The following is a 98,504-nucleotide window of genomic DNA, read 5'->3' on the forward strand; positions in this document are numbered from 1 at the left end:
TCCAGTTCTGCAGATCGCGGACATAACCGTCCATGGCCGCACGGGCCTCGGCGGACAGGTCGAAGTCGTCGTACAGGACCGGGAGTTCATTGCCGACGACATGCTCGAACTGCTGCATCCGCTGGGTCATCAGGTCGTGCACGACGCGGAGCGCGGTCGGGTAGTCGACGCCGAAGAAGTTCTGGACGACGAGGATCGCGTTGTGGAACTCGCCCTCGTACTGGATCTCCTTCTGGTACGAGAAGACGTCGTTGACGAGCATGCCGTAGTCGATCGCGGCGTTCTCCAGGGAGCGGACCGGGCCGCTGCGGTAGACCTCCGCGGGGATGGCGGGGCCCTGGCCGCGGCGGGCCAGGCTCAGGGTGAGGTCGGAGCCGAAGGTGGCCCGGCGCATCTCCAGGAAGTCGACGGGGTCGGGGATGCGGTGCTGGAGCTGGTTGGACATCTCCCAGAGCCAGCTCTCGGTCATGCTGTCGACGGACTGCCTGAGAGCCAGCCGGTCTTCGGGGCCCATCCCGGCGGTCGTGCGGGCCCACAGGTCGATCAGTCCGCGCTCCATGCCGGTGGCCGGCACGGGGACGGGCTCGTCGGCGAGGGGCATGCAGGCGGAGAGGCGAGCCGTCGCGAGCCGGGCGCCGGCCAGGTCGCGCCGGGTGCCGAAGACCAGGGGGTAGTAGTCGTCCGCGTAGGTGCCCCAGGCCAGCCAGCAGGCGCTGAGGTCGAGTTCCTCGGGGGTGGCGTCCGGGTCGAGGCCGGCGGAGCAGAGCACCAGGTCGGAGGCGGCCAGTTTGTCCTCGTCCCAGACGCCCTCGGCGAGCATGCCGGTGCCGTGCATCCAGGCGGTCAGCCGGGGGCGGGCGGCGTCGAGGTGCGGGCTGAGCTCGACCTCGTAGGGCATGTGGAAGTCGGGCAGGAGGGAGGGGCCGACCTGCTGGAAGGGCACATGGGAGTAGGCCCGCAAACTCCCCCACTGCCTAAAAGGCGTGGGTGGTGCCCCCATCGCGGCGGCCGAGGCCAGCAGGGCGCCGACGTCGGCGGCGGAGGTGCCGGGCCCGGTCAGGTGCTGCCAGGGGGAGGACCGGGTGGCGCCCTGGTTCATGTAGCGGCTGGACCGCATGTGCCATTCGTGGCCGCCGGACTGCCAGTCCTGCAAACCCTTGGTGTAGGCGGCGATCGCGGCGGCCTGGTCCGGGGCGAGGCCCTTCTCGACGGCCAGGGCGGGCACTTCGGTGAGGGCGGTGTGCTCGAACTGGCGCAGGCGGGAGGTGAGGATGTCGTTGACCGTGTCGGCGGCCTCCTGGGTGGTGCAGTCGAAGAAGGTCTCCAGGACCAGCACGCCGTTGCTGTTCTCACCCTCGTCCTCCACCTCGCGCTGGTAGGAGAACAGGTCGTTGCGCAGGTGGACGGCGTCGGCGAAGGTCTCCATCAGCACCCGCAGCGGCCGCGTCCCGGCGGCGGCCGCGGGCACCTCGGCCGTCGCGTACTCGACGAGCCCCGCCGACCAGGGAGCGCCGCCGACCTTGCGGCGCATCTCGATGTATTCGACGGGGTTGGCGATCCGCCCCTCGTTGATGTTGGCCAGTTCCCACATCGACTCGTTCAGCAGATGCTCGGTGGCGACCGAGAAGCGGCGGCGCCAGTCGACCGACATCGACGGCACCGTGCGCGCCCACAGGTCGGCGAGGCCCGCCTCGACCGGGTTCTGGGGCTCCGGCACGGGCGTCGCGGGGTCGAGCGGCATGAACAGCGGGAGCCGGTCGAGATGGGCCTTGCCGGCGGCGCGGTCCTGGGTGCGCTTGTACATGTCGAGGAAGTGGTCGTCGAAGAAGAACACCCACACGTACCAGTCGGTGATCAGCGACAGGGCCGGGCCGTCGCAGTCGGGGTGGGTGTAGCTGCACAGCAGGCCGTAGTCGTGTGCCTCCAGGTCGGCCTGGGTCCAGATCCCGGAACCCTCCAGCATGCCCATCTCGCGAGCCCACTCGGTGGAGTGGGCCCGGGCCTCCTCCAGGTGCGGGTTGAGCCGCGCGGGATACGGCATGTAGAAGTGCGGGAGTTCGAACGGCTGCGTCATGGCCGGGGCCCTACCCGTGGGCTCCAACGCCCATCCACCGCAGGGCACATGATCACACCATCGCGTGAACCGGGTCGGAATCCGGGAACTTCGGCGGGCCGGTGTGGCGTCGGCCGGTCGCGCCTCGCACTCCGGCCTCGCCTCCGGACCGGGCCGACATGCTCAACCGGCGGCAGCGCCGAACCACTTGGGCAGCACTCCGGACAACTCCCGCTGGTCCTCGCCGGCCCACGCCACGTGCCCGTCCGGCCGCAGCAGTACGGCGGGCACGTCCAGTTCCTCGCCGACGTCGACGACGTGGTCGACTTCCTCGCCGACGTCGACGACATGGTCGACCCGGTCGGCCCAGCCCGCCGCCGAGAGCCGGCCGGGCCGTCCTTGTCCTGGCTCCGCCCGACCAGTTCGCAGCCACGCCGGATCTCGGCGCCGAGTTTCCCGGCGTGTTCGGCCAGCAGGCGTTCGGTGGTGGTCTGCGGAATGCCGAGGACATAGGAGTGCGCGGCGTCCAGCCGGTCGGGCCACGGCACGAGAATGCCGGCGAAGAAACCGGGGGCCGCGAACTTCTGGCCGAGCGCGAGAAACCGCTCCAGCAATCCGCGCTGGCCCATTATCTCGACACTGCGCGCATGCAGGCCGAGCGCGCGGGACTGGCCGGTCGGCACCGCCTCCTTCTCCAGCACGAGCACCCGCGCACCGTGCAGCCGCAGTTCGCTCGCCAGCATCAGTCCGGTGGGCCCACCACCGGCAGTGATCACATCGAGCATCAAAATCCCCCATAGGAAAATAAAGGCACGCACACGTCACGGATCAATGATTTCCGCAGGTACCGGCTTCGGCCCGAGATTCTGCAGCACCGACCGGGCCTTGCCGCAAGGCCCCCGGTGCGCTGTACGTTGAGAGTGGCAAGGAGTCGAAGAACTCCTTGCCTTTGCTTTTCCGCCGGTGCTTTTCCGCCGGTCGCTTCCGCCGCCCGCTCCGGACGGGCATCCTCCCCCGAAGGTTTCACAGGGCATCCTTTAGGCTGCCGCTGTTGGTCCATTCGCCGGACCAGCGGATCAGGGGGCGGGGGCCGATGAACAACGCGACCGGGGTGTTCCAACCGCTGCAGGCGGACGATCCACCGATGGTGGCCGGTTACCGGCTCGCCGTACGGCTCGGCGCGGGCGGCATGGGCCGGGTCTACCTGTCGCACACCCAAGGCGGCCGGCCGGTGGCCATCAAGGTGGTGCGGCCGGAGCTGGCCGACGACCCCGACTTCCGGCGCCGGTTCCGCAGGGAGATCACCGCGGCCCGCCGGGTCCGGGGCGCGTACACCGCCGAACTCATCGACGCCGACGCGGACGGCGTACCGCCCTGGCTGGCCACGCTGTACGTGCCCGGGCCCGCTCTCTCCGACGTCGTCGGGCGACGCGGACCGCTGCCGCTGCCGGCGGTGCTGTGGCTGATGGCGGGGGTGGCCGAGGCGCTGCAGGCCATCCATGGCGCGGGCATCGTGCACCGGGACCTGAAGCCGTCGAACGTGCTGCTGGCCTCGGACGGCCCGCGCGTGATCGACTTCGGTATCTCGCTGGCCGCCGACGCCACCTTCCACACCGCCACGGGCACCGCCATCGGCACGCCCTCGTTCATGGCCCCCGAGCAGGCGTCCGGGGGCGAGGTCACCCCGGCGACCGATGTCTTCGCACTCGGCCAGACGGCGGCGTTCGCAGCGCTGGGCGAGCCGCTGTACGGAGACGGCCCGGCGGTCAACGTGCTGTACCGGATCGTCCATTCGAAGCCCGATCTCAGCCTGCTGCCGGAGGAGTTGCGCCCGCTGATCGCCCGCTGTCTGGACGCCGATCCGGAGCGGCGGGCCACCCTGGCGGAGATCGTCGAGTGGTGCCGGGGTCGGCTGGGCCCGGACGCCGACGCGGGCGCGGGGCCGGCCGTGTGGCAGGAGCTGACCGGTCCGGAGGTGACGGTTCCGGCGCCGGTCGCGGAACCCACCTGGGCCTACCCCGTCCCGCCGGGGACGAGACCGCTGCCGACGCCGTCGGCGGGGCAGCCGATGAGCCTCCGTCGTAAGACGCTGATAGCGGCCGCCGCCATGACGTCGGTCGCGCTGATGATGACGGCCGTGGTGTTGATCGTCAGAGACACGGACGCCTGGGTCCGCCGGCGGGTCGAGGCGGAGTCCTCGTCCAGCACATCCCGTGGGACGGTGTCCGGCAAGGACAGCGGTGCGTCCTCGGGCCGTACGCCCAGCACGTCGGCGTCCCCGAGCACGTCACCGTCGCCGCACACAGTCGCCTACCCCTACCCCGCCGAGTTCCTCGACGAGAAGAACTCCGTCGACATCGACGCGCGGGCCGAGCGCAAGGACCGCAAGGGCGACGTCCGCTTCGTGTGCGCCAAGGACGGTTGCTCGCTGGAGAGCCGGACCAGCGTGCTCGTCGACGTGCTGGGAGACCCGCGCGGCTCTCTGAAGGTGTGCCGTCAACTGCTCGGCGACGCCACCAGCCACAGCATCCAGCTGGCCGCGGTGGCGGCCGGAAGCGAGATCTGCGCCAAGGACCGCGACGGCGACATCGCCCTGTTCGTGATCCAGGTGAAGTCGGACGCGCTGCCGGACAGCGGGGGCAGCTTCCTGATGACGGACCTGACGGTCTGGCAGACGACCTAGGTGCGATGTCCCTTGCCGGGCCCCGCCGGGCGGCTCACCGTGGTCGTACCCCTGGAGCCGGCCGGGCCCGCCGAGTGGCTGGCCTCCGACTTCGCCAACCGCATCAAGTCCCCGCAGATGTACGTGCGTTGACCTGGATCAGGGCGTGGGTGCCGGCCGTACGCCAGCGCTGCCCCTCGGCTGCGTCCAGGGCCGCCTCGGTGTCCGCGGCCAGGCCGGTGATCACGTCGGACTTGAGGGTCCGCAATGCGGCCACCGGACCCGGGAACCAGGCGGTGACCTCGGCGAAGGGGGTGGTCGCCGGCCAGAGCCGATCACCCACCAGACGGCGGTAGTTGAGGTCGCCCTTGAAGATCGTGAGGGCGGCGGAGGCGAACTCGGCGCGCAGGTCCCCGGGCATCTCGGTGTACGGCAGCGGGGCGCAGGAGAAGGGGTGGGCGCGCACGGCGAGCCGGCCGTCCGACATCGCCGACCAGAGGGTGCGGCCGTACCCGGCGGCCGCACCGGGCGCGGCGGTGAGCCTGCGCAGGGCGTCGAGCACGTCGGCGGTCGTGGCGTCGGAGACGTAGTAGGGGTACGGCTTGATGTGCAGGACAGCGTTGGCGATCCGCCCGGTGTCCAGGAGGTGGGCGATCAGCAGCAGGTCGGGGACGAGTTCACGGCCCGCGTTGTCGGCGACGAGGCACAGGGTGCCGCCCCGGAGCAGCGGCCACAGGTCGGCGCTGTCGTCGTCGACCAGTGCGGAGACGGCCTCGCCGGACTCGGCGGAGAGGCGGAATCCCAGGTCGGCGCGGTTGCCCCAGAGGGAGCCGTGCAGCAGGGCGCGGTCCGGGTCGTCGTCAAGGGCGTCCAGCGCGGCCAGTTCCTCGTCGGTCTCCTTGGCGTCGAGTTCGGCGAGCTTGGAGGGCCGGAAGGGGTCGATGCCCTGCCAGGGGCCGGGGCCGAAGTAGCCGACGGCGTCCAGGAGCCGGCGGTAGAAGTAGCTCTCGGACCACAGCCACGGCACGTCGAACCAGGACTGCCCGAGGTAACTGTCCAGGCCCCAGCCGCGCCACCGGTCGCCGTCGGGCACGGGTTCGATCACGCCGTCGGTGCAGTTGTGCAGCAGCGCGTCGAGGGCGCGGTGCTGTCCGGGGCCGTAGGGGAAGGCGTCCCGCACCTGGCGGATGATCGCGGGGTGCCGTTCGGCCAGCACGCTGTGCGGGAACGGGCCGGTGGAGCCGAGGATCACGGGTGCGGCGGCGGAGTCGGGCATGGGCGCCACGCTATCGCGCGGGATGCCCGGCTCCGCCGAACCGGCGGCGCCGGTCACGCCGTTCTGATCTCGCGCTCCAGCTGGGTGGCGAGGGTCAGGTAGCGGGCGCGCCGGTGCACCGGGACCAGGCCACGGATCATCAGGTACCACATCTCCGCGACCCTGCGCGGCAGTCGTGCCACCGGCTCCAGGTTGCGTCCGGCGACCCGGGTGCCGACGAAGAAGCAGACCAGGGAGTGGGCGACCGCGCCGACGTCGATGTCCGGGTGGACGTCGGACTCCTTGACCGCGCCCAGGAGTTTGCGCGTGGCGAACTCCAGGCCCTCCGTGAACGGATGCCTCAGCGGCGGCCGTACGCTGACGTCCGCGGTGGCGAGCCGCAGCCCGGCGCGCGGGATCGGGCCGTCGACGGAGAGCCGGGCGATCGCGAACGTGGTGCGCATCAGGGCCTCCAGCGAGGAGTACCCGCGGCTGTCCAACTCCTTCACCAACTGGCTGGAGGTGCGGGACTGGAGCTCCATGATGGCGTGCGCCAGGTCCTCCTTGGCGGCGAAGTGGAAGTAGAGCGCCCCCTTGGTGACCTTCGCGTGTTCGACGATCTCACTCAGACTGGTGGATTCGTAGCCACGCCGGTCGAAGAGGTCGGCGGCGGCCGTGATGATCGTGGCGCGGGTCTGCTCCGCGCGTAACTGCCTCGCCATCGACTCAACGCTCCTCACGGCTCCAAACCGACGGGGCATGCGGTTTGTTTTTTACCCCGTGCACACGATAGCTCACCGTGAGGGAACGGGAGGCAACCTGTGCGGACCTGGTGACGGACACGTGCAAGTCACGGGCGTGGCCTCGCGATCGGCGGCCACACTGCGCAAACGCACGAGATCAGAACACGCCGCTCCCTCGTGTTCGTGCCAGTTTCCCAAGCCGATGCGGACGGCCGGGCGCACATCGGCGATCACCACGATACGAGCCGGATGGTCGGTTCTCAATGCCGCCTGCGCAGTCCGCAAACCGGACGACCCGGTCGGCGCCCCACACACCGCCCTGCCCGTGATCAACCGCAGTGAACGGTACGCGCCCGGATCCCGTACTCACCTCAGCAGACCCCGTACCCGCGCCTGCCTAGGAGACGTCCCGATGACCCGGACGACCGCCCGCCTGACGGGAGCCGCCGTCGCGGCTCCGCTGCTGCTGCTGTCGTGTGCGGCGGGGTCCGCCCAGGCGCACGGCGCACCCACCGACCCGGTCAGCCGGGTCTACGCCTGCTCCCCCAGCGGCGGCAGCGCGGCGACGGCTGCCTGCAAGGCGGCGATCGCGGCGAGCGGGCAGAACTTCGTGGCGTGGGACAACCTGCGGGTGGCGGGGGTCAACGGCCGTGACCGGCAGGTGATTCCGGACGGCAAGTTGTGCAGCGGCAACCTGCCGGCGTACAAGGGGCTCGACCTGGCGCGCGCGGACTGGCCCGCGACCCGGTTGACCCCGGGCGCCCGGATGACGATGACGTACGCCTCGACGATCGCGCACGCCGGCACGTTCAAGCTGTATCTGACGCGGCAGGGGTACGACCCGACGAAGCCGCTGACGTGGTCCGAGCTGCCCGCACAGCCGTTCGCCGAGTTCAAGGACCCGGCGCTGACGAACGGGGCGTACCACTTCACCGCGAAACTGCCGGCCGACCGGACGGGTCGTCAGATGCTGTACACGATCTGGCAGAACAGCAGCACGACGGACACCTACTACTCGTGTTCCGACGTGGTGTTCACCGCGAAGAAGGACGGCGGGGCGACGGCGAGCGCACGGCCGCGGGCGAGTGCCACGCCGACGCCGAGCGCTTCCGAGCGCCCGACTCCCTCCGCTTCGAAGAGCGTTGCCGTCCCGACACGGCAGACCGCGGCGGCCACGGTCTCCCCAAAGACCGGAACCGCCGCCGACAGCACTCCCGTGGCCTCCGACACGAACCCGGGCTCGGGCCCGTCGGCGCCACTGCTGGCGGGCGGCGCCGCCGCGGTGCTGGTGCTCACCGGGGGCGCCGCCCTGGCGTTGCGTCTGCGTCGACGCTAACGGCCTTTACGACAGGGTCAGTTGACGAAGACGGCGGCGCCGTTGTCGGTGACCGGGGCGTACTTGGCGGTGAAGTAACCGGCGGAGGGGCAGAGGATGGAGCCGGAGGACTTCGTGAACGCCTGGTTGCTGAAGGCGAGGCTGTTGTCGGTGTTGGAGCTCGTGCCGGCCAGGCTGGCGGCCTGGTAGACACAGGTGATGCTGCCCAGCAGGGTGGTCAGCTTGACCGTGGTCTGAATGGTCGTGCCGCTCGCCGGGGTGACCGCGACCGTGCCGTCCGAGGAGACCGCGGTGGTGTACGGCAGGTTGTCGACCGTGATGCTGGAGACACCGGTCACGCCGGTCACGTTGCTGGTGCAGCTGCCGAAGGTCTGCCCGGTGGCCGACTCGGTGGCGGTGCCGGAGGCGGCCGGGTTGTCGGTGACCGTCGCGGTGAAGGTCGAGGCCGCACAGGTGATGCCGCTGGTGCTGGTGGCGCTGGAGTAGAGGGTGGCGGTGGTGCCGCTGGCCAGCGACGCGCTGAGGGTGTCACCGACCGCGACGGCGGTGCCGCCGGCGCTGCCGGTGGTGAGCACGGCGCCGTCGGCGGAGGCGGGCACGGTGGCCGCGACCGAGAGGGCGGCGACGGTAGCGGCGAGGGCGAGGAGGGATCGCGTACGCATGCGGGTTGCCTCTTTCCTTGGGGGACTTGCGTGGGGTGAGGAGAGGTGGGGCTCAGGGCGGGCGCGTATGCGCCGCCAGCCGTTGCCGGCCCGTGACGCCTTCTCCGTACGTGACGGACCGGCAACGGCAACCGAGCCGGACACCGGCCGAAAGCCTGGGGGGGTTAGGCCTCCGGCCGGGCCGGTTGAGGGCGTTCGGGTACGGCCCCTGGGGGAAGCGACCGTGCCGACGCCGTGAGCGGAGCGGTGATCGAAGAGGCCGGGAAGCGGCCGATGCCGCTCGGCGGATCCGGCGCCACGGATCCGAAAGAGACCAGGGAGAGTTGTAGACCTGATCAACCGTCAACGTCAAGGCCAGTCAAGGGAGTTGAACAACCGATCAAGGGAATGCGAGGTCGGAACACAATTGACGCATATTCAACACCCTTTTTTCACAACAGCCTTGACCCATTAAAGTAACCGCCGGTAACTTGCGGCATGGCTACTGCTGCGTAACCAGAAAGTCCTTGCGTCCGCCGGGAGTTGTGAGGAGGCGTGCGCGGCAGCCGCTGTCCGCGCCAGGACAACGTGCCACTGAAGCCCAACCCGCGTGACTCAATGCATGGGAGCAGACATGGCCTCGTCCCCGGACGTTCCGTCCGCCGACAACACGCCTGAGAGCCCGGGAAGCGGTTCTCTTTCCGACACACCAGACACCGCCGGGGCAACCGGAGGAGGACAGAGACGGGGACGGGTCCGCGCACGCCGTGCCGCCGTGATGGCCGTCCCGGCCACCCTGGCCCTCGCCGGCCTCGCGGTCCTGACCGCCCAGGGGGCACTGGGGGTGTCGTTCTACATCTCCGGCATGCCCTTCACGGTCACCGCCAAGTCACTCCAGGGCACCGGCTTCGAGCAGTTCGGCGGGCTCGACACCATGGCCGACGGCAGCCCGAACGCCGGTGACACCGGCGGCCAGGTACTGGTTGTCACCTCCGCGATCAAGAAGGCGACCCTGGACAGCCTGTGCCAGAGCGTCGACCTCGGCGGCACCAACCTGCTCATCAAGGCGGGCAGCGGCGCGTCGAAGGTGGAGGCGACCGATCTGACCACCGACTCGACCCTGCTGACGGGCGACGCGTCCTTCGACAACATCGAGATCGGCAACGACGCGAGCACACTCACCAAGGCCGGAGTCAAGGGACCTTTGGGCGTCTTCAGCCAGCAGGCCGACACCGTGCACATCGACAACCTGCGGCAGACGAACTACAAGACCACAGCTGGGACGTTCACGCTTCCCGGCCTGAGACTCAGCTTCAGTGACACGGGTTGCTGATGTCCGGCACAGACACTCCACATGAGGGGTGGCGGCCCGCCTTCCGCGGTTGGCGGGCCCGTCGGCCGTTCTGGGGCGGGCTGCTGCTGACTCTGGGGGGCGGGTGGATCCTGCTCACCGAGAAGGCCTCGCTGAAGGTCGTCATACATGTCGGCATGCAGGGCGTGGCGGGCTATCTGCTGCCGGTGGTGATGGTGGTGTGCGGCCTGCTGGCCCTCTTCAGCCCCTCGCAGCGCCTCTTCTACTCCATCGTCGGCGTCCTGTGCTCCCTGGGCAGCTGGGTCACCTCCAACCTGGGCGGTTTCTTCGTCGGCCTCGCCCTCGGAGCCGTCGGCAGCTGCATGATCTTCGGCTGGCTGCCGAACCAGGGGCCGCGGATCAGCCGACGCAAGCGGCGCAGGGCTGCGCGGGCTGCCGCGCAGGGTTTCGGGGACGGTGCGGGAGAGCCGGCCTGAAACCGGGGAAGAGGCGAGCCGACGAATTCGGTCCGCCTCTTCCGTATGTGCGGGGGCAGACGCCCGCTCTCCCGACAGCATCCGCTGGGGGGATTCGGCGTCGCCGACCAATTCGTACCGTGGCCTGGCGCAGCACGGCGGCGGCTTCGCACGCCTGGTCCCAACCGCCCACATCACTGAACAGCGTGTTTCAAAGGTCCCGAATTCTCTCCGGCGGAGCACCCGGACCTTCGGTTGCCCGGACGCGGAATTCCTGATCGGCACACTTGAGTTCCTTCAGGTCCCGCGCATACCCCGCCGCAGCCGGTGCGAATTCTCGCCTCGGCCGCTGCGGGAACCGGTCCTGCGGCGCGCCGGCGGCGGGTCCGACGAGGCCGTCCGTGCGCCAGTACGGGATCAGGAGCCGTCAGCTCGTCGTGCCGGTCGGCTCGGTGACCTTCCCGGGCTCCGGCCGCACGGGGGCCGCGGCCGGCTCCGCCGACCTCTGTACCGACGCCGGCTCCACGGGTGCCGCCGTGTCGTCCGCCTTCATCGCCTTCGCCTCGCTCTTGAGGATGCGCATCGACTTGCCCAGGGCCCGGGCGGTGTCGGGCAGCTTCCGGGAGCCGAAGAGCACGATGAAGACGATCGCGACGATCAGCAGATGCCAGGGTTCGAGTCCGTTGCGGAGCATGACCGCCCCCTCCCATTCTCACGTTGTTCCGTGCCGACGGAGAGTGCTTCCTGCACCCGGGCCGGGCAGCGACGATTGCTACATTGCGCAACTGTACAACCCGGGCTGGGAGGTGGAGCCCCTGACACGGCCCCGTGATCGCTACGACCGGCGTCGGTCGTGGCGTGCCCGCACCGCCCTCAGGGCCACGGCGTACAGCGCCAGGACGGCGGCGAGCAACAGCGGGTAGGCGGGCGGCAGCCCGGTCATGCCGAGGGCCGCGCCCAGGGGGCTGGGCGGGAGCAGCAGGCCGACGGCGGCGAGCGCGGCGGCGGCCCGGCCGATGGGCCCGGGCCTGGTGCCGCCGCGCAGCAGGAACATCACCAGGGCCTGGGTGAGCAGGTTCTCGGTGAACCACGCCGAGTGGAAGACGGCCTGGTCGTCGAGGGCGTCGGGGCCGCGCAGGGCGAGCGCGAGCACGCCGAAGGTGGCGAGGTCGGCGATCGCGTTGAGCACGCCGAAGCCGGTGATGAACCGCAGGAAGGCGCGCGGTCGCAGCACGGTCGGGCGGCGCAGTGCCGCCGGGCCGGGGCGGTCGTGGGCGAAGGCGAGCTGGGCGGCGTCGAAGCAGAGGTTCTGGACGAGCACCTGGGCCGGGAGCATCGGCAGGAAGGGGAGCAGCAGGCCGGCCGAGAGCATCGCGATGACGTTGCCGAGGTTGGAGGAGAGCGTGACCCGCAGATAGGAGGCGATGTTGGCGCTGCTGTACCGGCCGGCGGAGACGGCGTGCCCGATCGCGCCGAGTTCCTTCTCGGCGAGCACGACGTCGGCGGTCTCGCGGGCGAGGTCCACGGCCGTGCGGGGCGCGATCCCGACGTCGGCCGCGCGCAGGGCGGGGATGTCGTTGACGCCGTCGCCGAGGAAGCCGACGGTGTGCCCGGCGGCGCGCAGCCCGCTGACGATACGGGCCTTGTCCTCGGGAGTGCAGCGGGCGACGACGCCGGCGTCCAGGTCGAGGGAATCACCGGCCACGGTCACCCGCTCCGCGTCCAGTCCGAGGTCCCGGCAGGCGCGGGCGGCCGTGGCGGGGTGGTCGCCGGTGAGGACGCGGACGGTGATGCCGAGGCCGGTGATGCCGCGCAGGGCCTCGGCGGCGCCGGGGGCGAGGGCGTCCCGGAAGGTGACCAGGCCCCGGAAGGTCAGGCCGTCTTCGTCGGCGGCCGTGTAGGGGCGGGTGCGGGCGGGTGCTTCGGCGGTGGCGACGGCGAGGACGCGCAGCCCGGCGCCGGCCTCGCGGGCGGCGAGGGCGAGGTGGCGCCGGCGTTCGGCGGGGTCGAGGTCGCAGCGGTCCAGTACGTCCTCGGCGGCGCCCTTGGTGACGAGGACATGGGTGCCGAGGCGGCCGGCGACGACGGCGGTGGCGGTGCGCCGCCCGGGGGCGAAGGGGAGCGCGCCGATGCCGTCGTGGTCCTCGCCCACCGGTCCGGCCGCGGTGAGCAGGGCCTCGTCCAGGGCGTCGGCGGCGGGCAGTTCGGCGAGCTGAAGGGTCCACCAGGCGCCGACCGCCGCCCAGCGCAGCACCTCCGGGTCGTCCTGCCCGTCGGGACCGAGGGCGCGTTCGACGACGGGGCGGTCCTGGGTGAGGGTGCCGGTCTTGTCGAGGCAGAGGACGTCGACCGCGCCGAGGTCGTGCAGCGCGGGCAGCCGTCGTACGACGACCCGGTGGGTGCGGGCGAGCAGGGCGGCGGCCCGGGCCAGACAGGTGGTGACGATCACCGGGAGCATCTCGGGGGTGAGCCCGACGGCGACCGCGACCGCGAAGGGCAGCGTCTCCAGACCCCGGCCGCGCAGCGCGGCGTTGGCCATGAGGACCAGCGGCGGGGTGAGCAGCATGAACCGGATCAGCACCCAGGAGATGCCGTGCACGGACCGGTCGAAGGCGCTCGCCGCCCGCCGCCCGCCCGCCGCGCTCTGCGCGGCGGCGAACCGGGTCCGCTCCCCCGTAGCCACGACGACCGCCGTGGCACTGCCCGAGGCGACCCCGCTGCCCTGGAAACAGAGGTACGGCTCCTGGAAGGGACCCGCGTCGCCCGCGTCGGGGGTCTCTGCGGCGGCCTTGGCGACGGGCGCCGATTCGCCGGTGAGCACGGCCTGGTGCACGGTCAGCCCACGGGCGCGCAGCAGTCGTACGTCGGCCGGGACCAGGTCTCCGGGGCCGAGCCGTACGACGTCGCCCGGGACCAGCTCGGCGACCGGGACCTCCCGGGCCCGCGGAGCCGCCTCCGCCCCGGTGCGGCGCAGCACGGTGGCGGTGCCGGCGACGAAGTCGCGCAGGGCGGCCAGGGAGCGGTCGGCGCGGTGCTCCCCGGCGGCGCGCAGCCCGCAGCTGACCGCGACCAGGGTGAGGATCACCACGGCCGTGCCCCAGGAGGCGACGGCGGCGGAGACCAGGCCGAGGGTGAGCAGGACGGCGGTGAAGGGGTCGCGCAGGGCCCGGGCGCAGCGCAGCGGCCACGAGGCCGTGTGCGGCAGGGGCGGGGTGTTCTCGCCGACGACGGCGAGCCGGGCCGCGGCCTCGGCCTCGGTCAGTCCCCGCGGTCCCGTGTGCAGCCGGCGCAGCACCTGCAGCGCGGTGGCGGCCTCGCCCTCAGAGACCACGGAGGCGGCGAGGGGCCGGGAGTTCGGCGCCGGTGGTGCGGGCGGTGAGGCGGTCGACGAGGAGGCGTACGACATCGACGACGTCCGGGTCGTCCACCAGGTACACCTGGCGGCGGCCCTCCCGGCGGGAGTGGACCAGGCCGGCGAGCTTCAGCTTGGTGAGGTGCTGGCTGACGGCGGGCAGCGCGCCGCCGACCCGCTCGGCGAGGCCGGTGACATCGCTCTCGCCCTGCGCCAGCGCCCAGACGATGTGCAGCCGGGCGGGCGAGGCGAGCAGCCCGAAGGCCGCGGCCGCCTCCGTGAGCACGTCCGCGGAGGGGTCGTCGTAGCCACCGCCGTGCGCTGTCGCCACTGTCGTACTCCTCCTGTCCACCGCGTCGAGGGGACCCGTTCCGGATCGAAGGAAACAGTCTAGGACGCGGGAACTTCTCCGTGACCGCGTCAGTTTCTACGTTGTTGTAGAAGTAAATTCTTGGCAAGCAAGGCTCTTGGCAAGCACATACCGACCGAGGAGTGAGTGCGCATGGCTCTGTGGGACCGCATCAAGGACTCCGCGACGCAGATGCAGACCCAGCTCGTGGCGAAGAAGAACGACTTGAAGAGCGGTGCGTTCCGCGATGCGAGCATGGCGATGTGCGCGCTCGTGGCGGCTGCCGACGGCACCATCGATCCGGCGGAGCGGCAGCGGGTCGCCCAGCTCATCTCCACCAACGAGGTGCTGCAGAACTTCCCGGCGGACGACCTGCGCCGTCGTTTCGAGGAGAACCTGAACAAGCTGACCGCCGATTTCGCCTTCGGCAAGGTGAGCGTGCTCCAGGAGGTCGCCAAGGCGAAGAAGAAGCCGGCCGAGGCGCGTGCCGTCATCCAGATCGGCATCGTGATCGGCGGCGCGGACGGCGACTTCGACAAGACCGAGCAGGCCGTGGTCCGCGAGGCCTGCTTCACCCTCGACCTGCCGCCGCACGAGTTCGACCTCTGACCGGCGCGGTCCTCACTCCTCGGCCCCGGACACGGTGGCCGGTTCGTTCGACGCCGGGATGATCCGGGCCCGCAGATCCGGGTCCGGCATCCCCGGGTCGAAGGGGAACAGGGGGCGGCGGACCCGGTGGTGGCCAAGACGGGCGAGGTCCTGGTCGACGCCGCCCGGGGTGAGGGCCATCTTCCAGTCCGCGGCCATGGCGTACAGCTCGGGCTCCAGGTAGCCGATCTTGACGATCACGATGTCGGCGGTCCGCGGATCCAGGTCCAGGTCGGTGAAGTCGTGCTCGTGGTGGTACGGCTTGCGCAGCCGGGTCAGGATCACGTGGACACCGCCGACCCGGAGGACGACCTCGGTCCCGGCGTCCCGGTCGCCGTGCCGGATCGCCTGGACCACGCCGGTCAGCGTGAGTGGTCCGCAGTGCCGGTCGTCGACCTCGGCACCGGCGGTGACGGTGACGGTCGCGCCGACGCCGGCCCGGACGGCGGCCTCGACGGCGGCGGGGCCGGGCAGCGAGGCGTAGACGACCTGCGGGCCGGACGCGTCCCGGAACTCCGGCCGGGCCAGCACCTGCCAAAGTCCCCAGGTCACGTCGCCGGCGCCGCCCGCCGTCGGGTTGTCGCCGGTGTCGCTGATGAAGTAGGGGCGGGCGGTGGCGGCCAGGGCGTCGTCGAGACAGTCGTCGAGAGTGCCGGTCGGCGCGACGAACGCGAAGTCGTGGCGGGCCTTCCAGAAGCCGAGCGCCAGTTGTTCGGCGCCCGCCGTCACCGCCGCCCGGTCCTGCCCGGTGACCACCACGGCGGCCCGGTTGCGCGGTTCGTCGGCCCACGCGTAGCCGACCCAGATCGCCGCGTCGAGGACGCCGGGGCGCGCCGCCACCTCCTCGACCGCCGCGTACACGCTCCTGGCGGGCTCGATCCGGGTCGAGGTCTGTTCCCCGGCCAGCAGGACCGGGACCGGGATCCAGGCCTTGACCGGCCGGGGCGCGCGGTCCACCAGCCGGCCGAGCAGGTTGCGCGCGGCCCGTTCCCTGGTCTCCAGGGTGTCCTCGTGCGGGGCCGTGCGATAACAGGTGATCAGGTCGCTCAGGTGGACAAGGCGGCCGGAGACGTTGCCGTGCAGGTCCATCGAGGTCGACACCAGGGTGTCCGGGCCGGTCACCTCACGGATACGGGCCAGGAGTTCGGCCTCCGCGTCGTCGAGGCCCTCGACGGTCATCGCACCGTGGATGTCGTACCAGAGGCCGTCGAGGGGACCCAACTCCGCGACCCGCTCGAGGAGTTCGTCGGAGAGGGCGCGGTAGGCGGCCGCCGTCACGGTGCCGCCGGGCAGGGCCTTGCCGACCAGGGCGCCGCGCCAGTCGGCGGAGGCCCGCAGCGGGGTGCCCTCCGCGAGGAAGGGGTAGCCGGTGAGGACGTCGGCGCCGCGCCGGGAGTGGAAGGCGGGGGCCTCGGTGCGGGCCGGGGAGAAGGTGGACGACTCGATGCCAAGACCGGCGATCGCGATGACGGGGCGGGACTGTGACATGGCTCCTCCGGAACGGGACGGGACAGGACGCATTCGGCGGACCCGAGGACGGGGCGGGGCGGGGCGGGCCGGCCGGTGACAGCCGGGGCAGGGCTGACCCGGGTGGCCGGTGACGGCGAGGCGGGGGCTGAGCGGGGTGACCGGTGAGGCGGGACCGGGGCTGAGCCCGGATGAGCGGTGACCGGTGACGGCGGGGCTCAGGGGTGGTGGCCGGTGGCCGTGTGCAGGGCCTGGGCCACGGCGCGTTGCAGGGCGAACCGGCCGGCGCCGGCCAGTCCGGCGTCGGCGCCGAGGCTGGCCCGCTCGATCACCAGATGCTCGGTCACCAGCGGATGGCAGCCCTCGTAGAGCTGGCTGCGCACGGCGGCGACGAACGGTTCCAGCGTGGAGAGGATGCCGCCGAGATACACCGCGTCGGGGTTGAAGAAGTTGACGTTGGCGGCCAGCACCATGCCGAGGTAACGCCCGGCCTGCCGGACCGCCCGGGTGGCCTCGGGGTCGGCGTCGGAGGCGAGTCGTACGACGTCCTCGGTGGAGGCCACCGCCAGACCACGCTCCCGCAGGATCCGCACCAGCGCCGCACCGGAGGCGACGGTCTCCAGACAGCCGGTGTTGCCGCAGGAGCACGGGATGTCGTGGGCGGCCTCCACCCGGACGTGCGTGATCTCCCCGGCCGCGCCGGTGCCGCCGCGGTAGAGGCGGCCGTCGGCGATGACGCCGGCGCCGATCGCCGTGCCGGTCTTGACCATGATGGACTGCCGGCGTTCGGGCGGCTGTGCCCCGTGTTCGCCGACGGCCATGCAGTTGGCGTCGTTCTCGATGGCCGCCGGCACTCCGAAACGGTCCTCCAGCCAGGTGCGCACGGGAAAGCGGTTCCAGCCGGGCATCCGGGACGGCAGGGTGACGACTCCGGAGACGACGTCGACCGGTCCGGGCAGCGAGAGACCGACACCGCGCAGCAGTTCCCGGCCGTGCTGCTCGGCGAGTGCCTCCAGGGTCGCGGCGAGGCCGGGCAGCGCGGCCTCGGGTCCGTCGGCGGTGGCGAACGGCACGGTGGTGACGTCGGTGAGCACGCCGCCCGCCTGCATCACCCCCACATGGGCGTGCCGGCCGCCGAGTTCGGCGGCCACGGCGAAGCCGTCGTTGCCGCCGAGCCGCAGCGTCTTCCGGGGCCGGCCGCCGGCCGAGGACACCGTGCCTTCCTCGGCGACCAGGCCATGGGCCATCAGCTGACCGACCGCCGACGAGACCGTCGAGGGCGCCGCGCCCAGGAGAGCCGCCAGTTCGGTGCGCGAGGCGGCCTGTCCCGAGGCCAGGAGGCCGAGGACGCGCTCGGCCAGCACGGGGTGACCGGCGCTGGGCTTGCGGCGCCGCCGACTTTCTTCGGTCATGGACGAGCTTTCTTCCGGCATCAAGTACGGGTGGCGTCGAGCGTAAGCCCCACGGCGAGGCCGTTGGCTTTCTCCAGAACAGCAGAAACAGGCTTTTTACAGGAACACACCTGTTTCTTCGACCAGTCGAATCGTTGACTGTCCCTCACCCTCTTCCTCCGATCCGCTTTTTTCGAGGTGAGCCATGTCCTCTGTCCGCCCCGGGCTCCTCGCCGGCGCCCTTCTCTCCGCGAGCACTCTGCTGCTCGCGGGGTGTTCCGGGTCGAGCGGTTCGTCGTCGTCCGCGTCCCACGACTCGATCGACTACGCGCTGCCCGCCAACTTCACACCGAACTGGATCCTGCCGATCGGCACCGCGGCCCACCTCAACACCAACAACATCTCGATCGCCAACACCCTCTGGGAGCCGCTGATCGCCTACGACGGCTCGACCGGCTCGATGGGCTGGAACAAGAAGGGTTCCGTGGCCACGGCCGCCACGTTCGCCGCGGACCACAAGAGCGTGACGATCACCCTGGGCGACCGGCACTGGAGCGACGGCAAGCCGATCACCTCCGCCGACGTGGCGTTCTGGTACGAACTGATCAAGGCGAACAAGGCGCAGTGGGCGGGCTACAGCCCCGGCAAGGCCCCGGACAACTGGACGTCCTTCAAGACCGTCGACAGCCGCCGTTTCACGATCGCCTTCGACAAGGCCTACAACCCGCAGTGGATGCTGGCGAACGAGCTGAGCCTGATCAACCCGCTGCCCCAGCACGCCTGGGACAAGGGCGGCAGCGCCAAGGACGAGTGGACCTACCTGAACGACGCGGCGAAGAACATCGCCGGGTACCAGACGAACGCCCTGTGGAAGACGATCAGCGGCCCGTACGCCGTGAAGTCGTTCTCGACGGCCGGCAAGGTGGTCCTGACCGCCAACAAGAAGTACGACGGCGGCGAGAAGCCGGCCATCACCACGGTCGACCTGCTGCCCTTCACCACCGCCGACGCGGAGAAGAACGCCCTGCGCTCGGGCAGCGTCGACTACGGCTACATCGAGGCGACCGACCTCGACCAGAAGGAGAGCTTCACCGCGCGCGGCTACTCGGTGAAGCCGTGGTCCGGCTGGGCGATCACCTACATGCCGTACAACTTCAACAACCCGGCGATGGGCGCGGTGTTCAGGCAGTTGTACGCGCGGCAGGCGATCCAGCGGTCCATCGACCAGACGACCCTCGCGAAGGTCGTCTTCAACGGCACCGCGGTGCCCGGCTACGGCCCGATCCCGCAGGCCCAGTCCTCGGACTTCGTGTCGGCGGCGCAGCGGGCCAACCCCTATCCGTTCTCCACGACCGCCGCCAAGTCCCTGCTGACCGCCCATGGCTGGACGGAACAGGGCGGGGTGATGACGTGCACCGCCCCGGGGCCGGGGGCCAACCAGTGCGGGGCCGGGATCGCCAAGGGCACGAAGTTCGAGATGCGGGTGCTGTCGCAGTCCGGGTCGACGGTGACCGACAACATGATGAGCGCGATCCAGTCCTCGCTCGCCGACACCGGCATCAAGTTCACGATCAAGACCGCGCCGGTCAACTCGGTACTGTCACAGACCCCGCCGTGCACGGCGGGCCAGTCGATCTGCACGTGGCAGCTGTCGTTCTTCGGCACGGCGGGCAGCTGGTACTTCCCGGCCTTCCCGACCGGTGACTCGCTCTTCCAGTCCAAGGGCGGCTCCAACTTCGGCAACTACTCCGACACCACCGTCGACAAGCTCATCGCGGCGTCCACGACGGCGAGTTCGAACGCGGTGATCCAGGAGTACAGCGCGTCCCTCGCCAAGGACCTGCCAGTGATCTGGCTGCCCGAGCCCGACTACCAGATCTCCGTGATGCGGCGCGGCCTCGGCGGCTTCTCCCAGGACCCGCTCGCCAACTTCCACCCCGCGCAGTGGAAGTGGACCAGCTGAGCATGGACACCGCGTTGTTCCTCGCCCGGCGCCTGCTCCAGGCCCTGGTGGTGATCCTCATCGTCACGGTCGTGGTGTTCTGTCTGCTGCACGCGCTCCCCGGGGGTCCCGCGCGCGGGATCCTCGGCCCGCAGGCCACCGCCCAGCAGATCGCCTCGTTCAACCACGAACAGGGCCTGGACCGGCCGCTGCCCGTCCAGTACGTCTACTATCTGCGCACCCTGCTGCACGGCGACCTCGGCACCTCGTACACCCTCAACGAGGCGGTCTCCCGGCTGATCGAGCAGCGGCTGCCGAAAACCCTCGTGCTGACCGTGCTGTCGGCGCTGCTCGGCCTGCTGGTCGCGGTGCCCGTCGGCATGTGGCAGGCGGTGCGGCGGGACCGGCCGGTCGACTACACCCTGACCACGCTGAGCTTCGTGGCATACGCGACGCCCGTGTACTTCCTGGGGCTCGTCCTGGTGCTGGTCTTCACCCAGTGGCTCCCCTGGTTCCCCTCCCAGGCACCCCAAGGGGACACGCTGGCCCAGGTGTTCGCGGATCCGGCGGGCCTGGTACTGCCGGTGGTGACGGGTGCGGCGTCGATGGTCGCCGTGTTCAGCCGCTACATGCGGGCGGCGACCCTGGACAACCTCTCCGAGGACTACGTGCGTACCGCGCGGGCGGGCGGCTCGACACCCGGCAGGATCCTGTGGCGGCACGTGTTCCGCAACTCGCTGACCCCCGTGACCGCCATGCTCGGCTACTACGTCCCCGTGCTGTTCGGCGGCGCCCTGGTCGTCGAGCAGCTCTTCAACTACCCGGGGATGGGGCTGCTGTTCTGGAGCGCGGCACAGTCCTCCGACTACCCGGTGCTGCTCGGCTGTGTCCTCGTCATCTCCGTCGCGACCGTCACGGGCACCCTGCTGGCGGACGTCGTCCAGCGGATCGTCGACCCCCGGGTGAAGGGAGGCCGGGCATGAGCACCCTGACCGAGACCGTGCCCGTGACGAGCCGACGGCCGCTGTCCGTAAGACGATTCGCCCGCAACCGGACGGCGGTGGCCGGAGTCGTGGTGGTCGTCCTGTTCCTGCTGTTCTGCTTCGCCGGCCCGCTGCTGCACGCCACGGACCAGACCCACACCGATCTCTCCCAGGTCAACCTCCGGCCGGACGGAGCGCATTGGCTGGGTACGGACGCCGTCGGGCACGACGAGCTGGGCCGGCTCATGTACGGCGGCCGGGTCTCCCTGCTGGTGGGCCTGGCGGCCGGCGTCCTCGCGACCGTGATCGGCACGCTCTGGGGCGCGGTGGCCGGCTACGCGGGTGGCTGGGTGGACGCGGTGATGATGCGCGTGGTCGACGCGGGCATCGCCATCCCGGCCCTGTTCATCCTGCTGGTGGTGTCCGCGATCAGCAATCCCGGTCCGCTCGGGCTGGTCCTCATCCTGGGTCTGGTGTCCTGGCTGGTGCCGTCCCGGCTGGTGCGGGCGGAGACCCTGACGCTGAAGAACCGTGACTACGTACTGACGCTGCGCGCCATCGGCGGCACCCACGGCCGGGCGATCCTGCGGCACGTCCTGCCGAACTCGGTGTCGACGATCGTGGTCGCGGCGACCTTCCAGGTGGCGGACGCGATCCTGCTCGTCGCGTACGTCTCGTATCTGGGCCTGGGCGTGCAGCCGCCGCGGACCGACTGGGGCGGCATGCTGTCCGCCGGTCTGACGGCGGCCTACTCCGGACGCTGGTGGCTCATCGTTCCGCCCGGCCTCGCGATCATCCTCGTCGTGTGCGCGTTCAACGCGATCGGCGACGGTCTGCGCGACGCCTTCGATGTGAGGGGACGCGGATGAACAACCCTGATATCTCCGGTACTCCCCGGCCCCCCGACGACCGAGCCGTCCCCGACGACCGAGCCGTCCCCGACGACCGAGCCGTCCCCGACGACCGAGCCGTCCCCGACGACCGAGCCGTCCCCGACGACCGGGCCGTCCCCGACGACCGGGCCGTCCTCGACGTCCGGGACCTGGCCGTGACCTTCACGACCGACACCGGTCCGGTGCCCGCCGTGCGCGGGGTGTCGCTTCGGGTGCGCCCCGGAGAGACGCTCGCGCTGGTCGGCGAGTCCGGGTCGGGCAAGTCCACCGTGGCGCTGGCCGCGTTGGGGCTGCTGCCCGGCAACGCCGTGACGACCGGCCGGATCACGGTCGGCGACTTGGACGTCGTCGGCGCGGGCGAGCCGGAACTGACGCGGCTGCGCGGCCGTACCGCGTCCATGGTGTTCCAGGAACCGGCCACCGCGCTGGACCCGCTCACCCGGGTGGGCGCCCAGATCGCGGAAGTCGTCCGCAACCACCGCAAGGTGTCGCGCGCCGAGGCCGCCGCCGAGGCGGTCGCCCTGCTGCGCAGGGTGGGCATTCCGGAGCCGGAGCGGCGGGCCAGGGCCTTTCCGTTCCAGCTCTCGGGCGGACAGCGGCAGCGGGTCGTCATCGCGATGGCCGTCGCCAACTCCCCCGGTCTGCTGGTCGCCGATGAGCCGACCACCGCGCTCGACGTCACCGTGCAGGCCGAGATCCTGGACCTGCTGCGGGAGTTGGCGGCCGACGCGGGCACGGGCGTGCTGCTGGTCACCCACAACATGGGCGTGGTCGCCGACTTCGCCGACCGGGTCGCGGTGATGCTGCGCGGCGAGGTGGTGGAGACCGGGCCGGCGGAGGACGTGCTGCTGCGTCCGGCCCACGACTACACGCGGCGGCTGCTGGCTGCGGTACCCCGGTTGACGGCCGACGGACCGGCCGCCGAGGACCTCGCGGCGCCCGAGGGGGAACCGGTCGTCCGCCTCCAGGACGTCTCCGTCCGCTTCGGGCGTGGCCGGGGTGCGGTGTCCGCCCTCCAGGAGGTCTCGTTCACGGTCCGGGCCGGGGAGACGGTCGGGCTGGTGGGCGAGTCCGGGTCCGGGAAGTCGACGGCGGCCCGGGTGGCACTGGGGCTGGTCGCGCCCGACGCCGGGAGGGTCTCGCTGTTCGGGGCCGATCTGCGACGCAGCCGAGGGCGGGCCAGGCGACGGCTGCTGTCCGGGGTCGGGGTGGTGCTCCAGGACCCGGTGGCCTCGCTGGACGCCCGGATGAGCGTCGCCGAGTGTGTCGCCGAGCCGCTGCGGGTGCACCGCCGGGGCCTGTCGGCGGCCGAGCGCCGCGCCCGGGTGGCCGAGGTGCTCGATCTGGTCCGGCTGCCCGGCCGGGTGGCGGGGCGCGGACCACGTGAGCTGTCCGGCGGTCAGCGGCAACGGGTCAGCCTGGCCAGGGCTCTGGTGCTGGGGCCCCGGCTGCTGGTCGCGGACGAGCCGACGAGCGCACTGGACGTGAGTGTCCAGCGCACGGTGCTGGAGGTGATCGCCGAGTTGCAGCACGAGTTGGGGTTCGGATGTCTGCTGGTCTCGCACGATCTCGCGGTGGTACGGGAGTTCGCCGCGCGGGTGGTGGTCATGCGGGGTGGACGGGTGCTGGAACAGGGGGCGACCGCGGCGACCCTGCGCCACCCGGAGACGGAGTACGCCCGCCGGCTCCTGGCCGCCGTGCCGGTACCCGATCCGGTGCTGCAACGCGCCCGCCGGGCGGCCCTACGAGGACAGGAGGCCACCACGTGAGCCACGCACCCGAGGCGTTCGCGGGGATCGACATCGGCGGGACGACCACCCAGGCCGTCCTGTGCACGCCGGATCTCGCCGTCCTGGACCGGGCGCAGCTGCCGACCCCGGCCGCCGAGGGCGGCACCGCCATGGTCGGCGCCGCCCTGACCGTCGTACGACGGATGCTGAACCGCACTCCGGTACGGCTGCTCGGCGCCGGGGTCGGGGCGGCCGGGGTGGTGGACGCGCGGGCCGGGCGGATCCTGGTGGCCAGCGACTCCTTCCGGGACTGGGCCGGTCACGAGGTCACCGCGGCCGTCCGGGAGGCGCTCGGGGTACCGGCGTCCCTCGACAACGACGTCAACGCCTTCCTGCGCGGCGAGGTGGCGCGGGGCGCGGTCGTGGGCGAGACCCATGTGCTCGGCATGACGCTGGGCACCGGCGTGGGCGGGGCACTGTGGCTGAACGGCGAGCTGTACGACGGCCCGCGGGGCGCGGCGGGCGAGATCGGGCATGTGCCCGGCTTCGGCGGGCTGCCCTGCACCTGCGGTGGGCGCGGCCATCTCGAGACGCTGGCGTCCGGCCGGGCGCTGGCGGCGCGGTACGCGGAGCGGACCGGCCGCACGGCGACCGCCCGGGAGCTCGCGGGGGCGGCGGAGCGGGGCGACGCGGACGCGGTCGCCGTGTACGAGGCGGCCGGGGCCGCCGTCGCCCGCGCGATCCTGCTGGTGGCGGGGCTGCTGGATGTCACCACGTGTGTGGTGGGCGGCGGTGTGAGCCGCTCCTGGGCACCGCTGGAGCCGGCCCTTCTCGCCGTTCTGGCGGCCGAACCCCCGGTCAGTGGCAGGCCGGTGCGGGTAGTGCCGGCCCGCCTGGGCGAGGACGCCGTCGCGGTGGGCGCGGCGGCCCGGATCCGGGCGCGGCTGCTCGCGCAGGGATCGGAGACGGTCGCCTGAGCGGCGGACCGGCCCCCACCGGCTTCCCCCGCCTCACTTCGGTCGGCCGGTGCGCCTGGACGGTGCCCCCAGGCCCATGGTTGACACAGCCCGCGCCCCTTGGGCAGGAAGACTCACGCATCTCACAGGTCGGCCAGCGTCCGGAGCAGTTCCGTCGCGGTGGTCACGTCCCCGGTCAGCGCACGGTCCTCCGTGGCCGCCGGCAACGCTGCCGCCGCCACCCTGAAGGCAGGCACCGTCGGCTCCACCGGTCCGAGCCGCAGCGCCCGTACCGCCACCACCAGTTCGCATGCCAGTACCACCGCGTAGGCCTCCGCCGCCCGTTCCGTCTGTTTCGCCGCCTGGCCTGCGAAGGTCGCCGCCTCCTCCAGGCCGTGGGAGAGGACCGTGTGGCCCGTCGAGGCCGGGGTCGCGGACGCACGGACCTCCGCCAGGGCCGAGTTGGCCGTGTACTCCAGGATCATCGTGCCGGAGCTGGCCGCCGGTCCCGTGGCCAGGAACCCGGGAAGGCCGGTGAGGTCGGCGCGGCCCAGGGCCTGGAGGCGGGCGGCGGAGAGCTGGGCGGTCTGGAGGAGGGCGAGGTCGAGGCCGTCCAGGGCCAGGGCGAGCGGCGTCACGAAGAAGCCGCCGTGGTGGTAGACGCGGCCGTCGGGGGCCAGCACGGGGTTCTCCGTCGGGCAGTTGATCTCCGTCTCGATGATCCGGCGGAGGGCGTCGGCGGCCTCCAGGGCCGCGCCGTGGACCTGGGGGAAGACGCGGAAGGCGTAGGGGTCCTGGACGCGGCGGCCGGTGGTGCGGGGGTGGTCGGGTATCGCCAGGAGGCGGCGTATCTCCGCCGCCGCCCTGGCCGGGCCGGGGTAGGGGCGCAGCGCGTGTACCTCGGGCGCGTAGGCCTCCGGCGATCCGGAGACGGCGGCCAGGGAGAGCGCGGCCACCGCGTGTGTGGCCCGCAGCAGCACGTCCAGGTCGTGGCAGGCCAGGGCGGCCCGGCCCAGCGCGAGGGCGCTGCTGCTCAGGAGGGCGAGCGAGTCGCCGGGTCGGAGGGTGACCGGGGCGGGCAGTTCGGCGTCGGGGGACGTGGTCAGCCAGGGGCGTTCGCCGATCAGGGTCAGGCCGGTCTGGGCGAGCGCGGTCAGGTCGCCGGTGCCCACTCCGCCGTACTCGTTGATCGCGGGGTACACGCCAAGGCGCAACGCCTCGGTGAGGGCGGTGACGAAGGACGGGTGGATGCCGGAGCCGGCGGCCAGGAGCTGGTTCGCACGGACCGCCAGCAGGGCACGGGCCCGGCGCGGCGGGAGCAGGGGGCCGGCGCCGCCGGCGTGGCTGCGCAGCAGGCGCAGGGTGTGGCCGGCCGCGTCCGACGGGTCGACCCCGATCGAGCGGTGGGCGCCCACACCGGTGCCACGGCCGTACCAAAGGCCTTGCCCGGCGAGGTTTTCGGCGGTCTCGTGGGCGTGGCCGACCCGGTCGAGCGCCTCGGGCGCTACGACCGGGTCGGCGACGGCGTCGGCCAGCCGGACGAGTCCGGGCAGGCCGAGGCCGTTGCCGTCGAGCACGACACAGGAGCGCGCGGGCACCTGTCTCGGTACGTCGCTGGTGCTGTCCAAGGGAGATCGGGCGCGGGTGCGGGTCAGCTGCTGAGGCCGGCCTTCTTCAGCCAGGCCTGGGCCACGTCCAGCGGGTCCTTGTTGTCGGACTGCACCTGGGTGTCCAGGTCCAGCAGGGTCGCCGTGTCGAGCTTGGCGGAGACCGCGTTGAGGGCGTCGGTGGCCGTCTGGTTCAGGGCGCTCTTGTAGACCAGGGGCTGGACGTTCTCGAAGCCGAAGAGGTTCTCCGGGTCCTGGAGGACGACGAACTTCTCCTTGGTGATGGTCGGGTCCGTGCTGAAGATGTCGCCGGCCTGCACCGCGTTCTTCTTCAGGGCGGCCTCGGTGAGCGGGCCGCCCGCGTCCAGCGCCTTGAAGGACTTGAACTCCAGCCCGTACACGGACTTCAGGCCGACCAGGCCCTGCTGGCGGGTCTGGAACTCCGGCGAGGCGCCGATGACCAGGTCCTTGGCGATGCTCTTGAGGTCGGCTATGGAGGACTTCTCGGTGAGGTTGTACTTGGCGGCGGTCGCCGCGTTGACCGTCACCGTGTCCTTGTCCTGCGCGTCCGCCGGGTCCAGCAGCGTCAGCTTGGAGTCGAGCTTGGCCTCGACGGCCTTGGTGGTCTCCTCGACGGTCTTGGGGGCGGCCTTGGGGTCGAGGTAGGCGAGCAGGGCTCCGTTGTACTCGGGCAGGACCGAGACCGAACCGTTCTTGAGCAGACCGTAGGTGGTCTCGCGGCTGCCGATGTTCGACTTGTAAGTGACCTTGACGCCCTTGGCCTTGAGGGCCTCGCCGTAGATGTCGGCGATCAGGATGCTCTCGGCGAAGTTGTTCGAGCCGACGACCACGGTGTCGCCGCTCGCCTTGCTGTCGGACAGCGGGTCGGACTTGCTGTCGTCGGAGGAGGAACAGCCCGCCAGCAGGGCCGTCGTCGCGGCGAGCGCGACGGCCGCCGCGCCTCGGTATGTCCGGATTGACCTGCTGGGAAGGGTGTTGGAAGTCACGGTTGCCGTTCCGGGAGCTGTGGGCAGAAGGGTGGGGGTGTTGCGAACCACGTGGGGCTGTTGCGAACCACTCCGCACGATCCAATCCAGCCGGTTCTCGGTCAGTCAAGTACCTCCGGGTCACCGATTGGCTTCGATCCGTGGCCAGTTGTGGACGGAGAGCGGTCTCTTTGTAACGGATTCTTGATAAAGAGCAAGCGGAATCGCGCTTCAAGAACGCTGTAGTCTCACGGCAGTTGATATCGGTCACAGCGGTGCACGGGGCCCGCTACTCGGTGTCGTTCCGGAGCAGCTCGGGGTGAAGACGCCCCCCACAGTCGAGACACCCTCATGAAGGAGGCCCGGTGTCCACGAACCAGGTGGACGCGCCCGTCCGGCCCGCCCAGACGCGAGGCGGGATACGGGGCTTCGCCGACCGTTGGCCTTTCCGGCGCAAGCTGAACCTGCTGGTCGGTGTGCCGCTCGCCGTCATCGCCGTACTGCTCGCCTATGTCTTCACCGATCTGGTGCAGCAGTCCACCAGCGCGAACGACGCGGCGCAGCTGGTCCGGGACAGCACCCAGGTGGCACGCCTTGTGGACAAGGTCGAGGCGGAGCACCAGCAGGCGATCCTGCTCTCCGCCCGGTACGAGTCCGGGTACAGCACCCCGTCGCGGGCCGCCTACCGCGCGGCCCAGGAAGCGGTGACCGACCAGCTCCGGACGGTCCGTGACACCTTCGGCGACCGGCTGCCGGACACCGAGTCGGACGCCCTGCGGCAGGTCGAGGGCCTGTCCAGCCTGCGCGAGTCCGTCGAGCAGTCGTACCTGCCGGCGGACAACATCGACCCGGCGTACAGCAACGCGGCCAACGACCTGATCGACGGCCTCGGTCTGGACCGCAACGCCAACCTCGCCGCCACCTTCACCGGCAACCTGCTGGACTCGCTGCTGCGCGCGGACGCCGCCCACGGCGCCTTCGAGACCAACGTGCTCGCGGCCACCACCGGGGACACCAACGCGCTGATCGAGTTCACCAACGCGGTCGGTGCCTACGACCTGTACCAGCACCAGGCCCAGCGCTTCACCCGGTTCGCCACCGAGGGGCAGGCGGCCCAGCTGGCCTCCGTCGAGCACACCAAGGCACAGGGCAGGATCGCGGAATCCTACGCCGAGCTGCAGATCGACCCGAGCAGGCTGGAAGCCGGCAGCCAGGACGACATCCGGCGAGCGGTCAACGACGCGCTGACCGACTACCCCGACTATCTCGACCAGGCCACCGCCCGGCTGAACATCACCGCCTCGCTCATCGGCCAGATCGCCGACCGGGCCGACACGACCGCCGACTCGGCCAAGTGGCGCGCCATCTACCTGCTGACCGGCACCCTGCTCGGCTTCGTCCTGTGGATCACCCTCGCCGCGCTGGTGCGCCGCTCGGTGATCCGCCCGGTGCAGGCCCTGACCGGGGTCGCGCACGAGGTCGCCGAGGTGGCGGGCCGCGAACTCGCCCGGGTCGCCGACGACGACGACGAGGACGACAGCCCGCCCCGGCTGCGGGACATGCCGGTCACCGCCCGCGACGAGATCGGTGACCTGGCCGACGCGTTCAACCAGGTGCAGACCACGGCCGCGGCCCTCCTCGAACGCCAGGTGCTCAGCCGCCGCAACACCGCCGAGATGTTCGGCAACGTCGGCCGCCGGGTCAGCAACCTGACCACCCGCCAGCTCGCCTTCATCGACGCGGTGGAGCGCGCGGAGACCGACCCGGCCCTCCTCGAACGCCTCTACTCCATCGACCACATCGCCGTCCGCCTGCGCCGCAACGCCGACAGCCTGATGCTGCTGGCCGGCATCCGCGAGACCGTGCTGGCCTCCGGGCCCACCCCGCTGTCCAACGTGGTCCGGGCCGCACTCGGCCAGATCGAGGGCTACCAGCGGGTACGGCTGTACGCCGGCACGGACGCCATGATCGAGCCGGACATCATCGGCGACCTCACCCTGATGGTGGCCGAACTCCTGGAGAACGCGGTGTCGTTCTCGCCGGAGGGCAGTCCCGTGGAGGTGACCGTCCGTACCGGTGACCACGGCGCGCACATCGTTGTCACCGACCACGGCCTGGGCATGAGCGCCGAGCGGCTGGTCGAGGAGAACGCCCGGCTGGTCCGCCGTGAGCGCCTCGACCTGGTGCCGACCAAGGTGCTCGGCCTGTTCGTGGTGGGTGCGCTGGCCCGGCGCTGGGAGATCGGCGTCGAACTGACCCGGACCCCGGGCGGCGGTGTCACCGCCGAGGTGACGCTGCCCTCCCGGCTGTTGCTGACGATGAGCGCGGTGGCCGACACCACCGGCGCCCCGCTCGCCGTGGAGCCGACGGCGCCGGCCGAACCGACCGGGCCGACCGCCGCCGCCTCGATCCCGGCCGCCGCCGAGCCCGAGGGCCCGCTCCCCCGCCGGGTGCCGCGCCGTGAACCGGCCGCCGAGGCGAAGGCCGCACCGGCCCCGCTGGTCCCGGCCGCCCGCAGCGGCGAACCCCCGGCCGACGCCGCCGACGGAGCGCGTCCGCTGCGCCGCCGGGTACGCGGCGCGACCCTCCGCACCACCGTCGGCGCCGCACAGACCCTCGCCCAGCCACCGCGCAACCGCGACGCCGACGCCGAGCGGGACGCGCTGGAGGAGTTCGAGGCGGCGGTGGAGCGCGCCCGGCGCGAGAGCGACACCGGAAGCCATGAGCGACCCGCGCCGCACCCCGAGACCAACCCGCCGCACCACCAGATCCACCTTCCGGAAGGAGCCGAGCAGTGAGCACGTCGACAGGTGACACCCCGACGGGCGGCGCCGCCACGCCGACCGACCTGCAGGCGGCCGCAGCCGACTTCACCTGGCTGCTGAACCGCTTCGCGACCGAGACAGCAGGCGTGGTGGACGCGATCGCCGTGTCCTCCGACGGTCTGTTGATCGCCGTGTCGGAGCTGCGTGAACGCGCGCACTCCGAACGGCTGGCCGCGATCGTCTCCGGCATCACCAGCCTGGCCGCCGGCGCCTCCGGCAACTACGGCCTGGGCGGCCTCAACAAGGTCATCATCGACCTGGAGGGCGGCCATGTGATCGTCTCCGCGATCGGCAGCGGCGCCGTGCTCGGCGTGGTCGCCGACAACGAGGCCAAGCTCGGCAACATCGCCTACGAGATGACTCTGTTCGCCAACCGGGCCGGCGCCGCGCTCAACCCGCAGCTGGTTCTGGAGCTGAAGAACAGCGTCGGCGTCCCACAGACGCGCTGACCGGCGGAGCCGGTCGAGAGAGGAAGACACAGCCATGGCGGACGGCTTCCCGCCCCCGGGCCCGGACCCGGTCGGCCCCGCCCCCGCCGTACGGCCGTTCCTGGTCACCGCCGGCCGGGTGGCGGACAGCGCCTCCGGACCGGCGATGCCCGTCGAGACCCAGGTGGTGGCGACCACCGCCGGACTCGACGCGCTCGCCCGGCTCTCCTTCGAGCAGCACGACATCGTCGCCGCGTGCCGGATTCCGCAGTCGCTCGCGGAACTGGCGGCCCGGCTGCGGCTGCACCTGAACGTGGTCCGGGTGCTCGCCGAAGACCTGCGCGAAGCGGGGCAGCTGACCGTGCATGTGCCCGACTTCGAAGCCACCCACGACTCGTCCGTCCTGCGCAGGGTTATCGACGGCCTGCGGGCCATCCCAGACTCCCGAGGGGTACTCCGTGACACCGACTGACTCGCTGACCCGGGGGACCGGGCGTACGGCCGTCCGGCCGCCGCTGCCGGTGAAGATGGTCATCGCGGGCGGTTTCGGCGTGGGCAAGACCACCGCCGTCGGCTCGATCTCGGAGATCGAGCCACTGACCACCGAGGCGTCGATCACCGAGGTCGCGGCGGGCGTGGACGACCTGACGCTCACCCCGCGCAAGACGACCACGACCGTGGCGATGGACTTCGGCTGCATCACCATCGACCCGACGCTGAAGCTGTATCTGTTCGGCACGCCCGGGCAGGAACGGTTCGGCTTCATGTGGGACGACATCGTCGAGGGGGCGCTCGGCGGGCTCGTGATCGTGGACACCCGGCGGCTCGACGACTGCTATGCGGCGGTCGACTACTTCGAGCACCGCGGAATTCCGTTCGCCATCGCCATCAACGCGTTCGACGGGCAGGTCGAGCACACGCTGGACGAGGTGCGGTGGGCGTTGGACGTCGCGGAGGGGACTCCGCTGGTCGTCTTCGACGCGCGGGAACGGGGTTCGGTGCGCGACGCGCTGCTGGTGGTTCTCGAACTGGCGCTGGCGCGGCGCGAGGGGTAGTGCGGTGGGTGGGGAACTGCGGGCCCGCCGCGTGGGGCTGGTCGCGCCCACGCGGCGGCAGCCGCGTATTCGGTTCAGCCGCGCGCCCCTTTCGGGGCGCTAGTGCCGTGGCAGGCAACGTTTGCCCGTGAAGGAGCGGCGCCCGGTGCGTGCTCTCGGCGTGCCGGACGGAGGCCCTCGTACTGGACGTACTTGGGTCTTCGGCTGGTGCGGCGAGAGTGCGTGCCGGGCGTCGCGACGGGGCGAACGTTGCCTGTCACGGCACTAGCTCCTCCGTACCCCCGGCGAGACGGTCAGTCTCTGTACCGCCCAGAAGATGCCCAGTGTCGCCAGGGCCATGGCTGCCACCAGGGTCGCGCCGCCCACGACCTTCTCGTAGTTCTTCTGGTAGAGGCCGTCGATGATGTAGCGGCCCAGGCCGCCCAGGCTGACGTACGCCGCGATCGTCGCCGTCGAGACGATCTGGATGGCCGCCGACCGCAGGCCGCTGAGGATCAGCGGGAGGGCGACCGGGAGTTCGACCTGGAAGAGGACGCGTGCCTCCGGCATGCCCATGCCGCGCGCCGCGTCCACCGGGGACGGGTCGACCGAGCGCATCGCCTCGTACGTCGTGACCAGGATCGGCGGTACGGCGAGGATCACCAGCGGGATCATCACCGGCAGCATGCCGAAGCCGAGCCAGATGAACATCAGGACCAGCAGCCCGAAGCTGGGCAGCGCCCGGCCGGCCGTGGCGATCAGGGCGAGGGTGTTGCCGCCACGCCCGTAGTGGCCGGTGATCAGGCCGATGGGCAGACCGATGACGGCCGCGTAGGCGAGCGCCTCCAGCGAGTACTGGATGTGCTCCCACAGGCGGGTGGGGATGCCGTCGTAGCCGTGCCAGTGCGAACTGTCGCTGAAGAAGGCGTGGATGAAGTTGAGGACGTTCACCGGGTGCTCTCCTTCGGCATCCAGGGCGTCAGCACACGGCGCAGGAGGACGAGGAGGGCGTCCGCCAGGATCGCCAGCACGGCCGTCGTCACCACGGAGTTCACCGCCAGTTCGGGGCGGTGGTAGATGTTGGCGTCGTTGAGCAGGTTGCCGAGGGCGCCCTGGTTGCCGATCAGCATGCCGACGCTGACCAGGGAGATGCTGGAGACGGTGGCCACCCGCAGGCCCGCGATGATCGCGGGGACGGCGATCGGCAACTGCACCTGGAAGTAACGGCGTACGGGGCCGAGGCCCATGGCGGTGGCGGCGGCGAGGGTCTCGGCAGGGACCGAGCGGACACCGTCCACGATCGCCGGGACCAGGACCACCAGGCTGTACACCGAGAGCGGGATCATCACCGTCGTCTCGGTCTGGCCGGTGTAGTCGATGAGGACGACGAAGAAGGCCAGGGAGGGGATGGCGTACAGGATCGTGGTCACGCCCAGGACCGGCGGGTACAGCCAGCGGAAGCGCACACAGAGCTGGGCGATCGGGAGCGAGACCAGCAGTCCGGCCAGGACCGGGATGAGGGCCTCGCGCAGATGCAGGCCGATCAGCCCGAAGTAGGTGTTCTGGAGGTCGCTGGGGATGTCGAAGAAGCCGCTCATCCCCCGACCTTCGTGTGGTCGCGGCCCTCGGCGTGGGCGGTGCGGATCGCGGCGCCGATGACCTGCTGGGAGACGACGCCGACCGCGCGTCCCTCGCCGTCCACGGCCACCGCCCAGCCGGTCGGCGAGAGCACGGAGCCGTCGAGGGCGGCGCGCAGCGAGTCCCTGCCGGGCACGAACGGCCGCCCGTACGGCAGCAGCCGCTCGGGGTCGATCGAGCCGGCGGTGAGGGCCTGCGGCTCGCCCCAGCCCAGCGGCCTGCCGTCCAGGTCCGTCACGAGGAGATAGGGGGCGTCCGTCGAGGTGCGGGCGCCGAGCTTGGCGGCGTCGGCGTCCACCGGGACGATCGGGGTGGTCTGCAGCGCGAGGTCCGCCGAGGGGAAGAAGGACAGCCGGCGGATGCCTCGGTCGGCGCCGAGGAAGTCCTCGACGAAGGCGTCGGCGGGGTCGGTGAGCAGTTCGGCGGGCGGGGCGAACTGGGCGAGGTGGCCGCCGGTACGCATCACGGCGACCATCGTGCCGAGCTTGATCGCCTCGTCGATGTCATGGGTGACGAAGACGATGGTCTTGCCCAACTCATCCTGGATACGCAGGAGTTCGTCCTGGAGACCCTTGCGGACCACGGGGTCCACGGCGGAGAACGGCTCGTCCATCAGGAGTACGGGCGGATCGGCGGCGAGCGCCCGGGCCACGCCGACGCGCTGCTGCTGGCCGCCGGAGAGCTGGTACGGGTAGCGCTTGGCGAGGGCCGAGTCCAGGCCCACCCGGTCCATCAGCTCGGCCGCGCGGACGCGCGCCTTCTGCTTGCTCCAGCCGAGCAGCCGGGGCACCGTCGCGATGTTGTCGATGATCGTGCGATGCTGGAAGAGACCGGCGTTCTGGATGACGTAACCCATGGACCGGCGCAGGGTGTTGACCGGCTGCGCCTGGATGTCGGCGCCGTCGAGGAGGATACGGCCCTCGCTGGGCTCGACCATCCGGTTGATCATCCGCAGGGTCGTCGTCTTGCCGCATCCCGAGGGGCCGACGAAGACGGTGATCGAGCGATCCGGTATCTCCAGGGAGAGTCGGTCGACGGCGACCGTACCGTCCGGATACCGCTTGGTGACTGAATCTATCCGTATCAAAACGCCGAATGCCCTTCGGGTTTGGCTGAGACTGCCCAGTTTTCGACCACGGTCGCCGTGGCGCAGGCCGTTGCGGGGAGAGTCTAGACCGCAAGTGTTTCAGCACTTTGGCGGCTGACTGGTCGTCTTCAGTCTGTGACCTGCCGCCCCGCTCCGGGCCGATTCCTGGGCGCCCGACCGGCGTCCGCTGTGCGGGACCTGTGAGTTCCCTGATTCTCATTCCTCGCTCAGTGAAGCCTCACGGCCGCCCCAGACAGCGCCTCGATCGTCGTGGTCATGAACGAAACGAACGCGGGAGGCGTCCGGCGCCGGTCGGTCGAGATCGTGGTGCCGGTGTACAACGAGGCCCATGTCCTCGCCGGCAGCGTCGGCCGTCTCCACGCATACCTCGAGGACTCCTTCCCGTTCCCGTTCCGCATCACGATCGCGGACAACGCGAGCACGGACGCCACCTGGACGGTGGCGACCGATCTGACCCTGCGCCTGCCGCACGTCCACGCACGGCGGCTGGAGGAGAAGGGCCGGGGCCGCGCCCTGAAGCACGTGTGGAGCAGGTCCACCGCCGACGTCGTCGCCTATATGGACGTCGACCTGTCGACCGGGCTCGAAGGCTTCCTGCCGCTGGTCGCCCCACTCCTGTCCGGGCACAGCGACCTCGCCGTCGGCAGCCGGCTGCGCCGGCAGTCGGCGGTGGTGCGCGGCCCGAAGCGCGAGTTCGTCTCCCGCTCCTACAACCTGCTGCTCAAAGCAGGCCTCGGTGCCCGCTTCTCGGACGCGCAGTGCGGCTTCAAGGCCGTGCGCACCGAGGTGTTCAAGGCGCTCGCGCCGCACATCGAGGACACCGCCTGGTTCTTCGACACCGAACTGCTGGTGCTCGCCCAGCGCAACCGACTGCGCGTCCACGAGATCCCGGTCGACTGGGTCGACGACCCCGACAGCCGGGTCGACATCGTCCGCACCGCCGTCGACGACCTCAAGGGCATGGGCCGGATGTTCCGGGCCACCGTCACCGGCCGCACCCGCGTCCCCGCCGTACCCCGCCGTACCACCGTCCCGCAGACCGTCGCCGTTCTGCCCACCGGGGCGGCCACCGCCACCGAGCCCCTGGAGTACGCGTCATGACGACCCTCGCCCCGCCGCCCGCCCCGGTCCAGGACGGCCGGCACCGGTCCGCCGCCCCGCCGGTCTCCCGCGCCAGAAGGCTGTTCATGGGCGCTCCCGAGGACCCGCGCTGGGCCCGCCCCGCCCTATGGGCGATCCTGCTCCTGGCCACCGCCCTGTACGCCTGGAACCTCTCCTCCGTCACCGGCAACACCTTCTACAACGCGGCGGTCTACTCCGGCACCAGGAGCTGGAAGGCGTTCTTCTTCGGCGCCCTGGACGCCGGCAGCTTCATCACCGTCGACAAACCCCCCTTCGCCCTCTGGGTGATGGGCCTGTCCGCCCGCGTCCTCGGCTACGGCACCTGGCAGTTGGCGCTGCCGATGGTCGCCGTCGGCGTCGGCTCGGTCGCCCTGCTGTACCGGCTGGTCAAGCGGGACTTCGGGGTCGCGGCGGCCACGATCGCCGCGCTGGTGCTGACCCTGACGCCCATCACCGTCGCCATCGACCGCGACACCAACCCCGACCCGATCCTGGTCTTCCTGATGCTGCTCGGCGCGGCCGCGCTGCTGAAGGCCGTACGCACCGGCAGGTTGCTGCCGCTGGTGTGGTCGGCGGTGGCCATCGGCTTCGCGTTCAACACCAAGATGATGCAGGCGTACGTCGTACTGCCCGCGTTCTTCCTGGTCTATCTGTGGGCCGCGAACGCGTCACTGGGCCGGCGCATCCGCAACCTCGCCGTCGCCACGGTCGCGTTGGTCGTGAGCAGCGCCTGGTGGATGGTGGTCGTCGACCTGATCCCGGCCTCCGACCGGCCCTACATCGGCGGCTCCACCGACAACACGGTCTGGGACCTGGTCATCGGCTACAACGGCTTCGGCCGGATCTTCGGGGCGGGTTCGTCGGTGGGCTCGCAGGGCAACGGCGCGAGCTTCGGCGGCAGTTCGGGTCTGTACCGGATGTTCAACGACATCATGGGCGGCCAGATCTCCTGGCTGATCCCGTTCGCCGCGATCGCCCTGGCCGGCGCGCTGGTACTGCGCGGCCGGGCGCCGCGCACCGATGCCAGGCGGGCCGCGCTGATGCTGTGGGGCGGCTGGTTCGTCCTGCACTTCCTGACCTTCTCCCTCGCCGAGGGCACCTTCCACCCGTACTACGTCACCGCCATGGCGCCGGGGATCGCCGCCCTGGCCGGTGCGGGCGGGGTCATGCTCCACCAGGCCTTCCACGACGGTTCGGCGGCCAAGTGGGGTTGGGTGCTTCCGGTGGCGGTCGGCCTCAGCACGGTGTGGGCACTCGTCCTGCTCCAGCGGGTGTCCGGCTCCGGCACGGTGTACACGGTCGCCGAGGTGGTGGCCGCGCTGGGCGGTGCGCTGGCGGTGACCGGGCTGCTGGTCGGTCGGTTCATGCGACGGCGGAGGCTGATGGGCTTCGCGGCGGTGGCGGCGATCGTCGCCCTGCTGGCCGGCCCGGCCGCCTACTCGGCCTCGGCGGCCACGACCGCGAGCACCAACGGCACCAACCCGACGGCCGGCCCAAACACCGGTGGCGGTATGGGCGGCGGTGGCCAGCGGCCGAGCGGCAGCGCACCGAGCGGGACCAAGAGCGGCACCGCCCCGAGCGGTTCCGGCAGCTCCGGCGGGCAGTCCCCGGGTCAGCCGCCGACCGGCACGGGAAGCACCGACACGGGAAGCACCGCAACGGGAAGCACGAGCACCGGCTCCAGCAGCCAGTCGCAGTCCGGTCGGACCGCCGGAGGCATGGGCGGCGACACCCAGGTCAGCTCCGCGATGATCACGTACCTCGAGAAGCACCAGGACGGCGCCACCTGGCTGGTGGCGGTGGCCACCGACCAGACCGCCTCCTCGATCATCCTGGAGTCCGGTCAGCCCGTCATCTCGATGGGCGGCTGGTCCGGCAGCGACAACGCGATGACCCTCGCCAAGCTCAAGAGCCTGGTGAAGGCGGGCAAGCTGCACTACATCGTCGTCAGCAGCGGCGGCGGCCAGGGCACGAACTCGGAGATCGCGACCTGGGTGAAGAAGCACGGCAGCGCGGTGAGCGCCTACAGCGGCCTGTACCGCCTGGACGCGTCCGACGTCAGCTGATCCGTCTCGAACGAAAAGGCGGGCCGCCGGCAGCGGCCCGCCTTTTCCCGTGGTCCCGGGGTCACGCGGCGACCGGGAAGCCCGCCGTCCGCAGCACCTGCCGGCCGGCGTCCACGGCGAACACCTCGCAGCCCGGGCGGGCAGCGGCCCACCCGACGCCCTCGGCGCCCATCGCGAACGCGGCCGTGGCCACGGAGTCCGCCTCCGTCAGCGAGGCGGCGACGACCGTCAGGCTGAGCAGCCCGGTCGCCGGACGTCCCGTGCGGCCGTCGATGATGTGGTCGCCGCGCTCGTAGCGGGCGGACGTGGCGACCGCCCCGTCGGCGAGTTCGAGGACCGTGCACAACTGGTCGGCGCGCTCGGGGTGCCGTACCCCCACCCGCCAGGGCCCACCGGACGCCACCACGTCACCACCGGCGTTCAGCACGAACCGCCGTGCCCCGGCCGCCGACAGCAGCTCCGCCGCCCGCTGCACCGACCAGCCCTTGACCACCGCGCACGGGTCGAGGCCCCGCCCCGGCAGCCGTACGTCGAACGCGCCGCCGGTCGCCAGCCGGTACTCCTCGCACAGCGCGAGCACCTCGGCGAGGTCCGGGCTCACCTCGGTCTCGGAGAGTTCGCCCCGGTCGAGCCGGGAGACCTCGCTGTCCGGTTGGAACGGGCTGAACCGCTCGTCGACGTCGCGCAGCCAGGCGAAGACGGCGTCCGCCGCGCTCTTAGGGACGTCCTGGTCGTCGATCCGCAGGGAGACCGGGAAGCCCATGACGTGTTCGACTCGGCGCACCGTCAGCCCTTCGCGTCGATCGCGGCCTGGAGGGACTCCCGGTAGCCGTCACTGGTGATCGTCGCGCCCGACACGGTGTCGATGTCCGCGCTCTGCGCCTTCAGCGTCTCCGAGATCAGTACCGGGACGGCCGCCGTGGTCTGGGGATGGTCGGGCTGCTGAAGCATCCTCACCGCGGTGATCTCGTCACCGTCGAAGGTCACCTGGACCTGGACGGGTCCCTTCTCGGTGTTGACGGTGGTGCCCTTGACGACCGTGCCCGAAGCGCCGGTCGCGGAGCTGGACGGGGTCGTGACGGGCTGCTCGGCGGTGGTGGTCGTCGTACCGCCGACGGAGGGCTCGTAGCGCCAGACGGGGATCAGGCCCGCGATGCTCAGGGCGACGACAGGTATGGCTCGCTTCACGGTGTCTCTCTCATCCCGCCAGGCTGAAACGCTCGAAGTGGATCTGCGGCTTGGGCACGCCCAGGTCTCCCAGGCTGCGCAGCACCGCCTTCATCATCGGCGGCGGCCCGCACAGGAAGACGTCCCGGTCGGCGATGTCCGGCACCAGCTGGATCAGCTCGCGCGCGGCCAGCCTGTCGGGGACCGGCGGGCCGGTGACCAGGTGCAGTTCGGCGCCCTTGGTGACGGCGAGGTCGCGCAGCTCGTCGTAGAGGACGGCGTCCCGGTCGGCGGCGACGCGGTAGATGACGACCGCGTGGCCTTCGAGGTCCTCCAGGAGGGCGCGGATGGGGGTCACGCCCACACCGCCCGCGATCAGCAGGGACTCGGTCTTTTGGCGGTGCAGGGTGGTGAAGGCGCCGTAGGGGCCCTCGGCGAAGACCCGGGTGCCGACCTTCAGGTGACGCAGGGCGGCGCTGCCGTCGCCGGCGGCCTTGGCGGTCAGGCGCAGGGTGCGGCCGTCGGGGGCGGCGGAGAGGGAGAAGGGGTTCGCCTGCCACCAGCGGTCCTTCGTCAGGAACCGCCACAGGAAGAACTGGCCGGCCTGCGCGCCCAGTTGGTCGAGGTCACGGCCGGTGACGTGGACCGAGACCACGTTGTCCGACTCGGGGACGACGGCGGAGACCCGGAACTGGTGGCGGTAGTTGCGCCACAGGGGCAGGACCAGCCGGCCCAGGGCCACCGAGCCGAGCGCGACGCCCCACACCGCGTACCAGTACGCCGTCGCGGCGGACGACGCCGTGAACGTCGTACCGACCGCGACCTGGTGGCTGAAGGCGAGCACCACGGCCACGTACGTGTACAGGTGGACGAAGTGCCAGGTCTCGTAGGCGAGCCGGCGGCGGGCGTAGCGGGCCGAGACGGCGCCGACCACGAGGATGATGCCGAGGGCGACGACGGCGCGGAGCACGCCCTCGGTCGTCTCGGCGAGGTCGACGATCTCGCTGATCGGGCCGACGCCGGCGCCGTCGGCGTAGCCGAAGCTGATGAAGACGGCGTGCCCGAGCAGCGTCCACAGCAGGGCGAAGCCGGTCCAGCGGTGCCAGGAGGTCAGCCGGTCCATGCCGATCCGGCGGTCCAGCCAGGGCAGCCGGGCCACCAGCACCAGCTGGAAGGCCATGACTAGGGCGCCGTACAGGCCGAGGAAGCGGCCGATGACGATCAGGGCGTTGGAGGCGAAGCCGGCCTGGGCGAAGAAGTAGGCGACCACGGCCGCGTTCACGGCGAGCACGGCGTACAGGCTCGTGCGGGCCACCACCCTGGGGCGTATCGCCGTGGGGGGCGCAGGGGGCGATTGGACGGTCGTCACGGGTCGGCAGCTCCTTGATCGGGTCCTGGGAGTCGAGCTTCGCCCGTGGGTCCTGTCGTTTTCCTGTCGGGCTGCTTTCAACTGGTTATCGATGTGTTTTCGGTGTGAGCACGGGTCTGGCGCCCACCGCCGTGTGGCGCAGTATGAGCGGGTGGAAAAAGTACGACTCCTCGTCGTGGACGACGACCCGCCGATCGCCGACCTGGTCGCGACGGTCGCACGGTACGAGGGCTGGGAGGCGGTCACCGCGTACTCCGGTGAGGACGCGCTGGCCCGGGCCACCGAGTTCCGGCCGGACATCGTCGTGCTCGACCTGATGCTTCCGGACGTGGACGGCTTCGGTGTCCTGGACCGGCTGCGGCGCTCCGGGACGATGGTGCCGGTGGTGTTCCTCACGGCCCGCGACGGGGTCGCCGACCGGGTCGCGGGGCTGACCCGGGGCGGGGACGACTACCTGGTCAAGCCGTTCGCGGTGGAGGAGCTGATGGCCCGGCTGCGCACGGTGCTGCGGCGCAGCGCGGGCCCCGGCTTCCAGCGCTCGGTCCTCCAGGTCGCCGACCTGACGATGGACGAGGACACCCGTGAGGTCCGGCGCGGCGAGCGGCTGTTCTCGCTGACCCCGACCGAGTTCGAGGTGCTGCGCTATCTGATGCGCAAGTCGCCGACCGTGCTCACCAAGGCGCAGATCCTCGACCATGTCTGGGAGTACGGCTTCGGTGGCCGCTCGAACGTGGTGGAGCTGGTGGTCAGCCGGCTGCGCCGCAAGCTGGACGAGGCCGGCGGCGAACCGCTGATCCACACCGTGCGCGGTTTCGGGTACGTCATACGGCAGCAGGCGGCGGAGTGACCGGCCGGCTGCGCCGCTGGTACCGGGGCAGGCGCCGGTACCGGAACATGCGCCTGGGCACCCGGCTGGCACTGGGGCTGGGGGCGCTTTCCCTGGTGGTGTTCGCGGTCGTCGGCACCGCCCTGACCATGTACATGCGGGACTACCTGTCGGCCCAGCTGGACGACCAGCTGGGGCTGGCCCAGGTCGCCCAGTCCAAGAGCATCGCGCAGAACGGCACCCTGCAGGGCAAGAAGTACTACCACTGGTACTACGCCGTGTACGACGTCTCGCACGGCTCGCCGGTGCTGCGCAAGCCGGAGGAGCAGAGCGATCTGCCCGCGGACATCGGCGACCTCACGTCGGTGGCGAAGGCGCAGATCGCCGCGGGCACCGAGGTGCTGAGCACCAGGGACCTGACCGGGGAGGGCGAGTACCGGCTGCGCGGCTGCGAGGTGGAGCCGGGGGTGGTGCTGGTCAGCGGCGCGCCGATGGACAGCATCGACGCCACGGTACGACAGCTGGTCACGGTCCAGGTGGTGGCCTTCGGGCTGGCGCTGCTGGCCCTGGTGGTGTTCGGCCGTCGGCTGCTGCGGCACGGTCTTGAGCCGCTGAGCGACATGGCGCACACCGCCCATGGCATCGCCTCGCACAACCTGACGGAGTCGGCGGCCCGGCTGCCGCTGCGTGCGGCCAAACGGGGCGGCGGCCCCGAGGTCGAGGAACTGCGCACCGCGTTCAACACGATGCTCGAGCACATCGACCACTCCCTCGCCGTCCGCGCGGAGGCCGAGCAGCGGCTGCGCCGGTTCGTCGCGGACGCCTCGCACGAGCTGCGCACCCCGCTGATGTCGGTGCGCGGCTACGCCGACCTCTTCCAGTACGCGGCCGCCAACGCCCCCGAGGAACGCGACAAGCACCTGGCCCGGCTGCGCGCCGAGGCGGCCCGGATGGGCATCCTCCTCGACGACCTGCTGCTCCTGGCCCGTCTTGACGCGGCCGAGGTGGAGACACCGCTGCGGCTGGAGGCCGCCGACCTGGCGGAGCTGGTGCGGGAGGCCGCGGACGCCTTCCGGGCGGCGCACTCCGACCATCCGCTGACGGTGACCGTCGGTCCGGACCCGGTCCCGCTCCGCCTGGACCCGGTCCGCATCCGCCAGGTGCTGGACAACCTCCTCACCAACGCCGCGGTCCACACGCCCACCGGCACCCCGGTGTCGGTGACGGTCACGACGGCCCCCGGCTCGGCGTCGGTGAGCGTCACCGACCGGGGTCCCGGCATTCCGGCCGCCGACCGGGCCCGGGTCTTCGACCGCTTCTACCGCGTCGACAAGGCCCGCAGCCGCGACCGCGGCGGCAGCGGCCTCGGTCTGTCGGTGGCGCGGGCCCTGGTGGCGGCACACGGCGGGACCATCGGGCTGGGCGACGGTCCGGCGGGCACGACCGCGTTCACGCTGACCCTGCCCGGGTAGCCGACGGCGGCCCGGAGCGGGGCGGCGGGGTCGGGCGCGCGCCCGGCCCCGAGGTCCCGCACCGGCTCGGCCCCCTCCGGCGTCAACAGCCGGATCCGGGCGGCACTTGCCGGGGCCCGGTCAGGTGGTCCGGCACTGTCTCCGGGCGCACCGTCACAGGCCCGGTGTCGCCTCCTCCTCCGGCACGTAGGTGAAACCGCCCTGCCGGGGATGCGGGCGGGCCGCCAGCACCGCGACGTCGTCCTCGGCGTTGCGGGCGTCGAGGCGGGTGAGGATGGACTCCAGGAGGGCGTCCACGCCGACGGCAGGGCTGAAGCGCAGGTCCGCGAGGCGTTTCAGGGAGCGGTCGATGTCCTCGCCGCGGTGTTCCACCAGGCCGTCGGTGAAGAGGACGAGGGCGTGGTCGGGGTCGAACCGGTGGGTGGCCGATTCGTAGCCCCCGAAGCCGGTGCCCAGCGGCGGGCCCACGGGGACCGGCAGGAGGGAGGTCCGGCCGTCCCCGGTGATCATGGCGGGCGGAAGGTGGCCGGCGCTGGACAGGGTGACCTGACGACGGCTCGGGTCGACACGCACCAGCAGACAGGTGGCCGGCCTGCGGTCCGCCTCGTCGGAGGCGATGGCGTCCATCTGGCGCAGCACCCGGTGCGGGGGCAACTCGGAGGAGGCGATGTAGCGCAGCGACGACCGGTAGGCGTTCATGTCGACGGCGGCCTCCAGGCCGTGGCCCATCACATCGCCGACGACGAGCAGCGTGCGGCCGAAGTGCAGCCGTACCGTCTCGCACCAGTCGCCGCCGACCAGCACCCGGCCGCCGGCCGGGAGGTAGCGGATCGACACGTCCAGGTTGGGGTGCGGCCGGCCGGGCTCGGACAACAGGGCGCGCTGCAGGTCGCCGGCGGTGCGGTTGACGTGCTCGTACTCGCGGGCGTGCCGGATGTGGGAGGCGGCGCGTTCGGCGAGGAGGGCGAGCAGTTCGGCCTCCTCACGGACGAAGGCCATCCCCTCTCGGGCGCAGACCAGTACGCCGTACTGGTCGGAGCCGCTGGTCAGGGGCACGCACACGGCCGGACGGGTGCGGCTGCCGGCCGGGCGGGACAGCCAGGGGTCCATCCAGTGGTCGGCCGCCGGGGAGCCCGCGTCCCGGGCCACCGCGGTGGCCCAGCGGGCGTCGGGCAGCATGCCGGCGTCGCCGGTGATCGCCTCGTAGCCGGAGACGGTCTCGCCGACCCTCCGCATCACGGCCGCGCCGCCGCCGGTCAGCCGTACCGCAGCCCTGGTCAGTTCCCTGCAGGTCGTGGACTCGTCGAGGGTGGTACCGATGCCGGCCGCGGCCGCCCGCAGCCCCCTGAAGGGCGCGAAGGCGTCGGCGCCCGCGATGGGCCCGTCCACTGCCCCCGGGCCGTCGGCGGACGCGGGGCCCCTGCGGGACTGGAACCATCGCGCGACACCCAACACCTTCACAGAATCTCAAACAGCGCCCAGGGAAGCACCAGCCACCCGCGCCGCACGGCCTCCCGAGGTGGTGCGGCGGGGCGGCCGGAACTCCGGCCGCCGCGCCGTCGGCGGCGGTGCGCGCTCACACCCGGGGAGTTCGGATCCGGTGTGCGAGCGGGCCACGGACGGATCCGGCGCGCGGGCTCCCCGGGCCATGGACGGATCCGGCGCGCCGGCCCGCCGGGCCTCGGACGGGCCGAGCGGTCCGGCACACCGGCTACGCCCGAGGACCGCGTCCAGCGTGGCCGCGCTGATCGTCGCCCGAGGACCGCGTCCAGCGTGGCCGCGCTGATCGTCGCCCGAGGACCGCGCCCAGCGTGGCCGCGCTGATCGTGGCCCGGCTGTTCACCGGTATCGCCGTCGGCGCGGTGGTCTCCGCGGGCATGGCCGCCGTGACGGACGTGGCCGGCGGGCAGCGCAAGCGGCTCGCGGCCCTGCTCGCCTCCTGCGCGATGGTCTTCGGGGCCGGCCTCGGTCCGCTCCTCGCGGGCGTCCTGTCCGAGGCCCTGCCCGGCCCCACCGTCACCGTCTTCGTGGTGGAGATGGCGCTGCTGGCCACCGCGATCCTCGCCGTGCTGCGCATGCCGGTGCGCCGCCGCGCCGCACCCGCCAAGGGCGCGTGGATCCGGGTACCCGGCGTCCCGCACGGCAACGTTCTGCAACTCACCCTCGGCATCGCGGTGTTCGCGCCCGGCATCACCGCGACGTCCTTCGTTCTCTCGCTCGGCCCTTCGCTGCTGTCCGGCCTGCTCGGTACCACCAGCCGGATCGTCGCCGGGGCCATGGCATTCGCGATGTTCCTGGCCGCCACCGGGGTGCAGTTCGCCGTGCAGAAGCTGCCCCGGCGCACCATCCTGACCGCGGGTGCCGTCAGCACCACGCTCGGCATGGTCGCGCTCGCCACCGCCGTGCACACCTCGTCGGTCCCCGTACTGATCGCCTCCGCACTGCTGGCCGGTGCCGGCCAGGGCATGGGACAGCTCGGCGGGCTCTCGCTGCTCAACCACAGCGTCCCGGCGCAGCGGCTCGCCGAGGCCAACGCGGCGCTCAACGTGGGCGGTTACGTCCCGGCGGGCCTGCTGCCGGTCTCGGCCGGCTACCTCAGCGACGCGATCGGGCTGACCAACGGCGCCACCGTGTTCGCCGCCGTCCTGATGACCCTCGCCGTCATCGGCGGCCTGGTGGTCCTCGCCTCCCGACGCCGGGCCGCCGAGCCCGTGTGACCGGCCGCCCCCGAATGGGGCCCGTTCTGGCGGGGCGAGATCAAGGTGGGGGCGCCGTGCTGGGACGGCTTCATGGTGCCGATGTCACGCGTGCTGCGGCAGTTCGAGGACGGCGACGAGGTGTGGCCGGACGTCACCGCCCTGATCACCCCGGGCCACAGCCCCGGGCACACCACGTATGTGATCTCGGCGTCACCCGGCCGGCGGATCCTGGTCCTCGGGGACGCCTTCCACGCCCCCGCCCAACTGACCCACCCCAAAAGCGGCCCTCCGGGCCGTACGTGGACGTCGAAGGGGTGCTGAAGGCCCGCAGGACGCTCCTGGAGCAGCTGCTGGCACCCCGCACCTACGCCTTCGTGTTCCACTTCGGGGACCAGGCCTTCGGCCGCGTCGTCCGCGACGCGGCCGGAGACGTCCAGTGGCGGCCGGCACCGGCCCGGGCACTCCTGCCCAGCCCGGTCCCGCTCCCCTGATCTGCCGCGCTCTCAGCTCTCGTCGGCGGTCAGCCGCAGCGAGATCGAGTTGATGCAGTACCGCTGGTCGGTCGGGGTCGCGTACCCCTCGCCCTCGAAGACGTGCCCGAGGTGCGAGCCGCACCGCGCGCACCGCACCTCGGTGCGCACCATCCCGTGCGTGCGGTCCTCGATCAGCTCGACCGCGTCGGTGTCCTTCGGGTCGTAGAAGGACGGCCACCCGCAGTGGGACTCAAACTTCGTGGTGGAGGTGAACAGCTCCGCACCGCAGGCGCGACAGGAGTAGACGCCCTTGGTCTTGGTGTCGGTGTACTCACCGACGAAGGCCGGCTCGGTCGCCGCCTGACGCAGCACGGCGTACTCGGCCGGGGTCAGCTCCGCCCGCCACTGCTCGTCCGGCTTGTCGACGTCGTACGACATGACTCTCAGCCCCTCACTTCGCCAGGCGTTCCAGGATCTTCGGGCCCAGGTCGGTCACATCGCCCGCGCCCATGGTGAGAACCAGATCACCGGGCTTCGTCATTCCCGCGAACACGGAGGGGACCTCGGCCTTGTCGCGGACGGCGGTGACGTCGGCGCCCGCGGCCCGCGCGGCCTCGATGATCAGCTCGCTGGTGACGCCGGGGATCGGGTCCTCGCGGGCCGGGTAGACGTCCAGGACCACCGAAGCGTCCGCGAGGGCCAGCGCGTCGCCCATCTCCTTGCCCAGCTCCTGGGTGCGGGAGAACAGGTGCGGCTGGAAGACGACCAGGATCCGGGCGTCCCCGGCGGCGGCGCGCATGGCCTCCAGGTCGGCGGTCATCTCGGTGGGGTGGTGGGCGTAGGAGTCGATCACCTGGACGCCGGCCGCCTCGCCTTTGAGCTGGAGACGGCGCTTGACGCCCGTGTACGCGGCCAGCGCGGGCGCCAGCTCGGCGGCCGGGACCCCGAGGGCCACGCCCGCGGCGAGCGCGGCGACGGCGTTGTGCGCGTAGTGCCGGCCGGGCACGGAGACCGTGAAGGTCAGCTCGGTCCCGTCCAGCGCGACGGTGACCTCGCTCTTCAGACCCTGAGGCACGACGGACAGCACCCGGACGTCGGCGTCGGCGGAGTCGCCGTAGGTCACCGTCCGGACCTTCCCGGCCAGCCGCCGGGTCAGCTCGCGCGCGCCCTGCTCATCGGCGTTGATCACCAGCGTGCCGCCGGGCACGATCCGGCCGGCGAAGGTCTCGAAGGACTCGTAGATCTCGTCCATCGAGGCGTAGTTGGCGTGGTGGTCGAGCTCCACGTTGAGGACGATGGCGACCTCGGGCGCGTACTTGTGGAAGCTGCGGTCCGATTCGTCCGCCTCGGCGACGAAGATCTCGCCCTCGCCGTGCAGGGCGTTGGAGCCGGGGGCGTCCAGGTCGCCGCCGATGGCGTACGACGGCTCGCGACCCAGCTCGGTCAGCGAGACGGCCAGCATCGAGGTGGTCGTGGTCTTGCCGTGGGTGCCCGCGACGGCGATCGGCCGCGCGCCGTCCATCAGGCCGGCGAGGGCGTCCGCGCGGTGCACCACGGGGATGCCCAGCTCGGCCGCGCGCGCCAGCTCGGGGTTGTCCTCGCGGATCGCCGACGAGACGACGACACAGCTGGCGTCGTCGGCCAGGTGCCCGGCCGCGTGCCCGATGTGCACGGTGACGCCCAGCGCCCGCAGCGCCTCGGCGGTGGCCGACTCCTTGGCGTCGCTCCCGGCCACCACGGCGCCACGCTGGGCGAGGATCTTGGCGATCCCCGACATCCCGGCGCCGCCGATCCCGATGAAGTGCGGTCGCTCCATGGCGGAAGGAAGGCCGGGTGCCATGTGTTTCTCCCAGAGACGGTGACGTGCGAAAGCGGCCCTAGCCTATGCGCTCGGGCACCGGGTGCCTTGCAAGGGGCGCAAGCCGTGGGCGCCCCGAAAGGGGCGCGGGGCTGTGCTCGACGCGCGGCTCCGCCGCGAGGGCGCGACCAGTTACAACGCGCCCGCGGCCTGCGACGCACCGCACCCCTGCGGCGTCTACGCCTTGCTGTGCGAGAACAGCTTCAGCACCGGCACCCCCACCTTGTGCCGCGCCCGGGACGCCCAGTCCCGATGGAAGAACTCCTCCACATAGTGCGGATCGGTCAGCACGATCACCTCGTCCGCGCCCACCTCTTCCACCACCGTCTTCAGCGCGTCCAGCGGGTGGTCCTCGACCATCCGCCCCTCCGCCGTGCTCCCCGCCGCCCGCAGGGCCGTCAGGGACACGTCCAGCGCCTGTTCGGCCGGCCTCTTCGCCTCGTCGCCCTCGGGCGTCTCCCGCTCGCGCGCGGCTTCGTCCAGTTCGCCGAGCGCGATGTCGTCGATGGCCCGCAGCAGGCGGTCCGCCTGGTCGCCGCGCGGCTGGAGCAACACATGGAAGGAAACCTGCTCGTCCCCGTGCAAGGTGGTGACGAACTCCACGTCGGCAGACGTCAGGGCCTTCTCGATCATCAGAACGCTTGTGAACACCAGGCGCCTCTTCTCCTGAGAGGGCCACTCGGACCCTCTGTCCTCCCTGGGGCCTAGCAGCCCTGCGGAAACCATCCTGCCCCGTGAACGTACGGGTACTGCCGGATTCAGTGTGCCCGCCGGAAGCTAAGCGGAACGGTAGATTCCGCCGAATTCAGGACCGCTGATAGCGACTGAACAGGAATCCGGCCTCCTCCAGCAGGGACACTAGTTCGAAACGGCTGGGCACGGTGACACCGGGTCCCCCGGAAATGCGCTGTGCTCCCCCCGCCGTCAGCATCGGGGACATCGTGAGGCACAGCTCGTCGAGGACGTCGGCGGCGATGAACTGCCCGAGCAGCCGGGGTCCGCCCTCGGTGAGCAGCCGGGTGTGGCCGAGATCGGCGAGGGCGCTCACCGCGCGGGCGGGGTCCACGCCGGCGCCGTCACCGGCGACCAGCACCCGGGCACCGGCCCGCTCGGCGGCGGCGACGCGGTCGGGGGCGGCCGCCGCGCCGGTGAGGATCAGCGTGGGGACGAGGGGCGAGGTGAACAGCGGGAGCGAGAAGTCGAGGTCCAGGCTCGCGGTGACGACGGCGATCGCGGGGGCCGCGCTTTGCCCCGCCGCCGCTCGGGCCCCGGCGAACTCCGCACGCGCGCGGGCCGGCCGGTACCCCTCCTGCCGTACCGTTTCCGCTCCCACGACCACCACATCCGCGAGGGCCCGCAGCGTGCCGAAGACACGCATGTCGGCCGCGCTGGAGATGAGCTGCGACCGTCCGTCGTGCTGGGCGGCACCGTCGAGCGTGGACACCATGTTGGCCCGCAGCCAGACCCCCCGCCCGACGGGATAGCCATAGGCGACCGCGAGCTCGGCGAGACTCCACTCCCGCGCGACGAAATCGGCACCGCGCACCCCGCCACCCACCTCGCCGGCAGCACCGACCTCATCCCTACGGCCCGTCCCACCAGCGCCAGCCACCTCATCCCCAGGGCCCGCCCCACCAGCGGCACCGCTGCCGACCCCCTGGCCAGCCCCGCCGGATGCATCCGCCCCGCCCGCCGGCTCCTCCCCCTCGGCCGAACCGCCACAGGCGCCGGGTGCTGTCTCTTCGGTCACAGGGAACAGGCGTCGCATGTCGTGCAGTGTGGCACGGCAACTACCATGGATGACCGTGTCGTCTTCTCCCGCCGCTTCCGAGGTCAGCCCCATAGCCGACGCGGCCCCGCTGTCGCTGTGCGCCCGCTCTCCGCACGTCCCCGCGGACCGGCTGGTCGCCGAGATGGTGCCGCCGCCCCGCTTCGACTCGGTCCGCTTCGCCACCTACCTGCCGGACCCGAACCAGCCGAGCCAGACCGAGGCCGTACGGGTCCTCGAGGGTTTCGCGGCCGGTCTCGGCGGTGCGCACGCGGCGACCGGCGGCAGGCGCGGTTTCCTCGGCTTCGGGAAGGCCAGGGCGCCGAAGACCCCGGCCGGGCCCCGCGGGGTCTACCTCGACGGCGGGTACGGCGTCGGCAAGACCCACCTGCTCGCCTCCCTCTGGCACGCCACCCCGGCCGAGCCCGCGCTGAAGGCGTTCGGCACCTTCGTGGAGCTGACCAACCTGGTCGGCGCCCTCGGGTTCCAGCAGACCGTCGTGACCCTCTCCGGCCACCGCCTGCTGTGCATCGACGAGTTCGAGCTGGACGACCCCGGCGACACGGTCCTGGTGTCGACGCTGCTGGGCCGGCTCGTCGACGCCGGTGTCGCGCTCGCCGCCACCTCCAACACGCTGCCCGGCAAGCTCGGCGAGGGCCGGTTCGCGGCGGCCGACTTCCTGCGCGAGATCCAGGGCCTGTCGGCCCACTTCCGCGCCCTGCGCATCGACGGCGAGGACTACCGTCACCGCGGCCTGCCCGAGGCACCGGCGCCGTTCTCCGAGGAGCAGGTGGCCAAGGCGGCGTACGCCACCCCGGGCGCCTCGCTCGACGACTTCCCGCACCTGCTGGACCACCTGGCCAAGGTGCACCCCAGCCGGTACGGCGCGCTGACCGACGGCGTGACGGCGGTCTGCCTCACCGATGTGCGGCCGGTGCCGGACCAGTCGACCGCACTGCGGCTGGTGGTCCTCGCGGACCGGCTCTACGACCGCGAGATCCCGGTCCTGGCCTCCGGACTGCCGTTCGACAGGCTGTTCAGCGAGGAGATGCTGAACGGCGGCTACCGGAAGAAGTACTTCCGCGCGATATCCCGGCTCACCGCCCTGGCGCGGGACGCCAAGGGGCTCGTCGCCGCCGGATAGGCCCGCTATTCGATCAAGATCGCCGGGTCAAGAGCTCGATCGAGCCACGCCACCGGCATTTTTCACGCTCTCTTTGGTTCGCAACACCGAGTTAACCCTGCAAACGACTTTGCAGGGTTAACGTGTTTCTTGACCAACCATTGACCTGTGCTTGGTGCACACAAGAGGCGCGAACTGCCGCGAGGGGGGCTCATGTTCCGAGGTACGACGGCCCGGACCGTGTTCTCGCTCCTGGCCGCCGCCCTGCTCGCCGTCCAGTTCTTCGCGCCCGCGGCAACCTTCGCAGCCGCGCACACACTCAGTCATGTCGAGGCCAAGGCCCAGCCTGGTCCGAAGCCCTCGGCGAAGTTGGTGCGCGACGGCTCGCACACCCTCCGCGAGCACGGCCTCTGCGGGGAGCCCCCCAGCCGGCCGCGGACCGCCGACCGCCACCGCACCGCCGCCGGCGGCTGGGCCGACGACCGTCCGCCCACCGCCCGGCACACCGAGGCGATATCGGCCTGCGTGGCCCCCGCGGCCAGGCATCAACGCACGTCAAGACCGTCCAGAACCCACTCGCCGGCCGCGCTTCAGGTCTTCCGCTGCTGAGCGACGGGTTCTGCCCCGGCTCGTCACCCCCCACCACCGTCGTGCAAGCCCGACGCGCCGCTCCGGCGCGCCAGGAGGAGTCCACACGCCATGCAGCCCCTCATCGACAACGCCCGTACGTTCGGACAGCGCCCTGAGGAGTTCGCCAAACTCGCCGAAGGCCAGTCCCCGCAGGTGCTGTTCATCACCTGCTCCGACTCCCGGGTCGTCCCGGCCCTGATCACCGGCGCCCGCCCGGGCGAGCTCTTCGAGCTGCGCACCGCGGGCAACATCGTCCCCCCGTACGCCTCGGAGCACCCCACCAGCGAGGCGGCCACCATCGAGTACGCCGTGGAGGTGCTGGGCGTTGGCGACATCGTCGTCTGCGGGCACTCGCACTGCGGCGCCGTCGGCGCGCTGGTGCGCGGCGACGACCTGACCGCCGTACCCGCCGTACGGGACTGGCTGGCCCGTGCCGAGCCCCGCCCGACCGGGGCGGTGGAGGACCCGGCCGTAGCCGAGGGCGTGCAGAGCCATGTGCTCGCCCAGCTGCTGCGGCTGCGCTCCTACCCGTTCATCGACAGGAAGCTGGCGCGGGGCGAACTGACCCTGCGCGGCTGGTACTACGAGGTCCACACCGGTGCCGTGCGCGAACACCGCGCCGACACCGACGCGTTCGAGACCCTGTGAGCGTCGCGATGACCAAGTTCCCTTACCTGAAGCAGGACTTCACCGCCTCTCTCGTCGTCTTCCTGGTCGCGCTCCCGCTGTGCGTGGGCGTGGCCGTCGCCTCCGGTGTGCCGGCCGAACTCGGCCTGGTCACCGGCATCGTGGGCGGTCTCGTCACCGGCATGCTGCGGGGCAGCAGCCTCCAGGTGTCGGGGCCGGCCGCCGGTCTGACCGTGCTCGTCTTCGAGGCGGTGCACGAGTTCGGGCTGCCGGTGCTCGGCGTGATCGTGCTCGTCACCGGCGTGCTCCAGGTCACCATGGGGGTGCTGAGGCTGGGCCGCTACTTCCGGGCCATCTCGGTCTCGGTGGTCGAGGGCATGCTGGCCGGAATCGGTCTGGCCCTGATCGCCGGTCAGCTGTATCCGGCGCTCGCCGCCAAGGCGCCCGATTCGGGGCCCGGCAAGATAGCCGGTCTGCCCAGGGCGTTCCTGGACGCCCTCGGGGACGGGGAAGCGCTGGCCTCGCTCGCCCTCGGCGCGGGCACCGTCGCGGTCCTGGTGCTGTGGAAGTACCTCCCGGCGAAGGCGCGGACGGTCCCGGGAGCGCTGGCCGCCGTCGGCCTCGCCACCCTGGCCGCGTTCCTCCTGGGCCTCCCGGTCGCCACCGTCGAGGTGCACGGGCTGCTGGGCTCCGTCCAGCCGCCGCCGCTGAGCGCCTTCGGTGAACTGGCGGGCTTCGGCGTGATCGGCACGATCGTCGCGTTCACACTGATCGCGTCCGCCGAGTCGCTGTTCAGCGCGGCGGCCGTGGACCGCCTGCACAACGGTCCGCGCACCAAGTACAACCAGGAGCTGATCGCCCAGGGCGCGGGCAACGCGCTCTGCGGACTGCTCGGCGCGCTGCCGATGACCGCGGTGATCGTGCGCAGCGCGGCCAATGTGCAGGCGGGCGCCCGGACGAAGGCGTCCCGGGTGCTGCACGGCGTCTGGCTGCTGCTGTTCGCGGCGCTGCTGCCGGGCGTGCTCGGCTACATACCGATCCCGGCGCTCGCCGGAGTCCTGGTCTACTCGGGCGCCAAGCTGATCCCCGTGCGGGCGCTGGCCGTCCTGTGGCGCGAGCACCGGGGCGAGGCGCTGATCCTGGTCGTCACCGCGGTGTCGATCGTCGCGGTCAGCATGTTCGAGGGCGTGCTCATCGGACTGGCCCTGTCCATCGTCAAGACCGCGTGGGAGGCCTCGCACATCAAGCTGGACGTGATCGACAAGGGCGCGGGCCCGATCGACGCCCATCTGTCGGGCAACGCGACCTTCCTGCGGCTGCCCAAGATCCTCGACAGTCTGGAGGCGCTGCCCCAGGACCGCCCACTCCGGGTGGACCTGTCCGGGCTGCACCATCTCGACCATGCCTGCCGGACCGCGCTGGAGAGCTGGGCCGAGCGGCACAGCGACGCCGACACCGAACCGGTGAAGGTCACGGTCGCCTCGGCCGGGACCACCCGAGTCACGGCCGTCTGAACCGGCGGCCGCTCCCGGGCCGGGATGCCGACGCCCCTCGGCATCCCGGCCCGAACCTGCTCCCCGGCGGCCCATGGCCCCGAACGACCCGTCGGGCATATCGTTGCAGCATCAGACATACCGGACCTCTCTGGCTGGGGGTCGTGATGGTTCAGGATCTGCTGGTCGCGGTGGTGACGGCGCTGTGCGTCGGCGCGCTGTACCTGGCCGCGGGAGCGCGGGTCGTCAAGCAGTACGAACAGGGTGTGCTGTTCCGGCTCGGCCGGGTCACCGGTGGCGTACGACAGCCCGGATTCAATCTGGTGATCCCGTTCGCGGACCGGCTGCACAAGGTCAACATGCAGATCGTCACGCTGCCGGTCCCCGCCCAGGAGGGCATCACCCGTGACAACGTCACCGTGCGCGTGGACGCCGTCGTCTACTTCCGGGTGGTCGACGCGGTGAGCGCGCTGGTCAAGGTCGAGGACTACAAGTTCGCCGTCTCGCAGATGGCCCAGACCTCGCTGCGGTCCATCATCGGCAAGAGCGATCTGGACGACCTGCTCTCCAACCGCGAGCAGCTCAACCAGGGCCTGGAGCTGATGATCGACAGCCCGGCCGTGGGCTGGGGTGTGCAGGTGGACCGGGTCGAGATCAAGGACGTGTCGCTGCCGGACACGATGAAGCGCTCGATGGCCCGCCAGGCCGAGGCCGACCGGGAGCGCCGGGCCCGGATCATCAACGCCGACGCCGAGTTCCAGGCCTCGAAGAAACTGGCCGAGGCGGCCCAGCAGATGGAGAAGACCCCGACAGCCCTGCAACTGCGGCTGCTCCAGACGATCGTGGCGGTGGCGGCCGAGAAGAACTCCACCCTGGTGCTGCCCTTCCCGGTGGAGCTGCTGCGCTTCCTGGAGCGGGCCCAGCAGCCCGCGCCGAGCGGCGGCGCCCCGCTCGTTCCCCCCGATCTCGCCGGGCTCGCCGAACTCTCGGAACCCTCCGAACCCGGACACCCGGACCCCAGTGAAAGGCGTGCCCGTGCCGAGGAAGCACCCGAAGCGTACGGACGACAGCGACCCCGCTCTGCGTGACCTGGTCCGGCTCCCGGCGGGCGAGCGCCCCGACCTCGGCGCCCACCCGGCCGACGCCCATCCCGCCGGCCCCGACGGCAAGGCCGCCGCGCGCACCGCGACGGCCGAGCTGAGCGAGCGCCTGGCCGGCCTCCAGGAACGGCTGTGGGCGGCGGGCACGGCCGGTGACCGGCGCCGGGTCCTGCTGGTGCTCCAGGGTATGGACACCAGCGGCAAGGGCGGCACGGTCAGGCACGTCATCGGCCACCTCGACCCGGCCGGCTGCCGGGTCCACGCCTTCAAGGCCCCCACCGAGGAGGAGCGCCGCCACGACTTCCTGTGGCGGGTGCGCCACGTGCTCCCCCAGCAGGGCGAGATCGGCATCTTCGACCGCTCGCACTACGAGGACGTCCTGGTCGCCCGCGTCCACGGCCTCGCCCCGCCCACGGAGATCGACTCCCGTTACGGCCGGATCAACGCCTTCGAGCAGGAGCTGACCGAGGCCGGCACGACCGTCGTCAAGTGCTTCCTGCACCTCTCCCACGGCGAGCAGAAGCGCCGCCTCCTGGCCCGCCTCGACAACCCCGACAAGCACTGGAAGTTCAGCCCCGCCGACATCGAGGACCGGGCGCTGTGGCCCGCCTTCCAGGAGGCGTACGAGATCGCCCTGGAGCGGTGCTCGACCCCGGCCGCGCCCTGGTACCGGATCCCGGCCGACCACAAGTGGTACCGCAACTGGGCGATCGGCCGCCTCCTCCTGGAACACCTGGAGCAGCTCGACCCGCGGTACCCGAAGGCGGACTTCGACGTGGCGGAGGTCCGGGAGCGGCTGCTGAGAACACCGTGACCGGACAGCCGCCGCCCGGGTGACCCCGGCGGCCCCGGCGCCGCGCCACCCAGAAAAACCGGACAATCCGACCTACGTTCATAGGGTGATCCGTTCAGTACGCCGTCTCACCGGTATGACCGCCGCCTGCGTCGCCCTGGGCGCCGCGCTCGCCGCCTGCGGCACCGCCCAGGCCCCCCACACCGGCCACCCGGCCCCCGCCCGGCCCGCCCCCGCCGCCAAGCCGCCCACACTCCCCGCGGGCCCGGGCGGCCTGGCCCCCGTCTTCTCCAGCGGTCCTCGCACCCTGGGCAAGACCGTCGCCCTGACCTTCGACGCCGACATGACCGCCGACCAGGGGCCCCGCGCGGCCGCCGGCGAGCACTTCGACAACCCCGCGCTGATCGCGACCCTGCGCCGGCTGAAGGTGCCGGCCACGGTCTTCATGACCGGCCGCTGGGCCGACGAGTACCCGGACCAGGCCCGCTCCCTCGGCCGCGACCCGCAGTTCGAGGTCGCCAACCACTCCTACAGCCACTACGCGTTCACCGGCGACTGCTACGGCCTGCCGACCGTCTCCGCCGTGAACATGAAGTCGGACGTGGAGCGCGCCTACGCCGCGCTGCTCAGGGCGGGAGTGCCGCATCCGATGCCGTACTTCCGTTTCCCCGGCGGCTGCTACGACCAGCAGGCGCTGCGCGCGGTCGGCTCGCTCGGGGTCACCGCGGTGCAGTGGGACGTGGTGAGCGGCGACGCGTTCGCGACCGACGCCGACGCCGTGACCAAGCAGGTGCTGGACGGGGTGAAGCCCGGCTCCGTGGTCGTCATGCACTGCACGCGCAGCGCCGCCCCGACCACCGAGCGGGTGGTCCGCAGCGTCGTACCGGAGCTGCGCAAGCGGGGCTTCCGGTTCGTGAAGGTGTCCGAGCTGATCGGCGAGACGCCCGGCCATCGCTGACCGTCCTACGCTGGAGGTATGAGCGACGAGGGCTACTGCACGATCAGCGAGGCCGCGAAGCCGCCGAAGGCGGACGGTCCGCCGTACGCCGAGTGCGTGCTGTGCCGGGAGCCGACCGAGTACCCGGAGTCGTACAAGGGCATCACGATGTGCCCGCCGTGCGAGTGGCAGGAGGCGCAGCGGACCGCCTGCTCAGGATGAGCGGCGGCCGTTGAGAAGGCAGGCCACGGTGAAGGCCGCGGCGGTGAGCAGGGCCGCCGCGGCCAGGGGCAGGGGTGACACCGGGACCCGGCCGGACTCCGAGCCGGAGACCAGACCGCTGACCGCCGCGTGCGCCGGGGAACCCGCTACCACCACCGCGAGCAGCACGGCCAGCAGCATCATGGGCACCGCCCGGCCCGGCGAGCGCAGCAGCGGCCGGTTGGTGAGCGCGCCGACGGCACAGCCGAGCAGCGCGCAGACGAGGGTCGCGAGCAGACCGGCGGCCCCGGCCCGCAGGGGCGGCACGGCGAACCGGTGGTCGTTGGTGGCGTGCCGGCTGATCACGGTCACGATCAGGGTCGCCGCCGTGCCGAGCAGCGCGGCGGCGGCGAGGCCGGTGAGCAGGGCGGCCAGATGGGTCCTGGCCGGGCCCCGCGCCGCCGTGACACAGGCGCGGGCGGCCGGCGGTTCGCCGGTGACACAGATCCGTACCAGCCAGGCGGCCACCGGCAGCAGCGCGGCGGCCGTGTAGCCGAGCGAGTCCAGCACCGGCTGACCGCTCTGCACGCCCACTCCCAGGAACACGGCATACAGGATCACCGGGGGCAGCCAGCGCTGGGAGCGCAGGAGGAGTGCGGTCTGGTAGCGCAGGAGTGCGGTCATGGGCGGGCTTTCTCGTCCGGAGGGACGTCCGGGGGGCTGACGGCGACCACGTGCCACGGCGGGTGGGCCGTGAGGAGGGCACGCAGCACCACGTCCGAGTGGGACGCGGGAACCGTAAGACGGTAGGTGCCGGGGGCCGGTTCCTCGGCGAAGGCCGCCGTGCGGGTCGCGTCGGCGGGCAGGCGGCCGCCGGCGGGGCCCCGGACGGTGACGACGGTGTGCGGGCCGACAGGTGAAGCCACCTGCGCGGCAGCGGGCCTGAGGGTGCCGTCGACCACCTGGTAGGTCGCGTCGGGCGCGCCCGCGAGGCGCCGTGGATCGTGATCGACGAACACGACGGCTCCCCCGGCCGCGGTCCGCTCGGCGACGGCCCGCTCCAGCTCCGCGCGGGCATCGGCGTCCAGGCCGGTCCATGCCTCGTCGAGGACGAGCAGCCGGGGGTCGGCGAGCAGGGCCTGGGCGACCGCGACCTTCTGGCTGGTGCCCTTGGAGAGCTGGGCCATGGGCGTGGCCGCGTAGGCCGCCGCGCCGAACCGCTCCAGCCAGTCCGCTGCGCGGGCGGCGGCCGACCTGCGGGACAGGCCGTGGACGGTGCCGAGGTGGGTGAGGTAGCCGGCGGGGGTGAAGGGCAGGGCCGAGGGGAAGCGCTCGGGCACGTACGCGGTGCGGGGGCGGCCGGTGATACGGCCCTCGGTGGGGGTGTCTATGCCGGCGATGAGGCGGAGCAGGGTGGACTTGCCGGTGCCGTTCGCTCCTTCCACCCGGGTGAGGGTGCCGGGGGTGAGGGTGAGGTCGACGCCTCGTAAGACCCAGGGGCCGCGTATGCCGTAGCGGCGGCCTACGCGGGCCAGTTCAAGATCGCGGTGCATGAGGGTATTGTCGTGCGGTTCCGCCGTGGGGGTGTGCACCGTCTCCGACTGCGGGTGCGTTGTGGCTGGTCGCGCCCACGCGGCGGAGCCGCAAATTGACCCAGCCCGCGCCCCTTAGGCTGACGGGGTGAGCGCTGATTCGAAATCACCCGGCGACAGTCCTTTTCGCACCGAACCCACCGCACGTGACGAGGCACCTCAGTTCGTGCTGCCACTGGTCGTACGCATCGAAAGGGACGCCCCTCCGGCCCGCACCGACGCTCTCGAAACCGCCGCCCGGGCCGTGCTGACCATGCTCAGTGATCCGCGCTCCCTCGGGGACGGGGAATGGGCTCAGTCGATGCGGGACTGGGAGGACGCCCGGATCCGCAAGGTCGTGCGGCGGGCTCGGGGGGCCGAGTGGCGGCGGGCCGGGGAACTGCCCGGGATCACCCTCACGGGGAAGTCCGCCGAGGTACGGGTGTTTCCGCCGGTTCCCCTGGACGGGTGGCCCAAGGAACTGGCGAAGTTGCAGGTGTCCGGGACGGAGTTGGACGATCCCGAGCCGCCCGTCGACGCCGACCGGGCGCAGGCCGTGCTGTGGCTGAACCCGCAGTTGGAGATGTCCGCGGGCAAGGCGATGGCGCAGGCCGGGCACGGGGCCCAACTGGCCTGGTGGGCGCTGCCGGAGGAGGAGCGGGAGTCCTGGCGCGAGGCCGGGTTCCCGCTCGCCGTACGGACCGCCGACCCGGCCGAGTGGCGTCAACTCACGGACAGCGGACTGCCGTTGGTGCGGGACGCCGGTTTCACCGAGATCGCGCCGGGCAGTTGCACCGTGGTCGCGGATCATCCTCGGTCGCGCCTACGACGACCGTGACCGACTACTCTACGTAGGCATCTCCGACAGCCCGCTGCCCAGCCAGGTCGACCCGCACTTCGGCGACCTGCTGCGGATCTGCGCGATTCTGGGTGTCTCTGTACCCGAGCCCATCCGGGGCCTGGACGATGTGAGGCCTCGCCCGTCCGCACCGGGAGACGCAGACGAACAGGGCCGGTAACGCAGGGATCAGCCGGCGAGGGACCAGCGCGATCCGTCAGGCAGGTACCGGGCGTACGCACTGCCGTCAGGCTCCCGGACGTACCCGAACCGGTCCTGCGCGGGCCGGTCCGCGTGATTCCACCAGGCCCAGGCCTCCTCGGCCTGCTTCCACAACCCCTCGTCGCCGCCGAACGTCACCAGACCGCTGGTGCCGGCAATGGGCACGCGGGCCCAGGAGCCGTCGTCCCGCTGGAGCTGGATCGACATCCCCTCCGTGTCGTCGACGTAGTACACGAGCTCGGTGCCAGGCATCTGGAACGCCAGCGCGAGCCGCAGCGGGTAATGGGCCTGGATGGCGTTCGCCGTGAGTGTGCTCGGCCGGGACCGGGCAGCCGGGGCGCGCTCCGGCCGGTCCTGCGCCTGGTACGTGCGCGCGTGGCTTCGGGCAGCCATGAAGCGGCCGGTGTTCGTGGTGAAGAAGCCGCGGGCCTCGCCGTCACTGCCGGGTGAGAGCCGCACGAGACCGCCCTCGATCCCGAACGCCACATCGGTCAGCAGCACCCCGCCGGGCCGCAGCTGCTCGACCCACGCGGCGGGGACGGACGGCACGGAGCATGTGGCCATGATCCGGTCGAAGGGCCCTCCGTCCGGCCAGCCCTGCGTTCCGTCCCCGGACAGCAGTTGGGGCTGGTACCCGATGCTGTCGAGACGCTTCTGGGCGAGGTCGACGAGCTGCTGGTCGATATCCATGGAGTGGACGAACTCCTCACCCAGACGAGCACTCAGCAGCGCGGCGTTGTAGCCGGTGCCGGTGCCGATCTCCATCACCCGGTGGCCGTCCTGGATGTCGAGGTCTTCGAGCATGCCTGCCATGAGGCTGGGGATCGTGCTCGACGACGTGGCGACACCGGTCCAGGCGTCCTCGTCGACCTGCTGGGCTGTCGCCGGGTCCAGGCCGGTCACGAGGGTCACGTCCCGGTAGACGTCCGCGAGACCGCTCTCCTCGGTGGCACCGCGCCGACGCCAGACCGCGATGCCCCGCGCGTCGGTCTCCTGCTCGTACCAGCTCGGCACGAGAACGTGGCGGGGAACCGAGGCGAACGCCTGCTCCCACGTCTGGGTGCGGACCGCGCCAGTCCTGACGAGCAGCTCGGCGAGCGCGACCGCGTACGGCCGGCCGGCGTCTTGGGGAAAGTTGCTCACGGGGCGACTCCTCGGAGTTCGTCGGCGATGGCCTGGGCGATGGGCAGGCCGGTGTGGTGCTCGATCCAGTCCCACTGCCCGCAGGGGTGCCCGCCTTCGGGCGCGTGCGGGAAGACTTCCCGCACATCGAGAACGGTCACGATGTGATCCCTCGTTCGGTTGCTGTGGGAATGCAAGGCGTACCGCCCCGTCGAGAAGCTTCCGGCGACTTCGAGGGGGCGGGCCTTCCCGTCTCACCAGGCGCGACGGATGCCCGGTGAGACGGGTATTCGGGGTGCGGCCCTGACCCGGAGCGGCCGCCGTGGGGGTGCGTCAGACCGGTGTCCGCGACAGCACCGGGGCGCGGAGCGGAAGGGTCATGTGGCCTTACGGGGTCGCTCGGGCGGCCGGATGGCAGGAGCAGCGGCACCGGTGGATGAGCAGGATGCCCACAGAATGGGGCAGCGGGATGTCTTTGGTCTGTCGGCACTCCGCATGCAGGTGCCCGCTGTCGGGCCTCTGCGCCACTGCGCATTCTGCGGAGAGGTTCTCGGTGTCGGCGGTGGTCGGCACTACAGCCCGCCTCACCACAGCCCGCCCCGGGACCGGGCGTTGGCGATGGCGACCGCAGGACTGAGTGCTTCGCCGACCGGCACCAGGCGCAGCTTCTTCGGGTCGGCGTCCCACTCCCTGCCGCCCTCGATGGGTCGGAGCTGCACGTAGCCCCCGACGAGGCCCATCACTTTGCCGATGCGCCTGTGCTCCGCGTCCTCGACCGTCTCGCCGAGCCGCAGCTCGTAGGCGCTCTCGGCGGGAGCAGGCTCTCCAGAGGTCGGCGGGCGGGCTGTAGCGTTCATGGTGTCGACGCTCCTCTTCAGCGTTGGCCGGCCTCGGGACCGTTCGCGCGGTCGCCGAGGCGCTTCTTGCGACGGACGCGGAGCGCGAGTCGCCGCATGCTGATGCTGTTCGGAGCGTGCTGTCCACGCGTCATCGCGCTGCCTCCGCCTCGTCGTTGACCAGGTGTAAGAACAGCGTCACGCTGTGAGAGGGACTCAATGCCTACGGATTTGTAGGCGTTGTAGATATGGCCTACAGGCCGATCCACGCGGCCATGTGGTTCAGGGTGTCCGGCGTCCGACGGGACAGATGCACCAACCCGGTGATCGTCTCCCGGGCGCCCGGGTGGTACCGGGTCTGCTCGGGAGCCATCCTGCGGGCATCGACGAGGTGCTCCAGCGCCTTCTCCGTGGAACCGGTCTCCATCTCTGCTCGCGCCCGGTCGATCAGGAAGTGCGCCCGGCGTGAGGTGGCCAGCTGCGTCGGAAGCTTCATCTTGCGCGCCTGCTTCAGCGCATCGTCGTACTGATGCATCTCGACGGCCGCCGACATCCTGTGCAGGGCCACGTTGGCCGGCCCGAAACTGAGCCAGTGCACATCGGACGCGTCGCCGATGCGCTTGGCGATCTGGCGTGCCTCATCGATGTGCCGGCCCACTGCCGCCTGGTCGTCAGCCCGGGCAGAGATGACCGATGCACCGAGGTGCAACTGGCCGGCGACGGCCAGCGCCTCCCGGGTCTCCTCCGCCTGGCCGACGACGGTATGCCCTGCAGCGACGAGCCGCTGCCCGATCCGGTACTCGCCCTCACGGAAATAGACCAACGCGCGCATGTACTGGCGTACGGCAGCCAGGCAGGGATCCGAGGCTCGCTGAGCCGCCCAGTCCATCCGATCCAGGGCGACGGCCGAGAGGTCGTAGTAGCCGAGCTTCACGCTGATGTCATGGGCTGTCCGGTAGGTCGAGGCGAGTGCCTGCCACAGCTCGGTCGTCGGCGTCGACCAGGCGGCGTGGGTGAGCTCGGCGATCAGCCCCGGCAGGGCGCGGGCCGCGTTGCGCAGGTGCGTCGCTCGCACTTCTGCGCAGAGCTCGTCGGCTGCCGTGATCAGCTGCGGTGCCGGCCGCGCGGTGAGATCAGGATTGGGGCCGAGGTCGTACAGGTCGAGGGCCTCACGGATCGGTCGTACGAGTTCGGCGAGCCGGTCCCGCTGCAATTCGGTCATGTACGGCTGTCCAGTGAGCACGGTGACGTCGATGTTCAGGGACTTGGCACAGGCGGCGACGAAGTCCGCGGTGGCCGGGCGTAAACCGCATTCCACAGAGTTCAGCAGGGCGTACGAGAAGGGCAGCCGATCAGCGAGTTGTCTCTGGGTGAGCCTGGCGAGTCTGCGCTGTTCCTTGATGCGCGCGCCCGTGTGGTTGCCGTCCAGTGTTGACATACTGGTCTCCGTTCTAAGCACCCACTTGCGACTGTAATCGCCCCCGACTCCCTTCGGAGCGGGGGCGGTTACATGTGGTCGGATAGGGCCATGACGAAACACGGCCGTGTGATCTACCTGTTCGGCTCTGCTGCCCCGCCCGTCTTCGACATCGCGAAGGTGATCGAGGACGCCCAGGCCCGCAGCTTCGACGTGTGTCTCGGCCTCACCCCCACCGCTGCGCGCTGGCTCGCGCCGCAGCTCGCCGAGCTGGAACGACTGACCGGTCACCCCGTGCGCAGCGAGTACAAAATGCCCGGCGAACGAGACGTATGGCCGGAGGCGGACGTGATCGCCGTAGCGCCGGCCACCTTCAACACCTTGAACTCGTGGGCGCTTGGCCTCACGCACGACTTCGTCGTTGGGGTGGTTGCCGAGGGCATCGGCAAGAGCATCCCCACGGTCGCCATGCCGTGCGTCAACGCCGCCTACGTACGCCACAACCAGTTCGAACGGAGCGTCGCCGAGCTGCGTGCCATGGGCGTTCGCGTCTTGTACGGCAAGGACGGCTTCGTGCCTAATCAGCCGGGTCAGGGCAAGCCGAAGGAGTACCCCTGGGACCTGGTGCTCGACGCGGCCGACGAGCTCGCCAGCGCCTGACGTCTCGGTGGACTCCACCATCGCCCGCGCCCACCAGCATGCGGTGGGTGCCCGCCAGGGCAGCAATCTGCCGGGCCGACCTGGACTCTTTTACCTTTCCTTGGAAACTTTGCCGTTTGTTTGAACACCGTCGCCGTCGCACCCGTACGTCCAGGCACTGAACCAGCGACACGGGGAGGGATCCCTTGCGGCGTTTCAACGGTACGGCCATGATCCTGGCGGCCCTCGCCACCACGCTCGGCGCGCTCGCCTATCCCGTGTGGTCGTACGCCGACCGCTCCGGCACCGGGCAGGCGAACCTGGCGGCGGGGACCGTGGCCACCCAGTGGGGTCCGCTGTCCGCCTCGGACCGCGATCTGATCGTGCGGGTCCGGCTGGCCGGGCTGTGGGAGCTGCCGGCCGGGCAGCAGGCCATCGACCGGGCGCCGAGCGCGGCGATCAAGGCGGCCGGCGACCATCTGATCGTCGGCCACACCGACCTCGACCGGCGGGTCCGGATCGTCGCGGGGCAGCTGGGCGTCGAGCTGCCCAACGTACCGAACGAGCAGCAGCAGGGCTGGCTCCAGGAGATGTCCTCGGCGACCGGCGCGGAGTACGAGTACAAGTTCGTGAATCTGCTGCGCGCCGCGCACGGCAAGATCTTCCCGGCGATCGGGACGGTACGGAACACCACCCGCAACAGCCTGGTGCGGCAGCTGGCCTCGGACGCCAACCAGACCGTGCTGGACCACATCACGATCCTGGAGAAGACCGGGAAGGTCGACTTCGAGGCGATCGCCAACGAGATCGCCAACTCCACCACGGCGAGCCCGACCGGCCCGCCGGTGCCGGCGCCGGGAGTGGTGGTGCCCTCCGCCCCGGCCGCACAGGCCAGCGGTGACGTGCGGGTCACCTCCCGGCCCTCGCCCGGCGCGCCGGGCACGGTGAACACCGCACGCCCGGACCCGGTGGACTCGCTGGGCGTGCTCGGCGGATAGCCGGTTCAGCTCCCCGGAGCGCGGCCCCGAACCTCAAATGTTGCTCTGAAGCGGCAGGCAACACGGTTCGCGGACGCGCTCCGGGGCCATACCCCCGTCAATAGGATGAGGAGGGGGAGTGCCATGACCATGGAGCGGCTGGGAACGGGCATCGGCTGGCGGCCGGAGATCGCCGACGCCGTGGAGCGCATGCCCGGTATCGACTGGGTCGAGGTCGTGGCCGAGAACACCTGCCCGGGCCACCTCCCCGAGTCGCTGCGGCGGCTGCGCGAGCGCGGGGTGACGGTCGTACCGCACGGTGTCTCCCTGGGCCTCGGCGGCGCGGACCGCCCGGACGAGGACCGGCTCACGGCGCTCGCCGAGCGGGCGGAGGCGCTGGGCTCCCCTCTTGTCACCGAGCACATCGCGTTCGTCCGCGCGGGCGGGCCGCTGACGGCCTCGCCGCTCCTGGAGGCGGGCCATCTGCTCCCCGTGCCGCGCACCCGGGACGCCCTCGACGTCCTCTGCGAGAACATCCGGATCGCGCAGGACGCGCTGCCCGTGCCGCTCGCCGTCGAGAACATCGCCGCGCTCATCTGCTGGCCGGGCGAGGAGATGACCGAGGGGCAGTTCCTGTACGACCTCGTCGACCGCACCGGGGTACGGCTGCTGATCGACGTGGCGAACCTGCACACCAACCACGTCAACCGCGGTGAGGACCCGGCCAAGGCGCTCGCCGAACTCCCCGTCGAGGCCATCGCCTACGTCCATGTCGCGGGCGGCTTCGAGCGGGACGGCGTCTGGCACGACAGCCACGCCCACCCGGTGCCCCCGGCGGTCCTGGACGTCCTGGCCGACCTCGCGTCCCGGGTCACGCCGCCGGGAGTGCTGCTGGAGCGGGACGAGAACTTCCCCGAACCGGCCGAACTGGAGCGGGAGCTGGCGGCGATTCGCGGGGCGGTGGCGGCGGGGGGCGCCGCCGACCGCCGGTTCGATCCCCCGGCGCGGCCGACCACGCACGAGGTGACCGACGCCACCCGGCAGCGCGTCGGGCTCGCACAGACCGCGGTGCTGTCCTCACTGGTCGCGGGGACACCGGTGCCGGAGGGGTTCGACCGGGTGCGGATGGGGGTGCAGGCGCGGGCGCTGGCGTCGAAGCGGGCGGACGTGGTGGCGAAGGTGGCCCCGGAACTGCCGGAGATCCTGCGCGAGGCGTATCGGCCGGCGTTTCTGGCGTACGCGCAGGAGCGGCCGATGACCGAGGGTTACCGGCGGGATGCGCTGGACTTCGCGGGGCGACTGCTGCGGGACGGCAGGGCGGGAGACAGGACGTCGCGGCGCCGACTGGAAAGGTGGTGGCGCGACCGTGCGGGCGCGACGCCCCGGCGGTCGGCTGCCCGAAGGGCGTTGCAGCGGCGGGGCTAGGGGGAGGCGAGGCCGGGGGTGCCGCTTGCCGGCGTTGGCCAGGGTGCCGCATGGAAGTTCGGTCGGATGTCGGCTGCGGGCCGTGTCTGGCTGGTCGCGCAGTTCCCCGCGCCCCTGACGGGGCGCTGTTCAGCCGTGTCCTGCACAGCCACGGAGCTGCATGGCCGCGGGCAGTCGTGCCGCTGGGGCGGCACGGGTGGGCGCGGCCGTCCCGCCCACCCGAACCCGACATCCGACCCAAAACCACACCAACCCATCGCCCCGGCCCCCTACACCGCGCCCTCGGTAATATGCCAACCCCGTACGGCGAAGCCCCACCGTGCGGTGCAGGAGGCATCATGCGCGCGCGTCCCCGACCCCCCGTCCAAGGCCGAGGCATATTCACCGGTACCGGGCTGATCATCGTCTGTCTCGCGGCGACCCTCGCCGCCCTGGTGTTCCCGATCTGGTCGTACGCCGACCGCTCGGACCCGACCGGCGCGGTGAACGTGCTGAGCGCCCAGACGGTGTCGACCCGCTACGGCCCGCTGTCGGCCCTGGACCGGGACTTCATCGTCAAGGTGCGGCTCGCCGGGCTCTGGGAGCTGCCGGCCGGGGAGATGGCGGAGCAGAAGGGCACCACCCAGGCCGTACGGACCGCCGGCCGGCACCTCGTCGACGGGCACGCCGCCCTCGACGCGCACGTCCGCGACGTCGCCGCCCAGCTCGGCGTGCCGATTCCCAACCAGCCCAACGGCCAGCAACAACAGTGGCTCGCCACGCTGACCGAGGCGCAGGGGCAGGACTTCGACCGGCAGTTCGCGAACATCGCGCGGCTCGCCCACGGCCGGGTCTTCTCCGTCGTCGCCCAGGTCCGTGCCGGCACCCAGAACACCCTGGTCCGCGATCTCGCCGACGATGCCAACACCACCGTCCTCGACCACATCAAGGTCCTGGAGGCCACGGGGTACGTCGACTTCGCCGCCCTCGCGCAGCAGTTGGCGCTCCCCCCCTCCCCCGCCGCCTCGCCGCCGGTCTTCGCGCCGAGCGACGCGATCCCGGTCGTACCGTCACCGGCCCCGCCGTCGGCCTCGACGTACCCGCTGCCGCCCGCCGCCTCCAGTCCCCCGCCGCCCAACAGCCCCTGACCTGCACGGGAAGCGGAACGTCACGTACCGACAACACTCGGTCCGGAATATGAACAGGGCATGGCGTTTCCCAAGCCCCTGGCATAGAAACGCGTCATGTTCTGGGTCCTTCTCCTGCTCCTGGCCTGGGCCGTCGCCGGCACCGCCTGCACCCGGCTGTGCCTGGCCGCCGTACGCACAGCGGCGACCGACACGGACACGGGCCGAGGACACGGTCTGACGCTGTACGAGGCAGCGTTCCTGTCCGGCGGGCCGGCGCGGGTCGCCGACCTGACTCTGGTGTCCATGGCCCGCCAACAGCGGCTGCTGCTCGCCCACACCGGCTGGGCGACCGTCGTGGACCCGCGCGCGCGGGACGAGATGGAGCGCTCGGTGATAGGTGCCATCGGGCCGGACGGGCAGTCGCGGATAGCGCCGGTGCGTTCGGCGGCGGCCGGCGCGGACGCCGTGCGGAGTCTCGGCGAGAGGCTGGTGCGGGCCGGGCTCGCGGTGCCGGACGTGGCGGCGCGTACGACGGTCGCGTCGGGCGTGCGTCAGGTGCGGGCCGCCGCACTCGCCGTGTTCGGCCTGGCGGCGGTCGCCCTCGTGCTGCCCGCCCCGACCGAGATGCCGCGCGACCTGGTCGCCATGTGGTTCGCGCTGCCCCTCACCCTGACGCTGAGCTGCCTCGCCATCGCCCGGGTCGAGGTGCACCCGTACTCGCGCTGGGCCTCCCCGGCCGGGCAGCGGCTGCTGGGCGTGCTGCACCGGCGGGCGAACCGGGCGGCCGACGACCACTCGCTGCTCGCCTCGGTCGCCGTCCGCGGTATCCGCGCGATCGGCGAACCGGAGCTGCGTGCGGCCTTCGCACACCGGGACCAGCTCCCGCGGGAGTGAGCGGGGGCGTATAGGGGCATTGGCGCCGACACCGGCCGATGGTGCTTGCCTTCGCCGACAACCGGTCGAAATATCCCTTTTATTGCTGCCGTGCAGTCGCTGCGGTGCCGTTGCTGCCGCGCCACGCAGCGACCGCACCGAAAGGGATACGCCATGAGAGCCCCCGCCCTGTATTCGGCAGCCGGGTCCCTGATCCTGACCACCCTGGCCGCCGCCCCGGCCGGGAGCGCCCCCCGCGTCCCGGACACGGCGACCACCGAACTGCGCGGTACCGCCGTGGCCGCCGCCCGGGCGCGCGCGGAGGGCATCGACTTCGGCAAGTGCGCCGCGGGCCTGGACTTCCCGAGTTCCTTCCAGTGCGGCACGGTGAGCGTCCCGCTGGACTACGCGCATCCGGACGGCAAGCAGATCAGACTGACCGTCAGCCGGGTACGGGCCACCCACAAGGACCCGCACAACAGCAAGCGCAAGGTGCCCCGGCAGGGCGCCCTGGTCTACAACCCGGGCGGCCCCGGTGCCTCCGGCATGGCCTTCCCGATGGTCGGCGCACTGCCCGAGTGGAAGCGCCTCGCCGCCGCCTACGACCTGGTCGGCTACGCCCCGCGCGGGGTGGACCGTTCGGCGCCGCTGTCCTGTGTGGACCCCAAGCGGTTCTTCAAGGCGCCCGCCCCGGCACCGGCGCACCCCTCGGCGGCGTACAAGAAGGCGCGGATCGCGGAGTCGAAGGCGTACGCGCGCGGCTGTCTCAAGCGGTCCGGGAGCAGGCTGAGGTACTTCACCTCGCTCAACAACGCGCGCGACCTGGACGTGCTGCGCGCCGCGCTCGGCGAGAACCGGCTGACCTTCATGGGCGCCTCCTACGGCACCTACTTCGGCGCGCTGTACGCCACCCTGTTCCCCTCGCACGTACGGCGGATGGTGCTGGACTCGGCGGTGAACCCCGACCCGGCGCAGATCTGGTACCGCTCCAACCTGGAGCAGTCGGCCGCGTTCGAGAGCCGCTGGGCGGACTACCGGGAGTGGATCGCCAGGCACGACGACGTGTACGGGCTCGGTGACACGGCCGCGAAGGTGCAGGCGAGTTACGACCGGGCGAGCAAGCGGCTGGCCAAGAAGGCGGCCGGCGGGAAGGTCGGACCGGCGCAGTTGCAGGGCGCGTTCCTGTCGGCCGGGTACTACGACGACTACTGGCCGAGCCGCGCGGAGGCGCTGTCGAAGTTCCTGAAGGGGGACGCGAAGCCGTTGGTCCGGCTGGCGGCGCCGACGCCCGCGACGGCCGCCGCGGCGGAGAACGGCAACGCGGTCTACACGGCCGTCGAGTGCAACGACGCGGCCTGGCCGACGGACTTCAGGACCTGGGACCGGGACAACACCCGGCTGGCGCGGGTGGCGCCGTTCGAGACCTGGGACAACGCCTTCATGAACCTGCCGTGCGCCTACTGGCCGGTGCCCCGGCAGAAGGCCCTCGATGTCCGGACGGGTCCCGGTGAGCTGCCGCCGACACTGATCCTGCAGGCGGAGCGGGACGCGGCCACGCCCTACGCGGGCGCGCTGGAGATGAACCGGCGGCTGGCCGACTCGGTGCTGGTGACCGAGCGGGACGCCGGCACCCACGGGATCGGCGGCGGCCCCAACAAGTGCGTCAACGGCTATCTGGAGGCCTACCTGCTGGAGGGCCGGCTCCCGGAACGGCGCGCCTCCTGCACCGGGCACCCGGAGCCCAAGCCGGCCGGCCACGCCCCGCAGAAGAAGCTGCGGGACTCCCTGAAGGGCAAGGCCGGCCGGCGCTGAGCGTCGTCAGGCGAGGCCCGCGACCAGCTCCGCGACGTCCTTGCGGCGGCCCGTGTAGAAGGGGACCTCCTCGCGGACGTGCATGCGGGCCTCGGAGGCGCGCAGGTGACGCATGAGGTCGACGATGCGGTGCAGCTCGTCGGCCTCGAAGGCCAGGATCCACTCGTAGTCGCCGAGCGAGAACGAGGCGACCGTGTTCGCGCGCACGTCCGGGTAGCCGCGGGCCATCTTGCCGTGGTCGGCGAGCATCCGGCGGCGGTCCTCGTCGGGCAGCAGGTACCAGTCGTACGAGCGCACGAACGGGTACACGCTCACGTAGTCACGCGGCGTCTCGTCGGCGAGGAACGCCGGGATGTGCGAGCGGTTGAACTCGGCGGGGCGGTGCAGCGCCATGTTCGACCAGACCGGCGTGAGGGCGCGACCCAGCTTCGTGCGGCGGAAGAGGTTGTACGCCTCCTGGAGCTGGTCGCTGTCCTCGGCGTGCCACCAGATCATCAGGTCGGCGTCGGCGCGCAGACCGGAGAGGTCGTAGGTGCCGCGCACGGTCACCTCCTTGGCGGCAAGCTGGTCGAACAGCTCCTGGACCTCGTCGGCGTAGCCCGCGCGGTCCTCGGGCAGCACGTCCTTCAGCTTGAAGACCGACCACAGGGTGTAGCGGATGACCTCGTTGAGGTCCTTGGCCAGCTTGCCCTTGTTCGGGATCCGCTCGGGGGCGGTGGTGGGGGCGTCGTCACTCATGGTCCTTATTCTCCCGCTCCGCCGTGCAGGCTCTGCACCGGGTTGGCGGTGAGCTCCCGCACCGCCGCCAGGTCGCCGCCGAGCTGGTCGACCGCCGCGTACGCGCTCGCGATGCAGGCGGGGATGCCCACCCCGTCGTACTGCGCGCCGCAGACCGCCAGGCCAGGGAGCTCGGCGACGTGCTCGCGGACGCGGGCCACGCGCGCGTGGTGGCCGACGGGGTACTGGGGCAGGCCGTCGGTCCAGCGGGTGACACGGGTGGCGACCGGGTCCGCGTCCAGGCCGGTGGCGGCGCGCAGGTCGTGCCGGGAGACGTCGACGAGGTCGCCGTCCGCGCGTCCCAGCACCTCCGTCTCCCCGTACCGCCCGACCGAGGTGCGCAGCACGACGACGTCCGGGTCCTCGTCGGCGATCCAGCCCCACTTCTGGGAGGCGAAGGTGGCGGCCTTGATGGTGCGGCCGTCGACGGGCGGCACCAGGAAGCCGCTGCCCTCGGGGAGGGCGAGGTCGGCACGGCGGTAGGCGAGGGTGATCAGGGCCATCGAGGCGTACTCGACGGCGGCCAGGTCGGCCGCGGCCGCGGGCGCTTCGGTGCGCAGCAGGGCGGCGGCGACGGGGGCCGGGACGGCGACGATCACGGCGTCCGCGTACCGCACCACCCGGTCACCGGCGACGACCCGCCACCCGGTGTGCGGGCCGCCGCGGGCCGCCTCGCGGTCCCCGTGGTCCGCCGCCCCGGCGCCCGTGCGGGAAGGGCCGGAGCCGGCCGGTGAGCCGTCGTGGTCGAAGTCCCGCGTCGTGCCCGGTCCCACCCTGCGCAGTTCGGTCACGGGTGCCCCGGTGACGATCTCGCCCCCGCGCGCCCGTACCGAGTCGGCCACCGCGAGCGGCAGGGTGCCGACGCCGCCCTCGATGCCCATGAACACCGGGCCCGTCTGCTGGTTGGCGGCCGCCTTGGCCTGGATCTCGCGGACGGCCTCGGTCAGCGAGTCGTGTGTCCTGGCGGCCTGGTAGAGCTGCGGGACCGCCGAGCGCATCGAGATGCGGTACGCGTCGCCCGCGTAGACCCCGCCGAGCAGCGGCTCGACCAGCCGGTCGACGACCTCCCGGCCGACCCGCCCGGCCACGTACTCCCCGACCGCCACGTCGTCGCCGACCTCGGTGCGGGGCAGGTCGGCGTCGCGCTCGATACGCGTGAGGCCTTCCTCGGACAGCACGCCGGACAGCGCGGCGGCGGTGCCGGGGACGCCCATGACATGACCCTTGGGCATGGGGCGCAGGGCACCCCGGGTCCAGATCGAGGCCGTGGCGGTGGCCGGCGGCCGCAGCCGGTCTTCCAGCCCCACCTCGCACGCGAGGGCGACCGCCTCGGGCCGGCGGGCCAGCATCGACTCGGCGCCCAGGTCGACCCGTACGTCCGCGATCTCGCCGGGCAGCAGCTTGCCGCCGACTCTCTCCGAGGCCTCCAGCACGGTCACGCGCACGCCGCGCTGCAGCAGCCGGTGGGCCGCGGCCAGCCCGGCGATCCCGGCGCCGATGACCACGACGTGCTGCCCCGTCCCCGTACCCGTTGCGCTCATGACCCCCACTCTCTCAGACCGCGCTGACACTCCCGCCCGGGCCCGGTGACCCCTACGCGTCCGGACCGTGACCGCATCGGGACCGTCCCGCTCAAACGTCCGGCACCGCCCCGGCGTCGAAGGAGCGTCAGTTGTTCACGACCCTCGGGGGAAACCATGCGACATCCCGTACGACCCGTTCTCGCCGGCCTTCTGCTCGCCTGCGTGCTCGTCCTCACCGGCTGCGGCGCCGGTGACGACTCCGGCGGATCCGCCGGCGACTCCAAGGCCGACCTGGGCAGCGCGGCCCAGGACGCGGCGGGCTCGGCAGGCGCCAAGGAAAGCAGCAACAGGGGCGCCGACGAGGCCCCCAAGCTCACGGTGAACCACATCATCCGCACCGCCTCCCTGACCGTGCAGGTCAAGGACGTGCCCAAGGCCCTCGACGAGGCCCGCACCACGGCCGAGAACGCCGGAGGCTATGTCGGCAAGGAGACCACCACCCGGGGCTCCCAGGGCCGCGAACGCACCCGCGTGGTCCTCCGGGTCCCCACCGAGAAGTACGACGAGGTGCTCACCGACCTCCAGGGAGCGGGCAAGCTGCTCGACCGCACCGCGAAGGCCCAGGACGTCACCGACCAGGTGGTGGACGTGGACAGCCGCATCAAGTCGCAGCGGGCCAGCGTGGCCCGGGTCCGCGAGCTGATGGACCGGGCCACCAAGCTCAGTGACGTGGTCACCCTGGAAGGGGAGTTGAGCAGCCGGGAGGCCGACCTGGAGGCGCTGCTCGCCCAGCAGGCGTCCCTGAAGGACCGCACCAGTCTGGCCACCATCACGCTGTCGCTCACGGAGACGCCGGTGGCGAAGGCCGCCAAGGACGACACGCCGGGGTTCGTGGACGCGCTGGCGGGCGGCTGGCACGTCTTCGTCACCATGCTGCGCTGGATAGCCCTGGCGCTGGGCGCGGCCCTGCCGTTCGCGGCACTGGCGGCGCTGGTCGCGTTCCTGTGGTGGCGGGTCGTACGCCGGCGCCGTACGCCCGGTGGGGAGACCTGAGCACGCCTGAAATTCCCTCGCCCCGTAGCGTGTTCGCATGGACATGAGCAGTGGACGGGAACGGCTGGTGGTGATCGGCGGGGACGCCGCGGGCATGTCCGCGGCGTCCCAGGCACGCCGGCTGCGGGGACCGGACGAGCTGGAGATCGTGGCCTTCGAGCGCGGTCACTTCAGTTCCTACTCGGCGTGCGGCATCCCGTACTGGGTCGGCGGTGACGTGGCGGAGCGGGACCATCTGATCGCCCGCACGCCCGAGGAGCACCGGTCGCGGGACATCGATCTGCGGATGCGCACGGAGGTCACGGAGATCGACGTGGCCGGGAAGCGGGTACGCGCGCGTGACGTCGATTCCGGCGCCGAGTCCTGGACGTCGTACGACAAGCTCGTCATCGGGACCGGCGCCCGCCCGATCCGCCCCGACATGCCGGGCGCGGACGCCCCGGGGGTGCACGGTGTGCAGACCCTCGACGACGGCCAGGCCCTGCTCGACACGCTGGCACGCACGCGTGGCCGGCGCGCTGTGGTCGTCGGCGCCGGCTACATCGGTGTCGAGATGGCCGAGGCGATGATCAACCGGGGCTACGAGGTGACGGTCGTCAACCGCGGCAGCGAGCCCATGTCCACGCTCGACCCGGACATGGGCCGCCTGGTGCACGAGGCGATGGAGGGCCTCGGGATCACCATGGTCAATGACGCCGAGGTCACCAAGCTGCTCACCGGCCAGGACGGCAGTGTCCGCGCGGTGGCCACGGAGGACGGCGAGTACCCGGCCGACGTGGTGATCCTGGGCATCGGCGTGCGCCCGGAGACGAGCCTCGCCCGGGCGGCGGGCCTGCCCGTCGGCGAGCACGGCGGCCTGCTGACCGACCTGGCGATGCGGGTCCGCGGCCACCAGGACATCTGGGCGGGCGGCGACTGCGTGGAGGTCCTGAACCTGGTCTCGGGCCAGGAGCAGTACATCGCGCTGGGCACCCACGCCAACAAGCACGGCCAGGTCATCGGCACCAACGTGGGCGGCGATTACGCCACGTTCCCCGGGGTCGTCGGCACGGCGGTGAGCAAGGTCTGCGACCTGGAGATCGCCCGCACCGGCCTCCGTGAGAAGGACGCGCTGCGGGTGGGACTGCGGTACGAGGCGGTCACCATCGAGTCCACGAGCCGGGCCGGCTACTACCCCGGCGCGAGCCCGATGACGGTCAAGATGCTCGCGGAACGCCGCACGGGCCGCCTCCTCGGCGTCCAGATCGTGGGGCGAGAGGGCGCGGGCAAGCGGGTCGACATCGCGGCGGTGGCCCTGACGGCGAAAATGACGGTGGACCAGATGACGGCCCTGGACCTGGGCTACGCGCCCCCGTTCTCACCGGTATGGGATCCGGTACTCGTGGCGGCCAGAAAGGCGGCGACCAAGGTGCGCGAGGGCCACTGAAGCGCCCCGTCAGGGGCGCGGGGAACTGCGCGACCGGCCACAGCGACCCGCACCCCGCAACGGCGATCAAGCCGTCCCGCTGATCCTCGGCAACGAAGTGACCCCAGCCCCTCCCGGCGCAACCGCGGCAGCGGGCTGCTCGGTCCCCGGCCGCGCCGCGTGCGCCGCCGCCGGCCGAGTCGACCGCAGCCGGTTGCTGACCGCCTCGTCCAGCGTCACCGGCCGCTGCATCTGCGCCGCCAGCCGCCCCGCCTCCTGGCCGAGCCGTGCCACGTCCTCCCAGGGGAGCCGCACGACAAGAGAGATCTCCGCCTCACCGTCGGGCATGGCCTGCATGGGAGGGAACCCCTGGGAAGCAACCCGCTCGTTCATCGCCTGGTCCTCACGTCGCCTGGAACATCACCTGAAGCTCATCGGTCGCAAGGACATACGCACCCGCGCGTGCCGACGTTCACCGAGCCGCTCCGCGCTTCGGGCGCCCCCGCCCTGGGCACTAGTCAGCTGTGGTCATCCCCGTCCATGACGTCAATCCGGTGCGGCGCACGCCGTACGTGACGTACGCGCTCATCGCCGCGAACGTCCTCGTCTTCCTGTTCACGCCCGGCATAGCCGGCTCCGTGGCCGGCAGCAGCGATCTGGCCCAGCTGTGCCATCTCCAGGCCTTCACGGACCACTACGCGGCGGTCCCCAGAGAGCTGATCCACCATCAGTTGCCGGGGCTGGTGCCGACCGGCGCCGTGGGCGTCGGCCGGAACGGCCCCGGCTGCGTCGTCGGCCCGCCCTCCTACGACAAGTCGCCGGTGCTGTCCGTCTTCACGGCGATGTTCCTGCACGGCAGTTGGCTGCACCTGCTGGGCAACATGCTGTTCCTGCTGATCTTCGGCAACAACGTCGAGGACCGGATGGGCCACGTCCGGTACTTCCTCTTCTACGTCGTCTGCGGCTACGCGGCCGGCTACGGCTTCGCGCTCCTCAACGACACCTCGGCGGACCCGCTGATCGGCGCGTCCGGCGCGATCGCCGGCGTCCTGGGCGCCTACCTCGTCCTCTACCCGCGGGCCAGGGTCTGGGTGCTGGTCCCGTTCCTGATCTTCCTGCCGCTGCGGCTGCCGGCCTGGCTGGTACTGGGCTTCTGGTTCGTGCTGCAGGCCGTGTACTCGTCCGGGGAGGGCGTCTCCGCCGCCGGCACCGTGGCGTACGCGGCGCACGTCGTCGGCTTCCTCGTGGGCATGCTGCTCGCCTGGCCGCTCAAGCCGGGCACGCCACCGCCGCCGGAACCGCGCGGCCTGCTGTTCGGCAGGCGGGCCCGGCCCCGGCACAGCTGGTAGCGGACCGGGTCAGCGGGCGCTCTCGGTGTGGACGAACTCGACCAGCCGGGTCAGTGCGTCCGGGTCGGTGGACGGCATCACACCGTGCCCGAGGTTGAAGACATGGCCTTCGAGACCGGCGGCCGCGTCGAGCACCTCGCGCGCCTTGGTCTCCACCGCGTCCTTGCCGGCGAACAGCACGGTCGGGTCGAGGTTGCCCTGGAGTGCCTTGCCGGGGCCGACGCGGCGGGCGGCCTCGTCGAGCGGCACCCGCCAGTCGACGCCGACGACGTCCGCGCCGGCCTCGCCGATGAGCCCCAGCAGTTCGCCGGTGCCGACTCCGAAGTGGATGCGCGGGACGCCGTACCCGGCGACGGCGTCGAAGACCTTCGCGGACGCGGGCAGCACCGAGCGGCGGTAGTCGGCGGGGGCCAGCGCGCCGGCCCAGGAGTCGAAGAGCTGGACGGCGGAGGCGCCGGCCTCGATCTGCACCTTGAGGAACGCGGCCGTGATGTCGGCGAGGCGGTCGAGCAGGTCGGCCCAGAGCTCCGGGTCGCCGTACATCATCGCCTTGGCGTTCTCGTACGTGCGCGAGGGGCCGCCCTCGACGAGATAGCTCGCGAGGGTGAACGGGGCACCGGCGAAGCCGATCAGCGGGGTCGTGCCGAGCTCGGCGGTGAGCAGGCCGATCGCCTCGGTGACGTAGGAGACGTCCTCGGGGGTGAGGTCGCGGAGCTGGGCGAGGTCGGCGCGGGTGCGGATCGGGCGCTCGACGACCGGGCCGACGCCCGGCTTGATGTCGAGGTCGACGCCGATGGCCTTGAGCGGGACGACGATGTCGCTGAAGTAGATCGCCGCGTCCACGGTGTGCCGGCGGACGGGCTGGAGTGTGATCTCGGTGACCAGCTCGGGCCGGGTGCACGACTCCAGCATGGGGATGCCCTCGCGCACCTTGTGGTACTCCGGCAGCGAGCGACCGGCCTGCCGCATGAACCACACGGGGGTGTGCGGCACGGGTTCACGCCTGCACGCCTTCAGGAAGGCGCTGTCGTACGTCGCTGTCGGCTGCTGGCCCGTCGGGCTTCCGTTCGCACTCACGACGGCAAGTCTCGCACGCCCCGGAGGCCGACTCGGCGGCGCCCTTACGTGGTCCTTAGGTGGTGTCTCTCCCTGCGCGAAGGCGTCGTTCCCCTTACTCTTCCCCGCATGGCTGCGGCTCAGGGACGACTGTCGGACGGCGCTGGCGGGATGGGCGAGGAGAAGGGCACCGAGGAGGGCGAAGGGCATACGGGGAGTACGGCGCCACCGGCCTTCCGGGCCGCGGTCGACGCGCTGCGCGGCGCGCGGCTGCGGCCGCAGGTCGAGGTGGAGCCCACGCCCGCACCGCAGCGTCTGGCCCCGTTCGCGTACGCCGTGGAGGCGGCGGTGGTCGACGGCGAGCAGGACCTCGCCGACGGCCGTCTGGTGCTGCTGCACGACCCGGCCGGACACGACGCCTGGCATGGCACGTTCCGGCTGGTCACGCTGGTGCGCGCGGAGCTGGAGCCGGAGATGGCGGCCGATCCGCTGCTGCCGGACGTCTGCTGGTCCTGGCTGACCGGCGCGCTCCAGGCGCGCGGTCTGTCGTACGGGGAGCCGAGCGGGACCGTCACCCGGGCGAGTTCGCACTACTTCGGCGGGCTGTCCGAGCGCCCCGCCGCCTCGCAGATCGAGATCCGGGCCTCCTGGACGCCCCGGGAGGGCCGCACCGGGGTCCCGGACACCGCGGCGCACCTCGCTTCCTGGTGCGACCTGCTGGCGCAGGTCGCGGGACTGCCGCCGGCCGCCCCCGGCGACGCCTCGGTGGTCACGCTGCCGCAGCGCCGCGATCCGCAGGCGCGCTAGCCACTCCGTCCCACCGTTTCCGTCATGTCCGACATTGACCGAGGGCCCGTCCACCCGGGTCCCGTCGACTCACCCTTCATTGACCATCTCTTTGTCGATACGGCCACTTTCTGTCCCGTACGACAACGGCCCGAACCGATTCGATCTTCGGATGATCGATCGCGTGTCCGAATTGCACGTATTGTTACTCACCAGATCGTGATCTTTCTCTAAAGGCGGACGGGTTTGATGCCGAAGACGACTGTGACCTTGAAAGCACGGTTCGTCCCGGCTTCTTCCCCACAAGCCGGCCCCCGTCCCCCACCCCAGGAGGCCTGGTGTCCGTTCTCCTCGAGCAGCCCGCAAGCCTGGTCGCCTACCGCCCGAACAAGCCCACCGCCATGGTGGTCGTGGCCGACCCGCGCGTCCGCTCCACCGTCACCCGCCACCTGTGGGCGCTCGGCGTGCGCGATGTCATCGAAGCCTCGTCCATCGCGGAGGCTCGTCCCCGCATCGGCAACCCCCGCGACATCTGCGTCGCCGACGTCCACCTCCCCGACGGCTCCGGCCTGACCCTCCTGTCGGAGACCCGCGCCGCGGGCTGGCCCAACGGCCTGGCCCTGTCCGCCGCCGACGACATCGGCGCCGTGCGCAACGCCCTGGCCGGCGGGGTCAAGGGTTACGTCGTCACCGGCACCCGCACCAACATCGGGCTCCCCACCCGGCCGGGTGCCGCCCCCATCGGTTCCGCCGCCGCCCGCATGCACCGTCGCCCCCCGGGTGCCCCGAACCACCCGGGTGGCTACCGCGAGCTCTCCGGCCGTGAGGTCGAGGTGCTCCGGCTGGTCGCGGAGGGCCAGTCGAACAAGGCGATCGGCGTCTCGATGGGCCTGTCCGCCCTCACCGTCAAGAGCCACCTCGCCCGAATCGCCCGCAAGCTCGGCACGGGCGACCGCGCCGGCATGGTCGCCGTCGCCCTGCGCACCGGCATCATCCACTGACCGGTCGCGGGTTCACCGACGTGAACCGGATCGGCCGCTGGTCCACTGTCGCGTCGTGCCCCTGTCGTCCCCCGTTCGTGGACCTGATCTTTCACCGACCTGACTGGTTTACGACCCTCAGGTGCCCGTCGACGGAACGTTCCGTCGACGGGCGCCGTCCACACACAGATACCCTTGACATGTGACCGACGCCCAAGACACCGCAGCAGACAGTTCACTGCGCACCACCGGGGGCACTCCTCCGGACGACGCCGGATCTTCTGTGACGGGGGCGCCGATTCCCCTGCTGGAGCCGCGGGAGGGCATTCCGCCCGTGGTCGCGGACGAGGATGCGCTCGCCCGGGTGATCGCCGCGTTCGCCGCCGGCTCCGGTCCCGTCGCCGTCGACGCCGAGCGCGCGTCCGGCTACCGCTACGGACAGCGCGCCTACCTCGTCCAGCTGCGCCGCGAGGGCGCCGGGACCGCGCTGATCGACCCCGTCGCCTGCCCCGATCTCTCCGGACTCGGCGAGGCGCTGGCCGGCGTCGAGTGGGTACTGCACGCGGCCACCCAGGATCTGCCCTGCCTGCGCGAGATAGGCATGATGCCCAGCAGCCTGTTCGACACCGAGCTGGCCGGGCGGCTCGCCGGCTTCCCGCGGGTCGGGCTCGGGGCGATGGTCGAGAGCGTCCTCGGCTTCGTCCTCGAAAAGGGCCACTCCGCCGTCGACTGGTCGACCCGGCCGCTGCCCGAGCCGTGGCTGCGGTACGCGGCGCTCGACGTCGAGCTGCTTGTCGATCTGCGGGACGCCCTGGAGAAGGAGCTGGACCGGCAGGGGAAGCTGGAGTGGGCACGGCAGGAGTTCGACGCGATCGCGTCCGCGCCGCCGGCCGAGCCGAGAAAGGATCCCTGGCGCCGGACGTCGGGGATGCACAAGGTACGGCGGCGCCGGCAGCTGGGCGTGGTACGGGAACTGTGGCAGACGCGGGACCGGATCGCGCAGAAGCGGGATGTGTCGCCCGGCAAGGTGCTCAGTGACGCGGCGATCGTGGAGGCCGCGCTCGCGCTGCCGGCGACCGTGCACGCCCTCTCGGGGCTGAACGGCTTCGGGCACCGGATGGGAAGGCGGCAACTGGAGCAGTGGCAGGCGGCGGTGGACCGGGCCAAGGCGCTGCCGGACGCCGGGCTGCCGCTGCCGGGGCAGCCGGTGACGGGGCCGCCCCCGCCACGGGCGTGGGCCGACAAGGATCCCGAGGCGGCGGCTCGGCTGTCCGCGGCGCGGGCCGCGGTGTCGGCGCTGGCCGAGCAGCTCAACATGCCGCAGGAGAACCTGATCGCGCCGGACTCGGTGCGCAGGCTCTGCTGGGAGCCGCCGAAGGTCATGGACGCCGCGACGGTGGGAACGGCTCTGGCGGCGTACGGCGCGCGGCCGTGGCAGGTGGAGCAGGTGACGACGGCGTTGGTGACGGCGCTGTCCGCCTAGAGGCCGGTCCCCCGGGCCGTTCTCTTTCGGCTCACCCGGTACCGGCAGGCTCACCGGGTACCGGCACGGGAACTCCGGACGCGGCTCTCCAGCGTGCCTCACGGCACTGCTGGAGAGCCGCTGTCCGCGGGGCCCCCGCTAGCCCAGGAGTTCGCCGACGTGCTCCGGGGCCGCTTTTTCGGCGTGTTCCGGGAACTTGTCGAGTTCCTCGAGTCCTTCGCGCTGATCCGGGAGTTCGTCCGCCGTCTCGTCCGCCGTCTCGTCCGGCGGCAGGTCCGGGTCGGGCGCGCCTTCGAGGAACGCGGTGTACAGGTTCTTGCCTCGGTCCACCGAGAAGTCCATCTCCGGCAGGAGTTCCGGAACCGCGATCGCGGTCACCAGATTGCGGTACATGCGTGAGACCCGCGCTTCGACGTTCCCCATGTGCCGATCGAGGGTGTTCGAGATCAGCACCACTCCGGCCCAGTCCCCCGCGACCTGGTATGCCTGTTCCTCCAGATCGACGAAGGGTTTCAGCTCTCCTCGTCGCCGGGCTTCGGTCAACTGCCCTGTGTTGAACACGATCCAGTCCGGCCAGGGCGTTCCGTAGGTTTCTGGCGCATTGCCGTGAAACGACAGCATCAAAGCAGCCTGGAGAGCGCTCTCCCTGGAGATTCGATGGGCCAGGATCATGCCGATGTCGACCATTTCCTGGAGCACGATTCGCTGCTTCTGCAGCCCGTCCATGCTCAGTGTGTCTTCCATGATGGCCGACGCCACTTCGAGCTTTCCGCCGGGGAAATGCCGGTAGAAGGCCCCCTTGCTCGTCCGTGCGGCGGTGATCAGGTCGCTTACCGAAGTCCCTTCATAGCTGTCCGCCACGAAGAGCGTGCCGGCGGAGTCGAGGATTCGCTGCCTCGTGTCAATGGCGCGCTGTTGCCGCCGTCGCGGCCTACGCAGGTTGCTCATTCGATCTCGCCTTCGAGTCCCATTCGCCGGTGGAGACTGAACGGACCTAGTCCAGGACAACTGCACCCGCATTCCAGAACGCCCGCCCCCACGAGTGTTCTCGAAGCCCCGAAAAGCCGCACCACATTCTCAGGCCAGGGAATTCCAGGGCTTCGCAATAAGCCGGAAAATACCGCGTATGCGTTAATCAGCCTCCCGATACTACCTCGAAGGGCCAGGGCGGGTGCGTGACACCGGAAGGTAAGGACTCCCTGCGCCTTCCGGCCATGACCTCCCCCGTTAAGCGGAGTACGGTCGCAGTGCCGTCAGGGCCTCGACTGCGCCGCGACCGGGGGATGAATCCTCCCGCGTCCGGGCTTGCTTGACGTCACAGCACCCGCGTTCCAGACTTGGCGCGGACAGAACAGACCGAGCAGTCCCTTCTGCCGCTGACCACATCCCAGGAGCACAGCCGTCCGGCGCTCCGAGGACGCGGGCGAGTTACGCCCTACGGGATGGAGACGGTCACGACAGAAGAGACCGTTTGGTCCCAACAAGACCGGGTGGCGTCGTATGACGGGTCGAGCGGTCCATCGGACACGCCGTCGCATCACGCCCATCCGCACGGGGGGTCACATGCATTCCGATCGCGTTCGTACGCGGTCCGCCGAGCCGTCGGCATCGAGGTAGGGCCGGCTTTGTCCTCGACGCGATCCGCATTCGGTTCCGGCCCCTGTGGTCGGCATTCGTGGAGTCAACGCGCGGATACCCGACGCAATTACCTCGTTCGTCGCGTGCGGTGAGTAACCCGGCGGCCGAATGTCCGCCCGCACCCGCTGACCCGCTTCGGCCTCACACCCGTCTGCTTGGGAGCTCGCACCGATGACCATCCCCGCCGCCCCCGCCACGGCCGTCGTGCGGACCGACCCCGCCGCCGGCATCGCGGCGGTGATCGCCCCCTACGACGGCGGGGTCCCCTACCCACGGGCGTTCGCCCGGCACGGCTGGCGGACGGTGGCCGTCGTCCCGGAGCACCGCCTGCGGCCACCGGCGTACCGGAGCTCGCCGGTACCCGCCGGATACACCGGCACGGTCGTGCACCGCGGGGTCCGGCAGACGGTCAAGGCGCTGCGGGTGCTGGGGGTGTCGGCCGTCGTCGCGGGCAGCACCGGGGGCATCGAGCTGGCCGAGCGGATCGCCTGGCAGCTCGACCTTCCCGGCGCCGATCCGGCGTGCTCACCGCTGAGGTACGACCGCGGAGCGCAGGCGGACCGCCTGGCACGCGTCGGGATCCCCGCTCTGCGCGGCATCCGCACGACGAGTCCGGCCGCCGCCGTGGCCTGGGCGCGGACCCACCCCAGGCCCGGCTACCTGCTCGCCCCGGCGGCCACCGGAACCCCGGTCGACCCGGTGGAGTGCGGGGACGAACGCCAGATCGGCGCTGTCTGGCCGGCTGTGCGGCACGCGGCCGTGCTGCACTCCGGCAGCGCGCACCTGGTGCTGAGCGAGCGGCCCTCCCGGCTTCAGTACACGGTCAACACCGCCACGCGTCCGGGCCCGGACGGCCGCCCCGAGCACGTCGTCACCGACCTGTGGTCGGACGTCCACACCGGTGACGGCCGGTTGGACCGTACCGATCTGCTCCCTCCGGGCAGCCCGCTGGCACAGACCCTCGCGTTGCGCACGACCCGGGCGCTCGACGCCCTCGGCGTGGTGTGCGGCCCGGTCACCACCCGGCTCGCGTACGGCACCGATGACGAGCTGCTGGTGGTGTGCGCGCTGGCGGCGCCCGTGGTGACGCCGGCCGACGCAGCGCTGCGGACGGCGACCGGCCGCAACCGCGCCGCCGACGCGCTGGGCACCTGGATACCGCCGGCGGCCACCGCCCGGCCCACGCCCGCTCCGAGCGGACAGCACATCGTGCGGGTGCACATGCGTCCGGCCGCCGGGATCGCCCCGTGGCTGGGAGCCGTCCTGCGCGCGCTGCCCACCGTGGTCGCGGCGACCGAGATCCGCACGCCGGGTGCCCCCGTGTCCGCCGAGGCCGTGCTCAGCAGCAGCGAGCCGCGGGCCATCGAACGGGACTACCGGGTCATCCGTGCGCTGGAGCACCACGGATGACGTTCTCCGGGGCGGCCGTGATACCACGGCCGTCCTCTTGCGCCCACCACCATCCGAGAGGAGCCCTCGTGCTCACATCACCCCGGTCCGGCTGCCCCAGCCGCGGTTCAGGCCCGCACGGCCCACGCCTGATGACGCAGAACGCTCGCATCCTCGAGTTGGGCGTACGGCAGCTGCTGGGAGCACTACGACCGGGCCGGCCTCGGCCCCGTCGCTGAGGGGCGCTCACCGCGTCGATCCCCGCATGAAGCCGTTGTAGATGAAGCGTTGCAGGCACAGGAAGACGACCAGCGTCGGCAGGATCACCAGGATCGCTCCCGCCGAGATGATCTCCCAGTGCGCCGCGTAGGGGCCCCGGAAGCGGAACAGGGACGTCGAGATCACGCCAAGGTTCTGGGACGGCATGTAGAGGAAGGGGATGTAGAAGTCGTTGTAGACGGCTATGCCCTTCACGATGACGACGGTCGCCGTCGCCGGTTTCAGGAGGGGCAGGATGATCCGGCGGTAGACGGTGAACGCGTTCGCGCCGTCCAGGCGGGCCGACTCGTCCAGGGAGATCGGGATCGAGCGGACGAACTGCAGGAAGATGTAGATCGAGACGATGTCCGTGCCCATGTAGAGGGCGATCGGCGCCCACCGGGTGTCGAAGAGGCCGAAGCTGTTGACGATCTGGAAGGTGGCGGAACGCGACCACGTAGTTGTGGACGTTCAGCAGGTCGTCGGGAAGGGTCAGAGCCCCGCTGCCGTCCGCCATTTCCGACGAGGACTTCAGGGACGTCAGCAGCACCACGGTGAGCGGGAGCAGAACGATCACGGCCGCCGTGACCAGGGAGAGGTAGACCAGGGCGCGGGCCGCGCGGCGGCGTGTCATACGAGGTCCACCCTCTCGTCGGGCACCAGCCGCCGTTGCAGCCAGGTCACCGCCAGCACGATCAGCAGCAGGACGACCGCGGCCGCCGAGGCGAGCCCCGTCTTGTTGTACTGGAAGGCCAGCTTCACGGTCTGGGTCACGAAGGTCTCCGTGCCGGTCGCGCCGCCGGTCATGATGTACGGCACCTCGAAGACCGACAGCGAGCCGGAGACCGAGAGGATCACGGTGAGGGTGACGACCGGCCGGATGCCCGGCGCGATGATGTGGCGGAACTGCTGCCAGCGGTTCGCGCCGTCCAGTTCGGCCGCTTCGTACAGCTCCCCGGGGATGGACTGGATCGCGCCCAGGAAGAGCACGAAGTTCAGGCCCAGGTAGCGCCAGACCGAGACACCGGCCAGCGAGACGTTCGCGGACACCGGGGTGCCCAGCCAGGCGTGGTCGGTGTGGACGCCGAGCAGGGCGAGCACGGAGTCGAGGGTGCCGCCGTCCTGGAAGAAGTAGAGGAAGACGAAGCCGATCGCGACCCCGTTGAAGGCCGGGCTGCTGGAGTCCTGGTGGCAGGGGCGGCACATCGGCGGGGCGATCCTCGTCGACTTCCGGGCGGACGATCCCCGGGTGGGTGCGGCGCGGCGGCTCGGGCTGCCGGTGGTGGCCGTGGGGCATCCCTCGCTGACGGGCGGGCTCACGTCCGTGTGGACGGAGGACGGGGACGCGGTCGCGGGTGCCGGAGGACGTCTCGTTGCTGGCCTGGGACGACTCGCAGTTGTGCCGGCTGACGCATCCGACGTTGTCGGCGATGAGCCATGATGTGCAGGGGTTCGGGGCGGAGGTGGCCCGGACGTTGTTCGGGGAGGTCGGGTCGCATGCGGTGGCCACCCCGGTACTGATGCCGAGAGGGTCCACCGCGCCGCCTCGGTGACGGTCAGGCGGGGCCGCCGGTCGTGGTGGGTTGCTCGCGCCCACGCGGCGGAGCCGCACCTCGGTAGGGCCCCGCGCCCCTTGCGGGGCGCCTCAGCACATGTGACCTTCGCCGCTCCCGCCGCCAGGGGTGGGCAGTCACGTTACTCATAAGTAGCATGGGCCTGAGCGCGCGCTCAGCGCATGCAGCAGTGCCATCCCGCACCCTGGAGGAGAGCCAATCGTGCCTCGTACCGTCAGGGATGTCGTCTTCGTCGACGGCGTCCGTACCCCGTTCGGCAAGGCGGGCCCGAAGGGCATCTACCACGAGACCCGTGCCGACGACCTCGTCGTGAAGGCGATCCGGGAGCTGCTGCGCCGCAACCCCGGGCTGGACACCAAGAAGATCGACGAGGTCGCCATCGCCGCGACCACCCAGATCGGTGACCAGGGTCTGACCATCGGCCGTACCGCGGGCATTCTCGCGGGCCTGCCGACCTCCGTGCCCGGCTACTCCATCGACCGTATGTGTGCCGGCGCGCTGACCGCCGTCACCACGGTCGCCGGTTCCGTCGCCTTCGGCGCGTACGACATCGCCATCGCCGGCGGTGTCGAGCACATGGGCCGCCACCCGATGGGCGAGGGCGTCGACCCGAACCCGCGGTTCGTCAGCGAGAAGCTGGTCGACGAGTCGGCGCTGTTCATGGGCATGACCGCCGAGAACCTGCACGACCGCTACCCGCAGATCTCCAAGCTCCGCACGGACGAGTACGCGGTGCGGTCGCAGGAGAAGGCCGCCAAGGCGTACGCCAACGGCAAGATCCAGGCCGACCTGGTGCCGATCTCGGTGCGCCGGACCAACCCCGAGGGCGGCGAGACCGGCTGGGGTCTGGTCACCGCCGACGAGCCGATGCGGCCGGGGACCACCCTGGAGAACCTGTCGGGTCTGAAGACGCCGTTCCGTGTGCACGGCCGGGTCACCGCCGGTAACGCGGCCGGTCTGAACGACGGCGCCACCGCCTCGCTGATCGCCAGCGAGGACTTCGCCCGCGAGAACAACCTGCCGGTCAAGATGCGGCTCGTGTCGTACTCCTTCGCCGGTGTCGAGCCCGAGGTCATGGGCTACGGCCCGATCCCGGCCACGGAGAAGGCCCTTGCCCAGGCGGGTCTGTCGATCTCCGACATCGGTCTGTTCGAGATCAACGAGGCCTTCGCCGTGCAGGTGCTGGCCTTCCTCGACCACTACGGCATCGCGGACGACGACGAGCGCGTCAACCAGTACGGCGGCGCCATCGCCTTCGGTCACCCGCTCGCCTCCTCGGGTGTGCGTCTGATGACGCAGCTGGCCCGCCAGTTCGAGGAGCAGCCGAACGTCCGCTACGGCCTGACCACCATGTGCGTCGGCTTCGGCATGGGCGCGACGGTCATCTGGGAGAACCCGCACTTCGAGGGGGACAAGTGAGCACCACCGCCGAGCTTCTGAAGCAGGCCTCGGACCTGTTCCCCGACGAGGTCGTGACGTCGGCGCACGTGCGCCACTTCGACCTGCCGTCCGGGGCCGGCCGCTTCGCGCTGATCACCCTGGACAACGGCCTGGACCACACCAAGCCGACCACCTTCGGTCCGGCCTCGCTGGCGAACCTCAACACCGCGATCGACCAGGTGGAGAAGGAGGCGGCCGAGGGCACCATCGTCGGTGTCGGCATCACCGGCAAGCCGTTCATCTTCGCGGTCGGCGCGGACCTGAAGGGTGTCGAGCTCCTCAAGGAGCACGAGCACGCGCTCGCCATCGGCAAGGGCGGCCACGAGGTCTTCAAGCGCCTCGCGGGTCTGGCCGTGCCGACCTTCACCTACTACAACGGTGCCGCCATGGGCGGTGGCGTCGAGGTCGGTCTGCACTGCACCTACCGCACGGTGTCTAAGGCCATCCCGGCCTTCTCGCTCCCCGAGGTGTTCCTGGGCCTGGTCCCGGGCTGGGGCGGCTGCGCGCTGCTGCCGAACCTGATCGGCGCCGACAAGGCCGTCTCGGTCATCATCGAGAACAGCCTCAACCAGAACAAGCAGCTCAAGGGCCAGCAGGTCTTCGACCTGGGCATCGCCGACGCCCTCTTCGAGGGTGCCGACTTCCTGGAGCAGTCGCTGATCTGGACCGCCCAGGTGCTGAAGGGCGAGATCGAGGTCGAGCGTCCGGTGATCGACCGCGGCGAGGCCTGGGACCAGGCCGTCGCCAAGGGCCGCTTCATCGCGGACTCCAAGGTGCACGGCGCCGCCCCGGCCGCCTACCGCGCCCTGGACATCATCGCCGCCGCCAAGAACGGCGACCTCCAGCAGGGTTACGACGCCGAGGACCTGGCGCTCGCCGACCTGATCATGGGCGGTGAACTGCGCGCCGGTATCTACGCCTTCAACCTGGTGCAGAAGCGCGGCAAGCGTCCGGCGGGTGCGCCCGACAAGAACCTGGCGCGTCCGGTCACCAAGGTGGGCGTCGTGGGCGCGGGCCTCATGGCCTCGCAGCTCGCCCTGCTCTTCCTGCGCCGCCTCGAGGTGCCGGTCGTGCTGACCGACATCGACCAGGAGCGCGTCGACAAGGGAGTGGGCTACGTCCACGCCGAGATCGAGAAGCTGCTCGGCAAGGGCCGTATCAACCAGGACAAGGCCAACCGCCTCAAGGCCCTGGTCTCCGGTGTGCTGGACAAGGCCGAGGGCTTCGCGGACGCGGACTTCATCATCGAAGCGGTCTTCGAGGAGATCGGCGTCAAGCAGCAGGTGTTCGCGGAGGTCGAGGCGGTCGCCCCGGCGCACGCGATCCTGGCGACGAACACCTCCTCCCTCTCCGTGACGGAGATGGCGTCGAAGCTGAAGAACCCCGAGCGGGTCGTGGGCTTCCACTTCTTCAACCCGGTCGCGATCCTCCCGCTCCTGGAGATCGTGCGCGGCGAGCAGACCGACGACGCGTCGCTGGCCACGGCCTTCGCCGTCGCCAAGAAGCTGAAGAAGACCGCGGTGCTGGTGAAGGACGCCCCGGCGTTCGTCGTCAACCGCATCCTCACCCGCTTCATGGGCGAGATCCAGAACGTCATCGACGAGGGCACCCCGGTCGAGGTCGCGGAGAAGGCGGTCGAGCCGCTGGGCCTGCCGATGTCCCCGCTGGTGCTCCTGGAGCTGGTCGGTCCGGCCATCGGTCTGCACGTCTCGGAGACCCTCAACCGGGCCTTTCCGGACCGCTTCACGGTCTCCCCGAACCTCGCGGCCGTCGTCAAGGCGGGCAAGCGCGGCTTCTACGTGTACGACAGCGGGAAGCCGGAGCTGGACCCCGAGGTCGCCGCGGTGCTGAAGCAGGGTGACGTGGTCCTCAGCGAGGAGCAGGTCCGTGACCGCGTCCTGGACGCCGTCGCCCAGGAGATCGGGCTGATGCTCGACGAGGGTGTCGTCGCCGAGGCGCAGGACATCGACCTCTGCCTGATCACGGGCGCCGGCTGGCCCTTCCACCTGGGCGGCATCACGCCGTACCTGGACCGCGAGGGTGTCTCCGAGCGCGTGAACGGCAAGAAGTTCCTGGCGCCGGGCGTGGCGTCGGTCCCGGCGTAACGGCCGGCAGCTGAAGGGGGCCTCCGCGATCCGCGGAGGCCCCCTTTCGCATGCCGTGGAGAGGGTCAGGCCGCGTCGATCCACTCGGTGAGGCTGGGCAGCGGGGCCGGGAGGGCGCCGATCGGGCGACCGGGGGCCAGTGCGGCCGCGGAGGCGGTGCCCAGCGCGTCGACGGCGTCGAAGACGCGCTCGCAGTTGCCGCCGCCGCGGTGCACGAAGAACTCCTCGACCCGGGCCCGGTGTTCGGGCTGGACGGTGAAGTCGCGGGCGATGGCGGCGATGATCTCGTCGACGGCCTGGTCGACGGTACGGCAGACCGGGCCGAAGCCGTCCTCGGCGAGGTTGAAGTAGCCGCGCTTGTAGTGCCGGCCGTAGAAGTCCTCCTCGTCGAAGGGGACGTAGACCAGCGGGATGCCCATGTAGGCCACGTCGAAGAACACCGACGAGTAGTCGGTGACCATCAGCGAGCACTCCTTCATCGCCTGCTGCACATTGCGGGTGTGCGGGTCGGCGACGTGGATGGACGGCGAGGAGAACTGGAAGGTGTGCAGGTAGGGGCGGATCTCGTAGTGCGGGAAGAATTCGAGGTCCACGCCGAAGCGGTCCAGGGCGCGGCCGAGGCGGGGGTCGGAGAGCAGGGTCCGGTAGAAGCGGTAGTACTCGGACTGGGTGAAGCTGGTCCGCGCCGGTCCGGCGGACTTCTTGTAGGACGCGGTGACGATCCACTGCCGCCAGGTGGGCATCAGCAGGATGCGCGGCTTGTCGCGGCGTTCGCGCTGGAGGGCGTCGAAGCGCGGGAAGCCGACCGGCTGGGCGCGGTCGCCGTAGCCGGCCTCCTGGGCCATGAAGTCGCGCTCCTGGCGGCCGGCGGTGACCAGCAGGTCGTAGCTCGCGATGCGCTGGTCGGCGCCGGAGGTCACGTCGTTGTAGGTGACGCCGTGCTGGAGGAACACCCGCTGGTACTTGACCAGTTCGCCGAAGCGGTGCAGGAAGAGCGCCTTCTTGTAGCCCTCGGGGACGAGGTAGGACTCGGAGTCGTAGGAGCCGATGAGCTTGGTCGCGTGGAGCAGGTACATGCGGTGCTTGAAGGAGCCCAGCCTCAGGACGTTCCCGTACGGGGCGACCTTGGCGTGGTCGGCCGAGGCCGCGTCGATGACGTAGTACACGTTGCGGCGCTTGCGGTGGATCCGGGCCCACTTGAAGAAGTGGTACGAGTTGTCCTGCGCGGTGTCGGAGCGCTCGCCGACCAGCCAGATCTCCTTGCCGTTGAGGAAGGGATAGGTCAGCCAGTAGGCCAGGCGCATCCGCCAGCCGGGGTTACGGGTGCGCAGGATGCGCAGTTCGCGGCCGGCCCGCCACATCGCGTGCCTGAGACGGGCGGTGCGGTCGGGGGCGACCAGGCGCAGATGCAGGGCGTCCTGGGCGCCGATGGTCAGCATGTAGGGGTACCGGCCGACCTTGCCCGGGCCCTTGAGGCGGTGCAGGGCGAGGCGGGCCTTCATGACGACGTTGCGGTGCCGGGTGCCGTCCGGGCGGTGCACCCGCAGCCGGAAGTCGCCGACCCCGAAACCGGTCTCGGCGAGCCGGTCGGCGGGGATCTCGGCGTACCAGCCGGCGTACAGGTCCCGGCCGCCCCGCGCGTTGCTCAGGTCGCGGCGGTAGACCTGGGTCAGCGGGACGGTGACCTTGGTGTCGCGGACCTGGTGGACGAGTTCGAGGCGGTTGCCCATCGGGCCGCCGAGGTCCATGCCGGGGAAGGCCATGCAGCCCTCCAGGACCAGCACGTCGTCCCGGGTGCGGACGCTCTCCACCACCACGTTGGGGTCCTTGACCCGGGCCGCGGCGCTGTGCTGCCGGCCGCCGGGGAAGGTGCGGTAGAAGCCGTCGTCGTCGACTTCCACGACCGGCGGGGCCGCGGCGAGGGCCGGTTCCGGGTCGGCGAACAGTGGGAAGTTCCCGGTTCTGGCCGCGTAGTGGTCGAGCTGCTGGGCGGGGCTGGTGACGAACTCGGTGATGACGTCGTCGGGGATCTGCGCGTAGTGCCGGTGGATGTCCGGGAACATCTCGGCGAGCTGCGAACGGCCCATCACGTTCCGGGCGTTGCACAGGAAGCCCTTGTAGGTGCGGGTGGCGTAGCGCTGGAACATCCGGCGGATCTCCGGGCGTGCCTCGGCGCTGTACTGCAGCAGGAAGTGGTTGAGCCGCAGATGGTCGCGGTAGTTGGCGGGCTTGCTCCACAGCGAGTCCATGATGGACGAGCCGTCGGGGCGGCCCCGGTACCAGTACACGGGCCGGTCCACGATGCTCAGCGAGCCGGCGCGGAGCATGGCGGGCAGGGTCAGCCAGGCGTCCTCGAAGTGCACGCCCTCGCCGAAGCGCAGGCCGAGCCGGCGCAGCAGGGCGGTGGAGAAGAGCTTGTTGCAGGCCGAACCGCTGAAGATCATGTCGGGGATCTCGGCGAAGTCGGTGACCAGCCGGTCGCCCTGCCCGAAGTAGTCCTTCCACGGGCCGTAGGGCCGGTCGGGGAAGTTGACGAGGTCGCCCATGACGACCTCGGAGCCGTCGCGGTGGGCGGCTTCGAGCATCGCGGCGAGGGCGTCCTCGCCGAGGATGTCGTCGGAGTCGAGGAAGGTGACGCACGGCGCGACGACCCGGTCCAGGCCGGTGTTGCGGGCGTTGCCGAGGCCGCCGTTGCGCTGGTGGACGACGGTGACGTTGGCGTAGTGGGCGGCGAACCGCTCCAGCATCCGGGGCGTCTCGTCGGTGGCGCCGTCGTCGACCAGGATCACCTGGGTCTCGGCGAAGCCGCGCTGGGCGGCGAGGGAGCCGAGGCAGTCGTCGAGGTACTTGGCCACGTTGTAGCAGGGGACGACGACGGCGAGCTGGAAGGGGCCGGTGAGCTGCCGGATCGGCGGATGGACGCGGTCGCGCCACCACATCCAGGGGGCGTCGGGGTCGTTCTGCTCGGTCTCGAAGGTACGCCGGCCCGCGGTGGCGGAGCGGAGGGCGAGGTTGCCGCTGACGGTGCGGTAGCCCTCGTACTCCTCGCCGTCCCGTTCGAAGGTGAGGCCCTCCAGCGTGAGGTCGCGGACGCTCAGCGCGGAGCGGGAGCGGCTGCGCTTCCACTCCACGATCACCGAGACGTTCCACACCGTGCTGTCGGCGAGGTCGTCGCCGAGCAGCTTCACCAGGTCGGCGCTGCCCTCGAAGGTCAGCAGGCGTTCGCCGACCGAGACCTCACGGACCGGGACGACCACGTCCTTCTTGCTGTGCCGGTTGCGGACCGCCAGGGAGAGGGAGACCGGGTCGCCGGGGGCGATCCGGCCGAAGCGGTTGACCAGTTCGCCGGTGTACGACAGTTCGGTGCGCGCCACCCGCCACTTGGTGAGCTGGGCGAACAGCGGGAGCTGGGTGACCGGGGCGGCGGCCAGGCCCAGTTCGGTGACGTCGAGCATGCGGCGGGCGTCGGGCAGGTGCAGATGGTCGGCGGACCAGTAGACCCGGCCGTCCTCCTCGACGAGGTGGGAGGAGAAGACGCTCTTGCGCTGGGTGTAGTCCAGCGTGGTGAGGGCGGCCTCGATCTCCTCGTACATCAGGAAGTAGGCGCGCACCCGGTCGACCGGGCCGCACAGCCCGAAGGCCTCCTCGCTCAGCGAGAACAGGTAGGAGCTGACGATGTCGGCGAACCGCTGCTGGAAGGCGGCGTCGCCCTCGGCGAGGGCGCGCATGTACAGGCGCAGGTCGTGGGTGAGGAACTTGGCGTCCTTGCGCACCTTCAGCTGCCACAGCCCGCGCTCCAGCAGGAACCGGTCGGTGGCCCGGTGCACCGCGATCCGGTCGGTGATGCTGCGCAGTTCGCCGGTGCGGCCGGTGATGGAGGTGCCGTCCGGCTCCCACATCCAGCGGTAGACGGGCTCGGTGATCACCGTGATGCCCCGGGCGAGGCAGCCGGCGACGGTGGAGAAGTAGGTGTCCTCGTAGAACACGCCCTCGGGGAACCAGATGCCGTACGAGCGCAGGAACTCCACGCTGTAGAGCTTGGCGGCGGCGATCGGGTCGGAGAGCAGGAGCGGGAACTCCTCCAGACCGGAGACGGTGCGGCCCATGGCGTAGACCTCGGGCGCCCAGGGCTCGGTGTCGCCGGTGGCCCGGTTGACCCGGACGGCCTGGCCGGCGGTGATGTCGCTGCCGGTCTCCAGGGCACTGGCGACCAGCCGTTCGCAGGCGCGGGGCGGGAGTTCGTCGTCCGCGTCCAGGAACGTCACCCAGCGGCCCTCGGCCTGGGCGATGCCCCAGTTGCGCGGGGCGCCGACCCCGCCGCTGTTCTCCTTGCGGCGCAGCACCCGGACCCGGGGGTCGGTGCCCGCGAAGTTCGCGACGACCTCGATGGTGCCGTCGGTGGAGGCGTCGTCGACGACGATCACCTCGACCGGCTCGTAGGTCTGGTTCAGGGCCGACTGGAGCGCCTTGCCGATCGTGGTGGCCGCGTTGTGGGCGGGGATGACGACGGTGACCCGGGAGTTGCCGCCGTCGTACTCGGCGTCGGTGGTCGCTGTTCCGGGTCTCATCGGTAGTCCTCCCGGGCCGCCGGGATCCTGCGGGCCGCGACCCTCGTGATCTGGGTGAGGGGCATCGTGTCGCCGTGCGGCGCGGGGAGGTGCGGGAGTACCTCGAGCACGGTGTTGGGCTTCGGGTACGGCTGGAAGAAGGGGTCGTCCTCCGGCGCCGGGGCCTGGTAGCGCTCGTCAGTCAGCAGGGCGTCGGCCGCGGCGCGGCGGTGGCGGCCCCGGTGCAGCTGCGGGGCGATGGTGCCGGTGGTGCCGGAGGCGGGGCTGAGCTCCTCCATGACCCTGGTGTAGTCGCGGGTGGAGAGCCAGAACTTGTACATGATGACGAGTTCGAAGAGCAGCAGCAGGGCGGCCGAGACGGCGGTGGTCATGAGGATCCGGCCGATCAGCGGGCCGACGATGAAGACGAACATCTGGAACTCGATGCCGCTGATGAGGTGCGGGCGCACCCGGGTGCGCAGCATGGCCCGGCGGATCCGGGTGTACCAGGGGAACTGGCCGCGGAACTGCTCGTGCAGGTCGACGACGTTGCCGGTGCCGGCCTCGGCGCGGAGGGTCTCGGCGGGGGTGTGGGGGTTGTCGCGGAGCAGGTCCTCCATGAAGACGACCGGCGAGCCGTCGGCGGTCTCCCGCTCCCTGACGGAACGTTCCTGCACGGCCGTGGCCGTGGCCGCAGCCTCGGCCTCGGCGCGGGTCCGGGTGACCTTCTCGATCCTGGTCCGCATCGACATGCGCATCTTGTAGATCTGGAGCGCGTCGACGTAGCGCAGCATGTCGAGGAAGACCACGACGAGGGCGGCCACCAGGTAGCGCTCGTCGTCGTGCGGCAGGAACTGGCCGCCCATCAGGGCGAGGGCGCAGAACAGCACCCGGATGCGGTCGAAGACGTAGTCGAGCCAGCCGCCGAAGACGGTGCCGTTGCCCTTGAGGCGGGCCAGCTTGCCGTCGATGCAGTCGAGGATGAAGCTCAGGTGGTAGAGCAGCGCCCCGATGATCAGCGACCGCCGGTCGCCCTCCAGGAAGAAGCCGCCCGCGGCCAGGCCGATGAACAGCGCCGCCCAGGTGACCCGGTTCGGGGTGATGAAGCGGAAGCGGGCGACGACGAGCAGCAGTCGGGTCGCGACGGGGTCGACGAGGAAGACCGTCCACCAGGCGTCTCGTTTCTTGCAGGTCAGTTTTTGGACAGCCCGCAGCGAAAGCCTGGCCATAACCCCCCAGTCACCCCTTAAACAGGACACACCGGCCTGCCGATTTCACAGGCCAATCACATAAGCGACCCGAACTTTAACAATCCTTCACTTAAGTGTCGACGCACATTGACCTGGGATTGACCGCGACGTTGATCACAGGCAACCCGTACAACTATTTGCGATCTTCACATCGGGGAACCATGGGGTGTCCTTGGGGCAGACTTGGCTCAGGCCTTGCGAATGCCAGGGATCGCCGCACCGGCAAGAGCTTTCTGGCCGCGATCAAGCCATCCGCCTGCCCTCGGGCGGGGGTGGGAATCCAGCCACCCCCTTGGCAGTTCGACAGGCCGGGCTCAGTCCCCCACCGGGCGCCAGCCGGCCAGCGCCAGCCCGTCCCGGCTCTCGTCCCGGCGGGCCACCAGCAGCCGCCCGCCGGGTATCCGGGTCGCCACGGCGAGCTGTCCGGCGCGGCTGACAGCCGCGGCCGGAGCACCGTACGAGGGCGCGCCGGCGTCCTGCCACCACACCCCGGTGTCCGGCCGCCCCGCGGGATGCGCGCCGAGCGAGCAGGTCCCGTCGGCGCCCCGGCCGACCAGCACGGAGTAACCCCAGCCCGCGAGTTCGGCGCCCCGGGCCGCGGACGGCGCGCCGCCGCCGCTCTCCGGGTCGTCGAGCGGGTAGGGACCGGGGGCACCCGGCCGCCAGAAGCAGGTCCGGCCGGTACGGGCGTCGCGGAAGAGGACCGCGCCCGGCTCGGCCGCCGGGGCCAGGCTGCCCGGGCGGGCGGCGAACGGCAGCCCGCGGTCCTCGCTCCAGGTGCCGTCCGGGCCTGGGTACCAGCGGAGCACGGCCGAGGTGTCCCGCGCCCGGGCGAACAGCTCGACCCCGCCGTGCTCGGCGGTCACCGCGACCAGGTCATCGGCGACCCGCAGCCCGCTCAGGTGCCGCCACGGCGTCCACTCGCCGTCGGCCGACCGGCGGCGGTGGCTGACGCTGTGCCCGAAGTTGCGCACGAAGACCAGGAGGTCCCCGGCGGCGTCGAACGCGGCCGCGGGGAAGCCCACTTCGCGTCCCTTGCGCCAGGCGGCGGCGTTCGGCCCGCCGAGCGAGTGCCAGGGGGTGAGCGGTCGCCCGGTGCGGTACTGGGCGGCGTGCACCACCTCGACGTCCACCCCGCCGTCACCGCGGGCGGTCCTGCGCAGCCCGAGCAGATGGGGCAGCCCGTGCGGATCACGGACCACGAGCAGACCGGGCAGCAGCCCCGGTCCCTCCAGCAGCTCCGGGCCGCGCCACCGGCCGCCGGGCAGCTCCTCGTACCAGCGCACCACTCCCGCCGCGGTCGGCCAGAACGCGGTGAGCCGGCCGTCGAAGCCGGCCGAGAGCCAGTTCACCGGCGCCGGGTGGCGCGGGGCGCCGGCACCGTCCGGGCCCTGCTCGGCGCGCAGGCAGTCGACGTACAACGGCCGTCCCGTCCCGGCCTGATGGGCCCGGGCCGCGGCGAGCGCGACGGCCGCGGTCTCGGCGTGCGCGTCCGGCACCCCGTAGGAGGGCATCCCGCTCGCCTCGTCCAGGCCGGTGTGCACGGGGTCCGGGTCGAGGGTGTGCAGCCGTTCCGGATCGAGTGCGCGCAGTTCCTCCCGCAGGGCCGGCAGCGCCTGCCGGGGGTCGGTGTCCAGCACCCGGGGGCCGCCGCGCACCCGGCAGCCGCGGCTCTCGGCGGCGGCGAGCGCCCGGTCGAGGGCCGCCCGGCCGTCCTTGCCGCCGGGCCGCAGGCAGACCACGGCGATCTCGCTGCCGGGCGCCTCCCGTTCGACCACGGCCACCGCGTCCCGGGGTTCCGGTACGACGACGGCCACCAGGTGCCCGCGGCCGTCCGGTGTGCGGCCCGCGGGTCCGGGCCCGGTCCGGCCGGACCTGCGCGTCATGCCCTCACGTCCTTCTCGTGTCCGTCGCCTCGCGCGCTCACAGTGGGCTCCAGTCGCCCAGGCTCAGCCCCGGGCCGTCGTCCTGGCGGGCCAGCGCGAGCCCACCGTCCTCGGTCAGCGCCAGCAGCACGACCCGTCCGAGGCCGTCGCGGGCGAGTACCGGATCGCCCTGGCAGACGGCGCCGGTGTCGGTCCACCAGACGCCGTGGTGCTCCTCCTCGGCGCCGCACGCGCCCAGCACGATCCGGCCCTCGGTGTCGCGGTGGGCCAGCACCGTGCAGGGGTATCCGTCGAGGGTCGTGGCGAGCGCGGCGTGCCGTCCGTCACCCGGGTTCCCGCCGAGCGGCACCGGCCAGGAGCCGGGGCGTACGGCGACGGCACCGCCGCCCACCGCGTCGGTGAGGTAGTAGGTGATCCGGCCCGGCGAGGTCTCCAGACCGCGGGCTGACCCGGGCAGCGGTACGACGGCGAGGTCGGGGCCCCGCTCCGGTACGGCGCCCGGCCTGGGCTGACACCAGGTCAGGGCGCCGGCGCGGGTGGGGGCGAGGAGGTGCAGCTGCCCGGTGGCGGTGGCCACCGCGGCCGGGGTGTCGAGGACGGCCGCGACCTTGAGGTCCAGCCAGGGCTCCCAGCGGCCCCGGGCGTCCTCGCGCCGCAGGGCGAGCCGCCCCTCCGCCGTGGCCACGAGGATGTGCAGGGCGCCCGAGGTGTCGACGGCGGCGGTGGGGGTGCCCATCTGTGCGGTGCGTTCCCGCTTGGCGTGCGGGTTGCCGGCGGACCGCCACTCGCTCAGCGGGCGGCCCGCCTGGTACTGGATCGCGTAGACCAGGTCCACGGCCGGCGACGCGTCCCCGGTGCCGCGGGCCCGGCGGCCGACGAGGTGGGCGTAGCGGTTGCGGCCCTGGGCGACGGTGAGTTCGGTCACGTTCTTGACCGGCAGCACGTCCGGGCCGGTCCAGTCGGGGCCGCCCGGGCGGGTCTCCGTCCAGCGCAGCACGGCGTCGTCGACCTGCGCGTAGGCGATGAGCCGGCCGTCGTGCCCGGTGAGGAGCCAGGGCCCGGACCGCACCGTGCGGGTCGCCGGGGTACGGCCGGCCGGCCGCGCCCCGGCGACCCGGTCGCGCACGGGAGCGGCCATCAGCGGCGGGCCTCCGGATGGCGCCGGCACCAGCCCGCCCACGCCGAGGCGACCATGGTGCGGGCGTCGTGGCGGGCCGTCCAGCCCAGTTCGGCGCGGATGCGGTCGGCCGAGGCGACGACCCGCGCCGGGTCCCCGGCGCGGCGCGGCGCGTGGACCGGGGCGGCCGCCGGGCCGTAGCCGGTGACCTCGCCGATCAGCGTGATCATCTCGCGGACGGAGACCCCCTCCCCGCGCCCGATGTTGACCGTCAGGTCGCTGCCGGGCTCCCGGCCGGGCAGCGCGCGGGCGGCGGCGAGATGGGCGGCGGCGATGTCCTCGACGTGGATGAAGTCCCGTACGCAGGTGCCGTCCGGGGTGTCGTAGTCGTCACCGAAGATCACGGGTGCGCCGCCCTCGGTGAGCTTCTCGAAGACCATCGGGACGAGGTTGGAGACGCCCGTGTCCGCGAGCTGCGCGTCGGCCGCCCCGGCGACGTTGAAGTACCGCAGACAGGCGGTCGTCATCCCGTGCGCCCGGCCCGCGGCGCGCACCAGCCACTCCCCCGCCAGCTTGGTCTCGCCGTACGGGTTGAGCGGGGCGCAGGGGGTGTTTTCGGTCACCAGGTCCACGTCGGGCATGCCGTACACGGCGGCGGAGGACGAGAACAGGAAGTGCCGTACGCCGGTGTCGGCGGCCGCCTCCAGCAGGGTCTGCAGCCCGTGCACGTTCTCGCGGTAGTAGTGCAGCGGCCGTTCCACCGACTCGCCGACCTGCTTCTTGGCCGCGAGGTGGACCACGCCGTCGATCCCGAGGTCGGACAGGGTGCGCCGCAGGAGGGTGCCGTCGAGCACCGAGCCCTTGACGAAGGTCGCACCGTCGGGGACGCGGGCGGGGTCGCCCGTCGAGAGGTCGTCGTACACCGCGACGCGCTCACCGGCGGCGAGCATCGCGCGGACGACATGGGCGCCGATGAAGCCGGCACCGCCTGTTATCAGCCACTTCATGGCGCGCATACTATTTCTTTGGCTGGTGTTTACAAATACATCACGGGTTGTGCATGATCGTGCGATCGTCCGCCCCCTGTGCGGTTTCGACCGGGCACCACCACCGGGACCGGCCTCCCCCCATCCGAGTCCTCACGCCACAGCACCGCCCCGCCGGGGCACGATCTTTGAGGATTCGAAGCAGGATGAGTCATGTCTCGACGCCCCAGCTCAGCGACGCCGACGCGGCCCCCGGGCGCGGCGGCGGACGAGGCCGCAAGCGCGAGCGCACCGGCGGGCGCCGCAGAGGCCGCTGGATCCTGATCTCGCTGGCCGTCCTGGTCGCCGCCGGCGGGGGCACCGCCTACTGGCTCTACAGCGGCATCGACGGCAACATCAAGGGCGTCGACATCGACAAGGCGATCGGCGACGACCGCCCGGAGAAACTGCCCACTTCGGGACAGAACATACTGATTCTCGGCTCGGACTCACGGGCCGGCGCCAACGCGAAGCTGAACACCGGCAAGGTCTCCGGGGCCCGTTCGGACACCGCGCTGGTGATGCACATACCCGAGGGCCGCAAGCAGGCCGTCGCGGTCAGCATCCCCCGCGACACACTGGTGACCCGCCCGAAGTGCACCAGTCCGCACGGTTCCACGGTCGCCTCCGCACAGCGTGTGATGTTCAACTCCATCTACTCCCAGGTCGGTCCCGCCTGCGTGGTCAAGACGGTGGAGCAGATGTCCGGGGTCCGCATGGACCACTACGTCGAGGTCGACTTCGCCGGCTTCAAGGACCTGGTGGACGCGATAGGCGGGGTGACCGTCACCGTCGACCAGGACATCCACGACACCTCCAGCGGCCTCGACCTCACCAAGGGCACCCACCGGCTGGACGGCACCGAGTCCCTGCAGTTCGTCCGCACCCGGCACGGCATCGGCGACGGCAGCGACCTCGGCCGGATCGGCCTCCAGCAGCAGTTCATGATCGCCCTGCTCGCGGAGATCCAGAAACAGGACCTGCTGGGCAGCCCGGTCAAGGCGTACAAGATCGCCGACAAGCTGACCGCCGCGCTCACCACCGACTCCGAACTCGCCTCGCTCACCAAGCTCGCGGAGTTCGGCCGCAGCCTGAACGGGGTCAACCCCTCCACCATGGAGACGATCATGCTCCCGGTGGCGTACGACAAGGTCGACCCGAACCGCGTGGTGGCCGCCGAGCCGCAGGCCTCGGCCCTGTGGAAGGCGATCCGCGCCGACGCCACGGTCCCCGAGTCCGCCAAGAAGTCCCCCGCCACCGGCGGCTGACGTCTCGTCATGCCTGCCGCCAGGCCTCCAGCGCCAGCCCCGGTTCGTCCTTGCGGCGGGTGAGCAGAAGCTGCCCGGTGGACGGGGACAGGGCCGCCGCGGTGACCCGGTCGCCCGCCACCGGCGGCTGACGCTCGTCACGCCTGCCGCCAGGCCTCCAGCGCCAGCCCCGGTTCGTCCTTGCGGCGGGTGAGCAGAAGCTGCCCGGTGGACGGGGACAGGGCCGCCGCGGTGAC

At 71.6% G+C, this 98,504-nt stretch carries 84 protein-coding genes and 5 pseudogenes (1 of these 89 cut by a window edge); 47 read left to right on the forward strand and 42 right to left on the reverse strand.

What is annotated here, in order from left to right; translation table 11 throughout:
- The 3 genes and pseudogenes from cyc2 to AB0D59_RS19010 all read right to left on the reverse strand — a co-directional run.
- Positions 1–2,074: the 5' portion of a germacradienol/geosmin synthase Cyc2 gene (gene cyc2, locus AB0D59_RS19000; protein ID WP_362566230.1), read on the reverse strand. 122 nt of this gene lie to the left of the window's left edge; 2,074 of the gene's 2,196 nt are visible here — the first part of the coding sequence; the start codon lies at positions 2,072–2,074; its stop codon lies off the left edge, out of view.
- A gap of 162 nt (positions 2,075–2,236) precedes the next feature.
- Entirely contained in the window at positions 2,237–2,482 is a 246-nt protein-coding gene (locus tag AB0D59_RS19005) for a hypothetical protein (RefSeq protein WP_362566629.1), read from the reverse strand.
- Positions 2,446–2,838 (reverse strand): annotated as a pseudogene (locus AB0D59_RS19010) (FAD-dependent monooxygenase); the annotation flags it as partial. The gene AB0D59_RS19005 and the pseudogene AB0D59_RS19010, both read right to left, overlap by 37 nt.
- Positions 2,839–3,146: 308 nt before the next feature.
- Between AB0D59_RS19010 and AB0D59_RS19015 the strand changes: the two are divergent.
- The gene (locus tag AB0D59_RS19015; RefSeq protein WP_362566233.1) at positions 3,147–4,736 is read left to right on the forward strand and encodes a serine/threonine-protein kinase; all 1,590 of its coding nucleotides are present in this window, start codon (positions 3,147–3,149) and stop codon (positions 4,734–4,736) included.
- Positions 4,737–4,839: 103 nt separating this feature from the next.
- Here the strand turns inward: AB0D59_RS19015 and AB0D59_RS19020 are convergent, their stop codons facing one another.
- Both AB0D59_RS19020 and AB0D59_RS19025 read right to left on the reverse strand, forming a co-directional pair.
- Complete coding sequence (locus AB0D59_RS19020; protein WP_362566236.1) at positions 4,840–5,991, reverse strand: damage-control phosphatase ARMT1 family protein; 1,152 nt, start codon at positions 5,989–5,991, stop codon at positions 4,840–4,842.
- Between the two features lie 53 nt (positions 5,992–6,044).
- Positions 6,045–6,692: a ScbR family autoregulator-binding transcription factor gene (locus AB0D59_RS19025; RefSeq protein ID WP_362566239.1), complete on the reverse strand. Its 648-nt coding sequence runs from the start codon at positions 6,690–6,692 to the stop codon at positions 6,045–6,047.
- 433 nt (positions 6,693–7,125) lie between these two features.
- Between AB0D59_RS19025 and AB0D59_RS19030 the strand changes: the two genes are divergently transcribed.
- Positions 7,126–8,049: a lytic polysaccharide monooxygenase gene (locus AB0D59_RS19030; protein ID WP_362566242.1), complete on the forward strand. Its 924-nt coding sequence runs from the start codon at positions 7,126–7,128 to the stop codon at positions 8,047–8,049.
- Positions 8,050–8,066: 17 nt separating this feature from the next.
- On the opposite strand, the gene AB0D59_RS19035 is transcribed toward AB0D59_RS19030, so the two are convergent.
- Complete coding sequence (locus AB0D59_RS19035; RefSeq protein ID WP_362566245.1) at positions 8,067–8,711, reverse strand: Tat pathway signal sequence domain protein; 645 nt, start codon at positions 8,709–8,711, stop codon at positions 8,067–8,069.
- Between the two features lie 613 nt (positions 8,712–9,324).
- On the opposite strand from AB0D59_RS19035, the gene AB0D59_RS19040 reads away from it, so the two are divergent.
- Both AB0D59_RS19040 and AB0D59_RS19045 read left to right on the forward strand, forming a co-directional pair.
- Entirely contained in the window at positions 9,325–10,023 is a 699-nt protein-coding gene (locus AB0D59_RS19040; protein ID WP_362566248.1) for a DUF6230 family protein, read from the forward strand.
- On the forward strand, positions 10,023–10,478 hold the full coding sequence (locus AB0D59_RS19045; RefSeq protein WP_362566250.1) for a DUF6114 domain-containing protein: 456 nt from the start codon (positions 10,023–10,025) through the stop codon (positions 10,476–10,478). Before AB0D59_RS19040 ends, AB0D59_RS19045 begins: the two co-directional genes overlap by 1 nt.
- Positions 10,479–10,884: 406 nt before the next feature.
- Here AB0D59_RS19045 and tatA read toward each other — a convergent pair whose 3' ends face one another.
- The 3 genes from tatA to AB0D59_RS19060 all read right to left on the reverse strand — a co-directional run bounded on the left by tatA (position 10,885) and on the right by AB0D59_RS19060 (position 14,140).
- Positions 10,885–11,151 carry a Sec-independent protein translocase subunit TatA gene (gene tatA / locus AB0D59_RS19050; RefSeq protein ID WP_362566253.1) on the reverse strand — a complete coding sequence of 89 codons (267 nt, stop codon included), beginning with the start codon at positions 11,149–11,151 and terminating at the stop codon, positions 10,885–10,887.
- A gap of 141 nt (positions 11,152–11,292) precedes the next feature.
- On the reverse strand, positions 11,293–13,788 hold the full coding sequence (mgtA, locus tag AB0D59_RS19055; RefSeq protein ID WP_362566255.1) for a magnesium-translocating P-type ATPase: 2,496 nt from the start codon (positions 13,786–13,788) through the stop codon (positions 11,293–11,295).
- Positions 13,778–14,140 (reverse strand): metalloregulator ArsR/SmtB family transcription factor, encoded by a 363-nt coding sequence (locus tag AB0D59_RS19060; protein ID WP_362566258.1) that lies wholly within the window; start codon positions 14,138–14,140, stop codon positions 13,778–13,780. The genes mgtA and AB0D59_RS19060 overlap by 11 nt, the downstream gene beginning before the upstream one ends.
- 171 nt (positions 14,141–14,311) lie before the next feature.
- Here AB0D59_RS19060 and AB0D59_RS19065 point away from each other — a divergent pair, with 171 nt between their 5' ends.
- The gene (locus AB0D59_RS19065) at positions 14,312–14,767 is read left to right on the forward strand and encodes a TerB family tellurite resistance protein (protein ID WP_351710270.1); all 456 of its coding nucleotides are present in this window, start codon (positions 14,312–14,314) and stop codon (positions 14,765–14,767) included.
- A 12-nt stretch (positions 14,768–14,779) separates the two neighbouring features.
- On the opposite strand, the gene AB0D59_RS19070 is transcribed toward AB0D59_RS19065, so the two are convergent.
- Together AB0D59_RS19070 and AB0D59_RS19075 are read right to left on the reverse strand one after the other, a co-directional pair.
- A complete protein-coding gene (locus AB0D59_RS19070) occupies positions 14,780–16,294 on the reverse strand; it encodes a M81 family metallopeptidase (protein ID WP_362566261.1) in 1,515 nt (504 codons plus the stop codon).
- Between the two features lie 197 nt (positions 16,295–16,491).
- Positions 16,492–17,685: an ROK family transcriptional regulator gene (locus tag AB0D59_RS19075; protein ID WP_362566267.1), complete on the reverse strand. Its 1,194-nt coding sequence runs from the start codon at positions 17,683–17,685 to the stop codon at positions 16,492–16,494.
- Positions 17,686–17,869: 184 nt separating this feature from the next.
- Here AB0D59_RS19075 and AB0D59_RS19080 point away from each other — a divergent pair, with 184 nt between their 5' ends.
- From AB0D59_RS19080 to AB0D59_RS19100, 5 genes are read left to right on the forward strand one after another with little or no spacing between them, the layout of a single operon-like run.
- The gene (locus AB0D59_RS19080; RefSeq protein ID WP_362566270.1) at positions 17,870–19,627 is read left to right on the forward strand and encodes a peptide ABC transporter substrate-binding protein; all 1,758 of its coding nucleotides are present in this window, start codon (positions 17,870–17,872) and stop codon (positions 19,625–19,627) included.
- A gap of 2 nt (positions 19,628–19,629) precedes the next feature.
- Positions 19,630–20,589 (forward strand): ABC transporter permease, encoded by a 960-nt coding sequence (locus AB0D59_RS19085; RefSeq protein ID WP_362566272.1) that lies wholly within the window; start codon positions 19,630–19,632, stop codon positions 20,587–20,589.
- The gene (locus tag AB0D59_RS19090) at positions 20,586–21,458 is read left to right on the forward strand and encodes an ABC transporter permease (RefSeq protein WP_362566275.1); all 873 of its coding nucleotides are present in this window, start codon (positions 20,586–20,588) and stop codon (positions 21,456–21,458) included. Before AB0D59_RS19085 ends, AB0D59_RS19090 begins: the two co-directional genes overlap by 4 nt.
- Positions 21,455–23,251, forward strand: a complete 1,797-nt coding sequence (locus AB0D59_RS19095; RefSeq protein WP_362566277.1) for an ABC transporter ATP-binding protein — start codon at positions 21,455–21,457, stop codon at positions 23,249–23,251. Before AB0D59_RS19090 ends, AB0D59_RS19095 begins: the two co-directional genes overlap by 4 nt.
- The gene (locus AB0D59_RS19100) at positions 23,248–24,189 is read left to right on the forward strand and encodes an ROK family protein (protein ID WP_362566279.1); all 942 of its coding nucleotides are present in this window, start codon (positions 23,248–23,250) and stop codon (positions 24,187–24,189) included. The genes AB0D59_RS19095 and AB0D59_RS19100 overlap by 4 nt, the downstream gene beginning before the upstream one ends.
- A gap of 122 nt (positions 24,190–24,311) precedes the next feature.
- On the opposite strand, the gene AB0D59_RS19105 is transcribed toward AB0D59_RS19100, so the two are convergent.
- A complete protein-coding gene (locus AB0D59_RS19105) occupies positions 24,312–25,796 on the reverse strand; it encodes an aromatic amino acid lyase (protein ID WP_362566281.1) in 1,485 nt (494 codons plus the stop codon).
- 23 nt (positions 25,797–25,819) lie between these two features.
- Complete coding sequence (locus tag AB0D59_RS19110; protein ID WP_362566284.1) at positions 25,820–26,782, reverse strand: ABC transporter substrate-binding protein; 963 nt, start codon at positions 26,780–26,782, stop codon at positions 25,820–25,822.
- Positions 26,783–27,126: 344 nt separating this feature from the next.
- On the opposite strand from AB0D59_RS19110, the gene AB0D59_RS19115 reads away from it, so the two are divergent.
- From AB0D59_RS19115 to AB0D59_RS19130, 4 genes are read left to right on the forward strand one after another with little or no spacing between them, the layout of a single operon-like run.
- Positions 27,127–29,559, forward strand: a complete 2,433-nt coding sequence (locus AB0D59_RS19115) for an ATP-binding protein (RefSeq protein ID WP_362566287.1) — start codon at positions 27,127–27,129, stop codon at positions 29,557–29,559.
- Complete coding sequence (locus tag AB0D59_RS19120; protein WP_362566289.1) at positions 29,556–30,035, forward strand: roadblock/LC7 domain-containing protein; 480 nt, start codon at positions 29,556–29,558, stop codon at positions 30,033–30,035. The genes AB0D59_RS19115 and AB0D59_RS19120 overlap by 4 nt, the downstream gene beginning before the upstream one ends.
- Positions 30,036–30,069: 34 nt before the next feature.
- Positions 30,070–30,486 carry a DUF742 domain-containing protein gene (locus AB0D59_RS19125; protein ID WP_351710291.1) on the forward strand — a complete coding sequence of 139 codons (417 nt, stop codon included), beginning with the start codon at positions 30,070–30,072 and terminating at the stop codon, positions 30,484–30,486.
- Positions 30,473–31,069 (forward strand): ATP/GTP-binding protein, encoded by a 597-nt coding sequence (locus AB0D59_RS19130; RefSeq protein ID WP_362566292.1) that lies wholly within the window; start codon positions 30,473–30,475, stop codon positions 31,067–31,069. The genes AB0D59_RS19125 and AB0D59_RS19130 overlap by 14 nt, the downstream gene beginning before the upstream one ends.
- 264 nt (positions 31,070–31,333) lie before the next feature.
- Here the strand turns inward: AB0D59_RS19130 and AB0D59_RS19135 are convergent, their stop codons facing one another.
- From AB0D59_RS19135 to AB0D59_RS19145, 3 genes are read right to left on the reverse strand one after another with little or no spacing between them, the layout of a single operon-like run.
- On the reverse strand, positions 31,334–31,999 hold the full coding sequence (locus AB0D59_RS19135) for an ABC transporter permease (RefSeq protein WP_362566294.1): 666 nt from the start codon (positions 31,997–31,999) through the stop codon (positions 31,334–31,336).
- Positions 31,996–32,646 (reverse strand): ABC transporter permease subunit, encoded by a 651-nt coding sequence (locus tag AB0D59_RS19140; protein ID WP_362566297.1) that lies wholly within the window; start codon positions 32,644–32,646, stop codon positions 31,996–31,998. Before AB0D59_RS19140 ends, AB0D59_RS19135 begins: the two co-directional genes overlap by 4 nt.
- On the reverse strand, positions 32,643–33,773 hold the full coding sequence (locus AB0D59_RS19145) for an ABC transporter ATP-binding protein (protein ID WP_362566299.1): 1,131 nt from the start codon (positions 33,771–33,773) through the stop codon (positions 32,643–32,645). The genes AB0D59_RS19140 and AB0D59_RS19145 overlap by 4 nt, the downstream gene beginning before the upstream one ends.
- A gap of 276 nt (positions 33,774–34,049) precedes the next feature.
- Between AB0D59_RS19145 and AB0D59_RS19150 the strand changes: the two genes are divergently transcribed.
- Both AB0D59_RS19150 and AB0D59_RS19155 read left to right on the forward strand, forming a co-directional pair.
- Positions 34,050–34,895 carry a glycosyltransferase gene (locus tag AB0D59_RS19150; RefSeq protein ID WP_362566302.1) on the forward strand — a complete coding sequence of 282 codons (846 nt, stop codon included), beginning with the start codon at positions 34,050–34,052 and terminating at the stop codon, positions 34,893–34,895.
- Positions 34,892–36,982 carry a glycosyltransferase family 39 protein gene (locus tag AB0D59_RS19155; RefSeq protein WP_362566304.1) on the forward strand — a complete coding sequence of 697 codons (2,091 nt, stop codon included), beginning with the start codon at positions 34,892–34,894 and terminating at the stop codon, positions 36,980–36,982. Before AB0D59_RS19150 ends, AB0D59_RS19155 begins: the two co-directional genes overlap by 4 nt.
- A gap of 61 nt (positions 36,983–37,043) precedes the next feature.
- Here AB0D59_RS19155 and AB0D59_RS19160 read toward each other — a convergent pair whose 3' ends face one another.
- The 3 genes from AB0D59_RS19160 to AB0D59_RS19170 are packed head-to-tail and all read right to left on the reverse strand — an operon-like array spanning position 37,044 to position 39,518.
- The gene (locus AB0D59_RS19160; protein ID WP_362566306.1) at positions 37,044–37,766 is read right to left on the reverse strand and encodes an FAD:protein FMN transferase; all 723 of its coding nucleotides are present in this window, start codon (positions 37,764–37,766) and stop codon (positions 37,044–37,046) included.
- A gap of 2 nt (positions 37,767–37,768) precedes the next feature.
- A complete protein-coding gene (locus tag AB0D59_RS19165) occupies positions 37,769–38,170 on the reverse strand; it encodes an FMN-binding protein (protein ID WP_362566309.1) in 402 nt (133 codons plus the stop codon).
- A gap of 10 nt (positions 38,171–38,180) precedes the next feature.
- Entirely contained in the window at positions 38,181–39,518 is a 1,338-nt protein-coding gene (locus tag AB0D59_RS19170) for a ferredoxin reductase family protein (protein WP_362566310.1), read from the reverse strand.
- A 91-nt stretch (positions 39,519–39,609) separates the two neighbouring features.
- Here AB0D59_RS19170 and AB0D59_RS19175 point away from each other — a divergent pair, with 91 nt between their 5' ends.
- Positions 39,610–40,365, forward strand: a complete 756-nt coding sequence (locus tag AB0D59_RS19175; protein ID WP_362566313.1) for a response regulator transcription factor — start codon at positions 39,610–39,612, stop codon at positions 40,363–40,365.
- Between the two features lie 47 nt (positions 40,366–40,412).
- Positions 40,413–41,816, forward strand: a complete 1,404-nt coding sequence (locus AB0D59_RS19180) for a HAMP domain-containing sensor histidine kinase (RefSeq protein ID WP_362566631.1) — start codon at positions 40,413–40,415, stop codon at positions 41,814–41,816.
- A 153-nt stretch (positions 41,817–41,969) separates the two neighbouring features.
- Here AB0D59_RS19180 and AB0D59_RS19185 read toward each other — a convergent pair whose 3' ends face one another.
- A complete protein-coding gene (locus AB0D59_RS19185; protein WP_362566316.1) occupies positions 41,970–43,271 on the reverse strand; it encodes a PP2C family protein-serine/threonine phosphatase in 1,302 nt (433 codons plus the stop codon).
- A gap of 344 nt (positions 43,272–43,615) precedes the next feature.
- Here AB0D59_RS19185 and AB0D59_RS19190 point away from each other — a divergent pair.
- The 3 genes and pseudogenes from AB0D59_RS19190 to AB0D59_RS19200 all read left to right on the forward strand — a co-directional run.
- Positions 43,616–44,533: pseudogene (locus AB0D59_RS19190) on the forward strand (MFS transporter); the annotation flags it as partial.
- An 81-nt stretch (positions 44,534–44,614) separates the two neighbouring features.
- On the forward strand, positions 44,615–44,836 hold the full coding sequence (locus AB0D59_RS19195) for an MBL fold metallo-hydrolase (RefSeq protein WP_362566318.1): 222 nt from the start codon (positions 44,615–44,617) through the stop codon (positions 44,834–44,836).
- Positions 44,815–45,006 carry a hypothetical protein gene (locus tag AB0D59_RS19200; protein ID WP_362566321.1) on the forward strand — a complete coding sequence of 64 codons (192 nt, stop codon included), beginning with the start codon at positions 44,815–44,817 and terminating at the stop codon, positions 45,004–45,006. The genes AB0D59_RS19195 and AB0D59_RS19200 overlap by 22 nt, the downstream gene beginning before the upstream one ends.
- A gap of 12 nt (positions 45,007–45,018) precedes the next feature.
- Here AB0D59_RS19200 and msrB read toward each other — a convergent pair whose 3' ends face one another.
- From msrB to AB0D59_RS19220, 4 genes are all read right to left on the reverse strand, one after another.
- Positions 45,019–45,426 carry a peptide-methionine (R)-S-oxide reductase MsrB gene (gene msrB / locus AB0D59_RS19205; RefSeq protein ID WP_362566324.1) on the reverse strand — a complete coding sequence of 136 codons (408 nt, stop codon included), beginning with the start codon at positions 45,424–45,426 and terminating at the stop codon, positions 45,019–45,021.
- 13 nt (positions 45,427–45,439) lie between these two features.
- Positions 45,440–46,828, reverse strand: a complete 1,389-nt coding sequence (gene murC / locus AB0D59_RS19210) for a UDP-N-acetylmuramate--L-alanine ligase (protein WP_362566327.1) — start codon at positions 46,826–46,828, stop codon at positions 45,440–45,442.
- A gap of 195 nt (positions 46,829–47,023) precedes the next feature.
- Complete coding sequence (locus AB0D59_RS19215) at positions 47,024–47,479, reverse strand: indole-3-glycerol phosphate synthase (protein ID WP_362566634.1); 456 nt, start codon at positions 47,477–47,479, stop codon at positions 47,024–47,026.
- Between the two features lie 172 nt (positions 47,480–47,651).
- The gene (locus tag AB0D59_RS19220) at positions 47,652–48,392 is read right to left on the reverse strand and encodes a pyrimidine reductase family protein (RefSeq protein WP_362566330.1); all 741 of its coding nucleotides are present in this window, start codon (positions 48,390–48,392) and stop codon (positions 47,652–47,654) included.
- Between the two features lie 259 nt (positions 48,393–48,651).
- Between AB0D59_RS19220 and zapE the strand changes: the two genes are divergently transcribed.
- From zapE to AB0D59_RS19260, 8 genes are all read left to right on the forward strand, one after another.
- Positions 48,652–49,758: a cell division protein ZapE gene (gene zapE, locus AB0D59_RS19225; RefSeq protein WP_362566333.1), complete on the forward strand. Its 1,107-nt coding sequence runs from the start codon at positions 48,652–48,654 to the stop codon at positions 49,756–49,758.
- Between the two features lie 192 nt (positions 49,759–49,950).
- The gene (locus AB0D59_RS19230; RefSeq protein ID WP_362566336.1) at positions 49,951–50,346 is read left to right on the forward strand and encodes a hypothetical protein; all 396 of its coding nucleotides are present in this window, start codon (positions 49,951–49,953) and stop codon (positions 50,344–50,346) included.
- Between the two features lie 90 nt (positions 50,347–50,436).
- Positions 50,437–51,015, forward strand: coding sequence for a carbonic anhydrase (locus tag AB0D59_RS19235; RefSeq protein WP_362566338.1), 579 nt, complete (start codon positions 50,437–50,439; stop codon positions 51,013–51,015).
- Between the two features lie 8 nt (positions 51,016–51,023).
- Complete coding sequence (locus AB0D59_RS19240) at positions 51,024–52,508, forward strand: SulP family inorganic anion transporter (protein WP_362566341.1); 1,485 nt, start codon at positions 51,024–51,026, stop codon at positions 52,506–52,508.
- A gap of 146 nt (positions 52,509–52,654) precedes the next feature.
- Positions 52,655–53,575 carry a slipin family protein gene (locus tag AB0D59_RS19245; RefSeq protein WP_362566344.1) on the forward strand — a complete coding sequence of 307 codons (921 nt, stop codon included), beginning with the start codon at positions 52,655–52,657 and terminating at the stop codon, positions 53,573–53,575.
- Positions 53,523–54,401, forward strand: coding sequence for a polyphosphate kinase 2 family protein (locus tag AB0D59_RS19250; RefSeq protein WP_362566347.1), 879 nt, complete (start codon positions 53,523–53,525; stop codon positions 54,399–54,401). Before AB0D59_RS19245 ends, AB0D59_RS19250 begins: the two co-directional genes overlap by 53 nt.
- 115 nt (positions 54,402–54,516) lie before the next feature.
- The gene (locus tag AB0D59_RS19255) at positions 54,517–55,338 is read left to right on the forward strand and encodes a polysaccharide deacetylase family protein (protein ID WP_362566637.1); all 822 of its coding nucleotides are present in this window, start codon (positions 54,517–54,519) and stop codon (positions 55,336–55,338) included.
- 18 nt (positions 55,339–55,356) lie between these two features.
- Positions 55,357–55,539 carry a hypothetical protein gene (locus AB0D59_RS19260; protein WP_362566349.1) on the forward strand — a complete coding sequence of 61 codons (183 nt, stop codon included), beginning with the start codon at positions 55,357–55,359 and terminating at the stop codon, positions 55,537–55,539.
- On the opposite strand, the gene AB0D59_RS19265 is transcribed toward AB0D59_RS19260, so the two are convergent.
- Together AB0D59_RS19265 and AB0D59_RS19270 are read right to left on the reverse strand one after the other, a co-directional pair.
- Entirely contained in the window at positions 55,531–56,202 is a 672-nt protein-coding gene (locus AB0D59_RS19265) for an ABC transporter (RefSeq protein ID WP_362566352.1), read from the reverse strand. The two genes, AB0D59_RS19260 and AB0D59_RS19265, sit on opposite strands and share 9 nt — an antisense overlap.
- Positions 56,199–57,071: an ATP-binding cassette domain-containing protein gene (locus AB0D59_RS19270; RefSeq protein ID WP_362566355.1), complete on the reverse strand. Its 873-nt coding sequence runs from the start codon at positions 57,069–57,071 to the stop codon at positions 56,199–56,201. Before AB0D59_RS19270 ends, AB0D59_RS19265 begins: the two co-directional genes overlap by 4 nt.
- Positions 57,072–57,198: 127 nt before the next feature.
- On the opposite strand from AB0D59_RS19270, the gene AB0D59_RS19275 reads away from it, so the two are divergent.
- Positions 57,199–57,927, forward strand: a complete 729-nt coding sequence (locus AB0D59_RS19275) for an aminoacyl-tRNA hydrolase (RefSeq protein WP_362566358.1) — start codon at positions 57,199–57,201, stop codon at positions 57,925–57,927.
- A gap of 189 nt (positions 57,928–58,116) precedes the next feature.
- On the opposite strand, the gene AB0D59_RS19280 is transcribed toward AB0D59_RS19275, so the two are convergent.
- The 4 genes from AB0D59_RS19280 to AB0D59_RS19295 form a co-directional block, all read right to left on the reverse strand.
- Positions 58,117–59,292 (reverse strand): methyltransferase domain-containing protein, encoded by a 1,176-nt coding sequence (locus tag AB0D59_RS19280; RefSeq protein ID WP_362566361.1) that lies wholly within the window; start codon positions 59,290–59,292, stop codon positions 58,117–58,119.
- Positions 59,289–59,432, reverse strand: coding sequence for a hypothetical protein (locus tag AB0D59_RS19285; protein WP_362566364.1), 144 nt, complete (start codon positions 59,430–59,432; stop codon positions 59,289–59,291). The genes AB0D59_RS19280 and AB0D59_RS19285 overlap by 4 nt, the downstream gene beginning before the upstream one ends.
- Positions 59,433–59,855: 423 nt before the next feature.
- Positions 59,856–60,128, reverse strand: a complete 273-nt coding sequence (locus tag AB0D59_RS19290) for a hypothetical protein (protein WP_362566367.1) — start codon at positions 60,126–60,128, stop codon at positions 59,856–59,858.
- Between the two features lie 232 nt (positions 60,129–60,360).
- Positions 60,361–61,545 carry a helix-turn-helix transcriptional regulator gene (locus tag AB0D59_RS19295; RefSeq protein WP_362566370.1) on the reverse strand — a complete coding sequence of 395 codons (1,185 nt, stop codon included), beginning with the start codon at positions 61,543–61,545 and terminating at the stop codon, positions 60,361–60,363.
- Between the two features lie 90 nt (positions 61,546–61,635).
- On the opposite strand from AB0D59_RS19295, the gene AB0D59_RS19300 reads away from it, so the two are divergent.
- The 6 genes from AB0D59_RS19300 (at position 61,636) to AB0D59_RS19325 (ending at position 68,359) form a co-directional block, all read left to right on the forward strand.
- Positions 61,636–62,184 carry a flavoprotein gene (locus AB0D59_RS19300; protein ID WP_362566373.1) on the forward strand — a complete coding sequence of 183 codons (549 nt, stop codon included), beginning with the start codon at positions 61,636–61,638 and terminating at the stop codon, positions 62,182–62,184.
- A gap of 185 nt (positions 62,185–62,369) precedes the next feature.
- Positions 62,370–63,161 carry a DUF4142 domain-containing protein gene (locus AB0D59_RS19305; RefSeq protein WP_362566376.1) on the forward strand — a complete coding sequence of 264 codons (792 nt, stop codon included), beginning with the start codon at positions 62,370–62,372 and terminating at the stop codon, positions 63,159–63,161.
- A gap of 129 nt (positions 63,162–63,290) precedes the next feature.
- Positions 63,291–64,565, forward strand: coding sequence for a DUF692 domain-containing protein (locus tag AB0D59_RS19310; RefSeq protein WP_362566639.1), 1,275 nt, complete (start codon positions 63,291–63,293; stop codon positions 64,563–64,565).
- A gap of 338 nt (positions 64,566–64,903) precedes the next feature.
- Positions 64,904–65,692, forward strand: a complete 789-nt coding sequence (locus AB0D59_RS19315; RefSeq protein WP_362566379.1) for a DUF4142 domain-containing protein — start codon at positions 64,904–64,906, stop codon at positions 65,690–65,692.
- Between the two features lie 96 nt (positions 65,693–65,788).
- A complete protein-coding gene (locus tag AB0D59_RS19320; RefSeq protein ID WP_362566382.1) occupies positions 65,789–66,568 on the forward strand; it encodes a TIGR04222 domain-containing membrane protein in 780 nt (259 codons plus the stop codon).
- A 153-nt stretch (positions 66,569–66,721) separates the two neighbouring features.
- Positions 66,722–68,359, forward strand: a complete 1,638-nt coding sequence (locus tag AB0D59_RS19325; RefSeq protein WP_362566385.1) for an alpha/beta hydrolase — start codon at positions 66,722–66,724, stop codon at positions 68,357–68,359.
- A gap of 6 nt (positions 68,360–68,365) precedes the next feature.
- Here the strand turns inward: AB0D59_RS19325 and hemQ are convergent, their stop codons facing one another.
- Both hemQ and hemG read right to left on the reverse strand, forming a co-directional pair.
- Complete coding sequence (hemQ, locus tag AB0D59_RS19330) at positions 68,366–69,097, reverse strand: hydrogen peroxide-dependent heme synthase (protein WP_362566387.1); 732 nt, start codon at positions 69,095–69,097, stop codon at positions 68,366–68,368.
- Between the two features lie 5 nt (positions 69,098–69,102).
- Positions 69,103–70,677 carry a protoporphyrinogen oxidase gene (gene hemG / locus AB0D59_RS19335; protein WP_362566390.1) on the reverse strand — a complete coding sequence of 525 codons (1,575 nt, stop codon included), beginning with the start codon at positions 70,675–70,677 and terminating at the stop codon, positions 69,103–69,105.
- Positions 70,678–70,833: 156 nt separating this feature from the next.
- On the opposite strand from hemG, the gene AB0D59_RS19340 reads away from it, so the two are divergent.
- Complete coding sequence (locus AB0D59_RS19340) at positions 70,834–71,712, forward strand: DUF4349 domain-containing protein (protein ID WP_362566393.1); 879 nt, start codon at positions 70,834–70,836, stop codon at positions 71,710–71,712.
- 37 nt (positions 71,713–71,749) lie between these two features.
- A complete protein-coding gene (locus tag AB0D59_RS19345; RefSeq protein WP_362566396.1) occupies positions 71,750–73,138 on the forward strand; it encodes an FAD-dependent oxidoreductase in 1,389 nt (462 codons plus the stop codon).
- Between the two features lie 66 nt (positions 73,139–73,204).
- On the opposite strand, the gene AB0D59_RS19350 is transcribed toward AB0D59_RS19345, so the two are convergent.
- The gene (locus tag AB0D59_RS19350; RefSeq protein ID WP_362566399.1) at positions 73,205–73,510 is read right to left on the reverse strand and encodes a hypothetical protein; all 306 of its coding nucleotides are present in this window, start codon (positions 73,508–73,510) and stop codon (positions 73,205–73,207) included.
- Positions 73,511–73,641: 131 nt separating this feature from the next.
- Between AB0D59_RS19350 and AB0D59_RS19355 the strand changes: the two genes are divergently transcribed.
- Positions 73,642–74,466, forward strand: coding sequence for a rhomboid family intramembrane serine protease (locus tag AB0D59_RS19355; protein WP_362566402.1), 825 nt, complete (start codon positions 73,642–73,644; stop codon positions 74,464–74,466).
- 9 nt (positions 74,467–74,475) lie between these two features.
- On the opposite strand, the gene hemE is transcribed toward AB0D59_RS19355, so the two are convergent.
- Complete coding sequence (gene hemE / locus AB0D59_RS19360) at positions 74,476–75,543, reverse strand: uroporphyrinogen decarboxylase (protein ID WP_362566405.1); 1,068 nt, start codon at positions 75,541–75,543, stop codon at positions 74,476–74,478.
- 108 nt (positions 75,544–75,651) lie between these two features.
- On the opposite strand from hemE, the gene AB0D59_RS19365 reads away from it, so the two are divergent.
- The 3 genes from AB0D59_RS19365 to AB0D59_RS19375 all read left to right on the forward strand — a co-directional run bounded on the left by AB0D59_RS19365 (position 75,652) and on the right by AB0D59_RS19375 (position 78,771).
- The gene (locus AB0D59_RS19365; RefSeq protein ID WP_362566408.1) at positions 75,652–76,329 is read left to right on the forward strand and encodes a DUF3000 domain-containing protein; all 678 of its coding nucleotides are present in this window, start codon (positions 75,652–75,654) and stop codon (positions 76,327–76,329) included.
- Between the two features lie 317 nt (positions 76,330–76,646).
- A complete protein-coding gene (locus tag AB0D59_RS19370) occupies positions 76,647–77,309 on the forward strand; it encodes a response regulator transcription factor (protein ID WP_351710385.1) in 663 nt (220 codons plus the stop codon).
- A 181-nt stretch (positions 77,310–77,490) separates the two neighbouring features.
- On the forward strand, positions 77,491–78,771 hold the full coding sequence (locus tag AB0D59_RS19375; protein ID WP_362566411.1) for a ribonuclease D: 1,281 nt from the start codon (positions 77,491–77,493) through the stop codon (positions 78,769–78,771).
- A gap of 138 nt (positions 78,772–78,909) precedes the next feature.
- On the opposite strand, the gene AB0D59_RS19380 is transcribed toward AB0D59_RS19375, so the two are convergent.
- On the reverse strand, positions 78,910–79,719 hold the full coding sequence (locus AB0D59_RS19380) for a TetR/AcrR family transcriptional regulator (RefSeq protein ID WP_362566414.1): 810 nt from the start codon (positions 79,717–79,719) through the stop codon (positions 78,910–78,912).
- Positions 79,720–80,580: 861 nt separating this feature from the next.
- On the opposite strand from AB0D59_RS19380, the gene AB0D59_RS19385 reads away from it, so the two are divergent.
- Positions 80,581–81,819 (forward strand): hypothetical protein, encoded by a 1,239-nt coding sequence (locus AB0D59_RS19385; protein WP_362566417.1) that lies wholly within the window; start codon positions 80,581–80,583, stop codon positions 81,817–81,819.
- A 225-nt stretch (positions 81,820–82,044) separates the two neighbouring features.
- On the opposite strand, the pseudogene AB0D59_RS19390 reads toward AB0D59_RS19385, so the two are convergent.
- Both AB0D59_RS19390 and AB0D59_RS19395 read right to left on the reverse strand, forming a co-directional pair.
- Positions 82,045–82,690 (reverse strand): annotated as a pseudogene (locus AB0D59_RS19390) (carbohydrate ABC transporter permease).
- Positions 82,687–83,220 (reverse strand): annotated as a pseudogene (locus tag AB0D59_RS19395) (sugar ABC transporter permease); the annotation flags it as partial. The pseudogenes AB0D59_RS19395 and AB0D59_RS19390, both read right to left, overlap by 4 nt.
- 1 nt (position 83,221) lies before the next feature.
- Here AB0D59_RS19395 and AB0D59_RS19400 point away from each other — a divergent pair.
- The 3 genes and pseudogenes from AB0D59_RS19400 to AB0D59_RS19410 all read left to right on the forward strand — a co-directional run.
- A pseudogene (locus AB0D59_RS19400) lies at positions 83,222–83,609 on the forward strand (substrate-binding domain-containing protein); the annotation flags it as partial.
- 222 nt (positions 83,610–83,831) lie between these two features.
- Entirely contained in the window at positions 83,832–85,049 is a 1,218-nt protein-coding gene (locus AB0D59_RS19405; RefSeq protein ID WP_362566420.1) for an acetyl-CoA C-acyltransferase, read from the forward strand.
- The gene (locus AB0D59_RS19410) at positions 85,046–87,175 is read left to right on the forward strand and encodes a 3-hydroxyacyl-CoA dehydrogenase NAD-binding domain-containing protein (protein ID WP_362566423.1); all 2,130 of its coding nucleotides are present in this window, start codon (positions 85,046–85,048) and stop codon (positions 87,173–87,175) included. Before AB0D59_RS19405 ends, AB0D59_RS19410 begins: the two co-directional genes overlap by 4 nt.
- A gap of 65 nt (positions 87,176–87,240) precedes the next feature.
- Here the strand turns inward: AB0D59_RS19410 and AB0D59_RS19415 are convergent, their stop codons facing one another.
- The 5 genes from AB0D59_RS19415 to galE form a co-directional block, all read right to left on the reverse strand.
- Complete coding sequence (locus AB0D59_RS19415) at positions 87,241–91,743, reverse strand: glycosyltransferase (RefSeq protein ID WP_362566426.1); 4,503 nt, start codon at positions 91,741–91,743, stop codon at positions 87,241–87,243.
- Positions 91,740–92,951 carry a CDP-alcohol phosphatidyltransferase family protein gene (locus tag AB0D59_RS19420; protein ID WP_362566429.1) on the reverse strand — a complete coding sequence of 404 codons (1,212 nt, stop codon included), beginning with the start codon at positions 92,949–92,951 and terminating at the stop codon, positions 91,740–91,742. The genes AB0D59_RS19415 and AB0D59_RS19420 overlap by 4 nt, the downstream gene beginning before the upstream one ends.
- 335 nt (positions 92,952–93,286) lie before the next feature.
- The gene (locus AB0D59_RS19425; RefSeq protein ID WP_362566432.1) at positions 93,287–94,858 is read right to left on the reverse strand and encodes a hypothetical protein; all 1,572 of its coding nucleotides are present in this window, start codon (positions 94,856–94,858) and stop codon (positions 93,287–93,289) included.
- A 37-nt stretch (positions 94,859–94,895) separates the two neighbouring features.
- A complete protein-coding gene (locus AB0D59_RS19430; RefSeq protein WP_362566435.1) occupies positions 94,896–95,996 on the reverse strand; it encodes a hypothetical protein in 1,101 nt (366 codons plus the stop codon).
- The gene (gene galE, locus AB0D59_RS19435) at positions 95,996–96,982 is read right to left on the reverse strand and encodes a UDP-glucose 4-epimerase GalE (RefSeq protein ID WP_362566438.1); all 987 of its coding nucleotides are present in this window, start codon (positions 96,980–96,982) and stop codon (positions 95,996–95,998) included. Before galE ends, AB0D59_RS19430 begins: the two co-directional genes overlap by 1 nt.
- 185 nt (positions 96,983–97,167) lie before the next feature.
- On the opposite strand from galE, the gene AB0D59_RS19440 reads away from it, so the two are divergent.
- The gene (locus AB0D59_RS19440; RefSeq protein ID WP_362566440.1) at positions 97,168–98,268 is read left to right on the forward strand and encodes an LCP family protein; all 1,101 of its coding nucleotides are present in this window, start codon (positions 97,168–97,170) and stop codon (positions 98,266–98,268) included.
- Positions 98,269–98,504: the final 236 nt, after the last annotated feature.

Origin of the sequence: Streptomyces sp. NPDC048417, from assembly GCF_040651615.1 — a bacterium.
Lineage (GTDB): Bacteria > Actinomycetota > Actinomycetes > Streptomycetales > Streptomycetaceae > Streptomyces.

Coding starts and splice junctions, on each gene's coding strand:
- AB0D59_RS19015 (WP_362566233.1), top strand. CDS start 3,147: ATGAACAACGCGACCGGGGTGTTCCAACCGCTGCAGGCGGACGATCCA.
- AB0D59_RS19020 (WP_362566236.1), bottom strand. CDS start 5,991: ATGCCCGACTCCGCCGCCGCACCCGTGATCCTCGGCTCCACCGGCCCG.
- AB0D59_RS19025 (WP_362566239.1), bottom strand. CDS start 6,692: ATGGCGAGGCAGTTACGCGCGGAGCAGACCCGCGCCACGATCATCACG.
- AB0D59_RS19030 (WP_362566242.1), top strand. CDS start 7,126: ATGACCCGGACGACCGCCCGCCTGACGGGAGCCGCCGTCGCGGCTCCG.
- AB0D59_RS19035 (WP_362566245.1), bottom strand. CDS start 8,711: ATGCGTACGCGATCCCTCCTCGCCCTCGCCGCTACCGTCGCCGCCCTC.
- AB0D59_RS19040 (WP_362566248.1), top strand. CDS start 9,325: ATGGCCTCGTCCCCGGACGTTCCGTCCGCCGACAACACGCCTGAGAGC.
- AB0D59_RS19045 (WP_362566250.1), top strand. CDS start 10,023: ATGTCCGGCACAGACACTCCACATGAGGGGTGGCGGCCCGCCTTCCGC.
- tatA (WP_362566253.1), bottom strand. CDS start 11,151: ATGCTCCGCAACGGACTCGAACCCTGGCATCTGCTGATCGTCGCGATC.
- AB0D59_RS19065 (WP_351710270.1), top strand. CDS start 14,312: ATGGCTCTGTGGGACCGCATCAAGGACTCCGCGACGCAGATGCAGACC.
- AB0D59_RS19070 (WP_362566261.1), bottom strand. CDS start 16,294: ATGTCACAGTCCCGCCCCGTCATCGCGATCGCCGGTCTTGGCATCGAG.
- AB0D59_RS19075 (WP_362566267.1), bottom strand. CDS start 17,685: ATGACCGAAGAAAGTCGGCGGCGCCGCAAGCCCAGCGCCGGTCACCCC.
- AB0D59_RS19080 (WP_362566270.1), top strand. CDS start 17,870: ATGTCCTCTGTCCGCCCCGGGCTCCTCGCCGGCGCCCTTCTCTCCGCG.
- AB0D59_RS19085 (WP_362566272.1), top strand. CDS start 19,630: ATGGACACCGCGTTGTTCCTCGCCCGGCGCCTGCTCCAGGCCCTGGTG.
- AB0D59_RS19090 (WP_362566275.1), top strand. CDS start 20,586: ATGAGCACCCTGACCGAGACCGTGCCCGTGACGAGCCGACGGCCGCTG.
- AB0D59_RS19095 (WP_362566277.1), top strand. CDS start 21,455: ATGAACAACCCTGATATCTCCGGTACTCCCCGGCCCCCCGACGACCGA.
- AB0D59_RS19125 (WP_351710291.1), top strand. CDS start 30,070: ATGGCGGACGGCTTCCCGCCCCCGGGCCCGGACCCGGTCGGCCCCGCC.
- AB0D59_RS19140 (WP_362566297.1), bottom strand. CDS start 32,646: ATGAGCGGCTTCTTCGACATCCCCAGCGACCTCCAGAACACCTACTTC.
- AB0D59_RS19150 (WP_362566302.1), top strand. CDS start 34,050: ATGAACGAAACGAACGCGGGAGGCGTCCGGCGCCGGTCGGTCGAGATC.
- AB0D59_RS19155 (WP_362566304.1), top strand. CDS start 34,892: ATGACGACCCTCGCCCCGCCGCCCGCCCCGGTCCAGGACGGCCGGCAC.
- AB0D59_RS19175 (WP_362566313.1), top strand. CDS start 39,610: ATGTGTTTTCGGTGTGAGCACGGGTCTGGCGCCCACCGCCGTGTGGCG.
- AB0D59_RS19180 (WP_362566631.1), top strand. CDS start 40,413: ATGCGCCTGGGCACCCGGCTGGCACTGGGGCTGGGGGCGCTTTCCCTG.
- AB0D59_RS19195 (WP_362566318.1), top strand. CDS start 44,615: ATGTCACGCGTGCTGCGGCAGTTCGAGGACGGCGACGAGGTGTGGCCG.
- msrB (WP_362566324.1), bottom strand. CDS start 45,426: ATGTCGTACGACGTCGACAAGCCGGACGAGCAGTGGCGGGCGGAGCTG.
- murC (WP_362566327.1), bottom strand. CDS start 46,828: ATGGCACCCGGCCTTCCTTCCGCCATGGAGCGACCGCACTTCATCGGG.
- AB0D59_RS19215 (WP_362566634.1), bottom strand. CDS start 47,479: ATGATCGAGAAGGCCCTGACGTCTGCCGACGTGGAGTTCGTCACCACC.
- AB0D59_RS19230 (WP_362566336.1), top strand. CDS start 49,951: ATGTTCCGAGGTACGACGGCCCGGACCGTGTTCTCGCTCCTGGCCGCC.
- AB0D59_RS19235 (WP_362566338.1), top strand. CDS start 50,437: ATGCAGCCCCTCATCGACAACGCCCGTACGTTCGGACAGCGCCCTGAG.
- AB0D59_RS19240 (WP_362566341.1), top strand. CDS start 51,024: ATGACCAAGTTCCCTTACCTGAAGCAGGACTTCACCGCCTCTCTCGTC.
- AB0D59_RS19245 (WP_362566344.1), top strand. CDS start 52,655: ATGGTTCAGGATCTGCTGGTCGCGGTGGTGACGGCGCTGTGCGTCGGC.
- AB0D59_RS19255 (WP_362566637.1), top strand. CDS start 54,517: ATGACCGCCGCCTGCGTCGCCCTGGGCGCCGCGCTCGCCGCCTGCGGC.
- AB0D59_RS19260 (WP_362566349.1), top strand. CDS start 55,357: ATGAGCGACGAGGGCTACTGCACGATCAGCGAGGCCGCGAAGCCGCCG.
- AB0D59_RS19265 (WP_362566352.1), bottom strand. CDS start 56,202: ATGACCGCACTCCTGCGCTACCAGACCGCACTCCTCCTGCGCTCCCAG.
- AB0D59_RS19270 (WP_362566355.1), bottom strand. CDS start 57,071: ATGCACCGCGATCTTGAACTGGCCCGCGTAGGCCGCCGCTACGGCATA.
- AB0D59_RS19290 (WP_362566367.1), bottom strand. CDS start 60,128: ATGAACGCTACAGCCCGCCCGCCGACCTCTGGAGAGCCTGCTCCCGCC.
- AB0D59_RS19295 (WP_362566370.1), bottom strand. CDS start 61,545: ATGTCAACACTGGACGGCAACCACACGGGCGCGCGCATCAAGGAACAG.
- AB0D59_RS19300 (WP_362566373.1), top strand. CDS start 61,636: ATGACGAAACACGGCCGTGTGATCTACCTGTTCGGCTCTGCTGCCCCG.
- AB0D59_RS19310 (WP_362566639.1), top strand. CDS start 63,291: ATGGAGCGGCTGGGAACGGGCATCGGCTGGCGGCCGGAGATCGCCGAC.
- AB0D59_RS19315 (WP_362566379.1), top strand. CDS start 64,904: ATGCGCGCGCGTCCCCGACCCCCCGTCCAAGGCCGAGGCATATTCACC.
- AB0D59_RS19320 (WP_362566382.1), top strand. CDS start 65,789: ATGTTCTGGGTCCTTCTCCTGCTCCTGGCCTGGGCCGTCGCCGGCACC.
- AB0D59_RS19325 (WP_362566385.1), top strand. CDS start 66,722: ATGAGAGCCCCCGCCCTGTATTCGGCAGCCGGGTCCCTGATCCTGACC.
- hemQ (WP_362566387.1), bottom strand. CDS start 69,097: ATGAGTGACGACGCCCCCACCACCGCCCCCGAGCGGATCCCGAACAAG.
- hemG (WP_362566390.1), bottom strand. CDS start 70,677: ATGAGCGCAACGGGTACGGGGACGGGGCAGCACGTCGTGGTCATCGGC.
- AB0D59_RS19340 (WP_362566393.1), top strand. CDS start 70,834: ATGCGACATCCCGTACGACCCGTTCTCGCCGGCCTTCTGCTCGCCTGC.
- AB0D59_RS19345 (WP_362566396.1), top strand. CDS start 71,750: ATGGACATGAGCAGTGGACGGGAACGGCTGGTGGTGATCGGCGGGGAC.
- AB0D59_RS19350 (WP_362566399.1), bottom strand. CDS start 73,510: ATGAACGAGCGGGTTGCTTCCCAGGGGTTCCCTCCCATGCAGGCCATG.
- AB0D59_RS19365 (WP_362566408.1), top strand. CDS start 75,652: ATGGCTGCGGCTCAGGGACGACTGTCGGACGGCGCTGGCGGGATGGGC.
- AB0D59_RS19380 (WP_362566414.1), bottom strand. CDS start 79,719: ATGAGCAACCTGCGTAGGCCGCGACGGCGGCAACAGCGCGCCATTGAC.
- AB0D59_RS19385 (WP_362566417.1), top strand. CDS start 80,581: ATGACCATCCCCGCCGCCCCCGCCACGGCCGTCGTGCGGACCGACCCC.
- AB0D59_RS19415 (WP_362566426.1), bottom strand. CDS start 91,743: ATGAGACCCGGAACAGCGACCACCGACGCCGAGTACGACGGCGGCAAC.
- AB0D59_RS19420 (WP_362566429.1), bottom strand. CDS start 92,951: ATGGCCAGGCTTTCGCTGCGGGCTGTCCAAAAACTGACCTGCAAGAAA.
- AB0D59_RS19425 (WP_362566432.1), bottom strand. CDS start 94,858: ATGACGCGCAGGTCCGGCCGGACCGGGCCCGGACCCGCGGGCCGCACA.
- AB0D59_RS19430 (WP_362566435.1), bottom strand. CDS start 95,996: ATGGCCGCTCCCGTGCGCGACCGGGTCGCCGGGGCGCGGCCGGCCGGC.
- galE (WP_362566438.1), bottom strand. CDS start 96,982: ATGAAGTGGCTGATAACAGGCGGTGCCGGCTTCATCGGCGCCCATGTC.
- AB0D59_RS19440 (WP_362566440.1), top strand. CDS start 97,168: ATGAGTCATGTCTCGACGCCCCAGCTCAGCGACGCCGACGCGGCCCCC.